At 67.1% G+C, this 108,131-nt stretch carries 121 protein-coding genes, 2 tRNA genes and 4 pseudogenes (1 of these 127 cut by a window edge); 64 read left to right on the top strand and 63 right to left on the bottom strand.

The window, feature by feature from the left end:
• The 3 genes from V0Z78_RS09515 to V0Z78_RS09505 all read right to left on the bottom strand — a co-directional run.
• Window positions 1-322 carry the 5' portion of an Rpp14/Pop5 family protein gene (locus V0Z78_RS09515; protein WP_336344389.1) on the bottom strand. The gene continues 164 nt to the left of window position 1, outside the view, so the window shows 322 of its 486 coding nt (coding positions 1-322); its start codon is at window positions 320-322; its stop codon lies off the left edge, out of view.
• A gap of 72 nt (window positions 323-394) precedes the next feature.
• On the bottom strand, window positions 395-1,057 hold the full coding sequence (locus V0Z78_RS09510) for a class I SAM-dependent methyltransferase (RefSeq protein WP_336344388.1): 663 nt from the start codon (window positions 1,055-1,057) through the stop codon (window positions 395-397).
• A complete protein-coding gene (locus V0Z78_RS09505; protein WP_336344387.1) occupies window positions 1,041-1,745 on the bottom strand; it encodes an RNase P subunit p30 family protein in 705 nt (234 codons plus the stop codon). Before V0Z78_RS09505 ends, V0Z78_RS09510 begins: the two co-directional genes overlap by 17 nt.
• 83 nt (window positions 1,746-1,828) lie before the next feature.
• Here V0Z78_RS09505 and V0Z78_RS09500 point away from each other — a divergent pair, with 83 nt between their 5' ends.
• The 4 genes from V0Z78_RS09500 (at window position 1,829) to V0Z78_RS09485 (ending at window position 4,363) form a co-directional block, all read left to right on the top strand.
• Entirely contained in the window at window positions 1,829-2,266 is a 438-nt protein-coding gene (locus tag V0Z78_RS09500) for an Hsp20/alpha crystallin family protein (protein WP_336344386.1), read from the top strand.
• Between the two features lie 61 nt (window positions 2,267-2,327).
• On the top strand, window positions 2,328-2,465 hold the full coding sequence (locus tag V0Z78_RS09495; RefSeq protein WP_336344385.1) for a hypothetical protein: 138 nt from the start codon (window positions 2,328-2,330) through the stop codon (window positions 2,463-2,465).
• 78 nt (window positions 2,466-2,543) lie between these two features.
• Entirely contained in the window at window positions 2,544-3,938 is a 1,395-nt protein-coding gene (locus V0Z78_RS09490; protein WP_336344384.1) for an NAD-dependent succinate-semialdehyde dehydrogenase, read from the top strand.
• Window positions 3,938-4,363, top strand: coding sequence for a PEGA domain-containing protein (locus tag V0Z78_RS09485; RefSeq protein WP_336344383.1), 426 nt, complete (start codon window positions 3,938-3,940; stop codon window positions 4,361-4,363). Before V0Z78_RS09490 ends, V0Z78_RS09485 begins: the two co-directional genes overlap by 1 nt.
• 4 nt (window positions 4,364-4,367) lie before the next feature.
• On the opposite strand, the gene V0Z78_RS09480 is transcribed toward V0Z78_RS09485, so the two are convergent.
• A complete protein-coding gene (locus V0Z78_RS09480; protein ID WP_336344382.1) occupies window positions 4,368-4,802 on the bottom strand; it encodes a universal stress protein in 435 nt (144 codons plus the stop codon).
• Window positions 4,803-4,902: 100 nt separating this feature from the next.
• Here V0Z78_RS09480 and V0Z78_RS09475 point away from each other — a divergent pair, with 100 nt between their 5' ends.
• Window positions 4,903-6,513, top strand: a complete 1,611-nt coding sequence (locus V0Z78_RS09475) for an acetolactate synthase large subunit (protein ID WP_336344381.1) — start codon at window positions 4,903-4,905, stop codon at window positions 6,511-6,513.
• A gap of 105 nt (window positions 6,514-6,618) precedes the next feature.
• Here the strand turns inward: V0Z78_RS09475 and V0Z78_RS19040 are convergent.
• The 4 genes and pseudogenes from V0Z78_RS19040 to V0Z78_RS09455 form a co-directional block, all read right to left on the bottom strand.
• Window positions 6,619-6,983, bottom strand: a pseudogene (locus tag V0Z78_RS19040) (arsenic resistance protein); the annotation flags it as partial.
• A gap of 202 nt (window positions 6,984-7,185) precedes the next feature.
• Complete coding sequence (locus V0Z78_RS09465) at window positions 7,186-8,562, bottom strand: APC family permease (protein WP_336344379.1); 1,377 nt, start codon at window positions 8,560-8,562, stop codon at window positions 7,186-7,188.
• Window positions 8,563-8,628: 66 nt separating this feature from the next.
• On the bottom strand, window positions 8,629-9,045 hold the full coding sequence (locus V0Z78_RS09460; RefSeq protein ID WP_336344378.1) for an RNA-binding protein: 417 nt from the start codon (window positions 9,043-9,045) through the stop codon (window positions 8,629-8,631).
• A 5-nt stretch (window positions 9,046-9,050) separates the two neighbouring features.
• Window positions 9,051-9,242 (bottom strand): DUF1918 domain-containing protein, encoded by a 192-nt coding sequence (locus V0Z78_RS09455; RefSeq protein ID WP_336344377.1) that lies wholly within the window; start codon window positions 9,240-9,242, stop codon window positions 9,051-9,053.
• A 131-nt stretch (window positions 9,243-9,373) separates the two neighbouring features.
• Between V0Z78_RS09455 and V0Z78_RS09450 the strand changes: the two genes are divergently transcribed.
• On the top strand, window positions 9,374-9,931 hold the full coding sequence (locus tag V0Z78_RS09450) for an NUDIX hydrolase (RefSeq protein WP_336344376.1): 558 nt from the start codon (window positions 9,374-9,376) through the stop codon (window positions 9,929-9,931).
• On the opposite strand, the gene V0Z78_RS09445 is transcribed toward V0Z78_RS09450, so the two are convergent.
• Window positions 9,932-10,762, bottom strand: coding sequence for a hypothetical protein (locus V0Z78_RS09445; RefSeq protein ID WP_336344375.1), 831 nt, complete (start codon window positions 10,760-10,762; stop codon window positions 9,932-9,934). It lies immediately after the preceding gene.
• Between the two features lie 152 nt (window positions 10,763-10,914).
• On the opposite strand from V0Z78_RS09445, the gene V0Z78_RS09440 reads away from it, so the two are divergent.
• A complete protein-coding gene (locus V0Z78_RS09440; RefSeq protein ID WP_336344374.1) occupies window positions 10,915-11,139 on the top strand; it encodes a DUF7860 family protein in 225 nt (74 codons plus the stop codon).
• Between the two features lie 10 nt (window positions 11,140-11,149).
• Here V0Z78_RS09440 and V0Z78_RS09435 read toward each other — a convergent pair whose 3' ends face one another.
• The 4 genes from V0Z78_RS09435 to pyrB all read right to left on the bottom strand — a co-directional run bounded on the left by V0Z78_RS09435 (window position 11,150) and on the right by pyrB (window position 14,082).
• The gene (locus tag V0Z78_RS09435) at window positions 11,150-11,851 is read right to left on the bottom strand and encodes a TenA family protein (protein WP_336344373.1); all 702 of its coding nucleotides are present in this window, start codon (window positions 11,849-11,851) and stop codon (window positions 11,150-11,152) included.
• On the bottom strand, window positions 11,848-12,513 hold the full coding sequence (gene tenA / locus V0Z78_RS09430; protein ID WP_336344372.1) for a thiaminase II: 666 nt from the start codon (window positions 12,511-12,513) through the stop codon (window positions 11,848-11,850). The genes V0Z78_RS09435 and tenA overlap by 4 nt, the downstream gene beginning before the upstream one ends.
• Window positions 12,514-12,667: 154 nt before the next feature.
• Complete coding sequence (gene pyrI, locus V0Z78_RS09425) at window positions 12,668-13,135, bottom strand: aspartate carbamoyltransferase regulatory subunit (protein WP_336344371.1); 468 nt, start codon at window positions 13,133-13,135, stop codon at window positions 12,668-12,670.
• A complete protein-coding gene (gene pyrB, locus V0Z78_RS09420; protein WP_336344370.1) occupies window positions 13,132-14,082 on the bottom strand; it encodes an aspartate carbamoyltransferase in 951 nt (316 codons plus the stop codon). The genes pyrI and pyrB overlap by 4 nt, the downstream gene beginning before the upstream one ends.
• Window positions 14,083-14,168: 86 nt before the next feature.
• On the opposite strand from pyrB, the gene V0Z78_RS09415 reads away from it, so the two are divergent.
• A complete protein-coding gene (locus V0Z78_RS09415) occupies window positions 14,169-14,795 on the top strand; it encodes an RAD55 family ATPase (RefSeq protein ID WP_336344369.1) in 627 nt (208 codons plus the stop codon).
• A gap of 139 nt (window positions 14,796-14,934) precedes the next feature.
• Here V0Z78_RS09415 and V0Z78_RS09410 read toward each other — a convergent pair whose 3' ends face one another.
• Both V0Z78_RS09410 and V0Z78_RS09405 read right to left on the bottom strand, forming a co-directional pair.
• On the bottom strand, window positions 14,935-15,930 hold the full coding sequence (locus V0Z78_RS09410) for an FKBP-type peptidyl-prolyl cis-trans isomerase (RefSeq protein WP_336344368.1): 996 nt from the start codon (window positions 15,928-15,930) through the stop codon (window positions 14,935-14,937).
• 77 nt (window positions 15,931-16,007) lie between these two features.
• Complete coding sequence (locus V0Z78_RS09405) at window positions 16,008-16,568, bottom strand: TlpA family protein disulfide reductase (RefSeq protein WP_336344367.1); 561 nt, start codon at window positions 16,566-16,568, stop codon at window positions 16,008-16,010.
• A 275-nt stretch (window positions 16,569-16,843) separates the two neighbouring features.
• Between V0Z78_RS09405 and cyaB the strand changes: the two genes are divergently transcribed.
• From cyaB to V0Z78_RS09385, 4 genes are all read left to right on the top strand, one after another.
• Window positions 16,844-17,413 (top strand): class IV adenylate cyclase, encoded by a 570-nt coding sequence (cyaB, locus tag V0Z78_RS09400; protein ID WP_336344366.1) that lies wholly within the window; start codon window positions 16,844-16,846, stop codon window positions 17,411-17,413.
• Between the two features lie 61 nt (window positions 17,414-17,474).
• A complete protein-coding gene (locus V0Z78_RS09395) occupies window positions 17,475-18,680 on the top strand; it encodes a methionine adenosyltransferase (protein ID WP_336344365.1) in 1,206 nt (401 codons plus the stop codon).
• A gap of 104 nt (window positions 18,681-18,784) precedes the next feature.
• Window positions 18,785-19,957, top strand: coding sequence for a tRNA sulfurtransferase (locus V0Z78_RS09390; RefSeq protein ID WP_336344364.1), 1,173 nt, complete (start codon window positions 18,785-18,787; stop codon window positions 19,955-19,957).
• A 50-nt stretch (window positions 19,958-20,007) separates the two neighbouring features.
• On the top strand, window positions 20,008-20,460 hold the full coding sequence (locus V0Z78_RS09385; protein ID WP_336344363.1) for a DUF5804 family protein: 453 nt from the start codon (window positions 20,008-20,010) through the stop codon (window positions 20,458-20,460).
• A 306-nt stretch (window positions 20,461-20,766) separates the two neighbouring features.
• On the opposite strand, the gene V0Z78_RS09380 is transcribed toward V0Z78_RS09385, so the two are convergent.
• Window positions 20,767-21,747: a PLP-dependent cysteine synthase family protein gene (locus tag V0Z78_RS09380; protein ID WP_336344362.1), complete on the bottom strand. Its 981-nt coding sequence runs from the start codon at window positions 21,745-21,747 to the stop codon at window positions 20,767-20,769.
• Window positions 21,748-21,902: 155 nt separating this feature from the next.
• Here V0Z78_RS09380 and V0Z78_RS09375 point away from each other — a divergent pair, with 155 nt between their 5' ends.
• Together V0Z78_RS09375 and V0Z78_RS09370 are read left to right on the top strand one after the other, a co-directional pair.
• Window positions 21,903-23,114 carry an MFS transporter gene (locus tag V0Z78_RS09375; protein ID WP_336344361.1) on the top strand — a complete coding sequence of 404 codons (1,212 nt, stop codon included), beginning with the start codon at window positions 21,903-21,905 and terminating at the stop codon, window positions 23,112-23,114.
• A 46-nt stretch (window positions 23,115-23,160) separates the two neighbouring features.
• The gene (locus V0Z78_RS09370) at window positions 23,161-23,568 is read left to right on the top strand and encodes a thioredoxin family protein (RefSeq protein ID WP_336344360.1); all 408 of its coding nucleotides are present in this window, start codon (window positions 23,161-23,163) and stop codon (window positions 23,566-23,568) included.
• Here V0Z78_RS09370 and V0Z78_RS09365 read toward each other — a convergent pair.
• Window positions 23,565-25,706, bottom strand: coding sequence for a thioredoxin domain-containing protein (locus V0Z78_RS09365; RefSeq protein ID WP_336344359.1), 2,142 nt, complete (start codon window positions 25,704-25,706; stop codon window positions 23,565-23,567). The genes V0Z78_RS09370 and V0Z78_RS09365 overlap by 4 nt on opposite strands.
• 113 nt (window positions 25,707-25,819) lie before the next feature.
• On the opposite strand from V0Z78_RS09365, the gene yciH reads away from it, so the two are divergent.
• From yciH to V0Z78_RS09330, 7 genes are all read left to right on the top strand, one after another.
• The gene (yciH, locus tag V0Z78_RS09360) at window positions 25,820-26,122 is read left to right on the top strand and encodes a stress response translation initiation inhibitor YciH (RefSeq protein WP_409338689.1); all 303 of its coding nucleotides are present in this window, start codon (window positions 25,820-25,822) and stop codon (window positions 26,120-26,122) included.
• Between the two features lie 62 nt (window positions 26,123-26,184).
• Entirely contained in the window at window positions 26,185-26,979 is a 795-nt protein-coding gene (locus tag V0Z78_RS09355; RefSeq protein WP_336344358.1) for an NRDE family protein, read from the top strand.
• Between the two features lie 646 nt (window positions 26,980-27,625).
• On the top strand, window positions 27,626-28,453 hold the full coding sequence (locus tag V0Z78_RS09350) for a helix-turn-helix transcriptional regulator (RefSeq protein ID WP_336344357.1): 828 nt from the start codon (window positions 27,626-27,628) through the stop codon (window positions 28,451-28,453).
• A 221-nt stretch (window positions 28,454-28,674) separates the two neighbouring features.
• A complete protein-coding gene (locus tag V0Z78_RS09345; protein ID WP_336344356.1) occupies window positions 28,675-29,214 on the top strand; it encodes a hypothetical protein in 540 nt (179 codons plus the stop codon).
• A gap of 425 nt (window positions 29,215-29,639) precedes the next feature.
• On the top strand, window positions 29,640-30,413 hold the full coding sequence (locus V0Z78_RS09340; protein WP_336344355.1) for a methyltransferase domain-containing protein: 774 nt from the start codon (window positions 29,640-29,642) through the stop codon (window positions 30,411-30,413).
• A gap of 21 nt (window positions 30,414-30,434) precedes the next feature.
• Window positions 30,435-30,725 (top strand): GYD domain-containing protein, encoded by a 291-nt coding sequence (locus V0Z78_RS09335; protein WP_336344354.1) that lies wholly within the window; start codon window positions 30,435-30,437, stop codon window positions 30,723-30,725.
• Window positions 30,726-31,442: 717 nt separating this feature from the next.
• Window positions 31,443-32,831, top strand: a complete 1,389-nt coding sequence (locus V0Z78_RS09330; protein ID WP_336344353.1) for a GntP family permease — start codon at window positions 31,443-31,445, stop codon at window positions 32,829-32,831.
• Between the two features lie 52 nt (window positions 32,832-32,883).
• Here V0Z78_RS09330 and V0Z78_RS09325 read toward each other — a convergent pair whose 3' ends face one another.
• On the bottom strand, window positions 32,884-34,059 hold the full coding sequence (locus V0Z78_RS09325) for a mandelate racemase/muconate lactonizing enzyme family protein (protein WP_336344352.1): 1,176 nt from the start codon (window positions 34,057-34,059) through the stop codon (window positions 32,884-32,886).
• A 91-nt stretch (window positions 34,060-34,150) separates the two neighbouring features.
• Between V0Z78_RS09325 and V0Z78_RS09320 the strand changes: the two genes are divergently transcribed.
• The 8 genes from V0Z78_RS09320 to V0Z78_RS09285 all read left to right on the top strand — a co-directional run bounded on the left by V0Z78_RS09320 (window position 34,151) and on the right by V0Z78_RS09285 (window position 41,426).
• The gene (locus tag V0Z78_RS09320) at window positions 34,151-35,152 is read left to right on the top strand and encodes an LLM class flavin-dependent oxidoreductase (protein WP_336344351.1); all 1,002 of its coding nucleotides are present in this window, start codon (window positions 34,151-34,153) and stop codon (window positions 35,150-35,152) included.
• A 42-nt stretch (window positions 35,153-35,194) separates the two neighbouring features.
• Window positions 35,195-36,517: a phosphoribosylamine--glycine ligase gene (gene purD / locus V0Z78_RS09315; RefSeq protein WP_336344350.1), complete on the top strand. Its 1,323-nt coding sequence runs from the start codon at window positions 35,195-35,197 to the stop codon at window positions 36,515-36,517.
• A gap of 286 nt (window positions 36,518-36,803) precedes the next feature.
• Complete coding sequence (locus V0Z78_RS09310) at window positions 36,804-37,226, top strand: hypothetical protein (RefSeq protein WP_336344349.1); 423 nt, start codon at window positions 36,804-36,806, stop codon at window positions 37,224-37,226.
• A 214-nt stretch (window positions 37,227-37,440) separates the two neighbouring features.
• Window positions 37,441-38,964, top strand: a complete 1,524-nt coding sequence (locus V0Z78_RS09305) for an FAD-dependent oxidoreductase (protein ID WP_336344348.1) — start codon at window positions 37,441-37,443, stop codon at window positions 38,962-38,964.
• Between the two features lie 50 nt (window positions 38,965-39,014).
• A complete protein-coding gene (locus V0Z78_RS09300; RefSeq protein ID WP_336344347.1) occupies window positions 39,015-39,233 on the top strand; it encodes a hypothetical protein in 219 nt (72 codons plus the stop codon).
• A gap of 44 nt (window positions 39,234-39,277) precedes the next feature.
• Window positions 39,278-39,793, top strand: a complete 516-nt coding sequence (locus V0Z78_RS09295; RefSeq protein WP_336344346.1) for an acyltransferase — start codon at window positions 39,278-39,280, stop codon at window positions 39,791-39,793.
• Window positions 39,794-39,833: 40 nt separating this feature from the next.
• Window positions 39,834-40,232, top strand: a complete 399-nt coding sequence (locus tag V0Z78_RS09290) for a DUF2267 domain-containing protein (RefSeq protein ID WP_336344345.1) — start codon at window positions 39,834-39,836, stop codon at window positions 40,230-40,232.
• Window positions 40,233-40,286: 54 nt separating this feature from the next.
• The gene (locus V0Z78_RS09285) at window positions 40,287-41,426 is read left to right on the top strand and encodes a CBS domain-containing protein (RefSeq protein ID WP_336344344.1); all 1,140 of its coding nucleotides are present in this window, start codon (window positions 40,287-40,289) and stop codon (window positions 41,424-41,426) included.
• A gap of 55 nt (window positions 41,427-41,481) precedes the next feature.
• Here V0Z78_RS09285 and V0Z78_RS09280 read toward each other — a convergent pair whose 3' ends face one another.
• From V0Z78_RS09280 to V0Z78_RS09265, 4 genes are all read right to left on the bottom strand, one after another.
• The gene (locus V0Z78_RS09280) at window positions 41,482-42,246 is read right to left on the bottom strand and encodes a mechanosensitive ion channel family protein (RefSeq protein ID WP_336344343.1); all 765 of its coding nucleotides are present in this window, start codon (window positions 42,244-42,246) and stop codon (window positions 41,482-41,484) included.
• Between the two features lies 1 nt (window position 42,247).
• A complete protein-coding gene (dacZ, locus tag V0Z78_RS09275; protein ID WP_336344342.1) occupies window positions 42,248-43,060 on the bottom strand; it encodes a diadenylate cyclase DacZ in 813 nt (270 codons plus the stop codon).
• A 175-nt stretch (window positions 43,061-43,235) separates the two neighbouring features.
• Window positions 43,236-43,757, bottom strand: coding sequence for a hypothetical protein (locus V0Z78_RS09270; RefSeq protein WP_336344341.1), 522 nt, complete (start codon window positions 43,755-43,757; stop codon window positions 43,236-43,238).
• A 589-nt stretch (window positions 43,758-44,346) separates the two neighbouring features.
• Window positions 44,347-44,431 (bottom strand) — tRNA-Leu (locus tag V0Z78_RS09265).
• An 88-nt stretch (window positions 44,432-44,519) separates the two neighbouring features.
• Here V0Z78_RS09265 and V0Z78_RS09260 point away from each other — a divergent pair.
• Window positions 44,520-44,828, top strand: coding sequence for a transcription initiation factor IIB family protein (locus V0Z78_RS09260; protein WP_336344340.1), 309 nt, complete (start codon window positions 44,520-44,522; stop codon window positions 44,826-44,828).
• Between the two features lie 8 nt (window positions 44,829-44,836).
• Here the strand turns inward: V0Z78_RS09260 and V0Z78_RS09255 are convergent, their stop codons facing one another.
• Genes V0Z78_RS09255 through V0Z78_RS09235 form a run of 5 tightly spaced genes read right to left on the bottom strand, consistent with a single transcriptional unit; the run spans window position 44,837 to window position 48,707 of the window.
• Entirely contained in the window at window positions 44,837-45,337 is a 501-nt protein-coding gene (locus tag V0Z78_RS09255; RefSeq protein ID WP_336344339.1) for a phosphopantetheine adenylyltransferase, read from the bottom strand.
• A 45-nt stretch (window positions 45,338-45,382) separates the two neighbouring features.
• Entirely contained in the window at window positions 45,383-45,955 is a 573-nt protein-coding gene (locus V0Z78_RS09250) for a winged helix-turn-helix domain-containing protein (RefSeq protein ID WP_336344338.1), read from the bottom strand.
• Window positions 45,956-46,010: 55 nt separating this feature from the next.
• Window positions 46,011-47,189, bottom strand: coding sequence for a glutamate--cysteine ligase (locus V0Z78_RS09245; protein ID WP_336344337.1), 1,179 nt, complete (start codon window positions 47,187-47,189; stop codon window positions 46,011-46,013).
• Window positions 47,190-47,229: 40 nt separating this feature from the next.
• Window positions 47,230-47,859 carry a fibrillarin-like rRNA/tRNA 2'-O-methyltransferase gene (locus tag V0Z78_RS09240; RefSeq protein WP_336344336.1) on the bottom strand — a complete coding sequence of 210 codons (630 nt, stop codon included), beginning with the start codon at window positions 47,857-47,859 and terminating at the stop codon, window positions 47,230-47,232.
• The gene (locus tag V0Z78_RS09235) at window positions 47,856-48,707 is read right to left on the bottom strand and encodes an NOP5/NOP56 family protein (protein ID WP_336344335.1); all 852 of its coding nucleotides are present in this window, start codon (window positions 48,705-48,707) and stop codon (window positions 47,856-47,858) included. Before V0Z78_RS09235 ends, V0Z78_RS09240 begins: the two co-directional genes overlap by 4 nt.
• Window positions 48,708-48,824: 117 nt before the next feature.
• On the opposite strand from V0Z78_RS09235, the gene V0Z78_RS09230 reads away from it, so the two are divergent.
• From V0Z78_RS09230 to V0Z78_RS09220, 3 genes are all read left to right on the top strand, one after another.
• The gene (locus tag V0Z78_RS09230; protein ID WP_336344334.1) at window positions 48,825-50,021 is read left to right on the top strand and encodes an iron-containing alcohol dehydrogenase family protein; all 1,197 of its coding nucleotides are present in this window, start codon (window positions 48,825-48,827) and stop codon (window positions 50,019-50,021) included.
• A 122-nt stretch (window positions 50,022-50,143) separates the two neighbouring features.
• Entirely contained in the window at window positions 50,144-51,694 is a 1,551-nt protein-coding gene (locus tag V0Z78_RS09225) for an ATP-binding protein (protein WP_336344333.1), read from the top strand.
• Window positions 51,695-51,763: 69 nt separating this feature from the next.
• Window positions 51,764-52,105, top strand: coding sequence for an enoyl-CoA hydratase/isomerase family protein (locus V0Z78_RS09220; RefSeq protein ID WP_336344332.1), 342 nt, complete (start codon window positions 51,764-51,766; stop codon window positions 52,103-52,105).
• Here V0Z78_RS09220 and V0Z78_RS09215 read toward each other — a convergent pair.
• Window positions 52,096-52,902: an alpha/beta fold hydrolase gene (locus tag V0Z78_RS09215; protein WP_336344331.1), complete on the bottom strand. Its 807-nt coding sequence runs from the start codon at window positions 52,900-52,902 to the stop codon at window positions 52,096-52,098. The two genes, V0Z78_RS09220 and V0Z78_RS09215, sit on opposite strands and share 10 nt — an antisense overlap.
• Before the next feature lie 132 nt (window positions 52,903-53,034).
• Here V0Z78_RS09215 and V0Z78_RS09210 point away from each other — a divergent pair, with 132 nt between their 5' ends.
• Window positions 53,035-53,466 (top strand): DUF488 domain-containing protein, encoded by a 432-nt coding sequence (locus V0Z78_RS09210; RefSeq protein WP_336344330.1) that lies wholly within the window; start codon window positions 53,035-53,037, stop codon window positions 53,464-53,466.
• 6 nt (window positions 53,467-53,472) lie between these two features.
• Here the strand turns inward: V0Z78_RS09210 and V0Z78_RS09205 are convergent, their stop codons facing one another.
• From V0Z78_RS09205 to V0Z78_RS09185, 5 genes are all read right to left on the bottom strand, one after another.
• Window positions 53,473-54,993, bottom strand: coding sequence for a sodium:solute symporter family transporter (locus tag V0Z78_RS09205; protein WP_409338688.1), 1,521 nt, complete (start codon window positions 54,991-54,993; stop codon window positions 53,473-53,475).
• 525 nt (window positions 54,994-55,518) lie between these two features.
• Complete coding sequence (locus V0Z78_RS09200) at window positions 55,519-55,815, bottom strand: HTH domain-containing protein (RefSeq protein WP_336344328.1); 297 nt, start codon at window positions 55,813-55,815, stop codon at window positions 55,519-55,521.
• Window positions 55,816-55,855: 40 nt separating this feature from the next.
• The gene (crcB, locus tag V0Z78_RS09195; protein WP_336344327.1) at window positions 55,856-56,218 is read right to left on the bottom strand and encodes a fluoride efflux transporter CrcB; all 363 of its coding nucleotides are present in this window, start codon (window positions 56,216-56,218) and stop codon (window positions 55,856-55,858) included.
• Window positions 56,209-56,592 (bottom strand): fluoride efflux transporter FluC, encoded by a 384-nt coding sequence (locus V0Z78_RS09190; RefSeq protein ID WP_336344326.1) that lies wholly within the window; start codon window positions 56,590-56,592, stop codon window positions 56,209-56,211. Before V0Z78_RS09190 ends, crcB begins: the two co-directional genes overlap by 10 nt.
• A gap of 45 nt (window positions 56,593-56,637) precedes the next feature.
• Window positions 56,638-56,991 (bottom strand): hypothetical protein, encoded by a 354-nt coding sequence (locus V0Z78_RS09185; protein ID WP_336344325.1) that lies wholly within the window; start codon window positions 56,989-56,991, stop codon window positions 56,638-56,640.
• A 144-nt stretch (window positions 56,992-57,135) separates the two neighbouring features.
• Here V0Z78_RS09185 and V0Z78_RS09180 point away from each other — a divergent pair, with 144 nt between their 5' ends.
• Window positions 57,136-58,098: an AIR synthase family protein gene (locus V0Z78_RS09180; RefSeq protein WP_336344324.1), complete on the top strand. Its 963-nt coding sequence runs from the start codon at window positions 57,136-57,138 to the stop codon at window positions 58,096-58,098.
• Between the two features lie 30 nt (window positions 58,099-58,128).
• Here V0Z78_RS09180 and V0Z78_RS09175 read toward each other — a convergent pair whose 3' ends face one another.
• The gene (locus tag V0Z78_RS09175; RefSeq protein WP_336344323.1) at window positions 58,129-58,380 is read right to left on the bottom strand and encodes a glutaredoxin family protein; all 252 of its coding nucleotides are present in this window, start codon (window positions 58,378-58,380) and stop codon (window positions 58,129-58,131) included.
• 78 nt (window positions 58,381-58,458) lie between these two features.
• Between V0Z78_RS09175 and V0Z78_RS09170 the strand changes: the two genes are divergently transcribed.
• The 4 genes from V0Z78_RS09170 (at window position 58,459) to V0Z78_RS09155 (ending at window position 61,201) form a co-directional block, all read left to right on the top strand.
• Window positions 58,459-59,526: a Gfo/Idh/MocA family protein gene (locus V0Z78_RS09170; RefSeq protein WP_336344322.1), complete on the top strand. Its 1,068-nt coding sequence runs from the start codon at window positions 58,459-58,461 to the stop codon at window positions 59,524-59,526.
• 83 nt (window positions 59,527-59,609) lie between these two features.
• Window positions 59,610-59,750: a DUF7563 family protein gene (locus V0Z78_RS09165; RefSeq protein ID WP_336344321.1), complete on the top strand. Its 141-nt coding sequence runs from the start codon at window positions 59,610-59,612 to the stop codon at window positions 59,748-59,750.
• 99 nt (window positions 59,751-59,849) lie between these two features.
• On the top strand, window positions 59,850-60,866 hold the full coding sequence (locus V0Z78_RS09160; protein WP_336344320.1) for a putative sodium/potassium/calcium exchanger: 1,017 nt from the start codon (window positions 59,850-59,852) through the stop codon (window positions 60,864-60,866).
• Window positions 60,867-61,039: 173 nt separating this feature from the next.
• A complete protein-coding gene (locus V0Z78_RS09155) occupies window positions 61,040-61,201 on the top strand; it encodes a hypothetical protein (protein ID WP_336344319.1) in 162 nt (53 codons plus the stop codon).
• Between the two features lie 99 nt (window positions 61,202-61,300).
• Here the strand turns inward: V0Z78_RS09155 and V0Z78_RS09150 are convergent, their stop codons facing one another.
• Window positions 61,301-61,936 (bottom strand): helix-turn-helix domain-containing protein, encoded by a 636-nt coding sequence (locus V0Z78_RS09150; protein WP_336344318.1) that lies wholly within the window; start codon window positions 61,934-61,936, stop codon window positions 61,301-61,303.
• A 137-nt stretch (window positions 61,937-62,073) separates the two neighbouring features.
• Here V0Z78_RS09150 and V0Z78_RS09145 point away from each other — a divergent pair, with 137 nt between their 5' ends.
• Complete coding sequence (locus tag V0Z78_RS09145; RefSeq protein ID WP_336344317.1) at window positions 62,074-62,877, top strand: N-acyl homoserine lactonase family protein; 804 nt, start codon at window positions 62,074-62,076, stop codon at window positions 62,875-62,877.
• Window positions 62,874-64,190 carry a hydroxyacid-oxoacid transhydrogenase gene (locus V0Z78_RS09140; RefSeq protein ID WP_336344316.1) on the top strand — a complete coding sequence of 439 codons (1,317 nt, stop codon included), beginning with the start codon at window positions 62,874-62,876 and terminating at the stop codon, window positions 64,188-64,190. Before V0Z78_RS09145 ends, V0Z78_RS09140 begins: the two co-directional genes overlap by 4 nt.
• A 3-nt stretch (window positions 64,191-64,193) precedes the next feature.
• Here V0Z78_RS09140 and V0Z78_RS09135 read toward each other — a convergent pair whose 3' ends face one another.
• On the bottom strand, window positions 64,194-65,186 hold the full coding sequence (locus tag V0Z78_RS09135) for an AI-2E family transporter (RefSeq protein ID WP_336344315.1): 993 nt from the start codon (window positions 65,184-65,186) through the stop codon (window positions 64,194-64,196).
• A 242-nt stretch (window positions 65,187-65,428) separates the two neighbouring features.
• Here V0Z78_RS09135 and V0Z78_RS09130 point away from each other — a divergent pair, with 242 nt between their 5' ends.
• Entirely contained in the window at window positions 65,429-65,719 is a 291-nt protein-coding gene (locus V0Z78_RS09130) for a PadR family transcriptional regulator (protein WP_336344314.1), read from the top strand.
• Between the two features lie 50 nt (window positions 65,720-65,769).
• Here the strand turns inward: V0Z78_RS09130 and V0Z78_RS09125 are convergent, their stop codons facing one another.
• A complete protein-coding gene (locus tag V0Z78_RS09125; protein ID WP_336344313.1) occupies window positions 65,770-66,681 on the bottom strand; it encodes an NAD(P)-dependent oxidoreductase in 912 nt (303 codons plus the stop codon).
• A 167-nt stretch (window positions 66,682-66,848) separates the two neighbouring features.
• On the opposite strand from V0Z78_RS09125, the gene V0Z78_RS09120 reads away from it, so the two are divergent.
• Together V0Z78_RS09120 and V0Z78_RS09115 are read left to right on the top strand one after the other, a co-directional pair.
• Window positions 66,849-67,214, top strand: coding sequence for a hypothetical protein (locus V0Z78_RS09120; protein WP_336344312.1), 366 nt, complete (start codon window positions 66,849-66,851; stop codon window positions 67,212-67,214).
• 196 nt (window positions 67,215-67,410) lie between these two features.
• On the top strand, window positions 67,411-67,641 hold the full coding sequence (locus tag V0Z78_RS09115; RefSeq protein ID WP_336344311.1) for a hypothetical protein: 231 nt from the start codon (window positions 67,411-67,413) through the stop codon (window positions 67,639-67,641).
• A 681-nt stretch (window positions 67,642-68,322) separates the two neighbouring features.
• On the opposite strand, the gene V0Z78_RS09110 is transcribed toward V0Z78_RS09115, so the two are convergent.
• Window positions 68,323-68,397, bottom strand: a tRNA-Glu gene (locus V0Z78_RS09110).
• A gap of 69 nt (window positions 68,398-68,466) precedes the next feature.
• Window positions 68,467-68,907, bottom strand: a complete 441-nt coding sequence (locus V0Z78_RS19035) for a helix-turn-helix transcriptional regulator (RefSeq protein WP_409338686.1) — start codon at window positions 68,905-68,907, stop codon at window positions 68,467-68,469.
• 92 nt (window positions 68,908-68,999) lie between these two features.
• Between V0Z78_RS19035 and V0Z78_RS09100 the strand changes: the two genes are divergently transcribed.
• Window positions 69,000-69,740 (top strand): SDR family oxidoreductase, encoded by a 741-nt coding sequence (locus V0Z78_RS09100; RefSeq protein ID WP_336344310.1) that lies wholly within the window; start codon window positions 69,000-69,002, stop codon window positions 69,738-69,740.
• A 19-nt stretch (window positions 69,741-69,759) separates the two neighbouring features.
• On the opposite strand, the gene V0Z78_RS09095 is transcribed toward V0Z78_RS09100, so the two are convergent.
• Window positions 69,760-70,980 carry a CaiB/BaiF CoA transferase family protein gene (locus V0Z78_RS09095; protein WP_336344309.1) on the bottom strand — a complete coding sequence of 407 codons (1,221 nt, stop codon included), beginning with the start codon at window positions 70,978-70,980 and terminating at the stop codon, window positions 69,760-69,762.
• Between the two features lie 203 nt (window positions 70,981-71,183).
• On the opposite strand from V0Z78_RS09095, the gene V0Z78_RS09090 reads away from it, so the two are divergent.
• Window positions 71,184-72,029, top strand: coding sequence for an alpha/beta fold hydrolase (locus V0Z78_RS09090; RefSeq protein WP_336344308.1), 846 nt, complete (start codon window positions 71,184-71,186; stop codon window positions 72,027-72,029).
• A gap of 68 nt (window positions 72,030-72,097) precedes the next feature.
• Here the strand turns inward: V0Z78_RS09090 and thyX are convergent, their stop codons facing one another.
• Window positions 72,098-72,841, bottom strand: a complete 744-nt coding sequence (thyX, locus tag V0Z78_RS09085) for an FAD-dependent thymidylate synthase (RefSeq protein ID WP_336344307.1) — start codon at window positions 72,839-72,841, stop codon at window positions 72,098-72,100.
• An 84-nt stretch (window positions 72,842-72,925) separates the two neighbouring features.
• Between thyX and V0Z78_RS09080 the strand changes: the two genes are divergently transcribed.
• Together V0Z78_RS09080 and V0Z78_RS09075 are read left to right on the top strand one after the other, a co-directional pair.
• Window positions 72,926-74,851, top strand: coding sequence for an ATP-binding protein (locus V0Z78_RS09080; protein ID WP_336344306.1), 1,926 nt, complete (start codon window positions 72,926-72,928; stop codon window positions 74,849-74,851).
• Window positions 74,852-74,864: 13 nt separating this feature from the next.
• Complete coding sequence (locus tag V0Z78_RS09075) at window positions 74,865-75,440, top strand: MBL fold metallo-hydrolase (protein WP_336344305.1); 576 nt, start codon at window positions 74,865-74,867, stop codon at window positions 75,438-75,440.
• On the opposite strand, the gene V0Z78_RS09070 is transcribed toward V0Z78_RS09075, so the two are convergent.
• The 7 genes and pseudogenes from V0Z78_RS09070 to pstB all read right to left on the bottom strand — a co-directional run bounded on the left by V0Z78_RS09070 (window position 75,437) and on the right by pstB (window position 80,036).
• Window positions 75,437-75,715 (bottom strand): DUF5827 family protein, encoded by a 279-nt coding sequence (locus V0Z78_RS09070; RefSeq protein ID WP_336344304.1) that lies wholly within the window; start codon window positions 75,713-75,715, stop codon window positions 75,437-75,439. The two genes, V0Z78_RS09075 and V0Z78_RS09070, sit on opposite strands and share 4 nt — an antisense overlap.
• Window positions 75,716-75,807: 92 nt before the next feature.
• Window positions 75,808-76,422: a superoxide dismutase gene (sod, locus tag V0Z78_RS09065; RefSeq protein WP_336344303.1), complete on the bottom strand. Its 615-nt coding sequence runs from the start codon at window positions 76,420-76,422 to the stop codon at window positions 75,808-75,810.
• A 70-nt stretch (window positions 76,423-76,492) separates the two neighbouring features.
• Window positions 76,493-76,744: pseudogene (locus V0Z78_RS09060) on the bottom strand (FAD-binding domain-containing protein); the annotation flags it as partial.
• Window positions 76,728-77,984, bottom strand: coding sequence for a M20 family metallopeptidase (locus V0Z78_RS09055; RefSeq protein WP_336344302.1), 1,257 nt, complete (start codon window positions 77,982-77,984; stop codon window positions 76,728-76,730). The gene V0Z78_RS09055 and the pseudogene V0Z78_RS09060, both read right to left, overlap by 17 nt.
• 122 nt (window positions 77,985-78,106) lie before the next feature.
• Window positions 78,107-78,514, bottom strand: coding sequence for an arsenate-mycothiol transferase ArsC (locus V0Z78_RS09050; protein WP_336344301.1), 408 nt, complete (start codon window positions 78,512-78,514; stop codon window positions 78,107-78,109).
• Between the two features lie 19 nt (window positions 78,515-78,533).
• Window positions 78,534-79,202: a phosphate signaling complex protein PhoU gene (gene phoU / locus V0Z78_RS09045; RefSeq protein WP_336344300.1), complete on the bottom strand. Its 669-nt coding sequence runs from the start codon at window positions 79,200-79,202 to the stop codon at window positions 78,534-78,536.
• On the bottom strand, window positions 79,203-80,036 hold the full coding sequence (gene pstB / locus V0Z78_RS09040; protein WP_336344299.1) for a phosphate ABC transporter ATP-binding protein PstB: 834 nt from the start codon (window positions 80,034-80,036) through the stop codon (window positions 79,203-79,205). It abuts the gene before it with no gap.
• Between the two features lie 368 nt (window positions 80,037-80,404).
• On the opposite strand from pstB, the gene V0Z78_RS09035 reads away from it, so the two are divergent.
• Window positions 80,405-81,406 carry a phosphate uptake regulator PhoU gene (locus V0Z78_RS09035; protein WP_336344298.1) on the top strand — a complete coding sequence of 334 codons (1,002 nt, stop codon included), beginning with the start codon at window positions 80,405-80,407 and terminating at the stop codon, window positions 81,404-81,406.
• Window positions 81,407-81,505: 99 nt separating this feature from the next.
• Here V0Z78_RS09035 and V0Z78_RS09030 read toward each other — a convergent pair.
• From V0Z78_RS09030 to V0Z78_RS09020, 3 genes and pseudogenes are all read right to left on the bottom strand, one after another.
• Window positions 81,506-81,993 (bottom strand): annotated as a pseudogene (locus V0Z78_RS09030) (HTH domain-containing protein).
• Entirely contained in the window at window positions 81,990-82,265 is a 276-nt protein-coding gene (locus V0Z78_RS09025) for a hypothetical protein (protein ID WP_336344297.1), read from the bottom strand. Before V0Z78_RS09025 ends, V0Z78_RS09030 begins: the two are co-directional and overlap by 4 nt.
• A 131-nt stretch (window positions 82,266-82,396) precedes the next feature.
• The gene (locus V0Z78_RS09020) at window positions 82,397-82,636 is read right to left on the bottom strand and encodes a glutaredoxin family protein (protein ID WP_336344296.1); all 240 of its coding nucleotides are present in this window, start codon (window positions 82,634-82,636) and stop codon (window positions 82,397-82,399) included.
• 77 nt (window positions 82,637-82,713) lie between these two features.
• Between V0Z78_RS09020 and V0Z78_RS09015 the strand changes: the two genes are divergently transcribed.
• Together V0Z78_RS09015 and V0Z78_RS09010 are read left to right on the top strand one after the other, a co-directional pair.
• Window positions 82,714-83,595 (top strand): ribonucleotide-diphosphate reductase subunit beta, encoded by an 882-nt coding sequence (locus tag V0Z78_RS09015; protein ID WP_336344295.1) that lies wholly within the window; start codon window positions 82,714-82,716, stop codon window positions 83,593-83,595.
• Between the two features lie 66 nt (window positions 83,596-83,661).
• Entirely contained in the window at window positions 83,662-84,660 is a 999-nt protein-coding gene (locus tag V0Z78_RS09010; RefSeq protein WP_336344294.1) for a TIGR04024 family LLM class F420-dependent oxidoreductase, read from the top strand.
• Here the strand turns inward: V0Z78_RS09010 and V0Z78_RS09005 are convergent.
• A complete protein-coding gene (locus V0Z78_RS09005) occupies window positions 84,657-86,066 on the bottom strand; it encodes a carotenoid oxygenase family protein (RefSeq protein ID WP_336344293.1) in 1,410 nt (469 codons plus the stop codon). The genes V0Z78_RS09010 and V0Z78_RS09005 overlap by 4 nt on opposite strands.
• 92 nt (window positions 86,067-86,158) lie before the next feature.
• Between V0Z78_RS09005 and V0Z78_RS09000 the strand changes: the two genes are divergently transcribed.
• Window positions 86,159-87,130, top strand: a complete 972-nt coding sequence (locus V0Z78_RS09000) for a quinone oxidoreductase family protein (RefSeq protein WP_336344292.1) — start codon at window positions 86,159-86,161, stop codon at window positions 87,128-87,130.
• Window positions 87,131-87,274: 144 nt separating this feature from the next.
• On the opposite strand, the pseudogene V0Z78_RS08995 reads toward V0Z78_RS09000, so the two are convergent.
• Window positions 87,275-87,511: pseudogene (locus V0Z78_RS08995) on the bottom strand (alcohol dehydrogenase catalytic domain-containing protein); the annotation flags it as partial.
• A 163-nt stretch (window positions 87,512-87,674) separates the two neighbouring features.
• Here V0Z78_RS08995 and V0Z78_RS08990 point away from each other — a divergent pair.
• On the top strand, window positions 87,675-87,863 hold the full coding sequence (locus V0Z78_RS08990; RefSeq protein ID WP_336344291.1) for a hypothetical protein: 189 nt from the start codon (window positions 87,675-87,677) through the stop codon (window positions 87,861-87,863).
• Window positions 87,864-87,900: 37 nt separating this feature from the next.
• On the opposite strand, the gene V0Z78_RS08985 is transcribed toward V0Z78_RS08990, so the two are convergent.
• The gene (locus V0Z78_RS08985; RefSeq protein ID WP_336344290.1) at window positions 87,901-88,599 is read right to left on the bottom strand and encodes a 6-hydroxymethylpterin diphosphokinase MptE-like protein; all 699 of its coding nucleotides are present in this window, start codon (window positions 88,597-88,599) and stop codon (window positions 87,901-87,903) included.
• A 132-nt stretch (window positions 88,600-88,731) separates the two neighbouring features.
• Window positions 88,732-89,904 (bottom strand): dihydropteroate synthase, encoded by a 1,173-nt coding sequence (gene folP / locus V0Z78_RS08980; RefSeq protein ID WP_336344289.1) that lies wholly within the window; start codon window positions 89,902-89,904, stop codon window positions 88,732-88,734.
• An 88-nt stretch (window positions 89,905-89,992) separates the two neighbouring features.
• Between folP and V0Z78_RS08975 the strand changes: the two genes are divergently transcribed.
• The 3 genes from V0Z78_RS08975 (at window position 89,993) to V0Z78_RS08965 (ending at window position 91,825) form a co-directional block, all read left to right on the top strand.
• Window positions 89,993-90,517 carry a hypothetical protein gene (locus V0Z78_RS08975; protein ID WP_336344288.1) on the top strand — a complete coding sequence of 175 codons (525 nt, stop codon included), beginning with the start codon at window positions 89,993-89,995 and terminating at the stop codon, window positions 90,515-90,517.
• Window positions 90,514-91,227 (top strand): RNA methyltransferase, encoded by a 714-nt coding sequence (locus V0Z78_RS08970; protein WP_336344287.1) that lies wholly within the window; start codon window positions 90,514-90,516, stop codon window positions 91,225-91,227. Before V0Z78_RS08975 ends, V0Z78_RS08970 begins: the two co-directional genes overlap by 4 nt.
• Before the next feature lie 229 nt (window positions 91,228-91,456).
• Window positions 91,457-91,825 (top strand): DUF5518 domain-containing protein, encoded by a 369-nt coding sequence (locus V0Z78_RS08965; protein WP_336344286.1) that lies wholly within the window; start codon window positions 91,457-91,459, stop codon window positions 91,823-91,825.
• Window positions 91,826-92,106: 281 nt separating this feature from the next.
• Here the strand turns inward: V0Z78_RS08965 and gatE are convergent, their stop codons facing one another.
• From gatE to V0Z78_RS08945, 4 genes are all read right to left on the bottom strand, one after another.
• Window positions 92,107-93,978: a Glu-tRNA(Gln) amidotransferase subunit GatE gene (gatE, locus tag V0Z78_RS08960; RefSeq protein WP_336344285.1), complete on the bottom strand. Its 1,872-nt coding sequence runs from the start codon at window positions 93,976-93,978 to the stop codon at window positions 92,107-92,109.
• A 63-nt stretch (window positions 93,979-94,041) separates the two neighbouring features.
• Complete coding sequence (locus tag V0Z78_RS08955; RefSeq protein WP_336344284.1) at window positions 94,042-94,284, bottom strand: hypothetical protein; 243 nt, start codon at window positions 94,282-94,284, stop codon at window positions 94,042-94,044.
• 201 nt (window positions 94,285-94,485) lie between these two features.
• Window positions 94,486-94,722: a transcriptional regulator gene (locus V0Z78_RS08950; protein WP_336344283.1), complete on the bottom strand. Its 237-nt coding sequence runs from the start codon at window positions 94,720-94,722 to the stop codon at window positions 94,486-94,488.
• A 64-nt stretch (window positions 94,723-94,786) separates the two neighbouring features.
• On the bottom strand, window positions 94,787-96,193 hold the full coding sequence (locus tag V0Z78_RS08945; protein ID WP_336344282.1) for a class II fumarate hydratase: 1,407 nt from the start codon (window positions 96,191-96,193) through the stop codon (window positions 94,787-94,789).
• Window positions 96,194-96,399: 206 nt separating this feature from the next.
• Here V0Z78_RS08945 and V0Z78_RS08940 point away from each other — a divergent pair, with 206 nt between their 5' ends.
• The 5 genes from V0Z78_RS08940 to V0Z78_RS08920 all read left to right on the top strand — a co-directional run bounded on the left by V0Z78_RS08940 (window position 96,400) and on the right by V0Z78_RS08920 (window position 101,249).
• Window positions 96,400-97,710 carry an ABC transporter substrate-binding protein gene (locus tag V0Z78_RS08940; RefSeq protein ID WP_336345176.1) on the top strand — a complete coding sequence of 437 codons (1,311 nt, stop codon included), beginning with the start codon at window positions 96,400-96,402 and terminating at the stop codon, window positions 97,708-97,710.
• A gap of 12 nt (window positions 97,711-97,722) precedes the next feature.
• Window positions 97,723-98,694: a carbohydrate ABC transporter permease gene (locus V0Z78_RS08935; RefSeq protein ID WP_336344281.1), complete on the top strand. Its 972-nt coding sequence runs from the start codon at window positions 97,723-97,725 to the stop codon at window positions 98,692-98,694.
• Window positions 98,691-99,602, top strand: a complete 912-nt coding sequence (locus tag V0Z78_RS08930) for a carbohydrate ABC transporter permease (RefSeq protein ID WP_336344280.1) — start codon at window positions 98,691-98,693, stop codon at window positions 99,600-99,602. Before V0Z78_RS08935 ends, V0Z78_RS08930 begins: the two co-directional genes overlap by 4 nt.
• A 49-nt stretch (window positions 99,603-99,651) precedes the next feature.
• Window positions 99,652-100,809, top strand: a complete 1,158-nt coding sequence (locus V0Z78_RS08925; protein ID WP_336344279.1) for an ABC transporter ATP-binding protein — start codon at window positions 99,652-99,654, stop codon at window positions 100,807-100,809.
• Between the two features lie 236 nt (window positions 100,810-101,045).
• A complete protein-coding gene (locus V0Z78_RS08920; protein WP_336344278.1) occupies window positions 101,046-101,249 on the top strand; it encodes a hypothetical protein in 204 nt (67 codons plus the stop codon).
• Window positions 101,250-101,378: 129 nt separating this feature from the next.
• Here the strand turns inward: V0Z78_RS08920 and V0Z78_RS08915 are convergent, their stop codons facing one another.
• The 4 genes from V0Z78_RS08915 to fen all read right to left on the bottom strand — a co-directional run bounded on the left by V0Z78_RS08915 (window position 101,379) and on the right by fen (window position 104,704).
• Window positions 101,379-102,719 (bottom strand): metallophosphoesterase, encoded by a 1,341-nt coding sequence (locus V0Z78_RS08915; protein ID WP_336344277.1) that lies wholly within the window; start codon window positions 102,717-102,719, stop codon window positions 101,379-101,381.
• Window positions 102,720-102,866: 147 nt separating this feature from the next.
• Window positions 102,867-103,115: a BolA family protein gene (locus V0Z78_RS08910; RefSeq protein WP_336344276.1), complete on the bottom strand. Its 249-nt coding sequence runs from the start codon at window positions 103,113-103,115 to the stop codon at window positions 102,867-102,869.
• 92 nt (window positions 103,116-103,207) lie between these two features.
• Window positions 103,208-103,363, bottom strand: a complete 156-nt coding sequence (locus tag V0Z78_RS08905) for a hypothetical protein (protein ID WP_336344275.1) — start codon at window positions 103,361-103,363, stop codon at window positions 103,208-103,210.
• A gap of 360 nt (window positions 103,364-103,723) precedes the next feature.
• Window positions 103,724-104,704 (bottom strand): flap endonuclease-1, encoded by a 981-nt coding sequence (gene fen / locus V0Z78_RS08900; protein WP_336344274.1) that lies wholly within the window; start codon window positions 104,702-104,704, stop codon window positions 103,724-103,726.
• Window positions 104,705-104,800: 96 nt separating this feature from the next.
• Between fen and gatC the strand changes: the two genes are divergently transcribed.
• From gatC to V0Z78_RS08885, 3 genes are all read left to right on the top strand, one after another.
• On the top strand, window positions 104,801-105,079 hold the full coding sequence (gatC, locus tag V0Z78_RS08895; RefSeq protein WP_336344273.1) for an Asp-tRNA(Asn)/Glu-tRNA(Gln) amidotransferase subunit GatC: 279 nt from the start codon (window positions 104,801-104,803) through the stop codon (window positions 105,077-105,079).
• Window positions 105,076-106,347, top strand: a complete 1,272-nt coding sequence (gene gatA, locus V0Z78_RS08890) for an Asp-tRNA(Asn)/Glu-tRNA(Gln) amidotransferase subunit GatA (protein ID WP_336344272.1) — start codon at window positions 105,076-105,078, stop codon at window positions 106,345-106,347. The genes gatC and gatA overlap by 4 nt, the downstream gene beginning before the upstream one ends.
• 117 nt (window positions 106,348-106,464) lie before the next feature.
• Window positions 106,465-108,042, top strand: a complete 1,578-nt coding sequence (locus V0Z78_RS08885; protein ID WP_336344271.1) for a GAF domain-containing sensor histidine kinase — start codon at window positions 106,465-106,467, stop codon at window positions 108,040-108,042.
• Window positions 108,043-108,131: the final 89 nt, after the last annotated feature.

The raw sequence follows: 108,131 nt of genomic DNA, 5'->3' as shown, positions 1-108,131 counted from the left end.
CGCGTACCGTCCCGGCTACGCCGCGAACGAACACGCCGGCGGGCTGGCCGTCGACCTCGTCGATGCAGGCGAGCACCGCCCGCGTCTCCTCGACGGTGTCGCGGCGGGTGCGGACCACCGCCTCGCCGACGCCGTCTTCGTGGTCGAAGGAGAACAGCCGCAGGTCGGCGTCCGCGCTTCCGGGATCGCCGAGCAGGTTCTGGCCCGCGTACCAGAGCTCGCGCTGGAAGTCGCGACGCGAGAGGTGAGCGTCGGGCCAGCTCTCGATCCCGACCGCGAGGTAGCGCCACTTCGGACGCAGGTGTTTCGGGAGATGCCTCACGCCTAAGCAACGGGCCCCGGGACGGATAGGTTCGCCGTTGTCGGCGAGCTATGGGGGTTCCACAAGCCCGCCTCACTCGAGGCGTTCGCCGACCAGCACGCCGACCTGGTCGTGGACGCGCCGCGCGCCGGTGACGGCCAAGCCCGCCTCGGTGAACGCCTCGACTAGCGTGCCGACGGTGGCGGGATCGTCGACCTCGGGGCTGTAGAACGGTTCGTCGGGGTCCGGCTTACCGAAGAACATGACGTCCCCGAGGACGAACTTCCGAGGATCGAGGGCGGCAATGGTCTCGATCGCCTCGCGCTTCTCCTCGTCCGAGAGGTGGTGCATCGCGAAGTTCGAGACGACGATATCTACCTCGCCGTCGTAGTTCGGCTCGCGAAACCGTCCCTCGCCGAACTCGACGGTCCCGGACCCGCCAGTCCGGGAGCCAGCCGAATCGGCGGTCGATTCGGCGCCGTTCTCGATCCCCGCGGTGGCGGCCTTCTCGCGCGCCTTTTCGAGCATCCCCTCGCTGATGTCGCGGCCGACGACTCGCTTGGCGTCGTCCGCGAGCGCCAGCGCGATGGCACCGGTTCCCGTACCGATGTCGAGCACGACGTCGTCGGGGCCCGGATCCGCGAGCTCGATCACGAGGTTCGCACACGCCCTGTAGGCCTCGCTGTCCTGGCTGTCGTCGTACTCCGCGGCTTGTGCGTCGAACCGGCTCGCGTGTTCCTCAACGGTCCGTTTCATACCGTCCCCTACGGACGCCCGGCTCAATGAAGGACTCGGAGAGGCGTTCGCGGTTCCGTTCGGCGAGCCGGTCCCACTCGCGGAGCCCGCTCCGGATCTGCACCTCCGAGAACCCGATCCGCTCCCCGACTGCGACCAGCTCGCGTGGCGCTCGAAGCTGGAGGTGGCTCGTCGGCTCCGCGCTCACGACGTACGGTACGTCGTACTTCCCGACGAGCTCGCGAAGCTTCCGCAGGTCCGAGAGCGCCTGCACTCGGCGTCCACCCTCCGCACGGAGGACGGGATCGAGGTCGAACTCCACGCGGACGCCGTTTCGCGTGGCGGCCTTCGCGAGCACGTGGTTGAAGTCACCCTCGCCGCGGGTGGGGTGGGCGAGCACGTCGACGCGCTCCTGTTCGACCGCGAAGCGGTTCAGCGCGTTCGTCCCGCCGTGGACCGCCAGCACGGGGAGCTCCTCGCGGTAGCTCCCGAGGTAACCGCTGGCCCGCTCGGGGTCCTCCGCACGGATCTCGATGCCCGGAACGACGTCGATCCCGTAGCGCTCCGTGATCCGCTCGGGATCGTACTCGGCGCGGGCGTCGCCGTGGTTGCGGACGACGATCCCCTCGAAGCCGTACTCGCGGGCGGCGTGGGCGAAGCGGGCGACGGTCGATCGGCCATCAGGGTGGGCGTGGACCGCCTCGTACATACCCTCCGTACCGCCGGGCCCGCCATACCCGTGGCGGTTTCCGGGCCAAGGTTAAGGGGTCGGGCGCTCGTACCCCGACACGTATGTCTGGACGTAGAAACCCGTTCGACGACATCGAGGAGCTGTTCAACCGGTTCAGCCAGCAGTTCGAGAACCAGTCCGGCCTCAACCAGGACGTCTTCGGCATGGCGGGCGGGAGCCGCATGAGCATCGACCTGGCCGACCGGGACGACGAGTACGTCGTCACGGCCGACACCCCCGGCTTCGAACGGGAGGAGATCAGCGTCCGCGTCACGGACGACACCCTCAGCATCGAGGCCGACCGCGAGGAGTCGACCGAGCAGGAGGACGAGACCTACATCCGAAGCGAGCGCCGCAGCGAGTCGATGCGTCGATCGATCCGGCTGCCCGAACCGGTCGAGGAGGAGTCGGTCTCCGCGACGTACAGAAACGGCGTGCTGACGATCACGCTCCCCAAGCGCGACGCCGCCTCCGGCGGGCGTACCATCGACATCGAGTAGGTCGACGGATCGTGGCAGGGCCCCAGTAACGACTACGACGACGGCCGTCGAACGTCGACGCGTGACTACCTGCCAGCGCTGTGACGGCGAGTTCGAACCGGAGGAGCTGATCCGCCACGAGCGACCGCGGCTCGTCCTCGTCCACTGTCCGGACTGCGGGACGTTTCTCGGCGAGTACCACGACCACGGACGCGGATGAGCGGGTGCAAGCACCAACCACTATGGACGTGTCCCGCGTAGCCCGAGCACCGAGCGCCGTACGACGACCGGAGCAACCATGGAAAGCATCAATCCTGCGACCGGCGAGACGATCGAAACGTACGACGACCACGGCGACGAGGCGGTCGACGCCGCGCTCGACCGCGCCGACCAGCGCTTCGAGTCCTGGAGCGAGCGGCCGATGAGCGAGCGCCAGGAGCTGCTCGCGAACGCCGCGGAGGTGCTGTACGAGAACGAGGACGAGTACGCCGAGCTGATGACCCGCGAGATGGGCAAACCCATCAGCCAGTCCCACGCGGAGATCCAGAAGTGTGCGTGGGTCTGTGAGTACTACGCCGAGCGCGCGGGCGAGTTCCTCGCCGACGAACACCTCGGGAGCGAGCCGGAGGCCGAGACGTTCGTCTCCTACGAGCCGATGGGGACGGTGCTCGCGGTGATGCCGTGGAACTTCCCGTTCTGGCAGGTGTTCCGCTTCGCCGCCCCCCACCTGACGGCGGGCAACGTGGGCGTCCTCAAACACGCCTCGAACGTCCCGGGCTGTGCGAAGGCCATCGAGGAGGTGTTCGAGGAGGCGGGCTACCCCGAGGACGTGTTCACCTCGCTTCTGGTGGGCTCGGACGCCATCGAGGAGATCATCGCGGACGACCGCGTCGCCGCGGTCACGCTGACCGGGAGCGAGGGTGCCGGACGGGCCGTCGGCGAGGCCGCCGGGAGCAACGTGAAGAAGAGCGTGCTCGAACTCGGCGGGAGCGACCCGTTCGTCGTCCTCGACGACGCCGACCTCGACGCCGCGGCCGAAACCGGCGTGCAGGCCCGGACGATCAACTCCGGGCAGTCCTGCATCGCCGCGAAGCGGTTCATCGTCCACGAGGGCGTCTACGACGAGTTCCTCGAGAAGTTCACGGAGGAGATGGACGCCCTCCAGATGGGCGACCCCGCGGACGAGGAGACGAACGTCGGCCCGCAGGCCCGCGAGGACCTCGTCGAGGATCTCCACGAACAGGTCGAGGAGAGCGTCGAGATGGGTGCACAGTTGGAGCTCGGCGGCGAGCCGGCCGACCGCGAGGGATCCTTCTACCAGCCGACCGTGCTCGCCGAGCCGCCGCTCGACTCGCCGGCGGCCGCAGAGGAGGTGTTCGGTCCCGTCGCAGCCGTCTTCAGCGTCGAGGACGAGGACGAGGCGATCGAGCTCGCGAACGACGCCCGCTACGGGCTCGGCGCGTCGCTCTGGACCGACGACCTCGACCGTGGCGACCGGCTCGCCCGTCGGGTCGAGGCGGGCTGTGTCTTCGTCAACGAGATGGTCAAGTCCGACCCGCGTCTGCCCTTCGGCGGCGTGAAGAACTCGGGCTACGGCCGCGAGCTCTCCCGACACGGCATCCGGGAGTTCGTCAATCAGAAGACGGTGTGGGTGCAGGCGGCCGGCGAGCGCGACTCGGTCGCGACGGAGTAATGAGGGACGCCCCCCGAGAGACCACCGTGCAAGGACGCGAATCCGGAGGGTCCAGACGGCGGCTGCTCCGTGCGACCGGGACGCTCGCGGCGCTCTCGCTCGCGGGCTGTTCGGGCGTGGTCCCGAGCGGGCCCGCCCAGGTCGACGAGGGGGAACCCGAGACCTACACGCTGACCGTCCATCTCGAGCAGACCAACGGCGAACCGGCCCACGAGGCGTCGGTGTCGGTCGTGACCGAGGAGGGGCTCATCCAGCGGGCGGAGGCGACGGTGCCCGACCGCGAGGGGGTCGTCAGCTTCGACCTCGAGAACGGCGACTACCTCGTCGAAGTCGAGAGCCAGGAGTACACGAACGTCGAGGAGCCGGTCACGGTCGATGGCGAGGACGTCGAGATAACGGTCACCCTTGAGCGCGGCTACGAGTGACCGGTCAGTTCTCGTCCCTGACGACGAGCACCGGGACGGGGGCGTTGTCGACGACGCGTTCGGAGACGCTCCCCATCGTGAGCAGCTTCTCGCGCGGGCTCTTGCCGTGGGTGCCGATCGCGATCAGGTCGATCCCGGACTCCTCGGCGTAGTCGAGGATCTCCTTGTGTGGCGTCCCGTATCGGATCTCGGAGACCACCTCGAGGTCGGCCTCCAGCGCACGGGATTCGACCGCGTCGACGGCTTCGCGACCCTCGGACTCGAGCGTTTGCTCGAGTTCCTCGCGGGCGTCGCCGTCGGCGGAGCGAACGACGCGACCGTCGATGACGTACAGCGCGTGTACGGTGGCGTCGTTGTCGCGTGCGATCCGCAACCCGTGTTCGAGCGTCGTCTCGACCGTCTCGCTTCCGTCCGTCGGAACCAGCACTCGATCGTACATACGCCGTCGGTTCGCGGGGCCCGCACTTCTATCTATTCGATGGACGCCCGACGTTCCTCGCCGGCAGTGCAGTGATGGTGCTCGCGGCCGTCGACCCTCCATGACCAAAGCGTCCGACCTGCTGGTCGAGTGTCTCGAGGCCGAAGGGGTAGAGTACGTCTTCGGCGTACCGGGCGAGGAGCTCGAGGACCTGCTCTTCTCGATCCGTGACTCGAACGTCGAGTTCGTCCCGACCCGCCACGAACAGGGCGCGGCGTTCATGGCCGACGTCCACGGCCGCCTGACCGGCGAGGCGGGCGTCTGTCTCAGTACGCTGGGTCCGGGCGCGACGAACCTCCTCACCGGAGTCGCCGACGCACACCTCGATAAGAGCCCGCTGGTGGCGATCACCGGTCAGGGGGGGCGCGAACGGCTCCACAAGGAGAGCCACCAGGCGCTGGACATCGTCCACATGTTCGAACCCGTGGTGAAGTGGAACACCCAGCTCGGAGAGCCCGAGATCGTCGCCGAGTCGGTCAGAAAGGCGTTCAAGCTCGCCGAACACGAGAAGCCGGGCGCGACCCACCTTGAGTTCCCCGAGGACGTCGCGAGCGAGGAGACGAGCGACACCCCGCTGCCCACGCGCGATCGGGTTCGTCGGCCGGATCCGGACCCGGACACCGTAGAGCGCGCGGCGACCCTGCTCGAACGCGCCGAGCGCCCGATCGTGCTGGCGGGAAACGGCGCGGTCCGGACGCGCGCCCAGGACGGGCCGGGTCGGGACTCCGAGAGCGCGAACCGGCTCCGCGAACTCGTCCACCGAATGGGCCTCCCGGTCGTCGCAACCTACATGGGGAAGGGAGCGATCTCCGACCGGGAGCCCTACTCGCTTCTGACGCTCGATTCGGGCCTCGACGGCGAGGGGGGCGAGGCCATCGAGAGCGCCGACTGCGTGCTCGCCGTGGGCTACGACATCGCCGAACACGACCCCGCGGGCTGGAACCCCGACCTCGATACGACGATCATCCACGTCGACCACGAGCCCGCGGAGGTCTATCGCCACTACAACCCAGAGGAGGAGATCGTCGCGGACATTCCCGCGAGCCTGCAGGCGATCGAGGAGGCCGTAAGTCCGGGTGCGGGGAAGACCTGGTGTACCGAGATCCACGACCGGGTGATCGACCACGTCACCGCACGGCCCGAGCCCGACGAGCCGTTCTCGGTTCGCCGGACGCTGCCGATCCTGCGCGAGGTGATGGCCGACGAGGACGTCCTGCTCTCGGACGTCGGCAGCCACAAGATGGCGATCGCCCAGGCGTTCCCGACCTACGAGCCCAACACCTGCATCATCTCGAACGGGCTCGCGAGCATGGGGATCTCGGTTCCGGGTGGCCTGGCCGCGGATCTGGCCTGCGAGTCGAACGTCGTCGCGGCGACCGGCGACGGCGGCTTCCTGATGAACGGCGCCGAGATCGAGACGGCCACGCGCCTCGGGCTGGGCTATACGATCCTGCTGTTCAACGACAACGACTACGGGCTGATAAGCGAGAAACAGGAGCAACACCTCAGCGAGCACTTCGGGACCACGCTCCAGAACCCCGACTTCGTCACCCTCGCCGAGAGCTTCGGGATCGAGGGCTACCGGCCCGAGTCGTGGGAGGAGCTACGATCGACGCTCGAGGAGGCGGTCCCCTCCGACGAGATGGCGCTGGTGGAGGTCCTCCTGGAGTGACCGTTTCGCTCTCCCGGCGCTCGTGAGGCCACCTTCTTCAAACGTCCCCGGCGAATGCGAGCTTCGTCGCTAGCGTATAGCGGGCGTAACGACGAGGATGGAGCCTCAATCGTCCGTTACCACGTCGGGAATCGGGATCGGTTTCGGGGCTCTGGAAGGAGCCACGCCGGTACCAGCCGCGTGAGAACGACCATCCCCGTCAGTTCGACGAGCGTCTGTGTCACGACGACGGCCGGTGCCAGCCGATAGCCTGCCGGCAGCGCGAGCGCCAGCGGCAGGACGACCAGCGAGTTCCGGGTGACCGACGTGAACACGAGTGCACGGCTCTCCTCGACGTTCATCCGGAGGAGTCCAGCCGCGAGTCACCCGAGCAGCGGCATCACGACGAGGAACGCGACGTACACCGGGACGACGGCTGCGATCTGATCGATCGAATCCCGTACGCGGGGGAGCTGTGAGGCGATGACGACAGGGGAACGACCACTCCGGGGGTGAGCGCTCGCTCGATACGGCTCGAGCATCGCGCGTCGGTTAGTTCGAGCTAACTTCGGGTGTAACGAGCGGTACTCCGACGTCGCTATCGAGCGTTGCGCCGAGGACCGTCTCGTAGATCAGGTGGAGGACGAGCGTCGCCACTACCAGCGACCGCTCGATCGAACGTTCGCATTCACGTCAGCCGACGAGCGCGCGTCCGCGTCGCGAGACGGCGAAGAGGCCGATCCCCAGAAGCGACCACAGCAGCACCATGAGCCACTCGTAGGGCCAGAGGAGCGCGGAGGGACCGCCGGGGAGATAGAGCAGGACGAAGAGGGCCGAGAGCACGAGCGCGATCGCGCCGGTCGCGTAGCCGGCGGGGACCCGGAAGGGACGTTCCATTTCGGGCTCGCGGTAGCGCAGGACGAGAAACGAGACGCAGACGAGCAGCCACGCGACGACGATTCCCAGTCCTCCGGCGTTGACGATCCAGCCGAGCATCCCCTCGCCGAACAACGGCGCGAGCGCCGATGAGACGCCGATCAGGGCGATGGCGTTGTGAGGCGTGTTGTACTCGGGGTGGGTCCTCGCGAGGAAGGCGGGCAACATTCCCGAGTCCGCCATCGCGAAGATCGCTCGGCTGCCGCCGATGACGAAGGCGTTCCAGCTGGTGAGGATGCCGGCGATCCCGGCGATCGCCATCAGTCGGCCGATCGCCACGCTGTCGTAGAGCGCCTCCATCGCCGCCGCCGCGGGCAACGGGCTCTCGACCAGCTGAGCGCCCGGAAGCGCACGGCTCGATCCCCAGATGACGGTGATGTAGAAGAGCGTCGCGAGCACGACGGAGACGACGATGATCGTTCCCAGCGCGCGCGTGGGAACGTCGGCCTCCTCGGCGGCCTGGGGGATCACGTCGAAGCCGACGAACATGAACGGCGTCGCGAGGACGACCCCGAAGATCCCCGCCGTCCCGGCGACCACCGGCGGGTCGGACGAGGGCTGGCCGCCGGTGATCGCGCCGATCACGAGCACCACGCCCGCCAGCGCGATGACGACGGTGACGATCGCCTGTAGCTGGGCGGCCGGCCGGATGCCGATGTAGTTGACATACGTCATCACGGCGGCGCCGAGCACGCCGACGGCGACCCACGTCGCGTAGACCGGGTCGCCGGCGATCGACCAGAGTTCGACTGCGTTGAACCCCGGGATCACGTACGCGAGCGCGGAGGGCAGCGCCACGGCCTCGAAGGCGGCGACGCTGACGTAGCCGAAGGCGATCGCCCACGTACAGACGAACGACCCCGCCACGCCGAGCGCCCGGTGACTGTAGACGTGTTCGCCGCCGACGAACGGCATCGCCGAGGCGAGTTCGCCGTAGAGGACGGCGACGAAGACCACGAGCACGCCGCCGACGACGAACGCCGCGATCGCGCCGAGCGGTCCGCCGTCGTCGATCCACTGGCCCGAGAGGACGATCCACCCCCAACCGATCATCGCGCCGAACGCGAGCACGAGCAGATCGCGTTGCGAGAGCGCCTTCACCAGCCCGCGTTCGGTCGTATCAGAGTTCGACATACGCGACTCCTCACGCGGGGGTCTGATATACGTATACGTTCGTCGGACGGTGATCGGTCCGGGGAACTACAGCGCCTCGCGGACGTTCTCGAGCGCCGCCGCCTTCTTCGCGGGGTAGGCCTCGACCTTCGCTCGGAGGGTGATCCCCTCGCCCAGCGAGACATCGCCGTGGAACGCCGCCTGCTTATCGAGCGTGAGAAACAGCTCGCAGTTCTCGGTCACCCGGTCGTCGAGTTCGGCCTCGACCCGTTCGAGGTCCGCCGACTCGCGGAGCCGCGAGAGCACGTGGCGGACGTCGTCGGCGTTCTCGACCCGCGCCGAGAGGACGAGGATGCGGTCGCCGTGGTACCCCTCGGTCTCGGCTCGCTCGATCGGGAACTCCTCCGGGAGGTAGGTTCGCAGCGCGTCCTCGACCCGTTTCTCGTCCTCCGTCGCGTAGCAGAAGGCGCGCAAGTCGACGTAGTGAAACGGGACGCTCGCCATCGGCGCTACTCTTCTTCGTCGTCCGCAGGCTGGAGGTCGTCCTCCGGGATGCCGGTCTCCTGGCCGTCCTCGAAGCTGACGGTGTAGGTGGCGTCGCCGAACATCGTCTCCATCACCTGCGTAACTCGTCCCTCCTGGCCGTCGTAGTCGCTGTGTGCGTCCGACAGCACGACGCGGTCGTCCTCCTCGTAGCTCATGGCGGGACGTAACCCGCGATCGGTTAAAAGCCCCGTGGTTCGGCGGATGCTGGCGAAGCGTTATTGACGCCGTGAACGCTGGTTCCGATATGCACGACTCCGCCCTCGCGACGATCCCGGTGAGTGGTTGAATGACCACGTTCGACGACCTCTGGTACCAGGCGACCGAGGCGAGCCAGCGCGCCGAACAGGCGTATCACCGGCTCGACCAACGGTACGAGACGCCGCTCGAGTTCGAACGCCGCCGCGGCGTCTCCCGGCCCCGGTTTCGAACCCTCTCGGATCGAATCCGTCGGTTCGGCGCGCCGTACGGTGCGCACACGATCGTCTACCGACCGAACGGCGAGCTCCTGTTGGCGCGCCACGAGGGCGTCGACATGTGGGTGCTCCCCGGCGGGGGGCTTCAGTCGGGAGAGGGGTTCCGCGAGGCCGCCGAGCGCGAACTCCACGAGGAGGCGGGCGTCGAGGCGAGCTACGAGGGGCTCGCCGTTCTCACGCGGGTCACGATCGTCTGCGACGAACACGAGACCTGGGGCGTGCTGCCGGTCTTCGCCGCGCGCGCGGAGACGACCGATCCCGTCGTCAACGACCCCGACGGGGAGATCTCGGCGGCGCGCTGGTTCGCGGAGCTACCGCCGGACACCCGCGACCGCGACCAGCTACTCGCGTGGCGGGATCGAACGCTCTGATCACGAGTCGGGACCGTAGCTCCTCCCCTCGCGGGTGTCGGCGCGCATCCGTCTGAGCATCGCCTGTGCCTGGGCCGCGTCGTAACCGAACAGCACGTCCTTCGCGTAAGCGTCTGCGACCTCCGTCGCGTGGATCAGCTTGTCCACGTCGACGTCGACCGTGTAGAGCTCGATACTGAAGGGTCGAGAGAGCGCGCTCTCGAAGCCGCTCGCGATGGTCTCGAGCCAGTAGGTCGTGGAGTAGGCCATGTCGTACAGCGGGATCACGAACTCGTCGACGTGCTCCTCGAGTTCGTCGATCGAGAGACCGGCGCGCTCGTAGAGGTGACCCGGGTACGGGTCGGGATACAGCGTGAGATACGTCCGACCGGGGATCCGATCGGCGGCCTCGGCGACGAACTCGGTGATCACCGAGGCGCGCCACTCGAGGCGATCCTCGAACTCGCTCTCGTCGAACAGCCGGTTGCAGCGCTCACAGAAACAGTAGCCCTGGCGGGGGAAGCCGACGTCGTCGAGACGGACGTCCTCGTTGGCCTCGGCGGCCTCGCTCACCATCTCCAGCAGCCCCTCGCGGTAGCCCTCGTGGGTCGGACAGACGTACGCCCAGTCGAAGTAGGGACGCTCGCGGGTGGCACGCTCGCCCGCCTCGTTGACGGGGACGAGCTCGGGCGAGGACTCCGCGGCGGCGTTGTCGCCGAAACACGAGATCATGTTGATCGCGTCGGGGATCGGCTCGGTCGCCCGACCGCTGACCTGCTTGTACTCGTAGAACGCCAGATCGAACTCGGGCCAGGAGCACTCCTCGGCGTTGCGCGTGACGACCCCGAACATGGGTGGAGTAGCTGCGGCGCGCGTAAGTGCGTTGCTACGTCACGCGGCGAGCGCGTCCCAGGAACCGCGGTGTCGTTCCGCCGATCGAAGGCCCGGAGTAACGTCGACGTCAGGCCACAGGACTTTTTATCACGACTGGACCACCGTTCGACATGGAACGGTCCCGGATCGACAACACCCGGTACGCCCGCGGCGGCTTCGTTGCCGGAGTGGCGATCTTCGTACTCGGCATCCTCGGCCACGTGGTCGGCCCTTCGGTGATCGGTCCCCTCCCCGCCTGGGAGCAGACGCTGTTCGCCCTCATGGAGGGCGGCGGCATCCTCCTCGCGTTGTGTTCGCCGATCGTCTTCGCGGTCGTGCTCCCCCTGATCGAGTAGCTCGATCGGATCAGTAGACCGCGTCGAAGAACGCGACCTCGAGCGCCACCGCGCGTCGAAACAGCCGTTCGATTCCCCTCTGACGATCCTCGGAAAGCGCGGGACCACGCTCGTCGAGTTCGGAGCGCAGCCAGCCGACGGTCGATTCGAACGCCGGCGTCGCGTGAAGTTCGATCCACTCGGCGAGGTAGAACGCCTCGGGATGGTCGTCGGTCGCCGTCGCCCACTCGAGGTAGATCCACTCGACGGGGACGAGCACCGCGAGCGTCTCGGTGTAGCCGCCCTCGTGAGCCGCACGCAAGAGCAGGTCGCGAAACGCGGCGGTCGTCTCGTTCATCTCGGGGTCGACCCAGACGGACTCCGGAACCGAGAGCGCCTCGAACGATCGACGGAAGTAGTCGTCCTCGTCGGTGGTGATCGCGCCGAGGAACGCCGCGAGTTCGGCCTTCGCCTCCATCGTCGGTGCCTGACCGACGCCGTAGCCGACGAGCGAGACCAGCGTCTCGACGAACGCGTAGTCCTGGACGAGATATCGAGCGAACGCCTCGTCGGCGAGCGTGCCAGCGCCGAGCTCCTCGACGAACGCGTGGGTCGTCGCGTCCGTCCAGTCGGGCTCCGCGCGCTCGCAAAGCCAGTCGGTGAAACGCGGCTCCTCGCGCCCGGCCGCGTACGCGTCGAACGACGCGGGGGCGTCGTTATCGTTGCCGCTCATACCGGCCACCCCTCCTCGTTCCAGGCGGCGTCCCAGAAGAGGTACTCGTAGCGCGCGGAGGTCACGAACGTCTCGCGGTAGCGCTCCCTTCGAGCCTCGCTCGCGTCGGCGGCGACCTCGTCCATCAGCCCCTTACACCAGTCCGCGAGTTCGGTGAACTCCGCGCTCGAGTACATCTCGATCCACTCGGCGTAGCCCTCGTGGTCGGGCAGGCCCTCGCTCGCGAGCCGCTTTCCGGTCTCGTTGAACCCCCACATGCACGGCAGCAGCGCGGCGACCAGTTCGCCGAACTCCTCGGTCGCCGCCGTCCGGACGAGGAAGTCGGTGTAGGCCCGCGTCGTCGGCGACGGCTCGGTTTCCTCGAGTTCCGTCTCGCTGATTCCGAACTCCGCGGCGTACGAGCGGTGGAGATCCATCTCGGTCGAGACCGTCTCCGAGAGCAGTTCGGCGAAGGTTCCGATCCGATCCAGCGACGACGCTCTGGCCGCACCGTAGGCGAAGACGCGGTTGTACTCGATCAGGTAGACGTAGTCCTGCTTTACCCAGTGGCGAAACGGCGCCTCGTCGAGCGATCCGTCGCCGATCCCCTGCACCATCGGGTGCTCGTGGATGGCCTCCCAGATCGGCTCGGCCTCGGGCTCGAGCGCCTCGGTGAATCCCATGTCGGAGGGACCGCCGCGCCGCCACAAGTATATGATGGTCGTATCATCGGCTAATATCTCGAGCTAGTCCGCTCGGCGGGTCGGCCGTGGCGTGGGACGGCTTCGATGGTCGTCCACCGTACAGCTCCTGCGGTCGGCGTCGATTTCCCGTGAGTCACTCGACGTCGATGTGGTCGGCGAACCCCTCGCGGATCAGCGTCTCGCAGTACGCACAGCGTACGCCGTCGCCGAGGACGGCAAAGCGCGAGGCCACGGGCTCGTCGCCCGTCGTGATGCAGTTGGCGTTCGGACACGAGAGCACGCCGACGACCTCTGTGGGACGCTCGACGCGGTGTTTCCCGATCACGTCATACGCGCGGACGATGTTGATCGTCGCGTCGGGCGCGATCAACGAGAGCACGTCCACCTCGTCCTGGCTGAGCTCGCGGCCCTCGACCTTCACGATGTCCTTCCGACCCATCCGATCGGATGGGACGTTCATTCCGACGCTGACGGCCTCGTCGCCGGAACCGTCGATGCCGAGGATGGCGAGCACGTTCAGCGCCTGTCCGCCCCGGACGTGGTCGATCACGGTGCCGTTCTTGATCTTGCTGACACGCAGTTGGTGGCTGTCGTCGCTCATAGCAGGAGATCCAGGAGGGCCATCCGCACGGGGATGCCGCTGTGGGCCTGGTCGAAGTACGCCGCGTGGTCGGTGTCGTCGATCGCGGGATCGATCTCGTCGACCCGCGGAAGTGGGTGCATGATCGAGAGCTCGTCCTTGGCGCGTTCGAGCGTTTCGAGGTCGATCCCGTAGGCGTCGGCGATCGCTCGGTACTCGTTCTCGTCGGGAAATCGCTCGCGCTGGATGCGGGTGACGTAGAGCACGTCGAGGTCGGGGAGCACCGACTCGAGGTCGGTGTGTGAGTGGACCGACGTACCGGCCTCGTCGAGGTCGTAGCGAACGTCGGGTGGTAACGCGAGGCTCTCGGGGCTGACGAAGTGCTGGGTGGCGTCGAAGCGGGTGAGCGCCTGCGCGAGCGAGTGGACCGTCCGACCGTACTTCAGATCACCCATGATTCCGATCGTGAGGTCATCGAGGCCGGCGTGTTCGCGGATCGTGTAGAGGTCGAGCAACGTCTGAGTCGGGTGGTGGCCCGCCCCGTCGCCGGCGTTGATCACCGGCACGTCGACGTACTCGCTGGCCATCTTCGCCGCGCCCTGACTGGGGTGGCGGAGCACGAGCGCGTCCGCGTACCCCTCGATCACCCGCACCGTATCGGCGAGGGTCTCGCCCTTCTTCACCGATGAGGACTCGACCGATCCCATGTCGACGACGTCGCCGCCCAGTCGCTTGATCGCCGTCTCGAAGCTCATCCGCGTGCGCGTGCTCGGTTCGAAGAAGAGCAGTCCGAGCAGCGTCTCGGCGTGTCGGTCGCTCACCCCCGCTTCGGCGTCGGAGCCATCGTGCTCCGATCCGTCAGGCGGCACCCCCTCTCGGCGGGCGTCGAACGCGGCCGCACGATCGAGTACCGTCTCGATGTCGGCGCGCGAGAACTGCTTTGCGGTGAGCACGTGGTCGTGCTGCATCGTCTACATCGGACGCGCGGGACCTCTTGAAGATTGCCAACCCCGCCCAAAGCGCTTATGTCGTATAAAAAGAATTATACGTACCAATGCCTCGCCGGCTCCGGACGGGGATCGACGTACTCGATCGGAAGCTGAGCGGCGGCATCCCCCCGGGTAGCGTCGTCGCCCTGGTCGCGCCGCCGGCGAGCCAGGCGGAGCTACTGTTGTACGAACTCACCGTTCCTCGTCGGACGCTCTATCTCACCACCGAACGGTCGGCAGAGGCAGTCCGCGATGCCTTCGATCGGACGAACGCCCCCACCGGATCGCCGGAAGTCCGGCGTCTGGACGGCGAAGCTCCGGTGGACGCGGCGCACCGCCTCGTCGAGGCGCTCCCCGAGGACTCAACGCTGATCGTCGATCCCGTCGATACGCTCGAATCTCAGGACCTCCCGCGGTATCGGCGGTTCCTGAACGCGCTCCAGACGGCGATGGTCAATACGGGCGGTCTCGCGGTACTGCACTGCCTCGACGGGCTCACCCCGCCCCCCGGACGCGACAACACGGTCTACATGGCCGACGTCGTCTTCTCGCTCGATACACGGATCAGCGGCGAGAGCGTCGAGAACCGCCTGGCCGTCCCGAAGTTCCGCGGCGGACGTGCTCTCGACGAAACGATCAAGCTCGAACTCGCAGAACGGGTGCAGATCGATACGAGCCGCGACATCGCGTAACCGACGTGGTTGCGAGCGCGTGAGAACGGTCGTTCGACCGGAATACGGCGGGAGCGGGCCGACGCGGGTCGATGACCGAGGAGAGGTCCGAACCGACCCGAAACGGTCCGTCGTCGGTATTCTACCCCCGTGATCGGCGTTACTCGACGTCGAGGTCGCCCTCGAGCTCCTCGACGATCTCGTCGGCGTCGACGTCGGTGTCCTCGAGCGCCTCCTCGACGTCACCGCCGCCGGCGCCCATGCCGCCCATCATGCCGCCGAGTCCGCCCATCATGCCGCCGCCCTCGATGGTCTCCTGGATGATCACGCGATCGAGGTCCAGGCGGTCCATCAGGTCCTGCGCGATCTGCTGTTTCTGGAACATCCACTGCTGGTTCATCGTCAGCTGGGGCGTCGCCTCGATGTAGAGCGTCTCCTTCTCGACCGTCTCGGTCTCGGGCTCCGCGTCCTCGTCTTCGTCGCTCTCGACGACGGTCTCCTCCTCGACCTCGTCGGTCTCGATCCACATCTCGAGATCGGCGTCGATGAACATCGAGAGCATGCCCTGGGCACGCTCGGTACGGTCCTCGATCTCCTCGACGATCTCGTAGTCGTATTCGATGTCCTCGCCCGCCAGCGGGTGGTTGAAGTCGACGCGCGCGCGCCCGCCGACGACGGTTTCGACGTGACCGTGCTGGCCGTCGAGGTCGACGTGGGCGCCGGGGTAGCGGTCGTCCTCGGGGATCTTCTCGGCGCTCACCGTCCGCAGTTCGTCGGAGTCGTACTCGCCGAACGCCTCCGCGGCGGGGACGACCACGCTGCCGGTCTCGCCGGGCTCCTTGCCCTTGATGTCCTCCTCGACGGCCTCGAACAGGTGGCCCGCGCCGAGCGCGATCACGCGCGGCTCGAAGTCGTGCTCCTCGGTATCGACGCCCTCGGCCTCCGCGACCGTGGCGTCGGTGGTGTCGACGAGCTGTTCGTCCCCGACCGTCTTCGCGGTGTACGCGAGCCGGACGAAGTCGCCGTCCTGGAGCCCCTCGGGCTCCGATTCGTCCTCGGTGCTCTCGGCGTCGTCCGTCTCCGGGGACTCCTCGGCCTCGGGTTCGTCTTCGGTCTCGGTTTCATCGGCCATCTCAGCCTCTTCGTCGTTACTCATACAACACCCGACAGTCGTTCGGGCCTTAAGAACAACGTTTCCTGTCCGAAAACGGGCTGCGTCGAGAACCGCGGACTTCAGCTCTCGGCGTACGCGTCGAGGAACATCTGGATCCCCGAGGCGGTCACCTCGGCCTCGAGTCTGGCGGCGAGGTCACCGTGCTCGTCGACCACCGCCATCATCACCGCGGCGTCGACGTCGTAGCTCTCGAGCACGTCCGCGTTGCCCATCGCACACTCCCAGTCGCCGCCGTACGCCTCGTGGAACGCGCGGACGTCGTCCTTCGAGGCGTCGAGGTCGGAGTTGACGGTGATCACACGCGCGTGGTCCGCATGTTCCTCGTGGAAGTCGACGAGCTTCTTCGAGTGGCTCTTTCCGGCCTCGTGCTCGACGTCGACGAACAGGACGACGGTGGGTTTCTCGATCGGTTTCAGTTTCACCGTCTCGCCGTCCGGCGTCTCCAGTTCGAAGTCCGGCGCGTCGTCGCCGGTCTTCGCACGTTTCTTCGCGCCATCGTCCTTCTTCGAGGAGTCGTCGTCCTTCTTCGGATCACCGGAGCCCTTCTCGTCTTCCTCGTCGCCACGGCCGATGCAGCCGGCCATGCCTGCGAGTGCGATGCCACCGGACAGCTGTAACATACGTCGACGGGTTGTGTCGCGCATCACCTAAGAAATAAATCACTTGGTACTTACTTATCCATGACAAAACCCGGCTCTAGCAGGTCGGTAACTCGACCGGCCACGGACGGAACGATCGACGGCGTGACACCGCCGACGTCCGGTCCTGCAACCGTCACACGTCGCCATCGGCGTCCTTCCAAGGAGGCGTGGAGTCGGCCCCTCCACGTCGAATCGGTCGAGCGGTCGGGACGCGAAGCGGACGGTTTTTTCGCCCCGATCGCCACCGAACGGTCGTGTACGAAGTCGAGATCAAGGTCCGGGCGGACCACGACGACGTCAGGGGTGCCCTCGAGGAACGCGAGGCGGGCGCCCTGAACACGGGGACCCAGGCCGACACCTACTACGACGCACCGATGCGCGAGTTCGCCGAGACGGACGAGGCGCTCCGGGTGCGCCACGAGCGCGCCGACAGCGGCGACGGGCGTTCGTCGAACCGGGACGCCGAGACGACGAAGCTCACCTACAAGGGACCGCTCGTCGACGAGCGCTCGAAGACCCGCGAGGAGCACGAGACCGTCGTCGAGGACGGCGCGGCGCTCGAGGCGACGCTCTCCGCGCTGGGGTTCGAGCCGGTCGCCACCGTCGAGAAGCGCCGCGAGCGCTTCGCCCTCGACGGCTACACGGTCACCCTCGACACCGTCACCGACCTCGGCGAGTTCGTCGAGGTGGAGACCGAGGCCGAGGAGGAGGAAATCGACGAGGCGAGGGAGGGAGCCGTCGCCGTCCTGGAGTCGCTGGGACTCGATCCCGCGACGGGGATCCGGACGTCGTATCTGGAACTGCTGCTCGATGATGCGTCGTAGTTATCGAACGCGGCGCAGAACTTATCGCAAGGTATAGCACATCCGACCGTGTACGGCCGGCATGACCGAACGGAACATCCGTGTCGAGCCGATCGATCGTCGCGCGGTGGAGGACCAGGAAGTCGAGATCGTCGAGCGAAAGGGGCTCGGCCACCCCGACTCCATCTGTGACGGCATCTCCGAGAGCGTCTCGCGGGCGCTCTCCCAGGAGTACATCGAGCGCGTCGGGAAGGTGCTCCACTACAACACCGACGAGACCCAACTCGTCGCCGGCAACGCCGCCCCCGCGTTCGGCGGCGGCGAGATGGTCGATCCGATCTACCTGCTGATCGTGGGTCGCGCGACCAAGGAGTACGAGGGGACGCGGATCCCGACGGGGAAGATCGCGCTCGAGGCCGCCCGCGACCACCTCGCCGCGACGGTGCCCGAACTCGAGTTCGGGACCGACGTCATCATCGACGTGAAGCTCGGCGAGGGGTCGGGCGACCTCCAGGAGGTCTTCGGCGAGGAGGGCGCGACGGTACCGATGGCCAACGACACGAGCTTCGGCGTCGGCCACGCCCCGCTCACCGAGACCGAGCAGATCGTCCTCGAGACCGAGCGAAGCCTCAACGGCGGCTACAGCGAGGCCAACCCCGTGATCGGTCCCGACGTCAAGATCATGGGCAAGCGCGAGGACGACCGGATCGACATCACCGTCGCCGTCGCGATGGTCGACGCTTACGTCGCCGACCTCGACGAGTACGACGACGCCGTGACGGACGTCCGCGAACACGTCGCCGAGCTCTCCGAGCAGTACACCGACCGCGACGTCTCCGTCCACGTCAACACCGCCGACGACTACGAGGAGGGATCGATCTACCTCACGACGACCGGCACGAGCGCCGAGCAGGGCGACGACGGCTCGGTGGGGCGGGGCAATCGCGCGAACGGGCTGATCACGCCCAACCGCTCGATGTCGATGGAGGCCACCTCGGGGAAGAACCCCGTCAACCACATCGGGAAGATCTACAACCTCCTCTCGACCGAGATCGCCGAATCGGTCGTGAGCGAGGTCGACGGGATCCGCGACCTGCGGATCCGGTTGCTCAGCCAGATCGGCCGGCCGATCGACCAGCCCCACGTCGCCGACGCCAACGTCGTTACCGAGGAGGGCGTCGAACTCGCCGATATCGAGGACGAGATCAGCGAGATCATCGACGAGGATCTCTCGAACGTCACCGACATCACCCAGCGCGTGATCGACGGGAAGCTCACGACGTTCTGAACGCGGCTTCGCCACCGATGGGCCCGGACCGTTCTCTCGGCGGTCGCTCGGCCGTCGACCGTCACCCCGAAGACGGTTTATAACGACGACCGGCTACCGATCGTATGCATCCTCCCGGAGCCGACACCGTTCTCGTTCGCTACGGGGACGTCGGCGTCAAGAGCTCGAAGGTCCAACGAGACATGGAACGCGCTCTACGGGAGAACCTCGGAGCGATGCTCGCGAGACGGGGGATCGACGCCGACGTGACCGGCGAACGCACGCGTCCCCGGGTTCGCGTCGATCCGGAGGAACTGGGGCGTGCGACCGACGCCGCCGCTGACGTCTTCGGAATCGTCTCCGCGAGTCCCTGTAGCGTCGTCGAGCCGACGATAAACGCGATCAGCGAGGCGCTCGCGGCGAGCGCGCGCGTCGACTACGAAGAGGGGAGCTTCGCGGTGCGTGCCCGCCGCGCCGGCGAGCGCGACGACCACCCCTTCACGAGCGAGGACCTCGAACGCGAGGGTGGACAGGCGGTGTGGGACGCGGTTCCGAACCCCGAGGTCGACCTCGAGAACCCCGATCATACCTACTACGTCGAGTGTCGGTCCGAGGAGGCGTTCGTCTTCACGGAGAAGCGCCCCGGTCCCGGCGGCCTGCCCCTCGGGACCCAGCGCCCGCTGGTCGCGCTCCTGAGCGGCGGGATCGACTCGCCGGTGGCGGCCTGGGAGGTGATGAGACGCGGCGCGCCGATCGTCCCGCTCTACTTCGACTTCGAGGCCTACGGTGGCGTCGATCACGTCGCCCGCACGGTCGAGTCGGCGCGTACCCTCGCCGAGTACGCGCCGAACCACGGGTTCGACCTACGGGTGGCGCCGGCGGGTGCGGCCGCGGATCGACTCGTCGAGACGACCCGCGAGACCCGGATGCTCTCGCTGCGACGGTTCATGCTCCGCGTCGCGGAGGGACTCGCCCGCGAGGTCGGCGCCGTCGGGATCGTCACCGGCGAGGCGATCGGCCAGAAGTCGAGCCAGACGAGCGTGAACCTCGCGACGACCGACCCCGCGACGGGGCTGCCCGTTCATCGGCCGCTGGTGACCCGCGACAAACAGGAGATCATCCGACAGGCCCGCGAGATCGGGACCTACGAGGCCGCCACCATCGAGGCGGGCTGTAACCGGATCGCTCCCGACTACCCCGAGACGAACGCTACGCTCGAGACGGTCGAAGCGGCCGAACCCGATCTCACGCCGCTGGTGGAGGAGACGCTCTCCGCGCTCGAGACCGTCGCGCTCTAGCGCTCTGTAGAGCCGAAACCGATTTTCCCCGGCCCCCCGTTCGCCCGAGCGTGACGACCGTCTGTATCGTCGGTGACGACGACGTCGACGTCCGTTTCGAGCTTCTGAGCCGCGAGACCGCCCGGGAGGCGCTCGCGACCTACGACCTCGCGAGTCCGTGGGAGAACACGCTCGCCGCCGACACCGTGAGTCTTGGCGCCGCGGTGTCGCTGTGTAACGACCTCAACTGGTATCTCGTCCGGTTCGCACGGCGAGTGTTCGTTCGCGAACCCTCGATCGACGAGGACGAGTGGCTCTCGCGAAGGCTGGCGGCGGCGGTACGGGACGACGAGGTCGAACCCGGCGAGACCGGTCGACGTCTCGCGGTCTACGGCGTCGCCGACGGGCGGTTGGTCGAACCGATGTACGTCACCCGCCGCGACGACGAGGTACCGGAGTACGACCTCCGGGAGGTCGAGGAGACGGTCGTCGTGCGCGTGACCGAGGGGGAGTTCGGCGGATGACGGCGACGCGCACGACGACCGGATCGCGCTCGGCGTCGCTCTCGAGTCGTGGGAAACGAGAAGGAGGGTGTCGGGGACACCCTCCGAAGCGAGCGCCTCGCCCGTCGTCTCGTGACCGCCAACGCGGGCAGTGAACTCATCCACTCGGGCTCCGTGGCGCTCGTCCGTATCGAGCAGTCCGAACGACGAGAACGCTGTGCCTACGTGATTAGGGTCGTCCCGGCGGAGGAGTTGCCGTTCGTTCCAGCGGGTGAGGCGACTCCGACGGTTCGAGCAGGTGTCGCTGCTCGCCGAGGACGACGGCGATCAGCCGAACAGGCCGGTCGAGAGGTAGCGCTCGCCGCTGTCGGGGAAGACCGTCACCACGAGCGGGCAGTCGTCGTAGCCGTCCTCGAGGCCGCCGTCGGCGCTGAGCGAGCTCACGTCGGATAGGTCGGGCATCTCGGGACAGTTGAGCTCGGGCTGTGCGAGTCGTTCGGCGACACGGTGGGCCGCGACCGAGGCCGCGCCGCTCGACTGACCGACGAGGATCCCCTCCTCGCGGGCGAGTCGGCGACACTCCCCTTCCGCATCGGCGAGCTCGACGGTCTCGACGTCGTCGAGCAGGTCGACGTCGAGCAGGTCGCTGACGAACCCCGGGCCCATCCCCTGGTACTCGTCCTTTCCCGGCGTGCCCGTCGAGAGCACCGCGTTCTCCGCCGGCTCGACCGCGATCACCTCCACCTCGGGGAACTCCTCGCGCAGGCGGGTCGCCGTGCCAGTGATCGTCCCGCCGGTGCCCACCGAGACGACGAGCGCGTCGACCGTTCGACCCTCGACCTCCTCCAGGATCTCGGGGGCCGTCGTTCGGTAGTGCGCCTCGGCGTTGGCGGGGTTCTCGAACTGGCCCAGCTGGACGGCGCCGGTCTCCTCCGCGATCCGGTCGGCGCGCGCGCGGGCGTCCTCCATCTCGCCCTCGACCAGTTCGATCTCCGCGCCGTAGGCCCTGAGGAGGCGGCGGCGCTCCTCGGACTTCGAGGCGGGCATGACGATGGTGAGGTCGTAGTCCCGGGCGGCACAGACGATCGCCAGCCCGATCCCCGTGTTGCCGCTCGTGGGCTCGACCACCGCGTCGCCGGGCGAGAGCAGCCCGTCGCGTTCCGCGGCCTCGATCATCGTCATCGCGGCTCGATCCTTCGCCGACCCGCCCGGGTTGAACGCCTCGAGCTTCGCCGCGATCGTGGCGCCCTCGGGCGAGGAGACCCGGACCAGCGGCGACCCGACGGTCTCGAGGATGCTCCCCTTCATGGCGTGCGAGTACGGGACAGAGGTATAAACCCCTAATGGATGCGGGTAATACCCCGACGAACGGATATTACGGGTCCGACGCACGACCGGGTCGAATCCCGTCGATGCTGCCGGAATCGACAGGGGGAAGCGATCCGTCGCCGTCGAGTCGATACGTGCGTCTTCCCGGAACCGATGGCCTCCGTGCGATCGCTCACGACCTCTGGCGGGACGGACGCGGGTGGATCCTCGTCGGGGTGGCGGGCGGTTGGTTCCTCTCGCTCGGCGTCCGCCTCGTCTTTCCCGCGCTGTTGCCGTACGTCCGCGAGGCGTTCACGCTCGATCTGACCATCGCGGGGCTGCTGTTGACCGTCCTCTGGTTCGCGTACGCCCTCGGACAGTTCCCGGGCGGGATCATCGGCGACCGGCTGGGCGAGGGCAACGCGCTCGTCCTCAGCACCGTCGTCTCAGGGGGGGCGATCGCCGCGCTCGCGCTCTCGGGCTCCGCGCTCGCGCTGTTCGCCGCGACTGCGGTGTTCGGCTTCTCGACCGCGCTGTTCGGCCCCGCACGCTTCACCATCCTCTCGAGCGTCTACGACCGACGCGACGGCACCGCGGTCGGCCTGACGCTCGCGGCCGGCGAGGCGGGCAACACGCTGCTGCCGGTCGTCGCGGGCGTGCTCGCGGCCGCCGTCTCCTGGCGGCTGGGCTTCGGCGTCACGGTGCCGCTGTTCTTCTGCATGGCGCTGGTGATCTGGCGGGTCGTTCCCGGACGGCCGACCGGCACGACGAGCGCGGTCGACACGCTCTCGGTGGAGACGCTTCGCTACGTCGTCCACGGGATCGCCGAGCGAACGATCCTGATCGTCACGGGCGTCCACGTCTTCCTCTTCTTCGTCTATCAGGGCTTCACGGGGTTCTACCCCACCTACCTCGTCGAGGTGAAGGGGCTCGCGCCGAGCGTCGCGGCGGGGCTGTTCGGCGCCTTCTTCGCCGTCGGCGTGCTCGTCCAGCCGGTCGCGGGGGCGGGCGGCGACCGCTTCGGCACCCGCCCCACGCTGCTGGTCGTGATCGCCGTCTCGACGCTCGCGCTGGCGGCGCTGCCGTTCATCGACGGCTTTGCGGGGATCGCCATCGTCACGGCGGTCGCGAGCGCGCTGGTGGGCGTGACGCCGCTCACCCAGACGTTCCTCGTCAACGCGTTGCCCGACGACATGAAGGGAAGCGGCCTCGGCCTGCTGCGGACCGGCCAGATCGCCCTCGGCGCAACCGGCCCGCTGGTCGTCGGGGCGGTCGCGGATCTCGGCTACTTCGACGGCGCCTTCCTGGGCCTCGCCGCGATCTCGGTCGCCGGAATCGTGCTCTGTCTGTTCGTTCCCGACGACTAGCGGCGTCGGCGCGGCCGTTAAGGGTCCGGACGACCAACCCCCGCTCATGACGCTCGAAACGATGGAGCCGAACCCGACCTGGGACCCCGTTGCCCACGAGGCGACACTCGAGCCGTTCGAGGAACGCGCCGACGAACTCACGATCCACGTCTGGGGGGCCGACTGGTGTGGCGACTGCCGATCCGTCCTGCCCGACTTCGCCGCGGCGCTCGATGCCGCGGGCGTTCCCGAGGAATCGATCCACCAGTACGAAGTCGAGAAGCTCGAGGACGGCTCGAAGGAGGGCCCGAAGGTCGAGGAGTACGGCGTCGAGTACATCCCGACGATCGTCGTCGAACGGAACGGCGAGAAGGTCGCCCGGTTCGTCGAGAAGGAGCCGATCCCCGTCGCCGAGTTCCTCGCCGAACAGCTCAACGAGATCGAGGCGGGACCGGAGACCGGGGCCTCGGTCTAGCTCGAGGGATCGAGATCGTCGACCCAGGAGAGCGCCTCCTCGATATCGTTCACTGGCGGTGAACAGGTGAACGACCGACAGACGTAGATCGTCGCCTCCCCGTCGCGGGCCGTCCGTTCGGCCCAGATCGGTGGCACCTCCTCCAGATCGAGAACGTCGAGCCATTCGTTTAGCCCCTCCTCGGTCGGCGGGCGCCGCGCGAGCACGCTTCCGGGGAGGTACGCCTCCGCGAGGCGGTCTCGCCAGGCCTCGGGCAGGCGGTCGGCCGCGACGGTCAGTTCGACCGCGCCGGTCTCGAAGCGATCCGCCACGAGCGCGAGCGTCGTGTGCTCGAGCGGGCTTCCCTCGATCCGATCGCCCTGGCGCTCTAGAACGGTCTCGACTATCTCCTCGAAACGCGCGTCCTCGCCGGCGAAATGTGAGAGCGAGAGCAGCACGTCCGCCGCGACTCCGAGGCTCGAGGGCGTCGACTGATCGTGAAGCTCCTGGGGCCGGGTGACGAGCTCCTCGCCCGTCGAGGGCGTGAAGTAGAGGGTTCCCCGATCGGCGTCCCAGAACTCCCGCTCGATGGCACGCGCGAGATCCAGCGCGAAGCCGAGGTGTCGCACGTCGCCGGTCGCCTGGTAGCAGTCGAACGCACCGCGCGCGAGAAAGGCGTAGTCCTCGAGATAGCCCTCGACCTTCACCTGTCCGTCCTTGAATCGCCGCGAGAGCAGCCCCTCCTCCTCGTCCCACAGCCGCTCGCGGACGAAGTCGAGCGCGGAGACGGCCCGATCGGCGTACGCCTCGTCGAGGACCAGGCCGCCCTCCGCGAACGCGGAGATCATCAGCCCGTTCCAGCCCGCGAGCACCTTCTCGTCGCGTCGGGGCCGCGGCCGGGACTCGCGCGCCTCGAACAGCTCCCCGCGCGCGTCCTCGAGCCGTTCGCGGGTCTCCTCCTCCGAGAGCCCGTACTCCTCTGCCAGCGACTCGACGCTCCGCGAGAGCGTCAGTACCGTCCTACCCTCGAAGTTGCCCGACTCGGTGACGCCGTAGCGATCGCAGAACAGGTCGGCTCGCTCCTCGTCGAGGACGTCGCGGACCTCCTCGGGCGTCCAGACGAAAAAGGCACCCTCCTCGTGCTCGCCGGGCTCGTCGTCCTCGCGGCGCGAGGCGGGGACCTCGCTCTGTGCGTCGAGCGTGCTGTAGAAGCCCCCTTCGGGGTGGCTCATCTCCCGGTCGACGAACCCGAACGTCTCGCGGACGACCCGGGCGTAGCGCTCCTCGCCCGTGAGCTGGTAGCCCGCGAGGTACGCCCTCGGGAGTTCGGCGTTGTCGTAGAGCATCTTCTCGAAGTGGGGGACGATCCACTCGCGGTCGGTGGCGTACCGGTGAAAACCGCCGCCGAGGTGGTCGTACATCCCGCGGTCGGCCATCGCGTCGAGCGTCTCACGGACGACCTCGAGGTACGCCTTCCGACCCGTGCGATCGAACGCGCGTCCCAGCAGGTCGAGCCGCGTGGTCTGGGGGAACTTCGGGCCGCCCTGACCGAACCCGCCGTGCTCGCGGTCGGCGGCGCGGAGCGCCGCCTGGGCGGCGTTCGTGAGCACGCCCTCGGGGCGCTCGCCTCCCTCGGGGACGTCCTCGAGCTCGTCGTCGAGCGCGGCGGTCCACTGGTCCGCCCGGCGCTCGATCTCCTCGCGGTCGGTCTCCCAGGAGTCGCGGATGCTCCCGAGGAGGTCGCCGAAGCCGGGCATCCCCTGGCGCGACTCCTTCGGGAAGTAGGTACCCACGTAGAACGGCCGGCCGTCGGGCGTGAGCCAGACCGACAGCGGCCAACCGCCCCTGCGAGTGACCAGCTGACAGATCGTCTGATAGATGCTGTCGAGGTCGGGCCGTTCCTCTCGATCGACCTTGATCGGAACGAACCCCTCGTTCAGCTTCTCGGCGATCCCCTCGTCCTCGAAGCTCTCGTCCTCCATCACGTGACACCAGTGACACGCGGAGTAGCCGACCGAGAGGAAGATCGGGACGTCACGCTCGCGGGCTTCCTCGAGCGCGGCGTCGTCCCAGGGCTGCCAGTTGACCGGGTTGTCCGCGTGCTGGCGGAGGTACGGGCTCTCCTCCTCGTCGAGGCGGTTGCGATCGGTGACGCTCATGGTCCCGGGCTACGGGACGACGACGGGTAAAGTCGGGGTCGGCCCCCCAAGGCTACCGTCGAGACGGGCCCGACCGGCGCGAAGCTATGGTCTCGGAACGCGTACGGTATCCCGTGGCACGAAAGAAGGGGCTCGGCGACATCGCCGGGCTCCCGCCGGAGCTCGGGATCGACGATGACCTCGCGCGGGCACAACAGCGCGCGAGCATCCGCATGGAGAAACGCCGCTACGGGAAGCCGGTCACGATCGTCGAGGGACTCGATCCCCGCGACGTCGATCTGGCCGAATTGGCTTCACGGCTGAAACGCCGGCTGGGAACCGGCGGCACCGTCGAGGACGGCCGGATCGAGCTCCAGGGCGACCACCGAAAACGCCTGCCCGATCGGCTCCGCGAGGAGGGGTTCCTCCTCGAGTGAGCTGAACGCCGGTCGTCCCGTGGGATCGTGCGTTTATGGCGCTCGCGCATCTACCCACTGCCGTGTGTACGTTCATCGTCGCCTGGCAGGTCTTCCCCGACGCGCCGGTCGTCGTCGCGGCGAACCGTGACGAAGCGCTGGATCGGCCCGCCCATCCGCCGGGAGTGTACGCGGAGAACCCACGGATCGTCGCCCCGTGGGACGAGGAGGCCGGCGGCACCTGGATCGGCTACAACGACCACGGCGTGGTCGCCGCGGTTACCAACCGCTGGATCGACGCCGACCTCGCCGCCGAACGCTCGCGCGGGCTGCTCGTAGCCGACGTCCTCGAACGCGAGTCCGCCGAGGAGGCCGCGAGGTTCATCGAACGGTCGACCGATCGATACGAGTACGACGGGTTCAACCTCGTTGTGCTCGACGAGAACGCCGCACTCCTCCTCGAGTGGGACGGCCGACTCCGGGTCGAGAACCTCGATCCCGGCGTCCACGTCGTCGTGAACGTCGGCGCGGACGACCGTTACGAGATCCCCGCGGCTCGTCCGGAGGTCGGCGAACGACAGGCCGAGAACGCCCGGCGGGCGATCGAGAAGCTCCAGCCCGAACCCGGCGAGCGCGCGGAGGCCTGGCACGAGCGGGCGGCGACGGCGCTTCGCGACCACGACTACGGCTTCTGCGTCCACGGAGACGTCACCGAGGAATCCTCGGCGGACCAGCCGGAAGCGAACGCTTCCGGCAGGGGGTTCGGCACGCGCTCGTCGTCGCTCATTCGGACGGAATCCGACGGGAAGTTCACCTACCGGTTCGCGGACGGACCGCCGTGTCGGAGCGAGTACGAACCCGTGGACGTTCAGGTCTAGATCGTTCTCGTTTCGGCCCTGTTGAAATGCTTCGAATTCGACGAGAACGGCGTGCTGCACACAGAGGATGCGTTCAGCGCGAAATCCGCGCTCATTTCAGCTACTGTGAGATGAACAGTGCGTAGACTCGAGTCTTTGAGTGGGTAGGGCCAATACAGTGTGTCCAAGACGACCAATAGGAGTGGGGTCATGCGAGGGCGTAGACACCGTCGACGAGATAGTGGTCGACCGTCCGTTCAGGAACGAACGGGGAGAGATAGCGGCAGAACCGAGCCGCCGCCGAACACGATGACGATGAGCGCCCACCCCGCCCTGGTCACGGAGATAGATCGGACAGGCCGCCGCAGTATCGCCACGCCGAGAAGTATCGTGACGGCCACGGGAACCACCGTCTCCAGTCCGAGGAGGATAGAACGTGGAAACTTCGTGAGGTCATGAACGAGGTGGCCGCCAATCGATGTGCCGGCGCATGATACGTATGATTCTTCCCAATTCGCACACCGATTGCACCGGTTCGGCGAGACTGGTTTTCCACGGGTTATCTCTATAGAACCTCTGAACGCGTAGGACGGCAGATCAGAGACCGAGGAGGTACGCGACGCTAGATGACCGAATCAGCTATAGTACTGGTACGCGTACACATGCCATGAAATCACACACACAAGGCTCACCGCTCGACGACATCGTGTTTCTCGCGCGGTCAGAACCCCGTGTTATCGCGCTGGCCGCCCTAGCCAGGCGACCGCAGAGCCGGGCCGATCTACTGGCGATGACGGGCGTATCACAGTCCACGATCGGACGCATGCTACGCGCGTTCGAAGAACGCAACTGGATCCGCAGGGACGGACAGCATTACGAGGCAACACAACTTGGCGTGTTCATCGCAGCGGGGATGCGGAAGTTAATCGACCGGCTCGAAACCGAGCGGACGCTCCGCGATGTTTGGCAATGGCTCCCGTCCGATGTGAGCGGCTTCGCGATCGAGATGGTGGCTGATGCAGCCATAACGGTTGCCGAGGAGGACGACCCTTACCGCCCGGTGTACCGGTTCAAGTCCCTGCTCCAGGAAACGGATCGATTTCGGTTCGTTGGGTTCGACCTAGCCTTGTTCGAACTGTGCAAGGACGAGTTCTGTCAGCAGATCATCGACGGGATGCGAGCAGAGATCATCGATCCGCCGAGCGTTGTCGTCCACATCCGCTCGACCTACCCGGAACGGTTTGCTGAGGCGTTAGAGAGCGGCAACCTCACGGTCTGGTTACGTGATGATTTGCCGCCCTACGGCGTCGGGATTTTCGACGATCGAACCGCTATCACCGGCTACGACCCCACCAGCGGGACGGTCAAGGTGTTGATCGATACCGACGCACCAGAAGCCCGTGAGTGGGCAGAGTCGCTCTACGAAACCTACCAACGCGAGCTGCCAACGCTCGCTCTCAAACGGGCTGAGCGAGCAACGGCACATACGCCATGAGCATCGGCGGGACATACCGACGGATACCTCGATAAGAGCGTTATCGCCGGGGTACTCGGTGTTGGGAGTGTGCTCCGGTAAAGAGATGATCGGTATAGTGGCCGGTTCACTGGTTTGCAGCCGGTGTTCTCCTTGCAGCCGATGAAAGCGGGTTAGCGGTTGCCTGGAATCCACTAGCTAGCTACACTATCCCCCGAGTCATATCGTCTCTCGGTGGTACAATGAGTACGGATCAAGCAACCATCGACCAACACGAGACAGACTATGAACTCGAGCGTGGGCTCCGGCATGGTTCTCTCCTCATGGCGCTTGCGGGCGTCGCCTTTATCGGCTATGGGTTGGTCTTCCTCGCCCGGACGTTCTTCGGTACCGGCTTCGAGCTCGGCGTCGCAACCCTCAACGGAGTCACACCGGCGGACCTCGACGCCGTCGACCCCGCGATCATGCACTACATCAATCATCTCCACGTCGCCACTGCGGCGTTCATCATCGCTACAGGGATCGCCGTGGCAGCGCTGGCGTGGTATGGGGTGCGAAGTGGGCAGCTATGGGCGTGGACGACCGCAATCGTCGCCGCTGTGGTCGGGCTGGGAATCGCGCTTCCGATGCACTACGCAGACCTCTTCACCCACAACTGGGTGACGCACCTCGGGCCCATTTACCTCGCGACGATCGTGTTCGTGGTGGGGGCCGGGCTTGCATACAGGGGCGTCCGATCTGAACCTCAGCTAACAAACCCTGACGGGGACGCTGGATCCTAGTGGACCGTTCTAAATTTTAGTAGATCGATAGTCGAATGGGGTTGGCTGACGAGATGTATCGTCCGCTCGCCCTCGAACCCGCTGGTAGCGTGACGACAACGTGGCGTACAAGCGCATTAAGCCCTCCTCACTACTAGTTTCGATGGGTAGTCGCCACCGGAGATGCCTGCTGGTGGAGACTCACCGGCTGGAGCGGTGATCCCACTGGCGGACAGTTCACTGCTTACCTCTGGTAGTCGGTTTTCACCAGTTGCAAGGCGGGCAGTGGCTGCGGGAATGTCACGAGATAGCTATCTAACCCTCACGCTCGTATCAGCTTTCGCTGAAAGGTAAAACGAACCTATGTCCAACGACCAGCGAGTCACTCATGGTGATACCGCTGCCGCGGCGGCCGGGACGGCCGCTGACTGAGAAGGTGATCATGGATGGCTGAAACACTCGACATCGACAAACTTGAACGAGAGGTCAAAGCAGTCTACCGGGACGTCGCCCGAACGCCGAACGAGGAGTTCCACTTCGAGATGGGGCGCCCGTTGGCGGAACAACTCGGCTATTCGCCGGCCGATCTCGATCGGATACCTGACGAGGCGATCGACTCCTTCGCAGGGGTGGGCTATCACTTCGATCTCGCCAACTGCCAGGACGGCGACGACGTGCTTGACCTGGGCAGTGGATCGGGAATGGACGTCTTCGTCGCGGCGCTCCACGTCGGCAACACTGGAAGCGTGACCGGTCTCGACATGACTAACGAGCAACTCGAGAAGGCCCGGGGATTGCGCGACGAGGCGGGACTTGAGAACGTCTCCTTCGAGCGGGGGCACATCGAGGACCTCCCGTTCGAGGACGAGACGTTCGACATCGTAGTCTCGAACGGCGTGATAAACCTCTCACCGAAGAAGGAGCGCGTCTTTGAGGAGGCGAGCCGCGTGCTCAAACCGGGAGGCCGGGTGGCGCTCTCGGACATCATCAGCGAGACCGAGATGCCCGACAGCATCAAGACCAATGCGGATCTCTGGGCGGCGTGTATCGGCGGTGCCGAACAAATCAATGAGTACACGTCGATGATTGAAACGGCCGGCTTCGATGTGGTCGAGGTGAGGGAGAATCCGCAATACGAGTTCACGTCGAACCAGGCGCAGAACGCCTGTCAGAAGTACGGCGTGAAGAGTATCTCGCTTGGGGCGCACAGCAGCCAATAACAACCGTCTATGCCGACGTACGTGTTCCTGACCAACTTCACCCCTCGGGGAATCGAAAACGTCCACGACAGTCCTGACCGGACCGAGAAGGCGAAAGCCTTGGTCGAGTCGATGGGCGGGACGTGGCGGGCGTTTTTTTACACGTTGGGACGATATGACGGTCTCGTTATCGCCGACTTCCCGAACGATGATATCGCGGTGCAAACGGTACTCACGCTCGCCAGCAGTGGTAACGTCACGACCGAGACGCTGCGGGCGTTTACATTCGATGAGTTCCGCGATATCATCGATGCTATGAGTGATGTTGTGTGACAGGTCCGAGTTATCGGGCCCCATCAGCTACCTGGGTATTGAGGCGTGTAGCGATTCACCGTCTCATTGGAGTTATCCCGACTCGGGGAAGTTCGGCTTGTTCGCGGGGTCAGTTCCCTTCGGGTCACCTAACCAGCGTACGCTCACCAGATGCCTGGTCGAAGACGCAGAGATGGCTTACTGGAACGGAGAGGACTGACCGTCACTTGACGAGTCGATATCCAGCACTACATACCTGTTTCGTCTTCAGCACGACTTCTGTGACCTATCGCTAATCGAGGGATTCCACGAGGGCTCTCGTTTTCGCTCACTCGATCGGGATGCCCCCTACAATCCTTCGAAGGTATCCGGTGCATCCAGTTCGTTCCGTGACGAGGGTGGTCCCCGATCGTTGGATCCACTTGAGGTCAGGAGTTGGGCGTATGTAACACAGTCGCTGCGGTCGACACACGACTGTACTCCCGTTTTCGAGCCACGGAACGTCCGCCCGCGTGTCGAAGTCGTGAGTACCCTTCCGTCTCCTTCGTGAGGAGCGAGAGCGCCGCCGTGCCGTCGCTCGCCGGGATGATGTCCGTCACTCCTCGTTGCGGACTACCGCCACTCAACCATCCCGTAGCGGGCGGTAAGCCCGCTGATGGATCCATGAACCATCGTCGATCGACTTGGTTTCGCAGTGGAAAACTATTAAATACCCATTATTCATGGAGGGTACACGTGATGTTCGACACTACCATACTCCAGTTAGGGGGACAGGGCCCGGTCGTCGCGCTCCTGGCGGGGATCGTGGCGATCGTCCTTCTCCTGGTCGTCCTCGACCTGCCACCGTTCATCGCGCTCGTCGTGGCGGGGCTCGTCGTCGGTATCGTCACGCCGGAGGTCGCATTTGCAGAGATCCCCGGCGAGTTCGCCGCCGCGTTCGGTGATGGCATGGCCGGGATCGGTATCCCGATCCTCATGGCGGCGGTCATCGGCAAGTCGATGGTCGAAAGCGGCGCCGCGGATCGCATCGTACGCGGGTTCAGCTCGGTCGTCGGCCAGGACCGGACCGAGCTATCGCTGTTCGGAAGCAGTTTCGTGATCGCGATACCGGTCTTCTTCGACAACGTCTTCTATCTGCTCGCGCCGCTGGCGCGAGCGGCTCGCTCCCGGACGGGAGGGAACTACGCGCTGTTCATCGTCGCCATGGGGGGAGCCGGCGTGGTCACGCACGGGTTCGTTCCGCCGACGCCCGGCCCGCTCCTCGCGGCTGGCGAACTCGGCGCCAACATCGGAACCACGATCATCACCGGCGTCCTCGTCGGGCTCCCGACCGCGCTCGTCGCCGGTCTCGGATACGGGTACGTGATCAATCGCCGCATGGACATCCCGCTGCGAGACGCGATGGGGACCTCGGTCGACGAGCTCGAGGAGAAGGTCAACAGGCCGACCAGCGCCCTTCCAGGGCTGTTCGAGTCGCTGCTCCCGATCCTGCTGGCGGTCCTCCTCGTAGCCGCGAACACGGGCGTCGAGACGTTCGTCGGCGAGGAGAGCACACCGGCGGCCGTCACGGGCTTCTTCGGCGACCCGAACTTCTCGCTGACGATCGCCGCGCTGGTCGCGGCGTTCACGTTCTACCGCATGAGCGACCTCTCCTCGGAGACGTTCTCGGACGAACTCACGGAGGCGCTCAAGAGCGGCGGTAACATCGCCGCGATCACTGCCGCCGGTGGTGCCTTCGGCGCGATGCTCGCGGCGGCGGGTGCGGGCGAGTACATCGCCGGTGCGCTGGAAAACGTCGGGTTCGGGCTCCTCGTGACGGCGTGGGTGATCGCCGCCGGGGTGCGCGTCGTTCAGGGATCGGCGACGGTCGCGATCGTCACCACGGCCGGCATCATGGCGCCGTTCACGGGCCAGCTGACGGTCAATCCCGCCTACATGGTCATGGTGATCGGCGCGGGTGCCTCGTTCTGTTCGTGGTACAACGACAGCGGCTTCTGGATCGTCAAGGAGATCGGCGGGCTCACACAGGCCGAGACGCTCAAAACCTGGACCGTGTCGACGATACTGATCGGGATCGTCGGTCTGATCAGCTCGCTCGTCTTCGCGACGATCCTCCCGCTCGCCTGAGGCGGTCGGAAGTCCGTATCTTTAAAAACTGGGAACGGTTTCGCAGTCGGGGTTATCGCAGCTCGACTTCGCGTTTCTCCCAGTCCTTCTCGAAGAGGTTGATCGTGTGGACGCCCTCGCCGGTGTAGGTGTGTTCCTCGACGACGTCGTGGTCGAGTTCGATGCCGAATCCGGGCCCCTCGGGCACCTGCACGTAGCCGTCCTCGACCTCCAGTGGCTCCGTGAGGAGGTCGTCGACCCAGTCGACGTCGTAGGTCTGGAACATCTCCTGGATCAGGAAGTTCGGCGTCGAGGTGCAGAAGTGCGAGTAGATCGCGCCCGCGACCGGGCCCTGCGGGTTGTGTGGGGCGATGCTGACATGGTCGGCCTCCGCGAGCCCCGCGATCTTCTTTCCCTCGGTGATCCCGCCCGTGTTCATCAGGTCGGGCTGGAAGACGTCGACGTCCGTCCGTGTGACCAGCTCGAAGAAGTCGTGTTTGGTCATGTGGCGTTCGCCGGTCGCGACCGGGATCGGCGACTTATCGGCCACCTCGGCGAGGCTGTTGATCGAGTCCGGCGGGCAGGGCTCCTCGTACCAGGTGGGGTCGAACTCGTCGAGTTTGCGCGCGATGTCGACCGCCTGGGCGGCCGAGAATCGCCCGTGGCACTCGATCAGGAGGTCGACGTCCGGGCCGACGGCCTCTCGGACCGCCCGAACGATGTCGACCGAGCGGTTGACGTCCTTCTTCGACATGTGCTGCCAGGCGGTACCGAACGGGTCGAACTTCATCGCGTCGTAGCCGTCGTTGACGACGCGCTCTGCGGCCTCGGCGAACCCCTCGGGCTCGCCTCCGGTGTCGGTGTACCAGCCGTTGGCGTACGCACGCAGCTCGTCACCGTGAACCTGCCCGCCCAGCAGGTCGTAGACGGGCGTATCGAGCAGTTTGCCCTTGATGTCCCAGCAGGCCATGTCGACTGCCGAACAGACGGTGGTGTTGATGACGTTCTTCGAGAACCACTCGTCGCGGTACATCTCCAGCCAGATGGCCTCGGTGTCGAAGGGGTCCTTTCCGATGAAGAAGTTCGACATCTCCTCGATGGCGGCCGCGACGGTGCGGGGCTTGTCGTGGGTGGTGGCCTCGGCGAGACCGGTCACGTCCGCGTCGGTCTCGAGTTCGACGAACACCCACGGTTTCCAGGGGTTCGCGACGATGTACGTCTCGACGTCGGTGATCGCTACGTCCTGCATCAGGTGGGCAATCGAACCGAGGCAAGTAATACTACCGGCAGAGGCGTGGTCCGGGCGGGCGCTTATCCCATCGTGTATCGAACTGGCGGGCATGGAACTGGGTCTCGGACTTCTGAGCGCACAGCGACTGCCGGGTGACGACCGTTCCGCGAGCGAGCGCTACGGCGAGGTGCTCGAACTCGGACGGGCAGCCGAGGACGCCGGCCTCGACAGCGTCTGGACCTCCGAGCACCACTTCACCGACGACGAGTACCTCTCGGGGACGATGCCGACGCTGGGGGCGCTCGCCGGCGCGACCGAGGAGATCGAACTGGCCTCGGGGGTCGCGCTGACGCCGTTCTACGATCCGGTTCGCCTCGCCGAGGACGCCGCAACCGTTCAGGCGATCTCGGACGATCGGCTCACGCTCGGCCTCTCGATCGGGTATCTCGACTTCGAGTTCGAGAACTTCGGCGTCCCCAAGGACGAACGCACCGACCGCACCGAGGACGCGATCGAGCTGCTGCGGAACGCCTGGGAGCCCGGTTCTCTCGGATACGACTCCGACTTCCACCCGATCTCGCCCGACGCCGAGGTGACGCCGACGCCCGACGAACCCCCCGAAATCGTGCTCGGCGCACTCGCCAAGCCCGCGGTGCGCCGAGCGGCGCGGATGGGCGACGGCTGGTGTGCGAACGAGATGCTCTCGGTCGACGACATCGAGCTCAGACAGGACGACATCGAGCAGGTTCGCGAGGAAGAGGACATCGGGGGCGAGTTCACCACCTACGTCGTCCAGTACGGCTTCGTCGGCGACACGTACGAAGAAGCCTGGGAGACGCTCCGGGACGGCTACTTCTACCAGCAGCGAAAGTACCAGGAGTGGGCGGAGGGCGAGGAGGTCGACGAGTTGTCCGACGAACAGAGGGAGGAACTTGAGGAGCGGGCGATCGTCGGCACGCCCGAGGACGTGGCCGAGGAGCTCGGGGAGTACCGCGACGCGCTCGGCGAGGACGTTCACTTCGTCTTCCGGCCGTACGCGCCCGGGATCGAGAACGAGGAGCTTCTCGAGTGTATCCGACGACTCGGCGAGGAGGTCGCGCCTCGCCTATAGGGAAGGACAATCTTTACCGTAGGGCCCGCGCGTCTCTCACCCATGACCGAAACCGTGCTGCTGGTCGGCGGCGGCGGACGCGGACACGCGATCGCGCGTGCGCTCGAGGGGACCGACTGTGAACTCTACGCGTGTGCCGAGAACCGGAACCCGGGGATCGCCCGGATCGCCACGGGATTCGAGACGCTCGAGACGACGAACTCGAGCGCCGTGACGTCGTACGCGGAGGAGGTCAGTGCGACACTCGCCGTCGTCGGCCCCGAGAAGCCCTTAGAAGCGGGCGTCGCGGACGCCCTGACCGAGGCGGGCGTCTTCGCGTTCGGCCCGAACGCCGACGCGGCACGAATCGAGACGGACAAGGCCTATCAGCGCCGGTTCATGCGCGAACACTCGATCCCGGGCTGTCCGGCGTTCGAGACGTTCGAGGACACCGAACGGGCGTGCGAGTACATCGACTCATCGGAGACGGATCTCGCGGTGAAGCCCGCCGGGCTCACCGGCGGCAAGGGGGTGAAGGTGATCGGCGATCAAGTGAACAGGGACGAAGCGAAGCAGTACCTCAGGGAGAACGACTACGACCGCGTCGTCCTCGAGGAGCGCTTCGTCGGCGAGGAGTTCACCGTCCAGGCGTTCGTCGCCAACGACACGTTTCGGGCGACCCCTGCCGTACAGGACCACAAACGCGCCTACGAGGGCGACGAGGGGCCCAACACGGGCGGGATGGGAAGCTACAGCGACGCCGGCCTCGAGCTGCCGTTCATGACCGAGGAGGAGTACCGCGAGGCCGTCAGGATTCTCGACGCGACCGTCGAGGCGCTCGACGACTATACGGGAGTTCTCTACGGCCAGTTCATGCTCACCGCCGACGGCGTGAAGGTGATCGAGTACAACGCCCGCTTCGGCGACCCCGAGGCGATGAACACGCTCCCCGTGATGAACACGGAGTTCCTCGACGTGCTCGTCGCCGCCCGCGAGGGCGAGGAGCTCCCGAAGCTCTCCTTCGCCCCGCGAGCGACCGTCTGCAAGTACGCCGTGCCCGAGGGCTACCCCGAGGACCCGTCGGGAGGAACGCGGATCGCCGTCGACGAGGAGAGCGTGAGACGCGCGGCGGGCGACGGATCGGGAGACGCGAACGACGCGCAGCTGTTCTACGCGAGCGTCGACGAGCGCGAGGACGGCATCTACACCACCACCTCGCGGGCGTTCGCCGTCGTTGGGATCGCCGAGACCATCCCGGAGGCCGAGGCGATCGCCGATGACGCCCTCGCAGGGGCCGACGAGGGCGTCAGGATCCGCCACGACGTCGGCACCGAGGCGCTGGTACAGAAACGGATCGATCACGCGAACGAACTTCGCGGGGATTGATAGGGACGGAGTCGCCGTTCTGCGGTGTTCGATTCCTCGATGCGGCGAACCGGGAACGAGTTACGAGGGTCCGGCTGTGTCGAACATTCAGCGAACGCGGTATTCTATCGGTTACTAACGGTTTCAGCGAGAGTCGAATAACGGAATCACGCATAGGGGGTCGGAACGTGCCGACGCTGGTAGTGCATGCCGCAGTCTTATGCGTTCGTTCCCTCAAAGTGGAGACTGGTACCATGATCGAAACGACGACACAGACATCGGAGACGACGCGAAAGGAGGAAGACCGATGGTAGCCGACCTCGGTGCCGTGATCGGCGAGGTCCTCCTGCAGGCGAGCGGTAATCAGGAGGGGATCATCAGTGCCGTCTTCGTTCTTCTCGTCAGCCTGCTCATCGGCACGGCGGCGATCCACCTCGGCGCCCAGGTGATGATCGACCGCGACACCGGGTTCATCCGGGCCGCCATCACGGCGCTGATCGGAGCGGTCGCGTACACGCTGGTGGGATTCTTCGTCGGCTGGATCCCGCTGCTGGGTCCGCTCCTCATGCTCATCGTGTGGATCGGCGTCATCAACTGGCAGTACCCCGGGGGCTGGGGGACGGCGATCGGCATCGGGCTCATCGCCTGGATCATCGCCATCCTCATCCTCTTCGCGCTCACCTCCCTCGGCATCGTCACGCCCGAGGCGCTGGGCATCCCGGGCGTATAGGGCACCGCCCTTCCGCCCGGTTCTACGGACCTAGATCCCTTCGCCACGGAGACGGCATCGGTCCACACGTAGCGACGTAGCCACCTGAAGAGACTCTCGCTGGACGATCTGCCGTTTCTCTCGATCGGTACGGGTTTCGAGAGAGGGGACTCTCCGTATAGACACCGGCAACTGCAGGGGCAACGACGAGGGGGGTTCCGTTGATGGTACGGCCATGAGCGAACACGGCCGGACCAGAGACGAATCGGCATGGCTCGCGACCACCGACGGCCCCCGGTTCTCGCCGCTCGAGGACGGATACGACGCCGACGTGGCGGTGATCGGGGCCGGAATGGCGGGGATCGCGACGGCGACCCACCTGAAGGAACGCGGACGAAGGGTCGCGGTGATCGAGCGTGATCGGGTAGCGGCGGCGGTGACGGGCCACACCACCGCGAAGGTCACCTCCCAGCACGGCCTGAAGTACGATCAGCTGATCGAGACGGTCGGCGAGGAACGCGCACAACAGTACGCCGACGCGAACGAGGCGGCCCTCGAGGAGATCGCCGAACGGAGCGAGGGGCTGGACGCCGAGTTCGAGCGGTTGCCGGCGTACGTCTACGCCGACGACGCGAGCGATCGCGAGCAGGTCCGCGACGAAGTACGGGCGGCGAAACGCCTCGGCCTGCCCGCGGAGTTCGCCGAGGACGGCGACCTCGACCTTCCCTTCGAGACCGGGGGTGCGATCCGATTCACCGACCAGGGCCAGTTCCACCCCCGGAAGTACGTCCTCGGGCTCGCCGAGTCGATCCCCGGCGACGGGAGCGCGATCTTCGAGGAGACGCGCGCGACGGATCTCGACCCCGGCGACCCCTGCCGGATCGAGACCGATCGTGGGACCGTCACCGCCGACAGCGTGGTCGTCGCGACCCACTTCCCGGTCTTCGACCGTGGGGGCTACTTCGCGCGGATGAAGACGAAGCGTTCGCACGTCGTCGCCGTCCGGATCGCGGGCGATCCCCCCGAGGGGATGTACTACAACACCGGCCAGCCCTATCGCTCCATCCGATATCACCGTTTCGAGGGCGAGCCACTGGTGCTGGTCGGTGGGGAGAACCACGAGACCGGCCAGGGCGGTTCGACGAAGGAACGCTACGACCGCCTCGAGTCGTTCGCCCGCGAGCAGTTCGACGTCGAGGAGGTCGAGTACCGCTGGTCGACGCAGGACTACAGCCCGTTCGACAGCGTGCCGTACGTCGGCCATCTCGGTCCCGCCCGCGAGAACCTCTACGTCGCCACCGGCTTCGGCGGCTGGGGGATGACCGGCGGGACCGCGGCGGGCCGGATCGTCTCCGGGCTGATCTGTGACGGCGAGCATCCGAACGCCGAGGTGTTCTCGCCCGCGCGGGTGAACGCGAAGTCGGCGAAGTCGCTCGTAACGCACAACGCGGAGGTCGGCGCACACTTCACCGCCGACTGGGCGAAGTCGCTGCTCTCGGAACGGGAGGCGACGCTCTCGCCGGGCGAGGCGACGACGGTCAAGACCGACGACGGGCCCGTGGGCGTCCACCGCGACGAGGAAGGGGAGATCAACGCCGTCTCGGTGATCTGTCCGCACATGAAGTGCGTCCTCCGGTGGAACGACGGCGAGGAGAGCTGGGACTGTCCCTGCCACGGATCGCGGTTCACTCCCGGGGGGAAGGTGCTCGACGGGCCGGCGATCGAGGACCTGCCGCGTCGTGACGCACGTGAAAAGTGACGGCACTTGCCGGCACGAACCTTTCGCCCGTGGCCGTTCTCCTCCGCTCCATGGGAGAAGACGACGAGCCAGCCTACGGCAGCAACGACGTGAACGACGAGGACGGACAGTACGGTGGAACCGGGGACGGCGGGGACGACAAGAGGAGTGCGGGCGCCGAGGGGGACGTGGAGGGCGAGAGGACCGACGATAACGGTGACGACGAGTCCGACGACGACGAGTCCGACGACGACGAGTCGCTCGGCCAGGACGAGACCGACCCCGAGTAGCCCGACCGTACGGATTCAAGGGTACGCCCGGCCAATGGCGGGGCGTGAGCGACGACACCCCGCCGCGCCACGACCGCGTCGCACGCCACCCCACTCCCGGCCCGGCGAACTCGTTGTGGTCCTGGCCGGAGGCCCGCCACCCGCTGCGGGTAGCGATCAACTACGCGGCCATCGTGGCGGCGCGTCACTCGCCGAGCCTCCGGACCAAGAACTGGCTGTTGCGGCGGATCGGCGTGACGATCGGCGAGGGGGTGTCGTGGGGGCTCGAATCCACGCCGGACGTGTTCTGGCCCGACCTCATCACCGTCGAGGACGGCGCGATCATCGGCTACGACGCCACGCTGCTCTGTCACGAGTTCCTCCAGGACGAGTACCGGACCGGCCCCGTCGTCGTCGGCGAGCGGGCGATGATCGGCGCGGGTGCGGTCGTCCTCCCCGGCGTCGAGATCGGCGCGGGCGCGAGCGTCGCCGCGAACTCGCTGGTCGTCGAGGACGTTCCTCCCGGGGTGACGGTCGCGGGCGTGCCCGCGGAGGTGCGCGACCGGGATCCCGGCGACTGACGGCACCGGGTTGAAGGAGCTCTCGGCCGAACCTCGGACCATGGAGCCCTCCGAATTCTACACGATCGTACGCCAGCAGGCCGACCTGAAGTCGGTCGAGGAGGCGGAAGACGCCAGCAGGCCCGTTCTCCGAACCCTGGGCGAACGGTTGTCGGCCGGCGCGGTCGACGACCTGACGAGTTTCCTGCCCGAGGAGATCGCCGCGGCGCTCGAGACCGACTCGGAGCCCGAGTCGTTCGGCCCCGAAGAGTTCGTCGCTCGCGTCGCCGAGCGGGCGAGCGTAGACGAGGAGCTCGCGAGACGCGTGACGCGGGCGACGACCGACGCGATCGCGGAGGCGGTGCCCGGAGACGAGTACAGGAACGTCCGCCAGCAGCTCCCCGACGAGTACGGCACGCTGTTTCAGGGGGTAGAGAACGCCGGGGGCCGAGCGACGTAGACGCCTGAAGCTGCAAGGCTAACGTTAAACAGCGGGAGGAAAGCACCATCGAACATGGACGTCAGCGACATCGCGACTGACGAGTACGTTCGGGCTCGTCCCGACGAGACGGTCGGCGAACTCAGATCGACGTTCGAGGACGCGAACCCCGGCGGGATCCTGGTCGTCGAGGACGGCGAGTGCGTCGGAGTCATCACTCCCCAGGAGCTGCTTCGATCCCAGACCGACGACGAGACCGCCGCCCGCCAGGTGATGAAGGCGGTCCCGGTGGTCGACCGCACCGAGGGCGTCCGCGAGGTCGCCCGCCTGCTCGTCGAGAACGAGACGCGGGTCGCACCGGTCTCCGTCGAGGGTGAGCTCTGGGGTGGGGTGACCCAGGACGCGATCCTCGAGGCCGTCCTCGAGAACCTCGACGTGCTGACGGTGAAGGAGATCGCCACGCAGAACGTCGTCACCGTCACCGAGGACGATACCCTGAGCGAGGCGATCAACCTGCTTCGCGAGCACGGCATCTCGCGGCTCCCGGTCGTCGAGAACGGCCACCGTCCGATCGGAATCGTCACCGCGGACGACCTCGTCGAGTTCGTCGTCCGCGATACCCGGAAACAGTCCGTCGGCGACCGGGGTGGGGACTCGCCGACCCTCCGCGAGCTCCCCGTCGAGAACGTCATGGACCGGCCCCCGAAGACGACCACGCTCGAATCCACCGTCTCGGAGGCGGTCTCGACGATGCTCGAGCAGAACGTCGACGGGCTCGTGGTCGTGCCCGAGTACGACGAACGCGTCACAGGCGTGCTCACGAAGACCGACGTGATGCGGGCGCTCTCCTATACGCGGGAGGAGGTCATGGACGTCCAGATCACCAACATCGATCTGCTGCACTCGACGAGCCGCGAGGAGATCGCAGAGCGCCTCGAGGAGATCACCGGCAAGCACCGCAAACTCGACGTCCATCACGTTCACGTCCGCTTCCAGGAACACGAGGAGGAGCTACGCGGCCGCTCGCTCGTGCGCTGTCAGGTCCGCATGTGGACCGATCAGGAGGAGCTCGCGGGTACCGGCGAGGGCTACGGCGGCGACGAGGCGCTCTCGATCGCGCTGGACAAGCTCGAGCGCAACGTGCTCGAGCTGAAGGGCGAGCGAAGCGACGAGGAGTACCGCGGCCAACTGCTTCGGACGCTCGACGAGCTCTGAGGGCCGCGCTCGCTTCACCGGATGGTTCGGTTCGTCGGCGGACCCCTCGTCGACGTCAAGGACGGCGTTTGCTCGCGCCCTCCTCGAACACCGTTCGGTTGGGGACGATGTACTCGATGCCGTCGTCCTCGATTCGGGTGATGAACAGTTCGACCTCCTGGACGACGCCGTCCCGGTCGCCGATTCGTACCCGGTCGCCGATGCCGTAGGGCTGGTTGAGGAAGAGATAGAGCCCCGCGGCCCCCGAGGCGAGGAGGTCGCGGCCCGCGATGCCGCCGAGGAAGACCAGCCCGAAGGCGTAGACCGAGAGCAGGATCAACAGCGCGGAGGTGGCGACGCCGAGCTGGCCGAGCGCGATCAGAACGGCGACGTAGATGATGCTGTACTTGACGATCGTGCCGATGAGCGCCACCTCGGGGACCTTGACGCTGCGCAGCCGTTCGTTGACCAGTACCTCGGCCTTATCGCCCGCGATGATGCCGACGATCACGGCGAAGGCGGCGATGAACACCCGCGGCAGCAGCCGGGCGACCTGCTGCCAGAACAGTCCCGGTTCCAGCACGCGTGCGACGTACAGCGCGACCAGCACGCCGACGCCGTAGATGAACCAGGAGCTCAGCCGCGAGACGACCGACACCGTCGAACTTCCGAGTCCCTGGGCCGTACGCTCGAAGGCGGTCCCCTCGACCGCCTCGGAAACCCCGGCGGCGATCAGCAGCTGCTTTGCGAGCTGGCCGAAGACGTAGCCGATGACGAGGATCCCGAAGAAGACGAGCACCGCCCATATGATCGGGTCCCACACGAACGGGAAGCTCACCATCTCAGTACTCCTCCGGATCGATCTCCAGGACGAGTTCGCCCCCCTTGAACGCCCGGACGAGGCCGTCGGACTCCGAGAGGACGATCGCGGTGGCGTTGGTGTCGCGCGTGATCGCGCCGCCGGCCATGTGCCGGGCCCCGAGTCCCTTCGGGATGTCGACGCCCTCCGCGGCGGGCTCGAGGTAGCGGTAGGCGGAGACGATCTTCCCCGAGTCGCTGATGACGAACGCGCCGTCGAGCCGCGAGAACTCCTTGAGCATCACGCTCACGATCGGATCGCCGACGTGGACGTGGGACTTCTCGAAGGGGTTGTAGCTGAGCGGGCGGGACTTGTTCATCACGTTGCCGGCGTCGCCGACGACGAACAGCGCACCCACCGGCTTTCCCTTCTGGCCCTTCTTCCCCAGGTCGATCGCGACTTCGAGGACGGCGCGGATCACCTCCGGTTCGGCGCGGGAGTGGGCGAAGAGGTCGTAGAGCGTCGAGTACATCGTGTCGGTGGCCCGGACCCGCGAGACGGTGTCGATCTCCTCGTCGAAGATGCTGGTGGCACAGGCGACGACGTCGCCCTCGTCGATCAGCTCCTTGCCGATCGCCGCGCCGAGTCCGAACTTGACGCGGTCCTTGACGTCGGTGAACTCGAGGGGAATTTCGACGAACCGATCGGCGTCGACCCCGTTCTCGGTGCCGACGACGAGCACGTCGACGTCCTCGAGCGCGGCGAAGCGTTCGTAAAGGGAGGTGCCCGGAGAGAACAGCGCGACGGCGTCCACGTTCTCGACGATCCCATCCAGAAGTTCGGAGACAGCACTCATTATGGGTATCACTCCGGGCGCGCGAAAAAGCGTTGTGGGACTGCGTTACACGTACGACGGACGGCGGACGACTGTCGGGAGCGAGGCGAGCAGGAGTGCGGTCGACTCGAGCGGTGTCATCGGGACGCGGGGAGCATGCCGTTCGATCCGACGTTCGGCAGTTCGTCTCGCAGTTCTACCGGGACGCTTCCTCGACTCCGAGAGTTGCTCGCCGGTTCCAGAGGGAGTAGCCGATGACGACCCACGCGAGACCGAAGAGCAGTTCGGGGCCGACCCACGCGTGATCGACCACGCCCATCGTGACGAGGGTGTATCCGATCGTCGCGGGAAGTCCGACCGGTAACGCGACGATCAGGAGCCACGCCGCCGCACGCGGGGCAGCGTCGCTCCGAAGCATCGCGATACCGAGTACGATCGCTCCGAGGAGCGCGACCAGTAGCCCGAGCAGATAGGCGATGAAGAACGACTCCCCGGAGGACGGAACCCAGCCTATTGCGGCAGAGCCGACGACCATCGGAACTAGGCCGATCGCCACGAGCGCCATACCGAGGTGCGCGAGGCGGCCGAACCAGCCCCGTTCGCTGGCGTAGAACGCCACGAGCCCGACCGCGATGAGCGCGGCCATGATCGCCGCGAGCTGATCGCCGATGGAACCGCTCTCCGGTTGAAGCCCTGCGAACAAGATAAGGGCGTTCACCACTGCGACTACTCCGCCGAGTACTGCCGCCAAGCCGCCGAAGCGGATCCAGCGTCCCTCGGGTATCGATTCCACCTTCCGTTGCCGTTCGTACTGAGCCATCGTGACCGCTCGACTCTCCCAGACCGCAGAAAACTGCCAGCTCGGTAAGAATCGTGTAGATAGATGGCGTCCGGATGGCTTAATCGTTGCGTAGAATCGGGACTTCGAATTACGGGGAAGGAGTTGGATTTCGCTCATTCAGTGGTTACGATTTCGGAGTTCACGCCGATCAACTTCGGACTCCTGAGGTCGAATTCGCTCTGCGATTTCGTCGGTAATAACGATCGAATCTTTCGAAGCAACAGTAATCGCTCTCCTCCCGCGAGCGAAGCGAGCGGTCGCGGCGAGCGGCCAACGGGAGCGAGCCGCGTTTTGGTGCAGCTTTTGCCAGCGGAGCGAGCGCTAGCGAGCGGAGTGCAGCAAAAGGTGCGCGGGACCGGATTTGAACCGGAGCGAGACGGTCCGACTCACTCGCTTCGCTCGTTCGTCGGCTGCGACTCGCAGGGTTCAAACCGGCCCTGCTCCCTCGCTCACTTCGTTCGCTCAGTGCGCGGGACCGGATTTGAACCGGCGGACCCCTACGGGACAGCGTCCTAAGCGCTGCGCCTTTGGCCTAGCTCGGCAACCCGCGCGCACCGATTACTACCCGCCGAGCGCGATAAAAACCCGTCGCTGTCGTCCGGTCCGGGGGTTTATTTCCGGCGACGACCAATTCGCGGCGTGTACCGCGCAAGCGATCGCCTGGAGAACGAACGGTGGCTGACCGACCTCCAGCGGGCCGCCGACAGCCTCGATCTGGGGAGCGAGGCGCGCTCGAACGCGGAGGACCTCTTCCTCTCGACTGTCCCGGAGAACGACCGCTCGAAGCCCGCGGCGGTCGCGGCGAGCCTCTACGCAGGCAGTCTGATCGCGGGCGACCAGCGCTCACAGGGCGCCGTCGCCGACGCGGTCGGCGTCACCCGGCTGACGATCCAGCAGCGGTGGAAGCCGCTGCTCGAACGCGCCGGACTCGAACCGCCGACCTGGTGACTCGGAACTCAGCTCTCCTGTCGTGCGCCACGACCCTCCCGCTCGGGCGTGAGGTTGCCGTGCTCATCGATCTCGCCGCGGATGATCCGCGTACTCGAGACCACGCCGCCGTCCTCGGCGAGCAGGTGCTCGACGACGACGATCTCGAGGGGGTCGTGTCCCCGCTCGCGACGTCGCTCGTTGATGCGTTCGCCGCCCTCGTGCGTCTCGGGCGAGACGACCAGCGCGTCGAACTGCGGTTCGATCGCGATGCCGGTCGGCTCGTCGAGCTCGCGGATCTCGTACTCCCGGTCGTGGTCACAGTCGTCCTCGATCGCCGCGAGTTCGTCCTCGAGCCGCGACCGCCGCTCCTCGAAGGGCCGGATGGGGCGGTCCTCGTGACGGGTCTCCGGGGCGAGGTCGTCGCTGGTTAGTCCTACCGTCACGTCACCCAGCTCGAAGGCGCGTTCGAAAAGAGCCCGGTGGCCGTCGTGTATCGGATCGAACGTCCCACCCAGCGCAACCTGCATGTCGAAGGCGATGTGAGCCTGTGGCTTAGTGGCTTCGGCTGTGGGTTACTCCTCGTTCTCGTCGGTGCTGGCGTCCCCGGCGTCGACGTCCTCGGCGGGGCCGTCCGCGTCCGGTTCGATGCCGACGTCGTCGACCGTGATGCTGATCGGTTCGGCGGGCTCGCCGTCGTCGCTCTCGTCGAGATACCGATCGAGGTTGATCACTGTGTTGAGCTCGTCCTGGACCTGGTGGACGATCCCGCCGACCAGTTCGCTCGGCGCGATCGCGGTGTACTCGTAGGGGTTGTTGCCCGCGCCCTCGTTCTCGCGTTTTCCGCGGTCGACCTTCCCCTCATCGTGGAGCTCCGCGAGCGCCTCGCGGACGGTACTGGGGTAGAGACCCGTCCCGGCGGCGACCTCCTCGCTCGTCGAGCCGGGGTACTGGCGGAGGTAGACGTAGATCCGAGCGCGCGTCTCGGTGTCGAGCACCCACGCGAGCAGGTCGACGATCCCCCGGTCGAACTCCTCGACGGCCCGGTCCGCCCCCTCCTCGATTCGCGTTCGGGCGTCGCGCTCGGCCTCGGTTTCGTGGACGTCGACGGGGATCTCGTCGTCGACGTTCGAGTCGTCTCCAGACATGTCCTCTCTGGAGGGACGGAAGGCGACGCGGCATAAAAACTTGTTTACGGTCCGCCTACAGGACGAGCGACTCACACAGCGCGTCGAGGCCTCGCTCGTCGCGGATCCGGCGCTGGCGATCGGCGCCGCTCTCGCCCTCGTAGAGCTCGCGGATCCCCTCGACTCCGAGACGGTCGCACTCTCGATCGACGACGGTGCCCAGATCGACCACGCCCGAGCGATCACGATCGATGAACGAGGCGTCGTGGCCGTAGCGCATCGCGCGCCACTTGTTCTCGTCGAGCAGCTCCCGACGGTGGTCGTATCCCTCCTCGCCGTCCCGCGAACCGTGCTCGCCCTCTCGCGGGCCGTGCCCGCTCGAACGGCCGGCGGAACGGAGTTCCGCGCTACTCGACCCATAGGCGGCCCACGGATCCGCGCTCTCCTCGTAGCGGGCCGCGAGGTCCTCGACCAGCGCGTGTGTGTACTCGACGAACGCCATCACACGCTGGGGGTCGGTCTGTCCGTCGGGAGTCCGTATCTCGACGGTGCCGTGGCCGGAGTGGGGCCGTACGTCGTACCAGAGCTCGCCACGGTCGTTGATCGACCCCTGCTCGACCATCAGGCGCTCGAAGTCGGCGAACTCCGCGAAGCTCGAGAACGCCGTCGGCATCCCCGTGTTCGGCAGCGCCTCGAACACCTTCGCGCGGGCCGACTGGAGGCCGGTGTCGAAGCCGTTCCAGTACGGCGAGTTGGCCGACAGCGCGAGCATAACGGGCAAAAACCAGCGCAGTTCGTTCGCGATCCAGGTCGCCTTGTCCGCGTCGTCGACGCCGACGTGGACGTGCAGTCCGGCGGTCGTGTTCCGGTGCTGGGGATACTGGATCCGATCGAGCTGTGCGCGATAGCGCGGCTTCTCGGCGTGTTCGAGTTCGCGCCACTTCGCGGCCGGATGTAGCCCGGCGGCGGCGATTCGATACCCGTGTTCTCCGGCGTATTCGACGAGCGCCTCGCGGACCTCGCGGAGAACGTCGCCGGCCTCGGAGAGCGAGTCGATGACGGGCGTCTGGGTCTCGATTACGCATTTGAACAGCTCGTGGTCCAGCCGGTCTTCGAGGACGCCGGGCGGATCGTTCGCGTAGACGAGGTCGTCGGTGCCCGAGACCGGACGTCCCGACTCGTCGACGACGAAGAACTCCTCCTCGATTCCAAGGGTGCCCACCCGCGCGAAGTTCTCGGCCGAACCCGTCTCCATCGCCACGGGCTTCGGCCGCATCCGATAAATAGCCGCCGTCTCAGCGCGGCCGGGCGACGACCGCGAGGTGGTCTGTGTGATACGGCTCGAGTCGGCGGGTCTCGAGGACCTCGTACGACGTTTCGAGCCGATCCAGCACGTCCGAGAACACCGCGTCGGGCTCGCGGGTGACGTCCTCGCTTCGGGCCTTGATCGCCGCGAGCAGGCGGCCGTCCTCGGCCAGAAAGCGCTCGTTGCGGATCGCCACGTCCGCCTGTCCCCGGGTGGCGACGTCCTGAACGATCGCGTCGACGTCCCTTTCGACGACGTGGGCGTACGTCTCGGGCTTGCGGGCGTCCTTCAGCAGCGGGAAGAGGTTCTCGCGGGGTTCGGCCGCCGAGAGCAGGTCGCGGGCCGGCCGCGGTGCGAACTCGATCGCGTACGTGGGACCGGCGAAGTCGGCGACGTGACTCACAGTGGTACCGCTGGCCGCCCCGAGGTAGAGCACCGTCTCGTCGTCCGAGAGTCCCGTCTCGATCCCCGAATCGAGCATTGCGCCGAGTTTCGATCGGTCGGGGTCCCAGACGCGCCACTCCCCCTCGGTCGGCTCGCCGTAGACCGGCTTGCCGCGGGTGGCGAGGCGTTCCTCGCCGGCGATCGTCCGCCGTTCGACGCCGTCGGGCAGGCTCATTCCTCGGCCTCCCGCGCTCGGATGGTAGCGATGCGCTCGTCGAGTTCGGCGTCGAGTTCGGGACGACGATCGCCGGAGTAGTGATCGACCCGCGCTGCGATGGTGAGCTTGCCCGCGAGCGCGCGGGCAGCCGACCCGCGGTCCTCGGCGCGGGTCCCTCTGACGTACTCGTGGGTGTAGATGATCCCGTGTTTCGGCGAGGGTGCGCGACCCCGCAGGTGGGCGAACAGGGCGTCCTCCGCGCCGAGCACCTGAAGGGTGCCGCTGGGCTTCCTCGCGAGCGCCTCGAGACCGCCCGCGAGCGCGATCAATCGTGCGGCCAGGACGGGGCCTGCCATCGCCGCGAGGTTGGGCGCGACCGCGGGCGTCGTCCGTTCGACGAACGCTCTCAGGGAATCGGCCTCCTCGGCGAGTTCCACCGTACGCTGTGCGAGCGAGACGGCACGTTCCTCGGCAGGACCATCGGGCTCGCGTCCGGCCACCTCGCGGGCGTACCCGACGCCCGCGCCGTCGACGTCGAACAGGCTCCCCGCCCACTCGGCGACCCGCTCGGCAAGCTCGTTGGCGGTGCGTTCCGCGTCGTCCATCGCCCGAACGGCGTGGACGAGCTGGGCGTCGTCCGCCCGCTCGCGTTCCGTCACCGCCTCGCGGGTGGCCCGCATCGTCGTCTCGTGTAGCGCGCGGTAGTAGTCGTCCTCGCTCTCGGCGAACCCCGTCTCGACCGCCCGTTCGGGCCAGTTCGACGGCGACTCGGCTGACCCGCTCTCGATGGCTTCGCTGCCCCCGTCGAGGTCGCCGCGATCCAGTCCCTCGAACCAGCCCGCATTCGCCGTGGACCCCTCGTTCATGTACACTCCTCGACGGGGTCAACGGATCAATTCACGGGTTCGGCCCGGTCGCGGACGCCGAGCGCGGACGACGCGGCCCCCCTAGCTACATCGTGGAGCCGCCACAACCGAGGAGGGATGCTACCCGTCTCGGAGTCCTTCGAGTACGAGTACCGCGGCTGCGACCTGATCTACGGTCGCGGCTGCGTGGGCCGTCTCGGCGACTACCTCGCCGAACACGACCTCGATCGCGCCCTGATCGTCTGTGGGTCGAACGTCGGGGCGAGCGACGAGCTGATGGAGCCGATCCAGGAGGGACTCGGCGATCGTCTCGCCGGCGTCTTCGACGGGACGACGCCGGAGAAATCGGCCGAGGCAGCCTTCGGCGCCATCGACGAGATGCACGAAACGGACGCCGACGTCCTCGTGGGGATCGGCGGCGGCAGCAGCCTCGACGTCGCCCGACAGACGAGCGTCTTCGCGCAGGACGGCCGATCCTTGTCGGAGCTCCGCGAGGAGGCACGTAACGGTGGGGTCAGCCCGCCCGATTCGAACGACGAGCGACCGCCGGTGATCGTCGTTCCGACGACGTTCGCGGGGGCCGACGTCTCCGACACCGGGTCGATCGAGCTGCTCTCGGCCGCCGAATCGCCGACGGGCCAGCCGGCGAGCGTCGGCGGATCGGCGATGCCGATCGCGGACTTCGCCGATCCGGCCCTGTTCGAGACGACGCCCGCGGGCGCGCTGGCCGGCTCGGCGATGAACGGTCTCGATAAGGGGATCGAGACGCCGTATGCCCGGGACGCGAACCCCGTAAGCGACGCGGCGGCCGTCCACGGGCTCCGCCTGCTGAGTGATGCGCTCCCACGGATCGCCGACGGGTCCGACGACGGCGAGGCGATGGATCGAGCGGTGGTCGGCTCGTTGCTCGTCCAGCTCGACCGCAAGATCTCGATCATTCACGCCTTCGGCCACGGGTTCGCCCGCCGGTACTCCCTCCAGCAGGGGTCGGTACACGCGGTCGTCGCCCCGCACGTGCTCCGGTACCTCTTCGAGGAGGTCGACGCCGGTCGCGCCCTGCTGGCGGAGGGGTTCGGGATCGACCCCGCCGGACGCTCCGACGTCGAACTCGGGGAGGAGATCGTCGAGGCCGTCGCCGACGTGCGCGACGCGCTCGATGCGCCGACACGCCTCCGGGATCTTCCGGAGACCCGCGAGGAGGACCTGCCGGCGATCGCCGAGTTCGTCGTCGACGACTCGCCGATGACCCGTGTGCCGACGAGCCTGGAGCCGACCGCCGAAGGGATCGAGCGAGTGCTCCGCGAGGCCTGGTGACCACGGCGTGGCTCGGACTACCACGCTCGACGGTCGAAGCACCGAGCCGGTGGCGTTTCGTCGCCCGGCGGATTTAAGTAATCTAACCGATACGTTCCGGCAATGAACGAGCGGGGACGACCATGAGCGAGAAACAGCGCATCGCCGTCGGCGAGAGCGTCGGCTCGGGAGACCGCGAGACCATCGAGCTACCGGTCGTCGAGGTGCTGACGGGCCGGGGGTTCGTCACCGGAAAATCGGGATCCGGCAAGTCGAACACCGCGAGCGTCGTCGTCGAGGAGCTGCTCGAGGCGGGCTATCCCGTCCTGATCGTCGACACCGACGGCGAGTACTACGGACTCAAGGAGGAGTACGAACTGCTCCACGCGGGCGCCGATGAAGAGTGTGACATCCAGGTCGGTCCCGAACACGCCGAGAAGGTCGCCGCGCTCGCGCTCGAGCAGAACGTCCCCACAATCCTCGACGTCTCGGGCTACCTCGACGAGGAGGCCGCCGACGAACTGCTTCGGGAGACGGCACGCCACCTCTTCGCGAAGGAGAAGAAGCTGAAGAAGCCCTTCCTCCTGGTGGTCGAGGAGGTCCACGAGTACATCCCCGAGGGCGGGGGGATGGACGAGACCGGCCGAATGCTGATCAAGGTCGGAAAGCGGGGGCGCAAACACGGCCTCGGCATCGTGGGGATCAGCCAGCGACCCGCCGACGTGAAGAAGGACTTCATCACCCAGGCCAACTGGCTGGTCTGGCACCGGCTGACCTGGGACAACGACACCAAGGTGGTCGGCCGGATCGTCGGTACCGAGTACGGCGACCGCGTCGCGGAACTCGACGCCGGCGAGGCCTTTCTCCAGACCGACTGGACCGACGCCGACGTCCGCCGGGTCCGGTTCAAGCGGAAACGTACCTTCGACGCCGGCGCGACCCCCGGACTCGACGACTTCGAACGCCCCGAGCTCAAGTCGGTGAGCGACACCCTCGTCGACGACCTCCAGACGATCACCGAGTCCCAGCAGCGCGAGGCCGACCGGATCGCCGAACTCGAACGCGAACTGGAGCGCAGGGACGAGCGGATCGCCGAGCTCGAACGCGAACTGGAGTCCGCTCGGGACGTGAGCGCGGCCGCCCGGCAGATGGCCGCGGCGCTCTCCGAGGAGCGCGGGACCGAGACCCCGCCGCCACAGGCGACGCTCCCGGAGGTGACGATGGACGACGAGTTCGAGCGGCTCCGTTCCGAGAACACCGCCCTCGAGGCCGAGATCGAGGAACTGCGCCGGCGGCTCGACGAGCGCGACGGGGACGCAGGCGAGGCGGAGTCCGATTCGGGTTCGGAGTCCGGGGAGGACGAGGCGCTCGTCGACGTGCCGATCGACGGGCGGGAGCGTGAGGAGGGCTCGGCCGACGCGGTGGCGATCGCCGCCGAGATCGAGGCCGCGAGCCGGCGGTCGCTCTGTAACGAGCGCCAGACGTGGGCGGTCATCGAGGTGCTCGCGGAGACCGGCGGCGCGACCGCCCGCGAGGTCGAGGATCGGGTACACGCGCCGTTCCAGTGGGTCTGGACGCTGCTGTTGGAGCTTCGCGAGTGTGCCTGCGTCGAGCGCACGTCCGACGGCGTCTACTCGCTGTCGCCGGTCGCCCGCGATCTGGTTCTCGAGAGCGCGGATCCGCTGGCGCCGTAGCCGGGGCGGGCGAGCGCTCAACTGACGGGAACGGGACTCCCGGAAATAGGGATCACCGACCGGGACGGCGTGCGAACCGTCACGTTCGATCGGCCCGACGCGTCGAACGCCCTCACCACCGAGAGCGCCGCCGAACTCGCCGACGTGCTCTCGCAAGCGGATCCCGACGAACTGGACGCGATCGTCCTCACCGGCGAGGGGAGGGCGTTCAGCGCGGAGGATCTCGAGTCGATCGCCGCGCTCGAGGGGACGCCGGCGGCGGCCTACGAGCGCATCGACGAGACGTTCGGACGGTTGGAGGAGGCGCTCGACTACGAGAGCCCCGTCCAGTCGCAGCCGCTCGGGACCGACGAGCACCGGGAGGGCGTCTCGGCGTTCCTCGAGGATCGGGACTCGGCGTTTCAGTCGTAGAGGAACCCGTGGATCGCACCGTCGAACTCCCGCCGGCGATCGAGGACGGCGTCGTGACCCGCGTCGATCTCGACGTAGCGGGCATCGGGTATCGAGGCCGCGGTCCGACGATACTCCTCGCGGGCGAAGAAGGGGTCCTCGGTTCCGCCGACGACGAGCGTCGGGACGGCGACGTCGTCCACCCAGGGAGTCGCGTCGTGGTCCAGGCAGGCGTCGGCCGAGGCGACGAAATCGCGGCGGTCGACGGACGATCGCGAGCCGAACCGACCGTAGAGGGTCGCGGCCCCCCGGACGACGGGAGCTCGGAAACCGCTCGCGACCATGTGCGCGGCCTCCCCGCAGATCGGACGCCATTGCTCGCGTTCGGCGAGCGCGCGCCAGCGCTCGACCACCTCGCGGCCGTGGGTGCTCAGCCGGACCGCGGCCAGCCCGAGGACCGCGCGCTCGACGTTCTCGGGGCGATCCGCCGCGAGACGCTGGACGACGAACCCGCCCAACGAGAGCCCCATCACGTCCGCGGGGCCGACCTCCTCCAGCACGCGGGCGTAACCGTCCGCGAGTTCCCGCGTCGAGACGTCGGCGGGGAGTCCCTCGGGCCGGCTGACCATCGCCACCGTATGCCGGCCGGCGTAGCGGTTGCAGTAGGCCGCGACGAGCAGGCTGAACCACCACGCGTCGGTGACCCGGCACAGCGGGTCGTTGAGACCCGGGATCACGAGGAGCGTCCGCGGACCGTCGCCGACCGCGACGTACGGGTGGTCGGCCCATCTCCCCCGGCGAATCGGTGCGCCGATCACGGCCTCGGGCGGGCGCGTCGTTCGGGCTCGATCGTGCGGCGGCCGTCGGTCGGAGGTACCATGACGGAGGTCCGGCGAGCGGCGGTAAAAACCCACCCGAACGGTTAGGATCGACGAGCGGCTACTTCTCCCATGAGCGAACCGGGATCGATCCGGGAGACCTACCACGCGGCGCTCGCCCACGGCCTCGTCGACCTCCCCCAGGGGACGAGCCGTATCGGCGTCGTCCGCCGGCCGACGTCGTGGTTCCACGGAGAGATCGACGAGAACGTTCCCGAACTCGCGCCGCCCGAGGAGCTGCTCGACGCCTTTCAACAGCGGCGTGAGGACTTCAAGATGCAGGGGATGTGCGAGGAGGGCGCACACAACGCCGCCTGGGAGGAGCTGGGGTTCGAGGAGCGCTATCGCGAGCACCTCGATACGCCTGACGCGCGGGCGGCACTCTCGGCGCTTGCGGATCGCGTCGCAAACGGCGAGGACGTCGCGCTCGTCTGCTACGAGGGCGACTCGAAGCGGTGTCACCGCCACGCGCTCGAGGAGGAGTTGGCGACGCGAACCCCGTGACGGCGATCAGTCGTCGCGTTCGGAGAGGTGCGTCTCGGTCGGCCCGGCACCGAGGAGACCGATCTCACGGGAGAGCCTGTTCGGGTCGAAGCCCGCGTCGGTGAGCCGCGCCGAGAGCACGGCGAGGCCGGCCGAGACCGCTGCAGCACCGAGGAACGCCCACAGGAACGACGGCGCGGGCACCAGCCCTCCGAGGACGGGCAGCGCCGACAGCGGGCCGTGCACCGTCGGCAGGAACGCCATCCCGACGACCAGCCCGGAGACGCTCGCGGCGAGCATCCCCCTCTCGGTCGCCCGCATCGAGTAGAGCCCGTAGACCAGCGGGACGGCCGCCGCGACGGCGAACAGGTCGGCCGTGAGGAACAGCGCGAGGACGCTGTAGGCACGCGCCCCGATAACGGTCGCCCCGAGCGCGACCGCAACGGTCGTGACGCGCGCGGCGAAGGTGAGCGAGCGCTCCGAGGGATCGTCGAGCAGCCGCGGCAGGTCCGCGGTGACGACGCTCGCGATCGCGTTGAACAGCGTGTCCGCTGTACTCATGACGAGCAGGACGGCGAGCAGGACGACCACGAGACCGACCCACTCGGGCAGCGTCTCGAGGACCAGTCGGAAGAGCGCGACGCTGGCGTCGCCCGGCCCCTCGACGAGTCCGTAGCCGGCCGCGGCGACGCCGAACAGCCCCGCGACGGCGACGATCGGGACGACCGCCAGCCCGGAAACGGCGAACGAGCGCCGAACCGTCCGCTCGTCCTGGGCGGCGTAGACGCGCTGCCACCACGCCTGGTTGAGCAGTTCGGCGCCGGCGATGGCGACCACGATGTAGACGCCGAACAGCAGGCCGGGGACGAACCCGGGGTCGAGCAGCGAGGGGTCGGACGCGGCGACGGTCGATCCGATCGTGCGGGGACCGCCGAGCGAGAGGAGGGTGACGGCGAAGACGAGCCCCAACAGGGGGAGGACCACCACGAGCTGTACCGTGTCGGTGAAGATGCTCGCCTTCAGCCCGCCGTAGGCGGTGTAGACCAGGACGAACGTGCCGACCAGCCCCGCGGTCTGCCAGGCGGGGACGCCGGCGACCAGCGAGAGCACGCCGACGATGCCGGTCATGTTCGCGGCCAGCGAGATGAACATGAAACAGAGGCTGATGAGGAGGATGTAGGCGTACATCGCGGGCCCGTACCGGACGTAGGCGTACTCGGTGAGGGTGTGACCCCGCGGGATCAGTCGCCGGATCCGCGGGCCGACGAGGACGTAGACGAGGCTCGCGCCGGCGCTACCGAGCGCGTAACCCGCGATGGCGGTGATGCCGCCGAACGCCGCGCCGGCCTCCGCGGGACTGAACAGGATCCATCCGCCCAGGTTCGACGCGAGCAGCGTCGCGACCATCGTCCGCGTTCCGATCGAGTCGCGCGCCGTGATGAACTCCTCGACGGAGCCGACCTCTCCACGCGAGTAGCGGAGCCCGATCACCGTCACGGCCACCACCGTGACCGCGACCAGCGAGAGCGCAACGCTCGAGCTCACCACGCGGACCGCCACCGGGAACCGTTCGTGTACATACGGAACACCGCGCGGCCGCCGCGTATAAAATGGACGAATATCATCGCGTCATACGGCTGCCGTCGGCGACGACCGCCGGACGCGACTCTTGTAACCGGCTGTCATTCAGGCATCTATATAACCCTGGACCGTCCAGTTCCTCGTGCTGGTGGCCGCCAGCGAAAACCACGGGTGGATGAGCCGGGGTCACCTACTACGACCCCGTTCCTGTGTTTTCGATCCAGACCTGCGAGCCACCGTCTCTACCTCACCTATCCCGTTAACTTCACGTTTCGAAAGACAGAAAGCATATATGATCGGCGCTCGTCGGGACGATTGCCGTCGAAACGACGGCGTTGTGCCTGTCAGAGGCCACCCCTCCCCATCGCACTCTCGATGGCGGTGTTCCGCCATCCTTTCGTACCCGGTGATCCGTCGATGGATCACCCAGAACGCCCGCGGGCCGCTCTCGTTGGGCGGTTCCACGCCTCGTGAAACCGACTCGTCGCGGAGTTACGACTCGTCGCGGGCCCTGATCGCCGCCGCGAGCTCCGGGTGAAGCACCGGACGGTCGTCCTCGTCGCGCCGGAGCAGGGGGTCGCCCCCGAGTTCCTCCTCCAGTGTCCCGACCCGCTTCTTGATCGTCCGCTCGGTGTAGCCCGTCTCCTCTGCGAGCTCCTCGATCGACAGTCCCTCGCCGTCCTCGGTCGCCGCGAGCGCGCGAGCGATGTCGTACTCGGAGTCGCGGTACTCGGTCGCTATCTTCTCGGCGAGCGCTGCGAGTTGCTCCGGAACCTCGTCCGTGGCCATATCCTCCATCAGCGGAGCCCGTACGTAAAAACCCGACTACTTACGCCGGACCGACGAGGAGGCCCGCCGTCGCGACCGCGCCGGTCGCGAGCATCAGGGTCGAGAGCGCGTATACCGCGGCCAGTCCGGGCCGGTCGCTCTCCCAGAGCCGAAGGGTGTCGACCGAGAACGACGAGAAGGTGGTGAACGCCCCACAGGCGCCGACCCCGACGAGCAGGAAGAGGTCGGAGGGGACACCGAGGAACGCGACCAACGCGAGGACGAAGCTTCCGAGGACGTTCACGACGAGCGTACCGACGGGGAAGCGTCGCTCCGCGGGCTGGACGAACGTGCCGACGAGATACCGCGCGGTCGCGCCGACGGCACCGCCGACGCCGACCAGGACCGCCTCGATCATCGCCATCGCCGCCCTCCGAGCGCGATTCGCCTGCCGAACAGGGCGGCCCCGAAGCCACAGGCGTAGCTCCCGATGACGTTCGCCAGCCCCACGACCGGATGGACGCCGAGCGTCTCGAGGGCGAACGTGCTGTAGGTGGTATACGAGGAGAGAAATCCGGTCGCGGCCAACAGGCGCACACGACGAGGGATGCGCTCGGTGGTGGTCGCGGTGTAGAGAACGTACCCGAGGGCCGCGCTCCCGGTGGCGTTGACGACGAAGGTCCCGGCCAGTCCCGGTACGAGCAGTGCCACGCCGTAACGGGCGATCGACCCCAGAAAGCCGCCGGCGGCCACTAAAGCGAGCGTCTCGAGGCGGCGCGAGGGCCGTTGCTGATCCATCACGTCGAGTAGCGCGGACCGGGAAAAAGAGCGCGTCGAATCCGGTCAGAGCCCGCCCTGGCGGCGCGGGGAGCGGTCCCGTGACCGCGACCGCAGCGTCGTCACCAGCGGCCGGATCACCGCCCGGAGCGCGGCGGGGCGTCCCGGCGAACGCGCCGTGGCGTAGCCGGCGACGAGGATGCTAGTGACGAACGTGGCGACGAAGGCGCTGCTGATCGCGACGGGTATGAGTGCGGTGATGAGTGTGATCGTGATCCCGTTGACGAACAACAACGCTCCCGAGAGGAGCAGGATTCTGTTTGCGAGTCGTAACGTCCCGCCGGTGTCCCCCGTCGAGCGCCGCCTGGAAGAGCGGCCCCCCGAGGAACGCCGTCGGGCTTGGTCTCCGAGCGAGTCCATACCCTCCCTCTCGATTCCACCGTCTTGAATCTGAGTCAGCTATCCGTCATACATGCATACGTTTTCCGATACGTTCCGCGGCGACGTCGGCGGGCGATGCGCCGACCGCATGACATACAAGCGACCGACCCCTGGGTGGGGGTGATGATCGGGAAAGTCGATCCGGAGCGCCTCGAGACCGTCCTGTCCCGGACCGGCGCTCCCGACGAGGACGTCGTGGTGGGCCCGTCGTACGGCGAGGACGCGGCGGCGATCCGGATCGGCGAGCGACTGCTCGTCGTCAACACCGATCCCGTCTCGCTCGCGGCCGACCGGATCGGACAGATCGGCGTCAACGTCGCCTGCAACGACGTCGCCGCCTCGGGGGCGGACCCGCGCTGGTTGACCGTCGCGCTCCTCCTTCCCGACGACGATTCCGCGGTGTTGGAGGCGGTCGTCGAGCAGCTCGACGGCGCGGCCCGCGAGGCAGACGTCGCCATCGTCGGCGGCCACACCGAGTACGCCCCCGAGCGCGACCGACCGCTGCTCGCGCTGACCTGTCTCGGACTGGCCGACGAGTACCTCCCGACGGGCGGCGCCTCGCCCGGCGAGAAGCTGCTGCTGACGAAGGGCGCGGGGATCGAGGGGACGGCGATCCTGGCGACCGACTTCCGCGCGGAGCTCGAGGAGGACCTACCCGGTGACCTCCTCGATAGGGGGGCGGCGCTGTTCGAGGAGCTGAGCGTCCGCCCCGACGCGCGGGTCCTCCGCGAGCACGCGAGCGCGCTTCACGACCCGACCGAGGGCGGCGTGATCGACGGGACGCTCGAGCTCGCCGTCGCGTCCGGAGCGCTCGCGCGAGTCGAGCGCGAGCGCGTGCCGATCCGCGAGCCCACGGCTCACATCTGCGAGGCGATGGGCGTCGATCCGCTCCGGATCTTCGGCTCCGGCGCGCTGCTCGCGTCGGTTCCCGCCGAGCGGGTCGATCGGGCACTCGCCGACCTCGAGACGGCGGGGATCGACGCCGCCGTCGTCGGCGAGGTCGTCGCAGGCGAGCCGGCGCTGGAGCTCGACGGCGAACGGATCACGGAGCCGGTTCGCGACGACCTCTACGAGCTGTGGACGTAGTCCTCGACCGGAAACGAGACCGAGCGCGTCCTACCGGCGTAGTCGGCGTTCGAGCTCGTCGGCGTCGACCCTGAACTTGAACGCGGGTCGGTCATCGACGAGCACGTAGGGGACGCGCTCGCCGTACGTCGTCGCCAGTTCCGGGTCGTCGTCGACGTCGACCTCGCTGATCTCGACGCGGCGATCGACCCCGCTCGCGACGCGCTCGATCGTCTCGATCGCCTCCTCGCAGAGGTGACAGTCCTCTCGGGAGTAGACGGTGACGGTGGCCGGATCGCCCATGGTCGCGGTCGGATCGGGTCGGACAGGTGTCTTTCGATATGGTCAGATACTTATCGGCAGTGGGGCGACGGTTCGTACATGGATTTCTCCTCCGTTCGCATCGGCGTCGTCGGTCTCGGGTTCATGGGCCAGGTTCACGCCGAGAACGTCAGCGAGTTCGGTCACGACGTGGTCGCCGGCGCGGACCTCGACGACGAGGTGCGCGAGACGTTCGGTACGCGTTTCGGCGCGGCGACCTACGAGGACTTCGAGGCGATGTACGAGGAGGAGGAGCTCGACGCGGTCGCGGTCTCCGTGCCCAACAAGATCCACGAGCCGGCGGTCGTCGCCGCTCTCGAACGCGGGCTGGACGTGTTATGTGAGAAGCCGCTGGCTCACACCCTCGAGAGCGCCGAACGGATCACCGAGGTCGCCCGCGAGTCCGAGGGGTTCTGCGCGGTGAACTTCCACAATCGGATCACCGCGGCCGCCGAGATGTTCAAGGGCTACCAGGAGGAGGGTCGCTTCGGCGAGGTGACCCACGTCCAGGGCAACTACGTCCGCTGGCGGGGCGTCCCCGGGCTGGGATCGTGGTTCACCGACCGCGAGCTGGCCGGCGGCGGCGCGCTCGTCGACATCGGCGTCCACGCCATCGACTTCGCGCTCTACGTGCTCGACTTCCCGGAGGTCGAGGAGGTCATGGGGATCACCCGATCGAACTTCGCCACCCGCGACGACTACGCCGACCCCGAGGACTGGGGAGTCGACGGCGGCGGGGAGTTCAACGTCGAGGACTCGGTGACCGCGCTGGTCCGGTGTGCGGGCGGGAAAACGATCTCGCTCGAGGTCGCGTGGGCGGCCTCCCAGGAGCCGACCAACGAGTTCACCATCCGGGGGACCGACGCGGGGGCGAAGCTGAAACTCGGCGAGGACGACCTCCGGCTGTTCGATACCGGCCGGCAGGGGACCGATCACTTCGTCCGCTCGGAGCTCGAGGGGAGCCTCCCCGAGACGGGGTGGGCGGCGACCGACAAGCTGTTCGTGGAGAGCGTCGCCAGCGGCGAGACGCCCGAGCTGAACACGGTCGAGCAGGCACTGACCGTCCAGCGAGTGATCGACGCGATCTACCGTTCCAGCGAGGAGGGATCGTCGGTTCGGGTCGAGTGACCGCCTCCGAGAACGGAGACCGTTTCTGTCGCGATCCCGAGGGGAGAAGTTGATAACCGAGTCCGTAGTAGGTGGGCAGTGGAATGCCAACTTGTGCCACATGCGGCGAGCACGTGACCGCTCGATTCCAGCGGGTCTTCGCGGGGAACGACGGTGAGGTGTACGGCTGTCCGACCTGCATGGAGATGACGGCGATCGTGAACGGGGCGCCGGCCCGCCGGTGAGGCGGCGACGGAGGTAGTCACCTACAAATAGCCGTCGCCGAAAGGGGTACTAACGACAGTGGAGTGCCACACGACGGACCCCACGTTCGGAGGCGATCGATGAGCAGCGCCGAGGCCGACCAGCTCACCGGCCGGGACTTCCTCGTCTTCGCCGGCATGATGTTCGTCGTCACGGCGACGATCGTCTCGGTCGGCGGGATCCTCCACACGTTCCCGTCGTTCTCGGGTCCGGTCGACGGTGACGACGCCGACGGCAGCGCGGCGAACGTGTCGGACGGAGCGCAGGGAAGCCAGGAGCGGAACGGCGAACCCGACGAGGACGACTCCGACGCGGTTGAGGACGCCGGGACGAACGGCGACGAGGGCAACGAGGGAGCCGACACACCGCCGCCCGACTCGGACGAGACCGACGAGGGTGATGCGGACGAGGACGCCGCCCCGGTCCAGGACGACGGGACGTCCGAGGCGTCCTCGGACGGCACCGAGGGCGACGACGCCGGCGAGGAGAGTTCCGGTGCCGGCGACGGCGCTGCCGACGACACCACGAGCGACGACGCAGGCGGGGAGGACGCGGCCACTGACGGCTCTGACGGGAACGGCGAGGACGACGCAGGCAGTGCAGATGCGGACGGCGATGGAGACGACACCGCGACCGACGCGAACGACGCAGGCACCGACGGAGACGACGCGAACACCGGTGAAAACGGTGGGACCACGAGTGAGGACGACGACGGTGACGCTTCGGATGCGCCCGACGAGGGCGATGGCGACGGTGACGCGAACGCGACCGCGACCGGCGACGGCCAGAACGACACCGATACGGAGGAACCGGAGACGTCCGACTCGAGCGACGGTAGTACGGACGACGCCACGGAGGGATCCGACAACGAAACCGAGGAGCCGACGGCAGCGAGCGCGGAGCCGGAAAACGAAACCGACGAGAACGGGACTGAGGAGTCGACGGGATCCGAGGGAACGGACGTCAGCGACGGTAACGGCGAGCAGGAGGGCGACGGCGTCGCGCAGGAGTCCGGGAACGAGACCGAGGGCGGAGAATCCAACGACTCGACCAGCAGTGCGGCGAAACCGGTGACGGGACCGACGACACGGACGTGAACGACGGCGAGAAGGGTGGGCAGGAGACGGACGACGACCCCACCGAATCCGACGGCGGCTGATCGGGACGTCCCGGGATCGGAGAGCCGCCGATCTCCCCGTCCTCGCACCGTGAGAAGGCGTCCTTGGTCTACCACCGTTGATTTCAGGGACGTTCGGACGCTATCCATCACGTGGAGTACTACAGGAACTACTGCATCGAGTGCGGGTGGGAGGCGACCACCGAGGAACACCGTTCCCGCCAGGAGGTGAGCGAGCTAGCCGTCGAACACCACTACGAGTGCGGCCACGACATCGAGTCGCTGACTATCGAGTATCCCGTAGCGAACGCGTGAGACGATCGACGAACGGGACAGTCGTCTCGATACGTCGCCCGTCCGAATGAGATCGCGAAGCCGGTCGACACCGGAGCGTTCCGTGGCCGAGACGGGGCGTCAAAGCTCCTCTTTGGCCAGTGTGATCGTCGCCCGCCGTAGCCGTTCGACGACGGCCTGATCGGAGATTCCGAGCTCGTCGGCTAACTCGGCGGTCGTCGCCTTTCGCGGAATGGAGTAGTAACCGCGAGCGACCGCGAGATCTAACGCCTCGCGCTGTGGCTCCGAGAGCCCCTCCTCCGGATTCCTCGTCGGTCGGCCGGTCTGGGAGACTCGGACCACCTCGAGGCCGAACCCGTCCTGATCGGTCTCCTTCCGGAACGCCGTGAGCGCCTCCTGGGACGGGAAGCGTATCTCGAACTCCCAGTGTGCGTTCGGTCTGACCGCGTTCAGTATTTGGGCGTCCTGATCGCGAATCGACTTGAAGAACGTATCCGGATCCTCGTGCCACTCGATCGCGTAGACGCCGCGGTCGTCGTACTCCTCGACGACGTGGACCGCTGCTACTACCGCGTGTTCGCGAAGCTGCTCCACGAGCGCGCGATGGTCCTCGTCGTGGACCTCGATCAGCGGTAGCGCCTGTTCGCCGATCGGGATTATCGTCTCCAGTTCGATCCGATCGGCTTCGACGGATTCGATCACGCGGCCGAACTCGAACTCGTCCGCGTCGACTTGGGCTTCGATGGTGACGCTCATTAGATCATCTTCGTCGGATGGACGAACCTACCGCGTCCATGCAGGAAAGCCTAGACGTGGCAGGTGCCTGCAGCGGGTCGTCTCGTTCGTGAGTGCCTGCCGTACTATTATGACGGACGGTGGTGTAGCACGGCGCCATGGTCGACGCTACCGTCCACGTCATCGATCGGGGAAACCTCGAGTGTGACCTCAACTACATGATGGAGGGGCACACGCTCGGCACGCACGACGAACCGAACCCGGAGACGGACTACGGCGAGATTCCGGTCTGGAACCTCGTGATCGATCACCCCGAGGGGACGATCCTCTGGGACACCGGCTCGCATCACGACGCGCTCGACGGCCACTGGCCGGAACCGCTGTGGCAGGCGTTCTACCCGTACGACGCCGACGAACACCGGCTCGACGACGACCTCGAGGCGGCGGGCTTCGGCATCGACGACATCGACTACGTCTTTCAGACCCACCTCCACCTCGATCACGCCGGCGGGTTGGAGTTCTTCGACGGCACCGACGTGCCGGTCTTCGTCCACGAGCGGGAGCTCGAGTTCGCCTACCGCAGCGCGAAGACCGACGAGGGGAGCGCGGCCTACGTCCTCGGGGACTTCGATCACGACCTGAACTGGGAGTTGCTTCACGAGGACCGCGAACGGCGCTTCGAGGACGTCGAGTTCGTCCGCTTCCCCGGTCACACGCCGGGGCTCACCGGAACCGTCATCCACCTCGAGGAGGGAACGCTCGTCTTCACCGGCGACCAGGTGTATCAGGCGCCGAACTTCGAGGAGGAGATCCCGCTCGGCGCGGGGCTGCTCTGGGGGAAGCGGCCCTGGTTCGAGAGCCTCCGGCGGATCGAGGAGCTCCAGCGGAGACACGACGCGGAGGTCGTCTACGGCCACGATCCCGAGCAGTTCGAGGCGATCCGCGAGGGGTGGGGCGCGTGAGCTACGATCGCTCGGTCTCGGCCGACCCCCACGAACTGCGACCCGAGACGGTCTGGCACCTCCAGATGCCACAGCTCCGCTTCGGACCCGATTCGATCCGCGAACTCGGGTTCCAGCTCTCCGACCTCGGCGTCGGGGAGGACGCCCACGGTCTGGTGGTCACCGATGAGGTGCTCTCGGAGATCGGTCACGTCGATCGGGTCACCGACCACCTCGAGGATGCCGGTTTCACGACGACGATCTGGGACGGCACGGAGCGCGAGCCGTCGATCGAGAACGTCGAGCGCTGCATCTCGTTCGTACGCGAGCAGACGAGCGATGGCGGCTTCGACTTCTATCTCGGCGTCGGCGGGGGGAGCTGCATGGACGTCGCGAAGACGACGCGATCCGTGATCGCGAACGGCGGCGAGATCCTCGATTACGTCGCCCAGCCGACGGGCGAAGGGCAGGCGCTCACGGAGTCGGGCCCACCGCTCGTGTTGCTGCCGACGACGGCCGGCACCGGCGCGGAGATCTCGCCGGTGGCGATCCTCTCGGTCGAGGAGAAGGACATCAAGGAAGGGATCTCGAGCAACCACGTCCGCGCGGACGCGGCCGTCCTCGATCCGACGCTGACGACGACGCTCCCCGCCGAGACCACGGCGAAGACGGCGATGGACGCGCTCGGTCACGCGATCGAGGGCTATACGACCCATCCTCACGACTCGCTGCTCCGGCCGTCGAATCCGGAGACCAGACCCGTCTACGCCGGGCGGACCGAGCTCACCGAGATGTTCAGCGAGAAGGCGATCTCGCTGCTCTCGGGGAACGTCCGGCGGGCGGTCCACAACGGCGACGACCTCGAGGCGCGCTCTGCCATGCTGAAGGGGGCGCTGTTCGGCGCGATCGCCGGTCTCACCGCCGGTGCCAGTCTCTGTCACGCGATGGCGTATCCGGTCGGAAACGAGTACCACACGTACCACGGCGAGACGATCGCGGTGCTCACGCCGGCGAGCACGCTCGGCTACAACGCCGCGAGCGATCCAGAGCGCTTCGCCCGCATCGCGGGGATGCTCGGCGCGGACACCGACGGGCTGGGAACCCGCGAGGCAGCGGACCGAGCGCGCGAGGAGTACGTCCGGCTCCAGCGCGATCTGAACGTCGTTCCCAGCGGACTCGCGGAGCTCACCGGGGCCACCGTCGAGGACGTCGACGATCTCGCGCGACGAACCGTCGAGTCACAGGATCGACTCCTCCGGGTCAACCCACGACCGGTCACCCAGGAGGACGTCGCGGCGATCTACAGGGACGCGCTCCACAACTGGGAGACGTAGACGTCAGAGCCGGTCGTACTCCCGTTTGAACGTCTGGAGCGTCGCCGCGAACACGCCGAGGACGATCGGACCGACGAAGAGGCCGGTGAACCCGATCGTGTAGACGCCGCCGAAGACGCCGACCAGGATCACGCCCGGGTTGAGCTGGGCGCGCTGGTCGATGACGATCGGCCGGGCGTAGTTGTCCACCATGCTCACCACTGCGATTCCGTAGACGGCGAGGAGCACACCCGTGGTGACGTCGCCGATCAGCGCGAGGTACACCGCCGCCGGGCCCCAGACGAGGAAGGCGCCGATCAGCGGCAACAGCGCGAGCACCGCCATCACGAACGTCCAGAAGACGACGTTCGGGATCCCGGCGACGTAGAGGCCGACGCCGGCGATCAGCGACTGGATCAGCGCGACGGAGATGTGGCCGATGACGACGCCCCAGATGGTTCGGTCGATCCGCTCGAACAACCGATCGGTGACCTCGGGCGGGAGCGGGATCACGGTCCGCGACCACGCGACGAACCGCGTGCCGTCCTTCAGGAGGTAATAGACGAGAAACAGCACGAGGACGAGCCCGAGCGAGAGCTTCATCCCCGCAGTAGCGATGTCTGCTGCGCTCCCGAACAGCACCTCGAACAGGTTTCCGACGAACAGCCGGAACTGTTCGGCGACGTCGACCTCCTCGCCGGTGTACTCGAGGACCGTCGCCTCGATCCGCTCGATCTGGAGGTCGGTCTCGCCGCGGGCGAGTTGCTGGAGATCGGCGATGAACGCCCGCACGATGTAGAGCAGCGGAAGGATCACGACGACGAGCGAGCCAAGGATGAGGACGATCGGCGAGAGCAGCCGTCCCAGGTGTGGAATGACGCGTCGATACACCGGATGGAGGACGTACGCTGCGATGATCGCTCCCAGCACGTACTGTAGAAACGGTCGGATCACCAGCAGCGACACCGCGGCCGAGAGCCCGATGCAGAGGAGGAGAAACGCCTGGGATCGGTTCACGAGGAGAGATAGGCGGAGGACACATAAATCACCTGATGGTGGGTCTCGACCCACCCGTTCGATCCCGGCCGGTCGTCGAACGGTGCGGACTCCGCCGGCCACGCGGGGAGAACACGCCGTTCTCCGTCCCTCGACGAGGAGGACGTTATTATCGCGGAGAGGACGGACAATTTTCAGCCATGAACGGGTAGACGATACGAAAGTACAATAGATTGACAAGGAGGAGGCCCAAACCGACCGGCGTGAACGATCTAACTGGGTTTCAGCGGGACTTACTGTATACGATCGCGGGCCTAAACGATCCACACGGACTGGCGCTCAAGGAGGAGCTCGAGAGTTACTACGAGAAGGAGGTCCACCACGGACGGCTCTATCCGAACCTCGACACGCTCGTCGACAAGGGGCTGGTCGAGAAGGGTCAGCGCGATCGGCGGACGAACGTCTACAAGCTGACGTCCCGCGGTCGCCGGGAGATCAAGGCCCGACGCGAGTGGGAGGACCAGCTCGTCGGGGACGAGCTGAAGACGCAGTAGGAGCGACGTCCGGCGGGATCCTCGCCATCGGGTCCGGAGCGCGTCGGACGCTACTCGTCGACGCGCGCCTCCTCGCCGGCCATCATCTCGAGGACCTGCATCACGCCGGAGTTGTCGTCCCGTTCCATCCCGTTCTGGACCATCGTCTTGTAAAGCTCGTTGGCGAGCGCGGTCTGGGGCATGGGCGAACCGAAGGCCTCGCCGGCGTCGGTGGCGATCCGGAGGTCCTTGTACTGGTACTCCGCGAAGAAGCCCGGGTCGAACTCGCCCTGGATCATGTCCGGGGCGCGGTTGTCGAGCGTCCAGCAGCCCGCCGCACCGCCGCTGATCGCCTCCACTACGGCCTCGAGGTCGGCGTCCGCGTTGTGCGCGAACACCAGCGCCTCGCTCACGCCGACCATCTGGGCGGCGACGACGATCTGGTTGCACGCCTTCGTCGTCTGGCCGGCGCCGCTCGGCCCGCAGTGCGTGATCGTTTCGCCGAGCACCTCGAGGACGTCCATCTGTTCGTCCAACGTGTCCTCGTCCCCGCCGACCATGATCGAGAGCGTCCCTTCGATGGCGCCCTCCTCGCCGCCCGAGATCGGTGCGTCGAGCAGGCTCGCGCCGGCGTCCGCGAGTCGCTCGGCGACCGTCTCGGCGACCGTCGGCGAGATGGTCGAGTGGTCGACGACGGTCATCCCCTCGCTCACGCCGTCGATGACGGGATCCGATTCCTCGCCCTCGCCGAGGACCACGTTCTCGACGTCAGGCGAATCGGGGAGACACAGCAGGACGACGTCGGTTCGTTCCGCGACGTCCGCCGGTGACTCACCGCGGTCGCCGCCGTGCTCGGCGAGCTCCTCTGCCGGCTCGTCCGAGCGGTTGTAGCCGACGACGGAGTACCCGGCGTCGACGAGGTTCTTCGCCATCGGGAGGCCCATGATTCCGAGTCCGATGAATCCGATCGTCTTCGATGACATGACGTCCCCTACTGCGATCAACGCTCGTAAATAACCTCGGTAGGGGGTCGCCGGAGATCGCACGACGAGCGCCATGGAGCCCGTAGCGCGATCGCTCGTCGCAGGCCCGGAGCGGACACCGGCCCGCCACCCCGTATTCATAAGGGGATGCGACCCGATTTCCTCCCATGGCCGACGTCTCCGCAGAGACCGAGAAGACCCGCGCTGAAGTCGCCGAGTACCTCCACGAGTTCGCCGACGAACTCAGTCCCCAGCAGGAACGATCGACGGACACGGATCGAGGGGAGGGGTCGCTCATGGGCGACGACCGATCGACCACCGAGGAGTCACGAACGGGCAACGACGGGAAGGTAACGGTCATCGTCGGCAACGAGAGCGCGACGATCAACCCTCCGAAGACGCTGTCGTTCGGAGTGGAGGTCGACGCGGACGACTCGTTGCTCGGCGGACCGACAGGCGAACGCGGCGTCGTGTTCTCGCTGAACTGGTCGTCGGAGGACGTCGAGACGGACGACGAACTCGGCATCGAGTAGCCGGTCGACGACGACCGGTCGAGACCGATACCCGACGGCGGTTGGACACGGCGATCACCGTCGTGGAGCGGCGAGCATGCTCGTCGGCTTCGGGGCTGACGTTCCGTGGCCAAGGAAGCCGACGGGATCGACGGAGCATATCGACCTGGCGTACCAAAGGCGAACCTAGATCCCTCTCTCGCCCCATATATGCTCCATGGAGGCGGCGGGAATCCGACGACGGCCGGGGTTGGGAGAGCGGAGCGTGTTCGAGTGGGAGGACGCGTGGCTCGGCCGATACAAGGTCGTCTCGATCGACGACACGTCGGTCTCGTTCGAACGGCACGACGCCCCCGACCGATCGGGTGCGGTTCCGACCTACCGGTTCGACTATCCCGAGATGGAGCGACTCGTGGCGAACGGTCGGGTCAGGCTGATCGATTCGTAACGACCACCGCGTTGTGGCCGCTACATGCATCGACTCGACGAGTGCGATAGTGAAACGAGTAATCACCTCCTTCGAATAGTCCGAAAACGGTAGGAGGGTCGGAGCGGTTTTGCGATTTCACTGTCGAACAGCACCATCGATCGCGTGAACCGGGCCACCGGCCTCCTTCTGGGCAGGGAGGCCCCTCGACGTGAGCGACGTGTTCAACCCCCATGCTCCGCGAGCCCTGCGCTCTGTGTAGCCATGAGATCGCTCCGATCGTGAGAGTAGGCCCCAATGTATCACGCAATGTATTTATTCGTTCCCGAGTTAGTAATCAGTGATGACACCGACGTTCCTCGGCCTCAACGATCTAGAGCACCGCCAGCGAATCAACACCACCGACGACGACGAGCCGACCCGCTTCTTCTGAAGCGCTAGCGGGCGCTTCGTTCGTATCTCGTAGCGCGCCCGACCAGTAGACGCCCCTACCGAGGCGTTGAAGCCGTGTCCGCTCCGTCGCGCTTCGGATGATCCGCCGTGGAGACGAGCGCCTGGAGAACGTCGCGCCCCGATGTATCACTCGCCGGTCCGGACGGCCGCCCGGGCCGATGACCGTCTCCAACACGCTAAGGACCCGTGACGAGGCGTCAGGGTGGGTTCACGTCTGGTTAGCTATGGCAGAAAACCGTAGGAAGGGTATGCTCCGGCTGGGATTCGAACCCAGGTCATTGCCGTGAGAGGGCAATATGATTGGCCGGACTACACCACCAGAGCGCGCAGTTTCGAGTAGTCGGGAGGACCGTTTAACGGTTACGTTTCACGCCGAGGGCGAGCGGGTTCGCGCTACCGTTCGTGCTCGTCCGCGGGCCGGGTAGCGACCGGTTCTGAGCCGGGGAGACTGATGACGTTCTCGCGGCCGACTCGGAGCTTGTGTATCGTCCCGTCGTCCTCCATCTCCGAGAGCAGCATGCTCACCTTCGACTTCGACCAGTCGGTTCGCTCGACGATCCGCCGCTGGCGCATCCGCCCCCCGTTGGACTCGAGGAGGCCGACGACCCGCTCCTCGTCGGTCAAGACCGACGACGTCGGGGCTGACGGTTGGGAGGGTGGCGTGGGCGGTTCGGACGGCGAGCGCGTTCGCCGCCGAACGACGATGCTCACTCCCAGCAGCACGGAGCACGTCCCGAGAACGACGAACCAGAGCGGAACGCCGCTCTCGGCCGTCTGGAGGACGATTGTTGCCTCGGCGATCACCCCCCTCACGGACGTCGGCGATTGGTACATCCATCCGAATATATCACCTCAATTATAAAAGATCTTATGACCGACGTGCGTCAGAAGCGAACAGTCAACAACCCCGAGGACGATCGGCGAACATGGAGACGCTATCGCTGGACGGACGGACCGCTCTGGTCACCGGCGCGAGTTCCGGGATCGGGACCGCCTCGGCGCGCGCACTCGCCCGCGAAGGGGTGAACGTCGCGCTCTCGGCGCGGCGCGAGGACCGACTCGAGGAGATCGCGGACGAACTCGAAACGGAGTACGGTACCGAGACGCTCACGGTGCCGGCAGACGTCCGCGAGGAGGAGGCCGTCGACGCGATGGTCGAGGCCTGCGTCGAGCGCTTCGACGGGCTCGACGTCCTGCTCAACAACGCGGGCCTCGGGCGGGGCGGAGACGTCGAGTCGCTCTCGACCGAGGACTACCGGCTGATGCAGGAGACCAACGTCGACGGCATGTTCTTCGCCACGCGGGCCGCGCTGCCCCACCTCAAGGAGTCGCGGGGCAACCTGATCTTCGTCGGGAGCTTCGCGGGCCGGTTCCCTCGCCCGTCGAACCCCGTTTACGCCGCGACCAAGTGGTGGACCCGCGGGTTCGCCCACAGCGTCCAGGCCAGCGTCGGCGACGAGGGCGTCGGCGTCAGCGTCATCAATCCCTCCGAGGTCCGCACGGAGTTCGGCGCCGACATGGGCGAGTCGTTCGAGGAACGGTTCGAGGAGGGTGAGGTCACCGAACCCGAGGAGATCGCCGAGGCGGTCGTCTTCGCTGCCGGCCAGCGGAACTCGACGGTGAGCGAACTCGACCTCTACCGGCGCGACAAGTTCAGCGGTTTCTGACCTCGCCGCGACGAACGGGTCAGATCGCGTCGGCGTCGCGGTACCCCGCGATTTCGTGCTCGGTGTAGCCCGCCTCCGCGAGCACCTCCTCGGTGTGCTCGCCCAGTTCGGGCGGGTGACGACGGATCGCCGTCGGCGTCTCCGAGAGGAACATGGGACTTCCGGGCATCTCGAGGCTCCCTCGGGGATGGTCGACCTCGCGGACCATCCCACGGGCGGCGATCTGGGGGTGGCCGAAGACCTCGGCCATGTCGTGGACCGCCCGTGCGGGCACGTCGTGCTCGCCCAGCAGGGCAACGGCCTCCTCGGTGGTGTACTCCCCGAGGTCGGCCTCGAGGATCGACACCAGCGCCTCGCGGTTCTCGACCCGGTCGGCGTTCGTCTCGAATCGGTCGTCCTCGAGGAGCTCTTCGCGGCCGACGGCGGTACAGAACGCCCGCCAGATCTTCTCGGAGGCGGCGGCGACCACGACGTGGCCATCGCGGGTCGCGAACGCCTGGTAGGGGACGATCGTCGGATGGGCGCTTCCCATCTTCCCCGGGACCTCGCCGCTCGCGAAGTAGTTCGTCGCCATGTACGACATCCAGGCGGCCTGCGCGTCGAGCAGGCTCACGTCGACCTTCTGGCCGCCGGCGTCGCGTAGCTCGCGAGCCAGGAGCGCTGCGAGGATCGACTGGGTCGCGTACATCCCGGCGCCGATGTCGGCGATCGCGACCCCCACGCGGACCGGATCGCCGTCCCGCTCGCCGGTGATGCTCATCATCCCGCCCTCGGCCTGGATCATCAGGTCGTAGGCCGGCTTCTCGCTATATGGCCCCCACTCGCCGTAGCCCGACAGCGAGCAGTAGATCAGCTCGGGGTTGATCTCCTTCAGGTCCGCGTATCCGATTCCCCACTCCTCCATCGTCCCCGTCCGGAAGTTCTCGACGAGCACGTCGGCCTCGGCCGCGAGCGTCCGGAGGACCTGCCGGCCCTCCTCGCTCGCGAGGTTCAGCGTCACCGAGCGCTTGTTCCGGTTGACGCTCGCGTAGTAGGCGCTCGGCCCGTCCGCGCCGAAGCGCGGGGGATGCCAGCCGCGGGTCTGATCGCCGACGCCGGGACGTTCGACCTTGATCACGTCCGCCCCGAGGTCGCCGAGCTGCATCGTACAGAACGGGCCGACGAGCACCTGCGAGCAGTCGAGCACCGTGAGTCCCGTGAGCGGCCCCTCGCCCTCGGCGTCGCGCGCCTCGCCGGTCATGGTACGGGAGGGTGCTCGGAACGTCTCGGTACTGCGATTCGGGCGGCGGGTGTCTGTCTAGCCATCGTCGCGTAGCGGTTCGGAACGATCCCTCCAAAACCCTTCCGACGCAGCGAAATCGTGCTCGACGGGCGGGACGACTCTTTCAGGGTTCGCCCCGCCGGTCCGGAGAACGTTATCCCCGCCAGCGACCTAGAGAGGCCATGCCGACCGTGCAGACGAACGACGTCGAGACGTACTACGAGCGCCGCGGCGACGGACCCCCGATCGTCTTCCTTCATGGAGCCGCCCTCGATCACGCCCAGTGGGCGTTCCAGATGGACGCGCTGAGCGACGACTACACGACGATCGCCTACGACGTTCGAGGCCACGGTCGGACCGGCGGTTCGGCTGTAGAGGCGTACTCGATCGACCTGTTCGCCGATGACCTGGACGCGTTCGTTACGGCACTGGACCTCGAGCGGCCCGTCCTCTGTGGGCTCTCGATGGGGGGGTGCATCGCACAGACGTACGCGGCTCGTCACCCGGATCGGCTGGCCGGCCTCGTGCTCGCGGACACCTTCACACCCGCGTTTCTCACGTGGGGCGAACGGTTGCAGCGATCGGTGCTGTTGCGGGCTACGATCCCGCCGGTCCGCCTCCTCGGATACGAACGAGTGGAGCGGGCGATGGTGTGGCTCCACGAGCGACTCCGGAGGGGATCGAGCGGTGACTACGGGGAGATCAAGCGGCTCCGGGCCGAGGGGCCGAGAATGGAAACGGACGAGTTCGCCAAGGTGATCCGTGCGGTCGCGCGGTTCGACGAGACGAGAGTCGATCTCCCGTCGATCACGGTTCCGGCGCTGGTCCTCTACGGCGAGAACGAACCGGCGTTCGTCCGGGGCCACGCATCGAGGCTGAACGCCACGCTCCCGGACGTCACCGTTCGTGAGGTGCCGGGCGCGGGACATGCCTCGAACCTCGACGACCCCGAGTTCTTCACCCGAGCGGTGCGGGAGTTCCTCGCCGACGTCGGTCGCGCTCCGCGAACCGACGCGTCCGACGGGTGATCGCACCGAGGCGGGTCGGACGTGACGTCGGAGACACGGAGACGAGAATCGAAAGCGGGGTCGGTCCGTTACGGCGCGAGTCGGTTCTTCCGTCCCTTCATGTTCTCCTCGTAATAGTCGAACGTGATCGGACACCAGTCGGCGGCGAGTTCGAGGACGCGTTCGGTGAGTTCGCGGATCTCCCACTGGGCGTCCGCCGCGGCGCGCATGTCGGCGACGTGCATTAGCATGCGGGCGTTCATCGACATCACCACGTTGACCTTCGTCCCGATGGGGAGGACGAACCGGGCGTCCTCGGGGGCCATTCCCAGATCGAGCAGCCGCTGGTAGTCCTCGACCGATCGGGAGACCGACTCGCGAAACACTTCCTCTCGCTTCTCGATCGTCGCCTCGTCGACCGAGCCCGATCGCTGGTTGCGACCCACCCAGTCGGGATCCGTCGCCGAGGGCGGGACGACCACCATCTCGCCCGCGCGGACCGCCTCGGGGTCGACCTCGTCGAAGGCGACGTAGCGCATCGACTGGACGTCGAAGCTCACGTGTCGGTGGCGGGTGATCTGGGCCATACAGGATCGGCTCATCCCCTCGATCGCGAACGTCGCCTGGGGATGTTCGAACGGGCCGAAGTGACCATGGGAAAGGAGGTGGCCGATCAGCGTCCGCTGTTTCTCCTCGAGGGAGTCGCCGTCGACCGACGCCATCGTCTCCTCGAACGACTGGTCGCCGACGAACTCGCCCATGTAGTCGTTCCGCGCGGCCGTACAGATGACCCGCTCGGGGTCGTCGGTCGCTTCGAGCAGGGTGACGTCCATACCCGGGGATCGATCCCGGCCATGAAAACACCTGCTGATCCGACGCCGCCAGGGTTATGTATCACAACGGATATATTACTCCCGATGAACGGGCGGCTCACCGTGCTCTACGTCGGCGATCCCTCGACCGACGGGGCCGTCGAGGAGACTCTGACCGGCGAAGTGACCGTCGTGCGGGTCGATCCGGGAGACTTGCCGACCCGTACGACCGATGAGCCCGTCGCGTGTGCGGTCGTCGGCCCGGTCGAGGATCCTGCAGGGGTAGTGCGGACCGTCCGCAACCGGTTCGACTCGCCACCGATCGTGGCGCTGGTCGACGACGAGCGGTCAGCCAGGGAAGCGCTCGCCGCCGACGTGGCGGCAGTCGCCTCGTCCGACGAGCCGCCCGAGCTTCTCAGAGCGCGGATCGAACACGCCGTCGATCACACCCCCCACGACGAGCGCGATCGCGATCCGCGCTCGCACAGCGGGGTCGACCGGCCGGAGGCGAACGCGACCGGCCAGGCCGACGGGTCGACTCGAGACGTCTCCTCGGCGAACGGCCGCAGGGATCGACGCCTCGTCGTCGAGATGCTCGACGCGCTCGACGACCTCGTCTACGCGTTCGACGGGGAGGGGTTCGTCCAGTGGAACGACCGCTTGGAGGAGGTGACCGGCCGCGCCGGCGGGGAGCTGTCCCGGCTGCGGCCGCCGGAGCTCTTCGAGGGCGAGGAAGCGGATCGGATCGCCGAGGCGATCGAGGGCTGTACCACCGACGAACTCCCGCTGACGCTCGAGGCAACCCTCGGGACCGACGGGGGGGCCGTCCCCTACGAGTTCACCAACTCGCTGCTCCGTGACGACGGTGAGGTCGTCGGCGTCGTCGGCGTCGGCCGGAACGTGGCCGACCGGAGACGGACCGAGCGGACGCTCGAGCGGCTGCTCGAGGCGACCCGTGAGCTGATGGCCGCCGAGGACGAGCCCGCGGTCGCAGAGTCGGCCGTGGCGGCGGCGAGCCGTGTCCTCGACCTCGATCAGACCGGTATTCACCTCGTCGACGAGACGGGTGAGCGCCTCGAGCCGATCGCGGTCACCGACGCGACGGAGGCGTCGCTCGGCACCGTCCCCGACCTTCGCAAGGGCGAGAGCCTCGCCTGGGAGTCCTTCGAGACCGGCTCGGATCGGGTGTACGACGACGTCAGCCGCGAGTCGGGGATCCAGAACCCCGAGACGGATCTCCGAAGCGAGATGATCTTCTCGCTCGGCGAGCACGGAGTGATGATCGTCTCCTCCGACGACGCCGACGAGTTCGACGAGACCGACGTCTACTTCGCGAAGCTGCTCGCGGCCACCATCACGAGCGCGCTTGGGCGGGCGAACCGCGAGGCCGCCCTCGAGTACAAGAACGCTCAGCTCGAGGAGTTCGTCGGCGTCGTCTCCCACGACCTTCGCAACCCGCTCGGGGTCGCGAAGGGATACGTCGATCTGGCGAGGGAGACCGGCGAGGATTCGCATCTCGAGCGCGTCCAGCAGAGCCACGAACGCATGGAACAGATCATCGACGAACTGCTCGTCCTCGCACGTGAGGGAAGTAGCGTCGGCGCGACCCGGTCGATCGACCTGGAGACGGTCGCCCGCCGGGCGTGGGAGAACGTGGCGACGCCGGAGGCGACCCTCGAGATCGACGGCGACGGGACGGTCACGGCGAACGAGAACCGGCTCGTACAGCTGCTCGAGAACGCGTTCGGAAACGCGGTCGAACACGCCGGACCCGACGTGACCGTCAGGGTCGAGGACTGTGAGGAGGGGTTCGCCATCGCGGACGACGGCCCCGGGATCGCCCCGGCGAAGCGCGAGTCGGTGTTCGAGCCGGGCTACACCGACGCGGACGGTGGTACCGGCTTCGGGATGTCGATCATCGAGAGCGTCGCAGAGGGCCACGGCTGGCGGTGCAGCCTCGAGGAGAGCGAGACGGGTGGACTGCGGCTCGTCGTTCTCACGGGTGAAGAACAAGGGCCAAATGGCCGGTGACCCTCGTTCGAACATGATCTCGAACCTCGCGGCGGGCGTCCAGGCCTTCACGAGCAACGCGTTTCTGGTCGACGGCGAGCGTACCGTCCTCGTCGACGCGGGGGCGAACTTCGACGCGGTCGGGGCGATCCGCGAGCGGACCGACGGCCTCGACGCGATCGTCCTCACCCACACCCATCCCGATCATATCGAGAACGTGTCCGCCGTTCGCGAGGCATTCGGCGTCGACGTCTGGGGGTTCGACCCCGACCACGAGCTCGTCGATCACGCGATCGGGGACGAGGGACGCGTCAGGCTTGGCGATCACGAGTACTCGGCGCTTCACACCCCCGGCCACAAGGACGACCACCTCTGTTTCTACGCCGCCGAGCCGAGGATCCTCTTCGCTGGCGATCTGATCTTCCAGAACGGCAGCTTCGGTCGAACCGACCTCGCGGAGGGTGATCGCGAGACGCTGATCCGAAGCATCGACCGCGTCCGGGAGACGGTCTCGGAGGAGCTCGCCGCGCTCCATCCGGGTCATGGGCCGAGCATCGAGGGCGACGCCTACCAGCACGTCGAACTCGCCGGGCAGGCCGCGCGATTCTAGAGGTCTTCCGAGCGCTTCAGCCCGTAGTGGCCGGGCTGGTCCTCCGCGGTCGGATCCCCGACGAGCAGGTCGTCCGCGTTGACCACGACCCACGGGATCGCCCAGTCCATCAACACGACCTCCGTCTCGGGCTCGAGGTCGGCGTCGGGTTCGAGCCCCTGGAGCAGGCGGGCGATCTCGTAGACGGTGTACATCTGCTCGGGCTCGAGCAGCTCCTCCGCGGTGTAGAAGTCACAGGGGTGAAGCCGGTCGAACTCCGCCTTCGGTTTCGGCATACCCCGGGTTCGCCCGAGACGGCGGTAAAGCTCACGGTCGGTGGACGGTCGCGCAAAAAACGTGTGGATCTGCCGGTCGTCGCGTTACGACTCTACGACTCGAACTGGTCGAGGCACTTCTGGTACTGCTGTTCGGCCTCGTCCCAGTTGACGACCTCGAAGAACGCGTCGATGAAGCTGCCGCGGTCCGGGCCGTAGTCGTAGTAGTACGAGTGTTCCCAGACGTCGATCGCCAGGACCGGGTGGGCACCCCACAGCGCGTGGAGGTCGTGGCGGTCGACCTTGATGTTGCGCAGCTGCTTCGCGACGGGGTCGTACACCAGAAGCGCCCAGCCGCCCGCGGCGCTCGCGGCGGCCTCGAACTCGTCCTTCCAGCCCTCGTAGGAGCCGAAGTCCTCCTCGATCTGGTCCGCGAGGTCGCCGGAGGGTTCGCCACCGCCGTCGGGGCTCATGTTCTCCCAGAACAGCGTGTGGAGGTAGTGCCCACAGCCGTTGTGGGTCACGTTCTCCAGCGCGCCGGGCGTGGTACCGTGATCGCCCGCCTCACGGTTCTCGGCTAGCGTCTCCTCGGCCGAGTTGAGGCCGTTTACGTATCCCTGGTGGTGGGTGTCGTGATGCCACGTGACGACCTGCTCGGAGAGGTGCGGTTCGAGCGCGTCGTAGTCGTACGGAAGCGGCGGCAGTTCGGCGTTGGATTTCTCTGGCATAGTGATCTGCTCCACTCCTACCATCTCCGGCCGCGCTGTTAAAGCTTTAGAAGCCCCATGTTATCGTATATCAACCTCCGCGCGCTCGCTCAAACGTCGAGATCGCTACCTCTCTGCGTTCGGCGCGATCGACGACCGGGACCGGGTAGCCGACGTCCGAACGACTCGCCTCGTCGAGTTCGTACCACGAGTGAATCGTCTCCGGATCGACTCCGCGGAGCTCCGGAACGTACTCGGCGTCGGGATCGTAACGCTCGCCCTGGGTCATCGGGTTGAACATCCTGAAGTAGGGCTGAGTCGAACGGTCAACAGAGCAGCGGTAGCAGGGAGTAGACGGCCGCGTTCCCGACGATCGTCCCCACCGTGGTGTGCTCGTTCGTCGCGTGTGCGGTGCCGATGCCGAGGCCGAACTCGACGCTCGGGACGCCGGCGTTCCGCAGCAGGCGTGCGTCGCTGCCGCCGCTCGCACAGCGTCGGTGGATCCGGTCGCCGGTCACGCGTCGAGCCGCCTCGGTGATCGGGTCGACGATGGGGCTGTCGGCCGCCTCGTACGTCCCGGTGGTCGAGTCGATGTCCCGGATCGAGACGCGATCGTATTCGTCGAGCACGTCACGTAGCGCCGCCAGTACCTCGGTCGGATCGACGCCGGGGGTGAGCCGGACGTCGAGTTCGGCCACCGCCCGCTCCGGCACGCTGTTGATCGACTCCCCGCCGTTGAAGGTCCCGAGGTTCGTCGTCGGTCGTTCGAACATCGCTCGCGCCGTCTCGCGACCCACCGCCGGCGCGTAGTAGTCGACGGACTCCTCGATCACTGGATTCAGGACGGGATCGATCGACAGCCGGCGGCCATCGATCGAGTCCCGACACGCCTCGATCGCGTCGTCAAGCCGGTCGATCGCGTTGACGCCGAGCATCGGACGCGAGCCGTGGGCCGCCCGTCCCCTCGCCTCGAGCGTGAGCCACAGCTTCCCCCGCTCCGCGACGGTCACGGACCGTCGGTCGGCCGCGGAGGTCGTCTCCGTGACGACGCACGCCTCCGGATCGACGGCCCCCCGATCGAGGAGCGTCGCGGTCCCGGCCTCCCCGCCGGTCTCCTCGTCGGCGACGAACGCGAACCGCACGTTGACGGGTGGAGTCGTCCCCGTCTCGGCGTACGCCCGCGCCGCGAGCAGCAGCGAGGCGATCGGCCCCTTCATGTCCTCGGCGCCGCGGCCGTAGATCCGGTCGCCCTCGCGCTCGCCAAGCGGGTCGTAGCTCCATCGCCCTGGCCGATAGGGAACGGTGTCGAGGTGGCCGTTGAACAGCAGGGTCCGATCGCTCTCGCCGGGGATCGTCGCGACGAGGTTCGGCTTGGCGGAGTCGGCGACGACCCGCTCGGTCTCGATGCCCCACGTTCGGAGCCGCTCCTCGATCCAGTCGACGATCTCCGCCGTGTGGCCCGGCGGGTTCTGCGTGTCGAACCCGACGAGCGAGAGCGCGAGCGCCGCGGCCGTTCGTTCGCGTTTGCGGACCCACGTAACGGGGGTGGGCATCTCCTCGTCCGCCATTTCGTGCAGTCGCATTCGATGACCTCGGATGTTCGAGTGATAGCGCGTCCGTCGACTAAGCCCTCACGATCGAGTCGCGGGGAGCCGTGCCCCGACCGCTCCGTCGTCGCGACCCTCGAAATCCGGTCCGTCGACGGTTACGACCGGGTCTCTAGCTCGTCGAACAGCGATTCGACGCGTTCGCGGACCTCCTCGCGGATCTCGCGGGCCTCCTCGGGCTCCGTTCCGTGGGGATCGTCGAGGTCCCAGTCGCGCACGTCGATCGAGTCGTCGAGCGAGAGCGTCGAACAGCCCATGGTCGCGACGTACTCACACTTCTCGAGTTCCTCTCCGGTGATCTCTCGAGGGACGCGCTCGGAGAGGTCGATCCCCTCCTCGTCCATCACCTCGACCACCACGTCGTGGACCGCCTCGGCCGGGTGAGTCCCTCCGGAGAGGATCTCGAGGTCGTCGAGGCCGCGTTCCTCCCGTTCGCGCTCAGCGAACGCCGTCGCCATCTGGCTCCTGCCCGCGTTCTGTACGCAGACGAATGCGATGTGTGTCATATGTGTCGTCTTCCTCGTTTCAGTAGATGAGTTCGGCGTCGTTCTCGATCATGTAGAGCGTCCGCGCCGCGACGTTCACCGCATGGTCACCGACGCGTTCGAGGTCGCGGATCGTGAGCAGGAAACGCGAGACCTCCGCGAAGAGGGGGTCGGCCGAGGCGGTGCTCAGGTCGGTCTCGATCAGGTCGCGGATGACGAGTTCGCTCGCGCGCTCACAGAGGTCGTCGATCTCGTCGTCCCGATCGGCGATCAGGTGACACGCCTCGGCGTCCTCCTCGGCGTAGGCGGTCATCGCGTCGGCCACCGACTCCCGGATGCGTTCACCGATGTAGATAACGTCGACGTCGGGACCGATCTCGTCCTCCGCTCGACCCGCGTACTCGCCGAGGTTGGTCGCGAGGTCGGCGATGCGTTCGAGATCGGTGATGATCTTGAACGACGCGACGATGAAGCGCAGGTCGCCCGCAACGGGCTGTTGGAGCGCGATCAGGTCGGTACACTCGCTCTCGAGGTCGAGATATCGCTCGTTCACCTCGTAGTCGCGCTCTGCGAGCTCCCGTCCGAGCGTTCCGTCGCGTGCCTCGAGGGCGTCCAGCGCCGTATCGAGGCGTTCGAGGACGAGATCGCCCATCTCGACGACGTCCCCTCTGAGGTCCGAGAGGCGCCGTCGGTACTCGTTTCGGGCCATCTATCCGAACTTCCCCGTGATGTAGTCCTCGACCTCCTGGTGGTCGGGGTCCTCGAAGACGCCGGTAGTGTCGCCGAACTCGACGAGTTTTCCGCCGGTAAGGAACACGGCGGTCTTGTGGCTGATCCGGGCGGCCTGCTGCATGTTGTGAGTGATGATCACCACGGTGTACTCCTCCGCGAGGTCGGTGATCAGGTCCTCGATCCGGGAGGTAGCGATCGGATCGAGCGCGCTGGCGGGTTCGTCCATCAGCAGGACGTCGGGATCGGGCGCGATCGCTCGCGCGATGCACAGTCGTTGTTGCTGGCCGCCCGAGAGGTCGAGTCCCGAGGAAGCGAGCTTGTCCTTCACCTCGTCCCACAGTGCCGCGCGTTCGAGCGCTCGTCGGATTTTCCCATCGGTCATCTCCTCGTCCTGAACCTTCAGGCCGTAGGCGACGTTCTCGCGGATCGACTTGGGGAACGGGTTGGGTTTCTGGAACACCATCCCGATCTTTCGGCGTAGCGCCACCGGGTCGACGTCCTCATCGTAGACGTTCTTCCCCCGGAACAGGAGTTCGCCGTCGATCCGGGCGACGACGATCTGGTCGTTCATGCGGTTGATACACCGGAGGAACGTGGACTTCCCACAGCCCGAGGGACCGATGATCGCCGTCACCTGCTTCTCCGGGATCTCGACGTCAACCGAATCGATCGCGCGGTCGTCGCCGTAGTAGACGTCGAGACCTCTCGCCTCGAGGACGGTCTCGTCGGATCTCGGACGCGTCGTTCCGGTTTCGATGTCCGTCTGGATGATCGGATCGTCGGTGTCGGGTCGTGATTCCTGTGATGCCATTCGTTGAGTCTCCTCGTGTTGGTCCCCAGTCCTTCCGCGACTCCGTTCGTCGAGCGCGACACGACGACGGGACGACGCGTCCGACGACCGTGAGAGAGCGAAGCTCCCTCCCTGGTTGACGGCCGGCCGCTGGTTCCGCTCCCCTCGTTCGAAGGCCAGAGCGCGAACGAGTAAGTACCCTTCTAAGATAACTATATAGATATCTATACTACAATATATCGACCTACAGCACGACGTATCGGTACGAAACCCTCCTAGATCCCGTCGAACCGCCGCTTTACAAGAGTCGATCGTACCGATACGATCGGCTGTGATCCTGACTATATATTTTTGAAAGGGTTTATGTGAAGGGGCTCGAAGGGAGACGTATGGAGGTCCGAAAGGTCCAAATCACGGGCGGTTCGACGCTCACGGTCTCACTGCCGAAGGAATGGGCGACCGACTCGGGGATCGAGGCGGGGAGCGAACTCGCGTTCTTCCCGGAGGGCGAGACCCTGATCGCGACCCCCTCGAGGATCGACGACGAGGGGAGCGCCCGGATCGACGCGGCGGGTCTCGATCCGCGGGAGCTCACGAGCCGACTGGTCACGCTCTACGTCAACGGGTTCTCCGAGGTGGTCGTCGAGGCCGACTCCATCGGCGCCGAGCAGCGACGGGCCGCCCGACGTGCGGCCGACCGGCTCGTCGGCTTCGAGGTGAGCGCCGAGACCGAGAGCGAGGTCGTCCTTCGGGACTTCCTGGACCCGGCGGAGCTCTCGGTCCACGACACCGTGATGCAGATGCGCCTGCTCGCGCTGTCGATGCTCGAGGACGCCATGGCCGCCCTGCTCGAGGGCGACGACGACCGTGCGGCCGACGTGATCGAGCGCGACGACGACGTCGACCGGCTCTGGTACGTCGTCTCGCGGCTGTTCCGGAACGTCCTTCGCGATCCGCGATCCGCGGCGACGGTCGGACTCGGGCGCGAGGCCTGCTTCGACTACCGATCGTCTGCCAGACAGATCGAGCGCGTCGCGGACCACGCGGTGAAGATCGCGGCCCACGCCCGCGAGCTCGAACGCCTCCCCGAGCCCGTCCGCGAACCCCTCGCAGCGCTCGAGGCCGAGTCCCGGGGGATCGTCGAGGACGCTCTAGACGCCTTCCTTGTCGACGACGGCAAGCGGGCGACGGAGCTCGCTACCGGCGTGCTCGCGCGAACCGAACGGATCGACGAACGCGCCGGGACGATCGACGACCGCCTCCGCGGGGTCGAACCGTCGGACGCCCAACTGCTCGGGCTGATCGTCGACTCGCTGTCACGGATCGGCGACTACGGCGGCAACGTCGCCGAGACCGCGCTCCAGCGGGCCGCCCCCTCGCCTCGGGAGTAGTCCCGCTCGGCGAAACCGATTCGGGCCGCTCTGTTCCGTGGGAACGGCAGTAGTAGCTCCGATCTCGACGTCACACCGACGCATCGTCATCGCCGATCCTCAGAGGTGGGGAGGTGTCGTCTCCCCGTCCGCCCGGCCCGACAGGCCTTCGTCGCCCGGCGTCATTGATTCGAGCGCGTCGACGCCGTCGTGGATCGTGTGAACGTCCTCACCGTTGACGTGGGGATAGACCGCTCGTATGGTCTCCGCCTCGTAGACGGCGAGACAGAGCAGTGGAAGCACGATACGTGTCTCCTCGGGAACGCGAGCACTGCGCCGTTCGAAGGCTGGCCGGAGCGTACAGTCCCGGTCGTCCGCCAGCGCTCGAACTCGGTGACCGCTTCGTGTACGTCCGAGGGATTCCGGTCGACCGAGCGATCGATCCCCATCGACGCCCCCCAGACGTCGACGTCGAGGCCGGCGATCCGACCGTCCGCCTCGAGCCGCCGGAGCCGATCGATGACCCCGGTCTGGGTCTCGTTGATCCCGTGGGGCGCCAGCGTCCGGAGCCATAGAACCGCACGAACCGGACGCGGGTTCGGTCTCATTCCGCCCCCTCCGCGTGCTCCCGGGCGAGGTAGGTGGTTCCGACCCTGCGGACGAGGCCCGTCGACGAGAGCGTCCGCAGCGACGGATAGAGCGCGATCTTCTTCACGCGGAGCGCACGTTGAATCTCGTCGATCGTCGCCTCTCCCTCGATCTGCAGGTAGAGGGAGACGAGTTTCGACGTGGTCGAGTCGAGACTGGACGGTAACGGATCGACGGTCGCATCGGAACCGTCGGTCGCGGGTTCGGACGTGTCGATGGTGCGTTCCCCCATCGGGTGAACGGTCGATCGGGCGTCGCTTATTCGTTTATAATATCTGTCATTACCGGCGTGTGCCGCTCGGTTCGTCTCCGGAGGGATGGGGAGCCCTCGTCATCGGGACGGGGGTCGAGCGGACCGGAATCTCATGCGTAGCTCTTCTCCGCGAACTCGAGGATCCGCTCGGACTCGGGCATCGTCACGCCGCGCTCCTCGTCGACGAGCACCGGCACGCCCCGTTGGCCGGAGACGCGTTTCACCTCGTCTCGTCCCGAGTGGAGCGCCTCGGTCCAGACGGTCTCGTACTCGACGTCGAGTTCGTCGAGGCGGTCCGCGACCTTCTCACAGTACGGACAGCCGTCGAGCTGGTACAGGGTGATCGACATGGTCGACGTTCGGACCGGAGCACGAAAAGGCTCCGCCCGGCGGCAACACTTTTCTTGACGTCATGCGATAGATAATCATGAGTCAGTCGAGGAGTGGAGGAAACGCGTTGAACGTCGAGTCCCGATCGTACCGGTACTTCCGGAACGCCGTCGAACGCCACTGGGATCCCGGGACGATCGACCTCTCGACGGATCGCGAGCGGATCGAGGAGCTGGATGGGGCGACGTTCGACGACCTGCGGCGGACGCTCGCGCTGTTCGGCGCTGGTGAGGAGGCGGTCACCGAGGACCTCGCGCCGCTGGCGGTCGTCCTCGAGGACGTCGAGGACCAGCTCTACGTGACGACCCAGCTCTACGAGGAGGCCAAACACGCGGACTTCTTCGATCGCTACTGGCGGGAGGTGATCGGGCCTGCGGAGGAGGCACGCGGACTCGACCGGAGTTCGCCGACCGACGAGCGGTGGTTCTTCCCCGCCTACCACGAGCTGTTCGAACGCAACGAGGCCGCGATGGCCCGCCTGCTCGAGACCGACAGTCCAGAGAACCGGGCGCGAGCGTACTGTCACTACCACCTCACGGTCGAGGGGATCCTCGCCCAGACGGGCTACTACGCCGTCCAGACGGACTACGACGGCGGAACGCCGGGGCTCCCGCGCCTGGCGGGACTGGTCGAGGCGTTCGCACGGATCCGCGCCGACGAGGGACGCCACGTCGGGTTCGGGATGGCGAAGCTGACGGCGCTGATCGAGAGCGGCGCCGTCGACGCGGACCTGGTGTACGGGACCGTCGGCGACCTGCTGGAGCTGACCCAGGAGGTCGCGAAGACCGCAGCCGCGAGCGAAGGGGGTACCGGCCTCGGGGAGGACGACCTGGTCGCCTACGCCGCGGAGAAACACCTCCACAGGATGGACCAGATCGAGACTGCGAGCATCGATCCGCCGAGGATCGCGATGGAGTGACCCGCGTCTTTTAGTCGCCGGCCTCCGCTCTGGTGGTATGCACGAACGGCGCGGGGGAGGATCCCGATGACCACGCTCGACGTCCACATGCCGGTCGCCGCCCAGACGGGAATCGACCCGATCGTCTCCTACGGCCGACGGGCCGAGGCGGACGGCTACGACCGACTCTGGCTGCCCGAGACCTGGGGTCGCGACACGGTGAGCGTCCTCACGGTGCTCGCCGAACGCACCGACTCGATCGGACTGGGGTCGAGCATCCTGCCGGTCTACTCGCGCTCGCCCGCGCTGCTCGGCCAGACGGCCGCGACGCTCCAGGAGGTCTCCGGGGGACGGTTCCGGCTGGGAGTCGGTCCGAGCGGTCCCGCGGTGATCGAGGGCTGGCACGGCGTCGAGTTCGAGCGGCCACTGCGCCGGACCCGCGAGTACGTCGAGATCGTAAAGCAGGTGCTCTCGGGCGAGCGCGTCGAGTATCAGGGGGAGCTGTTCCAGCTGTCGGGCTTTCGCCTCCGGGGCGAGGCGCCCACCCCTGCCCCGCCGATCGACGTCGCAGCGATGGGGCCGAAGGCGGTCGAACTCGCCGGACGGTTCGCCGACGGCTGGCACGCGATCCTCTTCACGCCCGAGGGGATCCGTGAGCGCCTCGAGGACCTCCACCGGGGAGCCGAACTCGGCGATCGCGATCGGAACGAGGCACGGGTTACGCTGTCGCTGAACTGTTGCGCGCTGGAGGACCGCGAGCGTGCCCGACGGCTCGCCCGCCAGCACCTCGCCTTCTACGTCGGCGGCATGGGCACCTACTACCGCGACTCGCTCGCCGGGCAGGGTTACGAGGAGGAGGTCGCCGAGATCGCCGCTGCGTGGGGGAGCGGCGAGCGGGAACGCGCGCTCGAGGCGATCGACGACGCGATGCTCGACGACCTCTGTGCGGCGGGCACCCCCGAGGAGGCGAGGGAGGCACTCGAGCGGTTCGAACGCGTCGATGAACTCGACGCGGTCGCGGTAGGCTTTCCCAGGGGAGCCGAGCGAGCGGAGATCGAGGCGACGATCGACGCGCTCGCCCCTTAGCTCATCGACGGGATCGGTCGCTCGCCGTCGGGGTAGAACGCACCGTGGAAGTCGAAGGGGAGCGCGTCGGGGAGGTACGCCCGAGCGACCTCCTCGAACCCCGCGGCGTCGAGGACGAGCACGCAGGAGCGTTCCTCCTCGACGTCGAGCGCGACCGAGAGCAACACGCCGTCGTCCTCCTCCTCGCCGCCGGGATCGGGGACGAACAGCGCCTCGCCCGGGTGGAGTCCCTCCTCGTCCCAGGTCTCCGTGGTGGCGTGCTCGACGTCAACCTTGTGGAGCCGGTCGTTGAACGATCCCGGCTCCTTGCCGACGCCGTAACAGTATCGGTAGGGGTGAGTGTTCGCCTCGGCGTAGTGGATCGTGGGGAACTCGATCGGTCCCGAGAAGAGCGTCTCGTCGCTCGCCGTCTCGGCGTCGAGATCGATACGGTAGCGTCGAAGCTCCCCGCCGGGGATCGCGGGCGAGCGCGAGCGCAGGTTCGCTAGCGCGAGCGACTCGACGAACGAGTGGTCCTCGAACGCGACCAGATCGAGCACGAGTTGGCTTGCGCGCTCGTAGGCGTCGACGTGGTGGAACGTGAAGAACGGGGGGACGGACGGCGCGGCGACCGTCTCGCCGGTCCGTCGGTCGACCACCAGGAACCGCGTCTCGCGCTCGGGGTACCAGCGGAAGTTCTCGATGAACGGCCGGTCGCCGAGCAGTCGGGTCGGCGGAACGGTGAAGGGGTGTTCGGTGAGGACGACGTAGTGATCGGTGAGCGCGAAGCTGTGCATGTACGCCGGCTCGTCGGCCCCTATTCTCGCGATCTCCTCGGTTGGTCCGTCGTCCGGATCGCGGTAGACGAGGTAGCCCGAGCGGGACCCGAAGTCGATTCCGAGGCCGACGCGCTCCTCCTGGAGCGGGTCGTAGTGGTCGTGAGCGAGCGTTCCCGTCGCGTCGATAGCGTCACGGCGCTCGCCGAGCGTGGTCAGCTCCTCGGGGTCGAACGCGAGCTCCCTACTGGTCTCGGTGACCGCCCGAAACTCGCCGTCGCGGTGGCGGACGGTGACCGAGGCGTTGTCGGTCATCGTCTCGCCCGTGATCTCGCGGACGCGATCGAGCAGCGATCGTGAGGGGTTCGTCCCGAACTCCCGGAACGCGAGTTCGCCCCGAGCGGCGGCCAGGTACGCCTCGCTTCGGAGGAAGCGACTCGAGTACTCGATGCCGTCGTCGAAGCGGAAGCGACGGAGTAGGGCGAGGCCGTCGAACCAGTGGGTCACCGCCTCGCCGCCGACGTCGAACAGTCCTGGACCGTTGCGAAGGAGCGTGCCCGTCAACCAGTCGGGAAGCTCGCCCTCGACGTCGAGCGTGGTCGGCGACGGCTCCTCCTCGAACGACTCGAACCCGAGACGGTGATCGGCCATGCGTCGATCCACGACGGCGGGGGCCATAGCTCTGGTCACGCTCGGTCCCGATCGGTCCCGTCTTTATGAATCGGGGGTCCGTAGCCGACGACATGGAGCTCATCCGAGCCGAGGAGTTCGGCGACAGCGACGTGCTCGAACCCGCCGAGGCCGACCGGCCGGAGCCGGGTCCCGGCGAGGTCCGGATCGAGGTCGAGGCCGCGGGGATCAACTTCGCCGACGTGATGCAGCGCCGCGGCGAGTACCCCGGCGGGCCGGAACCGGCGTTCACACCCGGGATGGAGGCGGCAGGCACCGTCGACGCCGTCGGCGAGAACGTCTCGGTTCAGACAGGGGATCGCGTCGTCGCGATGCTCGATCGCGGGGGGTACGCGGAGTACGCGATCGCCGAACCCGAGTCGATCTTCCCCGTCCCCGAGGGGATGAGCTTCGAGGAGGCTGCGGGTTTTCCCGTCCAGTTTCTCACCGCTCACGGCTGTCTGTTCGAGTGGGGCGGCCTCGAGGAGGGCGAGCGGGTGTTGATCCACGCCGCGGCCGGCGGCGTGGGGACCGCCGCCGTCCAGCTCGCCTCGCGCGCCGGTGCGGAGGTGTTCGGCACCGCGAGCAGCGACGAGAAGCTCGAGCACGCCGCCCGTATGGGCTGTGACCACCCGATCGACTACACGGAAGGGGACTTCGTCGAGGAGATCCGCGAACGCACCAGCGGCGAGGGGGTCGACCTCGTCCTCGACGGCGTCGGCGGCGAGACGTTCGAGCGGAGCCTGAAGACGCTGGTGCCGTTCGGCCGGGTCGTGACCTACGGCGTCGCGAGCGGGGAGCCCGGCCGGATCGAGACTCCGGAGGTGTTCTTCCGGAACGCCTCCGTGATCGGCTACCACCTCGGGCGAGCGCTCCGACACGAGCCGAACCGCGTGCTGAAGTCGGTCTCGGATCTCACGGAGGGGTTCGCCGAGGGGGACCTCGAGGTGAGCGTCGGCGAGACGTTCCCGCTCTCGGCGGCGGACGAGGCCCACCGGTTCATCGAGAACCGCGAGAGCAGCGGGAAGGTCGTTCTCGTCCCGTAATCCGCCCGCACGGGAGGATGCGGTCGAATCGCGGACTCGCCCGGGGTCGGCCGCCCCATCGGAGCGCGAGCGCGCGGCCGTCGCTCAGAACGAGTCGATCACGGGGATGCCGACGGTGTCGTACTCGCTCGTCGCCTCGAGCGTCTCGGAGACGTCCTCGGCGTCCTCGCCGGCGGCGACGGTACCGGCGGGTTCGTGGCCGAGGATCCGACCCGGCTGTGGCTGGATGCCGAGCCAGTCCCAGTCGCCCTGCCAGCCGTGCCAGTCGCTGCGGCAGATGCCGCAGGCCTCGACGTCGACGACGACGCTCTCGGGGTCGGGCGCATCGACCGACTCGATCGACAGCGGTTCGCCGTACTCCTGTAGGACAGCCGCGCGCATCGGTTCGGGGTGCGTGGGTGTGTCACATAAGACGCGACGTTGCACGGCGGCGTGATCGCCGCCCGGCGGCCGTCGAGCGCCGAGCGTGCCTCGACCGGCGCGACGGCGTACCCGACCAGTAGGGTACGACGGTCATGACTCGCGGGCGCGTATCGGCGAGCCGATGAGCGGACACGAAGAGGTCGAGAAGGGAGTGGCGAGATGTGCGAACTGTGGGAGCATCTCCCCGATAGAGATCACGCCGACCGACGAGGTCAGACCGCTCGGAATGCAGGGCCGGTCGTGCTGTAGCCATACATCCTATCAGCTGTTGACGCTCGAGGGACCCGACGACGCGTTCGCCGACGACTGACCGACAGGTCGTGGACGGTCGAGCCGAACGAGGCTCCTCACGACGGACCTCCCGCCGAGTCCGGCGGATCGATCGCCTCGCGGCGGCCGTCGAGGACGGCAAAGCGCTCACCTCGGCGGATCTCGAGCCAGCGGAGCAGTCGTTCGGCCCACTCGAGCTTGCGGCGTTTCGTCGGCGTCACCGAGGGGTCGTCGAAGTCCCAGCCGGGAAACGCCAGTCGGGCGGCGCCGAGGTGGTCGGCGAGGAAGGCACCCCGGTCGCCGTCGGTGAAGCCGCCGAAGTTCCGTACGGGACCGACGGGTGCGGCCTGCGTCGTCGCGAGCACGTTCTCGGGATCGAACCGCGGGACCCACTCGCGGATCGCGGGGCGGTTGTCGCCGTGGGCGTGGGCCGCGACCGGAACGCCACGGTGGGAGAGCGTCCGGGCCGTCCCGGGATTCTTGTCCAGATCCGTGGTCATCACGTCGACCGCGACGCCGGCCTCGAGGAGCCGGTCAGCCGCCGTGGAGGCCGCGATCACGACGTCGGCGTCCGCGGCGACCTCGAGCTCCGCGTCGAGCGAGGGGCCGGCGCCCGCGACCGCGACCGTCGCCCCCTCGATGGGGACGAGACGGCGCTCGTCGAACGATTCGGCGAGTTCGGCGAGTTCGTCGCGTGCGCGTTCGTCACTCCGCCGGTCGAACCCCAGATCCGAGAGGATCGCCTCGTAGATCGGTTCCCAGCTCTCGAAGTTCATCGCGGTCGCTCATCGGCTTGACGTCGTAGGATCGGTTCCGTGGGCCGGGACGGCCCGAGTACCCCTACCCGGGGGCCGTTCCGGCTTCCACTCCCGTCTTCCATCAGCGTGGTTATAAGCTTTCTCTTAGACCTAGACATGACGTATCACGGATAGTATCGCCGAGAGCGATTCCGACTCCGGGGAGATCGTCGCTTTCAGCTCCTCGAGTCGGTTCGGCGTACCGAGGAGAAGTGCCGGTTCGTCGCCGGCGAGGTGGACGCCCGGCACGGCCGCCGCCGCGTTCGCGAGCGTTTTGCGGTCCTCGCCGAGGTCGGAGAGCCGGTAGACACGTACTACCCCCTCGTCGGCGGGCGCGTCGTCGATCCCGACGGCCCCCAGGTGGCGCGCGGCCTCCCGGGTCGTCGTCACGTCGAGTTCCTCGATCGAGGGCGTCCGAACGCGATCGCGGGAGAACGCTTCGCCGACCAGCGCCGCGTCGCGCGTCTGGGCGACGTCGTGGGTCCGGATCACGTGCGCGCCGCGCTCGACGGCCATCGACGTGGCCGCGAGACTGACCGGAAGCGCCTCCTCGGTCGAACGATCCGCGAGTTCGCGCAGGAAGTTCTTGCGGTTGATCGAGACCAGCATCGGCCGGTCCAGCGCGCGGAACTCCCGGAGGCGTCGGAGCGTCTCGCGGTCGTCCTCGAGGGTCTTCGCCTCGCTCCAGCCGCCGAACGCGGGATCGACGATCGTCTTCTCGGTGAGGCCGTTGTGCGTGAGCGCCTCGTAGAGCATGTCGACGTAGCTCGCCTCGCGCGCCCACTCGGGCGAGCGCTGGGCCGCCCAGTCGATCTCCTCGACCGCACCCGGCCGCTCGAGGTCGGGCGGCGAGGCCATCTTGACGACCGCGGCGTCGTGGGCCGCACAGACCTCGGGCATGGCGGGATCCGCGAAGCCACAGACGTCGTTCACCATCTCGAACCCACGCGAGAGCGCCTCGTCTGCGACCTCGGCGTATCGAGTCTCGATCGAGAACACGGCGTCGCCGCCCACGGACTCGATCGTCTCGCACGCGACGTCGAGCCGGTCGAGTTCCTCCTCGGCCGAGAGCACGTCGAGGCGCTTGTTCGCCGACTCCAGCCCGACGTCGACGATGTCCGCGCCCTCCGCGAGCAGTTGACGGTCGACGTACCTGGCAGCCTCGCCCGGGTCGTCGAACACGCTGGGGTCGTAGGGTGACTCGCGGCTGACGTTCAACACGCCCATGATCCGCGGCGGGTGATCGTCGCCGATCCCCAGCCCGGCCGCGTCGACGCTCTGCATGGGCGGGAGTAGGGAGGGCGACCGGATAGGCCGTCCGGTTCCCCGGGCGATCCACGCGGTTTTTACCGACCGCGCGGGTAGAACGGCCATGGGCAAGGTGAACATCGGGCTTCGAGGCTGGCGGTTCGACGAGCAGGAGGTGTTCGACGCCGACGGCGAGTTCAAGCCGTTGGCGGAGATTCCGGAGGAGACGCGCCTGCGTCTCGAGCGCCTCGAACTGCTCGTCACCTCGCCGTGTCAGGCCTGCTGGCTGATCCACGGCGACGAGGAGATCGCGGAGTGTAACGTCGCGGAGGCGGTCTACGGCGAGCCCCGCTCGGAAGTGCTGCTCTGCGACGAGCACGAGCCCGACTTCCTCTACTGGTTTCGGGAGGAGGGTGGACGGGAGTACGTGGGCGAGGACGAACTCAAGGACGCCTTCCACGAGTGGTTCGCCGGCGGCGGACGCGCGCCGGGCAACTACGACGGGATCGAACACGTCGACACCGACCCCGAGGACGTCCCCGACCCGAGCGACGTCGACTTCGAGGAACTGGAGGTCGAGGCTCCCGAGGACGGAAAACGCATCGATCTCCGCGACGTCGACCTCGGCCGGGAGTATCCCTCCTCGTGATCAGCGTCGTCGTCGTCGACGCCGAGACGCCGGGCAACGTCGGCACCATCGCCCGCGCGATGAAGAACTTCGGCTTCGCGGACCTGAAGCTCGTCGACCCGCCCGAACTCGACCGGGACGGCGAGGCCTACGGTTTCGCGGGACAGGCACGGGAGGACGTCCTTCCGGACGCGGAGGTCGTCACCTTCGAGGAGATCGTCGAGAGGTTCTACACCGTCGGCTTCACGGCGACGACCAACGAGGACGCTCGAAAACACGTCAGGTTCCCGTTCGCCACCCCGGAGGAGCTCGCCGAGGAGCTCGCCGGCGTCGAGACGGACGTCGCCCTGCTGTTCGGCCGCGAACGGATCGGGCTGACCAACGACGAGCTCGCGCGCATCGACCGAGTGTGTGCGATCCCCGCGAGCGCAGACTACCCCGTACTGAACCTCGGACAGGCCGCGACGATCGCGCTCTACGAGCTTCGCGGGTTGGCGATGGCCGACTCACAGCTACCCGACGTCGAGCGCGAGCGGGCGAACGAGTCCGAGATCGAACGATTCTACGAGCGCTTCGACGCGACGCTCGGAAGCCTCGAGTACCCCGAGGGGAAACGCTCGAAGACGATGCGGCTGGTCCGTCGGCTGGTGGGTCGTGCTCACCCCACCACCAGGGAGATCACGACGCTCCACGGCGTCCTGCGGGCGATCGAGCGCGCGACGCGGAAGTAACGGTCGTCTCCTTCGGTGTGCCCGGATCTCACTGCCCCTGTACGTGACGACGGCGATAGGAGGGAGCGGCCGATTTCGGGATCCACACACAGTCACCGATCCGATCCCTTCGTTACTCCCGTTTTCCGATACGCTCCGTCGATATCGACGTTCCCGCGGTCGCTCGTGGGAACCACCTCTGGCAGTTGCCTGCGTTCAGCTTTTGCTTTTCAGGCGCCTATCCTGACATATGGTACGATGGTCGGCGGTCATCACCGGGTTCGTCGTGGGATTGCTCGTTAGCGTGCTCGGTCTTGCGCTTCCGGTGATCGGGCAGATCGGTGGCGGATTGATCGGTGGGTTCGTCGCCGGATGGCTCGCCGCCGGTGGGCTCGGGAGCGGCGCGTGGCACGGCCTGCTCGCGGGAGCTCTCGGCGGAGTACTCCTCGCTGGGTTCGTCGTGATCGGCACGACCGTTCTCGGCGTGACCGGCGTGATCGATCCGGTCACCGGCCTCCTCGGCGGTGGTGGGATAGCCGCCGCCGTCGTGTTTCTCGCGGCACTCCTCGCGATCGATAGCGCGATCGGCGGGGCGATCGCCGGCGCGTTGAGATCGTAGAGTGGACGCCCTCATCACCCGTCCAGAACGGTATGAGGGCCGACGGTGACGGCGACGACGATCGAGGAGCGCGTCGGCTGATCCCGAATCTCGCCTCACCCCTACGGATCGGATACTCGTGGTCGTCGGCGTTCGTTTCCGGCCACTGATAGGCGAAACGGGTGGTGTACTGGCAGCACGCGAAGTAAGGCAAGGGTGCGAGCGCCGGACGCCGACTTGCGGACGTCGGTTTTGGTGACGCTACCGCATGGATACCGCGCCGACTCGATCGTAGACGCGAATCAGGTCCGCTTCTGGATCTCCTCGCGCAGGGCGGTGCTGACGACCTCGCCGTCGGCCTTCCCGCCGAGCGTGCCCATCGCCTCGCCCATCAGTCCGGAGAACGCGCCCATCCCCTCGGCCTCGACCTGCGCTTCGTTTCGCTCGACGACCTCGCGGACGGCCTCCCGGACGTCGCCCTCGGAGGCGCCGCCGAGCTCCTCGCGCTCCGCTGCCTCCTCGGCCGTCAACGACGGCTCCTCGGCGAGCACCCGCAGCAGGTCGCCGACGCTCCCCTTGGGGAGGTCGCCGTCGCGTACGAGCGCGAGCGTCCCCGCGAGGTGGTCGTCGGTCAGGTTTCCGACGGGTACGTCGTCACGCCGAAGCTCCGTCAGGGTGGACTCGAGCGTGCCGGCGGCGAGCGTCGGATCGACCCCCTCGCTCACGACGTGCTCGAACAGCGGCATGCGTCGGCCGTAGGCGACCTGTTCGGCGAGCCCGGCGTCCAGATCGTGTTCGGACTGATACCGCTCGACCTTCTCGGTCAGCAGTTCGGGCGCCTCGACCTCCGAGGGGTCGGGCTCGACCGGCGGGACGTCCGTCTCGGGATACATCCGCGCCGCGCCGGGTAACGGGCGCAGGTACCGCGAGGTGCCATCCTCGTTCGCACCACGGGTCTCCTCGGGGACGCCCTCCATCGCCGTTCGGGCGCGTTCCGCGACCGCCTCGATCGCGTTCTCGGCCGTGTCGGTGTCGTCGGCGACGATGGCGACCGCGTCCCCCTCGCTCGCACCGACCGCCTCACGCAGCGCCTCGACCTCGTTCCCGGTGACTCCGTAGGCGGGAAGCTCGTCGGTGTGGAAGATCCCGCCCGCTCCGTGGCGCTTCGCGTGATCCGAGAGCTCGGTCCCGAGTCGGCGGTCGGGCTGGAGCTCGCGGCCCACGAGGCCGTCGAACCCGTAGAGGGGAACGGCCATCACGGAGCCGCCCGAACCGAGCGCGCCGCCGATGACGCCGCTCTCGGTGTCCTCGAAGACCTCGCTCGCGTCGATCGGATCGCCCACCGAGGCGTCGCGCTCGGCGAGCTCCTCGCTGATCTCGAGCAGCGCGACCTGGCGGCCGACCTCCTCGCGGACGAGGTCGTCGATCTCGTCGAGGCTCTGGACGCCCTTCATCTCGACGCGCGCGCCCTCCGCGATCGAGACGTTGACGTCCTGGCGGATGGTGCCGAGGCCCCGTTTCACGGTACCCGTCGAGCGAAGCAGCATCCCGATGCGTTCGGCGGCCTCGCGCGCCTGCTCGGGCGAGCGGATGTCGGGACTCGTGCCGATCTCGACCAACGGAATGCCGAGCCTGTCGAGCCCGAAGCGCACTCCCTCGTCGGTCTCCTCGATCCGTGCGGCGCTCTCCTCCTCCAGCAGGAGGTCCTCGATCCCGACCGGGCCCGCGCTGGTCTCGATCTCGCCGTCGGTGGCGATCAGCGAGGAGCGCTGGAAGCCCGACGTGTTCGAGCCGTCGACGACGATCTTCCGCATCACGTGGGCCTGGTCGACGGCGGCCATCTCGAGCAGTTGGGCGATCTCGAGGGCGACGCCGAGCGCCTCGCGGTCGAGCCGATGGGGCGGCTCCTCGTCCTCCTCGACGAGGCAGGTCGAGTCGTAGGCGAGGTACTCGAACTCGCGGTCGATCTGGCTCTCCTCAAGGGCGGCGTCGTCGACCTCGCCGAGCTCGCTCCTCGTCGGGTGGAGATAGCGCGTGAAGCGCCGAGCGGCCCCGTCGGGGTCACGCCGCTCGGTGGGACACGAACAGAAGAGCTTGGTCTCGGTGTCGAGCTGCTGGTGGATCTCGAGACCGGCGACGAGCCCGAGGGATTCGTAGTCGTACTCCGCGGTCATCGTTCCGCCGTGCGCGGTCGAGCGATAAAAAACCGTCCAGTCGCGTCCGGGAGCGCCCGGCGGTTAGAGGTCCTCGTCGGACTCGTTCATGTCGCTCTCGTTCATCCCCGACTCGTTCGTGTCGCTCTCGTTGTCGTCGGACTCGTTCAGTCCGGATTCGTTCGTGTCGCTCTCGTTGTCCTCGGACTCGTCCGTGCCGTTCTCGTCGTGCCCTCCGTCCTCGCTACCCTCCTCGTCGTTCGTACAGCCGGCCAGGAGCGGAAGCGTTGCGGCACCGGTGAGCGCGATGAACTCTCGTCGTTGCATTACGCTCCTGAATCCGGTCCGAATAAGTATAAGTTTATATATCGAGTTTCGTGAACCGATCAGGTCGGGTGCCGGGCGGCCAGACGACGGGCTCGGAAGCGAGCGGAGCGGCGTGTGGCCGCCGCGGTCGATCTCGAATGCGGTCTCGGGGAGGCGAGTCGCGTCCGTCGGGGCCAGCGCACGCGGGATCGACGGTCCGTGCTATCGACGTACCGCGACCCGCATGTCGTCGATCCGGAGCAGGTCCTCGGTGAGTCCCTCGCCGTCGCACTCCTCGTTCGGGCAGGCGTAGTGCCACCCGTCGCGCGTGGCACGGCGCTCGGCGAACCGGTCCCCGCAGACCTGACAGAACAGCTGTCCCTCGGAACAGGAGTCGCGGTGAAGCGACAGCGCGAGCTCGGTGGCGAACGTGCGCTTGCAGGTGCGACACGTGTACATGTCGAGACTCACTCAGGACGAGAGCATAACTGTACTGATTTCTTCGTCGAATCCGACCGCGTCGTCAGTCCTGGCCGAGGATGCCGCGTTCGGTCATCTTCGCGGGATCGAGCACCTCGTCGACCTCGCCCTCCTCGAGATACCCCTTCTCGACGACGACCTCTCGAACGGTCTTGTCCTCCTTGAGAGCCGTTTTCGCGGCGTCGCTCGCCCTGTCGTAGCCGATGTGGGGATTGAGCGCGGTCGCCAGCGCCATGCTGCGTTCGACCTGCTCCTCGCAGTACTCGGCGTTGGCCTCGAGCTTCGCGACGAAGCGCTCGCCGAACTGTTCTGCGGCGTTGGTGATGAGCTTCGCGGACTCGAGGAAGCTCTGGGCGAGCACCGGCTTGTAGAGGTTGAGATCGAGCTCGCCGCGGGCCGCCCCCGTCGAGACGGTCGCGTCGTTGCCGACGACCCGCTTGTGGACCTGGTTGACCGACTCCGCGACGACGGGGTTGATCTTCCCGGGCATGATCGAGCTCCCGGGCTGGTTCTCGGGCTGTTCGATCTCGCCGAGTCCGTTTCGCGGGCCCGACGCCAACAGCCGGAGGTCGTTCGCGATCTTGTTCATCGAGCCCGCGACCGTCCGCAGGGCGCCGTGGGCCTCGCTCATCGCGTCGTGGGCCGCCTGGGCCTCGAAGTGGTCGTCGGCCTCGACGAAGTCGATGCCCGTCTCCTCACTGATGTACTCCACGGCGCGCTCGGGGAACTCCTCGTGGGTGTTCAGGCCGGTGCCGACGGCGGTGCCGCCGAGCGCGAGCTCCGCGAGGTGGGCGCGCGTCGCCTTCACGCGGACGCGGCCCTTCTCGATCTGGGTCCGGTAGCCACCGAACTCCTGGCCGAGCGTCACCGGCGTCGCGTCCTGAAGGTGGGTGCGGCCCGTCTTCACCACGTTCGCGAACTCCTCCTCCTTCGCCGCGAGCGCCTCCTCGAGCGTCTCGAGCGCCGGCAGCACGTCCTTCTCGACCGCCTCCAGGCTGGCGACGTGCATCGCCGTCGGGATCACGTCGTTCGACGACTGGCCGTAGTTGACGTGGTCGTTGGGGTGGATGGTACGAGAACCGATCTCCCCGCCGACGATCTCGGTCGCGCGGTTCGCGATCACCTCGTTGGCGTTCATGTTGGAGGAGGTACCCGATCCCGTCTGGAAGACGTCGACCGGGAACTGGTCGTCGTGTTCTCCAGCGATCACCTCGTCGGCGGCCTCGATGATCGCCTCCGCCTTCTCCTCCGCGACGAGTTCGAGGTCGAGGTTCGCCCGTGCGGCGGCCTTCTTCACGACCCCCAGCGCCCGGACGAACCGCCGGCCGAAGGTGGTCCCCGAGACGGGGAAGTTCTCGACGGCGCGCTGGGTCTGGGCCCCCCAGTAGGCGTCCGCGGGCACCTCGACCTCGCCCAGGCTGTCCTCCTCGGTTCGGAAGTCCTCCGTCATGCGCGACACCTCGGGAGGAGTCGGGTAAAAGCCACCGGAACGCCGCTCTCCTCGAACGTGTCGCCGATCCCTCCGATTGCAGTTCGGTCTTCCCGATCGGGCCGCCTGCGGGTGTTCTCCGAAAGGGTCGCGGTGTGAGGAACTCGGTGATGAAGTAAGACAGAAATGTTAAGTGACCCTGCTCCTTCGGTCCCTTCGTGCCGATCATGTTCAATAATGACTCACTTTCGCGACGAACGGTTCTAGGGGGCGTCGCCGGGACCGCAGGTGTACTGGCGTTGTCGGGCTGTCTGACCGGCGGTGAGGGGAACGGCGGCGACGGCGGCGGTGGCGGTGGGGGAAGCGGCGAGTGGAGCAACACGCTCGAGGTGCTCCACGGCTGGACCGGCGGGGACGGCGCGGAGGCCGCCGACGCCCTCTTCAGCGCGCTCGCGGAGGAGTACCCCGACATGGAGATCGACGAGAACCCGATCGGAGGTGGGGGGAACGAGAACCTCGACCAGACGGTCGCGAACCGTCTCCAGAGCAACGATCCGCCGAGTTCGTTCGCCGGCTGGCCGGGCGCCAACCTCCAGCAGTACGAGGGCGCCCTCGGCGACATCGAGGCCGACGTCTGGGACGAGGCCGGTCTGAAGGACACTCATGCCCAGGAGGCCGTCGAGGCCTGCCAGTTCGACGACGGCTTCTCGGCGGTTCCGATCGGTTCCCACCGCATGAACGACCTCTTCTACAACGTCGAGGTCGTCGAGCAGGCCGGCGTCGACCCGAGTTCGCTGGGCGACGTCGATGCGCTGATCGACGCGCTGGACACGGTCAACACGGAAACGGATGCCACGCCCTTCGCGATGTCGCTCGCGCCATGGGGGATCCTTCAGACATGGGCCGTCACCATGCTCGGCACCCAGGGGTTCGACGCCTACACGAGCTTCATCGAGGGCGAGGGCGACGAGGCGGCCGTCCGATCGACGTTCGAGACGCTCGAGCAGATACTGAGCAACTACATCAACAACGACGCCGCGTCCGTCGACTTCACCGAGGTCAACCAGGACATCATGAGCGGCGACGCGGCGTTCATCCACCAGGGCAACTGGGTCGCGGGCGCGTACATCAACGAGGGTCTGGAGTACGGCGCGGAGTGGGACGCCGTCCGTTTTCCCGGAACCGACGGAATGTACGGCCTGCACCTCGACTCGTTCATCTATCCGGGGGAGAACCCCAGCCCCGAGGAGTCCGCCGCATTCCTCCGGTTCGTCGGCGGTGAGACGGCCCAGGTCCAGTTCAATCAGTACAAGGGTTCGATCCCCACCCTCCAAGAGGTGTCCACCGACGAGTTCAACGAGTACCTCACGAGCACGATCGAGGACTTCCAGAACGCCTCGGAGAAGCCGCCGACGCTCGCCCACGGTCTCGCGGTGGATCCGAGCACCCAGTCGGACCTTGAGGGCGTGCTCAACGACACCTTCGCCGACCCCTTCGACGTGGACGGCGCGACCAGCGGCTTCATGAACGCCGTCTAACCCATCGATCGTATGAATCGTGTCATAGCGTTCGTGCGTCGCCTTCGACGCGAGCGGCGTGTCCGGACCGACGGCGGGACGGCCGACGGCCGCTCGACGGCCCGGCGGTGGCTCGATAGTGACGTCGTCCAGTCTGCGCCGTTCTGGGGGCCGCCGTTCCTGCTGATGGGATTTTTCGTCTACGCCGCCATCGGGTGGAACTTCTTCCTCTCGCTCACGACGTTCTCGGGGTTTGGCGAACCCGACTACGGCGAGTTGGGCCTGCAGAACTACTGGGCGATGGTTCAGGATCCGGGGATGTGGGCGGCGACGCGAAACACGCTTGTCCTCCTCGTGGTCTTCACCTTCGCCTGCCTGCTCATCGGACTCGGGCTGGCGATCCTGCTCGACCACGAGGTGCGCTTCAGGCGATCGTTTCGGACGATCTACCTCCTGCCGTTCGCGCTGTCATTCATCGTCACCGCCCAGTTCTGGCGCTGGATGTACAACGTCAACGCCGGGATCGTCAACCAGTTCATCGGCGTGTTCGGCCTCGGTCCGTACAACTGGCTGGGGAACCCGCAACTGGTGTTAGGTGCGGTGATCTTCGCGCTCGTATGGCAGTTCAGCGGCTATACGATGGTGATCTACCTCGCCGCGCTGCGGTCGATCCCGTCCGACCAGTACGAGGCCGCGAAGGTCGACGGGGCGAGCGCCCTTCGGATGTATCGACGCGTGATCATCCCGCAGTTGCGGCCCGCGATGGTCAGCGCCTCGGTTGTGCTGGTGCTGTTCGCGCTGAAGGCCTTCGACTTCCTGTACGCGATCTTCGGCGGGTATCGTCCCCGCCAGGGCGCGGACATCCTCGCGACCAAGATGGTCCGCGAGGCGTTCGGCAGGTCGGAATGGGCCTACGGTTCGGCGATCGCGATCGCGCTGTTCGTGCTGTCGCTTGCGGTGATTACGCCGTATCTCTACACGCAGTACCAGCGGGGTAACCTATGAGCGGGGAGTCAGTCTCGACCGAGCGGCACACCGACGACCGAACGACGCTCGCAGGGGTCGGCCTCCGACGCGTCGGGCTGTACGCGACGCTGGTCGGTCTGGTGACCTTCTATCTGATCCCGATCGAGTCGGGACTGGTGACGTCGATCAAGACGTCCGAAGCGTTGATCAACACGCAGCCGTTCGCCCCGCCGGGTCCCGGCGGCGTCACGCTCGAGAAGTGGGCGTTCGCGTTCGACGCCCTCGGACGGGGGATGGTCAACAGCCTGCTCTTTACGATCCCGTCGACGATCCTCTGTGCGATCCTCGGGAGTATGGCCGCCTACGGGCTGACGCTGGTCGACTGGCGCGGCCAGGTCGCGGTGTTCGCGCTGTTCATCGCGGGCATCTTCATCCCGTACCAGGCGGTCATCGTCCCGCTGACGCAGTTCTGGTCGCAGTACGCGATGCTCGAGTACCGACTCGGGCTGATACTCACGGCCCGCTACGCGACGATCCTCGAACTCATCATCACGCACACCGCCTACGGGATTCCCATCTGTACGCTGCTGTTTCGCTCGCAGTACAAGACGATGTCCTGGGAGATGATCGAGGCCGCCCGGCTCGACGGCGCGTCGGTCTGGCGGATCTACAAGCGAATCGTCCTGCCGCTGTCGATCCCGATGTTCGCGGTCGTGTTTATCTTCCAGTTCACGCAGATCTGGAACGAGTTCCTCTTCTCGCTGACGATCATCGGGAGCGTCACCGATCCCGCCGCCTCGGCGACGCTGATCCTCTCGGGGCTCGGCGAGGCGCTTGAGGGTGTCGACTACCCGCTGCGCATGGCGGGGGCGCTGCTGACGGCACTGCCGACGCTGTTCGTCTACCTGCTGTTCGCCGATAAGTTCGCGGAGGGCGTCCAGATATGATGACCCACCGACCGAATCCACGAGTACGACGACCACGGAGGACCTGATCATGGCCAGAACGAAACTCGACGACGTAACGAAAGTGTTCACGGAGACCGACGGCAATGAGATCGTCGCCGTCGACGAGGTGTCGATCGACATCGAGGACGGCGAGTTTCTCGTTCTCGTCGGCCCCTCAGGGTGTGGGAAGTCGACCACGCTACGGATGATCGCCGGCCTCGAGACGATCACCTCGGGCGAGATCCGTCTCGACGAACGGGTGATAAACGACGTCCCGGCGAAGAACCGGGACATCGCGATGGTGTTCCAGTCGTACGCGCTCTACCCCCACATGACCGTTCGGGAGAACATGTCGTTCGGGCTCGAGGAGTCGACCGACATGCCCGACGACGAGATCGCGGCACGCGTCGAGGAGGCCACGGAGATGATGGGGATCGAGCGGCTGTTGGATCGAAAGCCCGGAGAGCTCTCGGGGGGCCAACAGCAGCGCGTCGCGCTCGGCCGGGCGATCGTCCGGGATCCGGCCGTGTTCCTGATGGACGAGCCCCTCTCGAACCTCGACGCGAAGCTCCGCGCGGAGATGCGGACCGAGCTCCAGCGCCTCCAGGAGGAACTGGGAACGACGACGGTCTACGTCACACACGACCAGACCGAGGCGATGACGATGGGCGATCGCATCGCCATCCTGAACGACGGCGTGCTCCAGCAGGTGGCGACGCCGCTCGAGTGCTATCACCAGCCCAACAACCTGTTCGTCGCCGGCTTCATGGGCGAGCCCGCGATGAACTTCGCCGACGTCACTCTCGAGGGCGACCGGCTCGTCGCGGACGACGGCTCGTTCGAGTATCCGCTCTCATCGTCGACGCTCGAGGAGGTCGAGGGCGTGACCGATCTCGTCTTCGGGATCCGTCCGGAGGACGTCGAGGTCATCCTCTCGGACGACTCGCGGGATCCCGAACACGAGTTCAACGCGTCGGTCGACGTCGTCGAGCCGAAGGGCAACGAGAACAACGTCTACCTTCGACTTGGGGAGCGGGAGGTCATCGCGACCGTTCCCGGCCTCCAACCGATCGAGCCGGGTACGACCGCGACGATCCGGTTTCCCGAGTCGGCGATCCACCTCTTCGAGGCGGACGGCGGACGGGCGCTCCACAGCCGTTCGCTCGAGTCGGCCGACGGCAACGTGACCGCCCAGCCGTCGGACTGAGGCCAGGAAGGGAGCGTCTCGCTCGTCCTCGTGACCACCCGCGCTTCTCGAACGAATCGCTCGAACGCCGCTGAAACGACGCTCATCGCGAAGTGGTCGTCGATCCGGACGGAACGACTGACGCTTCTGCGTCCTTGATGCTAACCGACACTCGGAGATGCGAGGCACTCCCCGGCGGGTATAAGAGGATGCTCCGCGCACGACCGTTCTCCGGTACGCGCGATCAGACGAAGGCGATGACGATAGGCGATCGCATCGCCGTTCTCAACGACGGTTCGAGCTTCGTCGCCAGCGTCGGCGGCATGCAGCGCGTCCGCGAGAACGAGACCGTGACGGTCCACCCGCCGGAGAAGGCGATCCACGTCTTCGACGCCGAGACCGGCGAGGCGCTGCACAACCGCCGACTCGAGGACGATCTGGCGGTCGAGTCGCCGGTGTGACCGCACGGCCGTCAACTATCCCGTCCCGCCTGTCCGTCGTCGAACGTCGCTTCGCTCCACGTCAGAGGAGTGGGTGGAGGTCACGGTTTCGCCGATCGCTGAGCGACGATCGACGGCAACGGAGCCCGTTCAGTCGTTCGCCGCGGGAGCGGGTACGGCCACCTCGTCGGCGACGACCGTGCGGTCGGGGAGCTCCGGGTCCGGCTCCCGACCGAGCGTGAGAAGGCGTTCGGTGAGCGTGAGCTCCTCGGCGCTCGGGCTCGGTTTCTCGATCGTCTCGTACTCGACCGCCACGCCCCCGGCCTCCGGGGCGGGTTCGATGCGGACGGCACAGAGCTGGTACGACGGGTAGAAGACCGGCGGGAGTCGACCCGCGATGACGTCGCGTCGGTGGAGGCGTTTCAGCCAGGTCCCGGTGTTGACGAGCAGCCCGCCGTCGACCTCCCGCGTCTTCGGCCGGTGGGTGTGTCCGTAACAGAAGACCGCCGCCTCCGGGCGTTTCTCGAACACCTCTCGAGCCGCCTCGGCGTACGGCTTCTCGGGGTCAACCGTGAGGTCCGTCTCGAAGACGCCGAAGCGATCGACCGTCTTCCTGACGTCCCGGACGAGCACGGCCAGGGGGATCACGACGAACAACAGCAGTAGGGAGATCGCGACGCTGACGGTCAGTAGCAGCTGGGCGGCCGCCCCGGCCGCGCCGAACTGGGCGAGGAAGTCCTCGGTCCGCACTACGGGCATCGACCAGAGGCCGACCAGGTCGAGGCCCGCAAGCAGCGCAACGATGATGCTGATGTTGAACAGCAGCAGGAACGGGATCGCGGCATATCGGAGGAGGGGGTTCATCTCCCGGTAGAAGTACTTCGAGACGAGCCAGTTGGGCATCCGTTCGGTGGGCGTCACTGCTTGAACGTCCTTCAGCCAGTTGTACCGGCCGCGATCCGAGAGGTGGCCGGCCCGGCTGACCACGTGGGTGTTGTAGAAATAGCCCAGCGGCGTCATGTGGGGGTTGCCCCAGTCCTCGATCCGATTGTTCGGGTCGCGCTGGTGGCCGTGTTCGAAGTGGATCGTCCGCTCGCCGACCGGCCGGGTGATCGACTGCTCCTGGACGATCTCGACGTTGTACTCGGCGAACAGATCGACGTACTCGTCGTAGGCGGCGAGTTCGTGGTCGTGGTTGCCCGGCAACAGCGTGATCCGAACGTTCTCGCCGGTCGCGCGAAGCTGCTCGAACAGTTCGGGGTACGACGTCTCGAGGACGTCGAACTTCGCCGGACCCTCGATCTCGGTGAACTCCCAGAGACCGAACGCGTCGCCGTTGATGATCAGCTCCGCGTTCTCGTCGATCGTCTCGAGTCGCTCGAGAAACGAGAGCAGTTCGTCGAGGAACGCGACCTCCTCGAGTTGTTCGTCGCCGCCGATGTGGAGGTCGCTGATGACGAAGTAGACCGGCTCGCCGGTGTCTGCAGCCATCGTATCGGAGGTCAGAGGCGACGCTAATAGGCGTTGTCCCGGCCGCGTATCGCACGTCCGCGTCTCCGAGACGGACGACGGCGTCCGTCCGCCATACCCCTCGCGGACGTCGGGCGGTCTCGGCGCGGCTCTGGGGAGTCGGTCGCGCTATCGGGCCTCGTACTCCTCGGGCGTGTACGTCTTCAGCTCGAGCGCGTGGATGTCGCGGGTCATGTGCTCGCCGATCGCGTCGTAGACCATCTGGTGTTGTTTCACGAGCGGTTCGCCCTCGAAGGCCGGCGAGACGACGACCGCCGCGAGGTGGTCGTCGTCGTGGGTCCCTCGGGGCTGGGTGACCGTCGCCTCCGCGTCCTCGACGCCCGACTCGATGAGGCGTGCGACTTCCTCCGTGTCCATACCCCTGAATGCGCCTCGAAGGGTGAAAACGGGTTCGGGTCGGCGCGTCACCGTGCGTCGCCACAGAGCGCGGGCGGACGACCGAGACCGGTTCAGTCGGGAGAATCGTCCGGCTCGTTCAGGAGGACGGCGGCGGGAACGATGGTTCGATACCCGCAGTCGTAACAGAAGCGCGGCTTGGTCGCGTAGGCAACCCCGCAGTTCTGACAGGCGTATCGACGCTTTCTCGCGTCCTGGTTCGTCCCCATAAAACCTCCTACCGCTACCGTCGGTTGTAGTCTTTTCCCGCGGATGAGACCGGATTCGAGAGACGCCGGAGCGGACCGGCCGGCGCCGGGACGACGTCCACGGTCCGTGCTCCGGCGTCGAGGACGTCCCGGCACGTGTCGATCCGTCCGAGTGTGGGTTCGGCCTCGTTCACGGTTCTCATGCCGACCCCGATTCAGAGCCCTCCTCGAGGACGGCGTTCGGGACGCTGCCGGACGTGGCCGTCGAACACCGAGGACGGCGCTCGTCCGGTCACTACTCGATACGGGAACGGTGTCGGGTTCGGTCCCGCCGGCGCGATCGGATCGCGTCCTCGGCGTCCGGTGCGAGCGCTTCGACCGTCACGTCCACTGATCCAGCCCGGTCTGGGCCACCGACTCCTCGATGCGCTCGAAGCCGCGAGCGACCTCCTCGGCGGGGATCTCCCACTCGTCGATCACGTACGCACGCGCGGCGTCGATGTCGGGATCGAGGTCGGTGTCGACCTCGTACTCGTCGGTGACGTCGGGATCGAGAAACAGTTCGCGGACGGCCTCGGCGTCGGGAACGGTCGCGTTCTCGGCCTCCAGCACGCCGAAGAGGTCGCCGTGTTCGCGGATCGCCTTCACCGCCGTCTTCGGACCCATCCCGCGGACGCCCTCGTTGAAGTCGGTCCCACACAGGATGCCCACGTCGACGAGTCCCTCCCGACTCAGCCCGTGTCGATCGAGAGTGGCCTCGAGGTCCATGCACTCGGGGTCGCCCTTGCTCGTAAGCCCCCGGAGGGTGAGCGGCGAGCCGAACAACAGCGCGTCGTAGTCCTCGGTGCCGGCGTAGTTGACGTCGCCCGCTTTGGCCATGTGGGCGGCCTGAGCCTCGCCCTCCGCGGGGGCGTCGAGGTAGGGGACGTCGAGCAGGTCGAGCAGCTCGCGGGTCGTTCGCTGTATCTCGTCGGTCAGGCTCTGGGTTCGCGCCTCGAGCCGGGCGGCCTCGATCCGGTCGCCCCGCTCGCGAGCCGATCGCGCCTCCGCCTTCGCCCGCTCCTTCGCGGCGCGCCGGTCGTCGATCTCCTCGCTCTTGAGGTCGGTCACGACCCCGTCGAAGACGAACGCGGGGACGATGTCCGCCTCGAAGAACTTCGGTAGCCCCTGGACGAGCCCCAGGAGGTTCGCGACCTCGATTCCCTCGTTAGTGGTGTAGACGCCGCTCGCGGTCCACTTGACCGTGGTCGTCAGGTACCGGTAGAGCCAGTTGTGGGCGTCGATCGCCACGACCGCCCCCGAGAGGTCGTCGAAGGGGACCTCCCTGATGGCGGCCAGCTCCCGGAGTGCTGCGTTTCCCATCGGCGGGAGTTGGCGTGCGTCGGGTTTGAAGCTACGGGTAGGCGCCCGGCGTGGCCATCCGAAACCCTTACTCTCGGGCCGACGCTCTCCCCGGACATGAGCGACCAGCCCGTCTCCCCGGAGGAGGTCCGCCACGTCGCCGACCTCGCCCGGATCGATCTCGCCGACGAGGAGGTCGAGGAGTTCACCGAGCAGTTCGTCGAGATCCTCGAGGCGTTCGAGACCCTCGATGAGGTGCCCGAGACCGAAAGCGAGGCCGACCTCGAGAACGTGCTCCGCGCCGACGAGGTCCGCGAGAGCCTCGATCAGGAGGAGGCGCTTCGCAACGCACCCCACACCGAGGACGGCTACTTCAAGGGGCCGCGGGTCTCATGAGCGGCGGTATCTTCATCACCGAGGAGCGAACGGAGGGCGATTCGGAGGGGCCGCTCGCCGGCCGGACGGTCGCCGTCAAGGACAACATCAGCACCGAGGGCGTCCGCACCACGTGCGGATCGGCGATGCTCGCCGACTACGTCCCGCCCTACGACGCGACCGTCGTCGAGCGACTGAAGGCGGCGGGCGCGACGATCGTCGGCAAGACCAACATGGACGAGTTCGGGATGGGCTCGACCACCGAGACCTCGGCGTTCGGACCCACGGAGAACCCGGCGGCCGAGGGGCGCGTTCCCGGGGGGTCGTCGGGCGGATCGGCGGCCGCGGTTGCCGCCGGCGAGGCGGACCTGGCGCTCGGCACCGATACCGGCGGCTCCGTCCGTAATCCCGCGGCGTTCTGCGGCGTCGTCGGGATCAAGCCCACCTACGGGCTGGTCTCGCGCTACGGGCTCGTCGCCTACGCCAACTCCCTGGAACAGATCGGGCCGTTCGGCTCCACCGTCGAGGAGGCAGCGGAGCTGCTCGACGTCGTCTCGGGGCCGGACGAGCGCGACGCGACAACCAGGGACGAAGGTGCGGAGACGGACTACGCCGGGGCGGCCGACGGCGACGTCGACGGCCTCGAGATCGGGATCCCGACCGAACTCCTCGAGGGCGCCGACGAGGGCGTCGTCGAGACGTTCTGGGAGGCGATCGACGAGCTCGAATCGCAGGGCGCGAGCTACCACGAGGTGAGCCTCCCATCGATCGAACACGCGGTCGCCGCCTACTACGTGATCGCGATGTCGGAGGCCTCGTCGAACCTCGCGCGCTTCGACGGGGTGCGTTACGGCCCCGACCACGACCTCGAGGGCGACTGGAACGAGACGTTCGCGGCGGTCCGCGAGGAGGGCTTCGGCGACGAGGTCAAACGCCGGATCCTGCTGGGCACCTACGCGCTCTCGGCGGGCTACCACGAGAAGTACTACGCGAAGGCCCAGGACGCCCGCGCGTGGATCGAACGGGACTTCGAGGACGCCCTCTCGGAGGCGGACGTCCTCGCGAGTCCGACGATGCCGACCCCGCCGTTCGAGCGAGGCGAGAGCCTCGACGATCCGCTGCAGATGTATCTCGCGGACGCGAACACGGTGCCGATAAACCTCGCGAACCTGCCCGCGATCTCGGTCCCGGCGGGCGACACCGACGGTCTGCCCGTGGGGCTCCAGTTCGTCGGACCGGCGTTCGGCGAGCGTGAGATCGTTCGCGCGGCGAGCGCAGTAGAGGACTGAGCGAGATCTGCCCGTTGACGTCCCGTCTCGCCGGCTCGCGCCGCCGAGACGGAATCGCACGTGCGGTCGGCTTTCCTAAGCAGCAGGATTATTACTCTTCGTTTCCATTTAGAGTTAATGACGAAGGACGATTATCAATCACCGCCAACCCCCGGCTCCTCCGAGGAGCTCCTGCGTGCCGCCCTCGATACGGTCGAGGATCCGTTCTTCGTCGTCGACGGAGGCTGGCGGTTCGTCTACGCCAACGATCGGGCTCGTGGCTTCCTGTCGCGGACGACGGGTCGTGACCTCACCCCCGGCGAACTCGAGGGCACGTGTCTCTGGGACGAGGTCCCGGAGGCCATCGGAACCCCGTTTTACGAGCGGTATCACGGGGCGATGGAGAGCGGCGAACCGGCCACGGGAGAGGAGTACTACGAACCCCTCGGGACCTGGTCCGAGGCGCGGGCCGTCCCCTGTGGGACGGGGCTGACGGTGTACCTTCGCGACGCAACGGAACGGCATCGCCAGGGCGAGCCGATCCAGGAACGCGAACGCGTCCTTCGGGAGATGTACGACGTGACCGCGGACGCGGAGCGATCGTTCACCGAACAGGTGGATGCGCTTCTCGGGATCGGTTGTGAGGTCCTCGGAACCGGATTCGCGACGCTCTCGCGGATCCGAGGCGAGGATTACGAGTTCGAACGGGTTCGAACGCCGGACGGAAGCATTCAGCCGGGCGAAAGGGCGCCCCTGTCGGCGACTAACTGTGAGCGGACGGCGGCCACGCGGAGGACCTTAGCGCTCGCCAACGTCGTCCGGGACGCGCCGGAGCTTACGGACCGAGCGGGCTACACCGACTGGGGGATCGCCTGCTATCTCGGTGCGCCAGTCATCGTCGACGGGGAGGTGTACGGTACGTTCTGCTTCTACGATAGGGAGCCACGGGTCGACGGGTTCTCGGAGTGGGAGGTCACGCTCGTCGACCTGATAAGCCAGTGGCTGAGCTACGAGCTCACTCGCCAGCGTACCCAGGAGCAGCTGAAGCGCAAGAACGCACAGCTCGAGGAGTTCGCGTCGCTGGTCTCGCACGACCTTCGAAACCCGTTGAACATCCTGGGCGGGTGGCTGGAGCTCGCCGAGCAGAATGGAGAGGTCGATCACTTCGACAGGTGTTATCGTGCGCTCGATCGAATGGAGGTCCTCATCGACGAGCTGCTGGCGCTCGCTCGGGCCGGCGAGCGGATCACGGACCCGAAGGCGATCACGCTGGCCGATCTCGTCGAGGAGAGCTGGCGGACCGTCGTTACCGCGGACGCGACGCTCACCGTCGATACTGGACGAACGATTCGGGCGGACGAGAACGGCCTGCGCCAGCTGTTCGAGAACCTGTTCCGGAACGGGGTGGAACACGGGTCGAGGGCCCATCGACCCGAGTCCGACGCCTCCAGAGACGACGGGGTGAGCCTCACGGTCGGTGACCTCAACGACGGGTTCTACGTCGCGGATAACGGACCCGGAATTCCCGTCGAGGAGCGCGAACAGGTGTTCGAGACCGGCTACTCCACCGTACAGGGAGGGACCGGATTCGGGTTGAACATCGTCCAGCAGGTCGCCGAGGCACACGGCTGGGACGTATCACTGGGTGAGAGCCGGCACGGCGGAGCACGGTTCGAGTTCACCGGGATCGAACGCATACAGCCGGCGGCCAGCTGAGATCGCGTTCCATCGCTCGGCCGGCGGCGGGATCGATAGGTGGGCCGTCGGTCTCCGGTTCGTCGGGCCGGGTTCGGTGAGAGGAAATC

The organism is Halalkalicoccus sp. CG83 (assembly GCF_037081715.1).
In the GTDB taxonomy this organism is placed as follows: Archaea; Halobacteriota; Halobacteria; order Halobacteriales; family Halalkalicoccaceae; genus Halalkalicoccus; species Halalkalicoccus ordinarius.
Note: the sequence above shows the minus strand (reverse complement) of the source record. Positions and strands in the feature narration are given on the sequence as shown.

Coding starts and splice junctions, on each gene's coding strand:
- V0Z78_RS09510 (WP_336344388.1), bottom strand. CDS start 1,057: ATGAAACGGACCGTTGAGGAACACGCGAGCCGGTTCGACGCACAAGCC.
- V0Z78_RS09505 (WP_336344387.1), bottom strand. CDS start 1,745: ATGTACGAGGCGGTCCACGCCCACCCTGATGGCCGATCGACCGTCGCC.
- V0Z78_RS09500 (WP_336344386.1), top strand. CDS start 1,829: ATGTCTGGACGTAGAAACCCGTTCGACGACATCGAGGAGCTGTTCAAC.
- V0Z78_RS09490 (WP_336344384.1), top strand. CDS start 2,544: ATGGAAAGCATCAATCCTGCGACCGGCGAGACGATCGAAACGTACGAC.
- V0Z78_RS09485 (WP_336344383.1), top strand. CDS start 3,938: ATGAGGGACGCCCCCCGAGAGACCACCGTGCAAGGACGCGAATCCGGA.
- V0Z78_RS09480 (WP_336344382.1), bottom strand. CDS start 4,802: ATGTACGATCGAGTGCTGGTTCCGACGGACGGAAGCGAGACGGTCGAG.
- V0Z78_RS09475 (WP_336344381.1), top strand. CDS start 4,903: ATGACCAAAGCGTCCGACCTGCTGGTCGAGTGTCTCGAGGCCGAAGGG.
- V0Z78_RS09465 (WP_336344379.1), bottom strand. CDS start 8,562: ATGTCGAACTCTGATACGACCGAACGCGGGCTGGTGAAGGCGCTCTCG.
- V0Z78_RS09460 (WP_336344378.1), bottom strand. CDS start 9,045: ATGGCGAGCGTCCCGTTTCACTACGTCGACTTGCGCGCCTTCTGCTAC.
- V0Z78_RS09455 (WP_336344377.1), bottom strand. CDS start 9,242: ATGAGCTACGAGGAGGACGACCGCGTCGTGCTGTCGGACGCACACAGC.
- V0Z78_RS09450 (WP_336344376.1), top strand. CDS start 9,374: ATGACCACGTTCGACGACCTCTGGTACCAGGCGACCGAGGCGAGCCAG.
- V0Z78_RS09445 (WP_336344375.1), bottom strand. CDS start 10,762: ATGTTCGGGGTCGTCACGCGCAACGCCGAGGAGTGCTCCTGGCCCGAG.
- V0Z78_RS09440 (WP_336344374.1), top strand. CDS start 10,915: ATGGAACGGTCCCGGATCGACAACACCCGGTACGCCCGCGGCGGCTTC.
- V0Z78_RS09435 (WP_336344373.1), bottom strand. CDS start 11,851: ATGAGCGGCAACGATAACGACGCCCCCGCGTCGTTCGACGCGTACGCG.
- tenA (WP_336344372.1), bottom strand. CDS start 12,513: ATGGGATTCACCGAGGCGCTCGAGCCCGAGGCCGAGCCGATCTGGGAG.
- pyrI (WP_336344371.1), bottom strand. CDS start 13,135: ATGAGCGACGACAGCCACCAACTGCGTGTCAGCAAGATCAAGAACGGC.
- pyrB (WP_336344370.1), bottom strand. CDS start 14,082: ATGCAGCACGACCACGTGCTCACCGCAAAGCAGTTCTCGCGCGCCGAC.
- V0Z78_RS09415 (WP_336344369.1), top strand. CDS start 14,169: ATGCCTCGCCGGCTCCGGACGGGGATCGACGTACTCGATCGGAAGCTG.
- V0Z78_RS09410 (WP_336344368.1), bottom strand. CDS start 15,930: ATGAGTAACGACGAAGAGGCTGAGATGGCCGATGAAACCGAGACCGAA.
- V0Z78_RS09405 (WP_336344367.1), bottom strand. CDS start 16,568: ATGTTACAGCTGTCCGGTGGCATCGCACTCGCAGGCATGGCCGGCTGC.
- V0Z78_RS09395 (WP_336344365.1), top strand. CDS start 17,475: ATGACCGAACGGAACATCCGTGTCGAGCCGATCGATCGTCGCGCGGTG.
- V0Z78_RS09390 (WP_336344364.1), top strand. CDS start 18,785: ATGCATCCTCCCGGAGCCGACACCGTTCTCGTTCGCTACGGGGACGTC.
- V0Z78_RS09380 (WP_336344362.1), bottom strand. CDS start 21,747: ATGAAGGGGAGCATCCTCGAGACCGTCGGGTCGCCGCTGGTCCGGGTC.
- V0Z78_RS09370 (WP_336344360.1), top strand. CDS start 23,161: ATGACGCTCGAAACGATGGAGCCGAACCCGACCTGGGACCCCGTTGCC.
- V0Z78_RS09365 (WP_336344359.1), bottom strand. CDS start 25,706: ATGAGCGTCACCGATCGCAACCGCCTCGACGAGGAGGAGAGCCCGTAC.
- V0Z78_RS09350 (WP_336344357.1), top strand. CDS start 27,626: ATGAAATCACACACACAAGGCTCACCGCTCGACGACATCGTGTTTCTC.
- V0Z78_RS09345 (WP_336344356.1), top strand. CDS start 28,675: ATGAGTACGGATCAAGCAACCATCGACCAACACGAGACAGACTATGAA.
- V0Z78_RS09340 (WP_336344355.1), top strand. CDS start 29,640: ATGGCTGAAACACTCGACATCGACAAACTTGAACGAGAGGTCAAAGCA.
- V0Z78_RS09330 (WP_336344353.1), top strand. CDS start 31,443: ATGTTCGACACTACCATACTCCAGTTAGGGGGACAGGGCCCGGTCGTC.
- V0Z78_RS09325 (WP_336344352.1), bottom strand. CDS start 34,059: ATGCAGGACGTAGCGATCACCGACGTCGAGACGTACATCGTCGCGAAC.
- V0Z78_RS09320 (WP_336344351.1), top strand. CDS start 34,151: ATGGAACTGGGTCTCGGACTTCTGAGCGCACAGCGACTGCCGGGTGAC.
- purD (WP_336344350.1), top strand. CDS start 35,195: ATGACCGAAACCGTGCTGCTGGTCGGCGGCGGCGGACGCGGACACGCG.
- V0Z78_RS09310 (WP_336344349.1), top strand. CDS start 36,804: ATGGTAGCCGACCTCGGTGCCGTGATCGGCGAGGTCCTCCTGCAGGCG.
- V0Z78_RS09305 (WP_336344348.1), top strand. CDS start 37,441: ATGAGCGAACACGGCCGGACCAGAGACGAATCGGCATGGCTCGCGACC.
- V0Z78_RS09300 (WP_336344347.1), top strand. CDS start 39,015: ATGGGAGAAGACGACGAGCCAGCCTACGGCAGCAACGACGTGAACGAC.
- V0Z78_RS09290 (WP_336344345.1), top strand. CDS start 39,834: ATGGAGCCCTCCGAATTCTACACGATCGTACGCCAGCAGGCCGACCTG.
- V0Z78_RS09285 (WP_336344344.1), top strand. CDS start 40,287: ATGGACGTCAGCGACATCGCGACTGACGAGTACGTTCGGGCTCGTCCC.
- V0Z78_RS09280 (WP_336344343.1), bottom strand. CDS start 42,246: ATGGTGAGCTTCCCGTTCGTGTGGGACCCGATCATATGGGCGGTGCTC.
- dacZ (WP_336344342.1), bottom strand. CDS start 43,060: ATGAGTGCTGTCTCCGAACTTCTGGATGGGATCGTCGAGAACGTGGAC.
- V0Z78_RS09255 (WP_336344339.1), bottom strand. CDS start 45,337: ATGCAGGTTGCGCTGGGTGGGACGTTCGATCCGATACACGACGGCCAC.
- V0Z78_RS09250 (WP_336344338.1), bottom strand. CDS start 45,955: ATGTCTGGAGACGACTCGAACGTCGACGACGAGATCCCCGTCGACGTC.
- V0Z78_RS09245 (WP_336344337.1), bottom strand. CDS start 47,189: ATGGAGACGGGTTCGGCCGAGAACTTCGCGCGGGTGGGCACCCTTGGA.
- V0Z78_RS09240 (WP_336344336.1), bottom strand. CDS start 47,859: ATGAGCCTGCCCGACGGCGTCGAACGGCGGACGATCGCCGGCGAGGAA.
- V0Z78_RS09235 (WP_336344335.1), bottom strand. CDS start 48,707: ATGAACGAGGGGTCCACGGCGAATGCGGGCTGGTTCGAGGGACTGGAT.
- V0Z78_RS09230 (WP_336344334.1), top strand. CDS start 48,825: ATGCTACCCGTCTCGGAGTCCTTCGAGTACGAGTACCGCGGCTGCGAC.
- V0Z78_RS09225 (WP_336344333.1), top strand. CDS start 50,144: ATGAGCGAGAAACAGCGCATCGCCGTCGGCGAGAGCGTCGGCTCGGGA.
- V0Z78_RS09210 (WP_336344330.1), top strand. CDS start 53,035: ATGAGCGAACCGGGATCGATCCGGGAGACCTACCACGCGGCGCTCGCC.
- V0Z78_RS09200 (WP_336344328.1), bottom strand. CDS start 55,815: ATGGCCACGGACGAGGTTCCGGAGCAACTCGCAGCGCTCGCCGAGAAG.
- crcB (WP_336344327.1), bottom strand. CDS start 56,218: ATGGCGATGATCGAGGCGGTCCTGGTCGGCGTCGGCGGTGCCGTCGGC.
- V0Z78_RS09190 (WP_336344326.1), bottom strand. CDS start 56,592: ATGGATCAGCAACGGCCCTCGCGCCGCCTCGAGACGCTCGCTTTAGTG.
- V0Z78_RS09185 (WP_336344325.1), bottom strand. CDS start 56,991: ATGGACTCGCTCGGAGACCAAGCCCGACGGCGTTCCTCGGGGGGCCGC.
- V0Z78_RS09180 (WP_336344324.1), top strand. CDS start 57,136: ATGATCGGGAAAGTCGATCCGGAGCGCCTCGAGACCGTCCTGTCCCGG.
- V0Z78_RS09175 (WP_336344323.1), bottom strand. CDS start 58,380: ATGGGCGATCCGGCCACCGTCACCGTCTACTCCCGAGAGGACTGTCAC.
- V0Z78_RS09170 (WP_336344322.1), top strand. CDS start 58,459: ATGGATTTCTCCTCCGTTCGCATCGGCGTCGTCGGTCTCGGGTTCATG.
- V0Z78_RS09165 (WP_336344321.1), top strand. CDS start 59,610: ATGCCAACTTGTGCCACATGCGGCGAGCACGTGACCGCTCGATTCCAG.
- V0Z78_RS09160 (WP_336344320.1), top strand. CDS start 59,850: ATGAGCAGCGCCGAGGCCGACCAGCTCACCGGCCGGGACTTCCTCGTC.
- V0Z78_RS09150 (WP_336344318.1), bottom strand. CDS start 61,936: ATGAGCGTCACCATCGAAGCCCAAGTCGACGCGGACGAGTTCGAGTTC.
- V0Z78_RS09145 (WP_336344317.1), top strand. CDS start 62,074: ATGGTCGACGCTACCGTCCACGTCATCGATCGGGGAAACCTCGAGTGT.
- V0Z78_RS09125 (WP_336344313.1), bottom strand. CDS start 66,681: ATGTCATCGAAGACGATCGGATTCATCGGACTCGGAATCATGGGCCTC.
- V0Z78_RS09120 (WP_336344312.1), top strand. CDS start 66,849: ATGGCCGACGTCTCCGCAGAGACCGAGAAGACCCGCGCTGAAGTCGCC.
- V0Z78_RS09115 (WP_336344311.1), top strand. CDS start 67,411: ATGGAGGCGGCGGGAATCCGACGACGGCCGGGGTTGGGAGAGCGGAGC.
- V0Z78_RS19035 (WP_409338686.1), bottom strand. CDS start 68,907: ATGTACCAATCGCCGACGTCCGTGAGGGGGGTGATCGCCGAGGCAACA.
- V0Z78_RS09100 (WP_336344310.1), top strand. CDS start 69,000: ATGGAGACGCTATCGCTGGACGGACGGACCGCTCTGGTCACCGGCGCG.
- V0Z78_RS09095 (WP_336344309.1), bottom strand. CDS start 70,980: ATGACCGGCGAGGCGCGCGACGCCGAGGGCGAGGGGCCGCTCACGGGA.
- V0Z78_RS09090 (WP_336344308.1), top strand. CDS start 71,184: ATGCCGACCGTGCAGACGAACGACGTCGAGACGTACTACGAGCGCCGC.
- thyX (WP_336344307.1), bottom strand. CDS start 72,841: ATGGACGTCACCCTGCTCGAAGCGACCGACGACCCCGAGCGGGTCATC.
- V0Z78_RS09080 (WP_336344306.1), top strand. CDS start 72,926: ATGAACGGGCGGCTCACCGTGCTCTACGTCGGCGATCCCTCGACCGAC.
- V0Z78_RS09075 (WP_336344305.1), top strand. CDS start 74,865: ATGATCTCGAACCTCGCGGCGGGCGTCCAGGCCTTCACGAGCAACGCG.
- V0Z78_RS09070 (WP_336344304.1), bottom strand. CDS start 75,715: ATGCCGAAACCGAAGGCGGAGTTCGACCGGCTTCACCCCTGTGACTTC.
- sod (WP_336344303.1), bottom strand. CDS start 76,422: ATGCCAGAGAAATCCAACGCCGAACTGCCGCCGCTTCCGTACGACTAC.
- V0Z78_RS09055 (WP_336344302.1), bottom strand. CDS start 77,984: ATGCGACTGCACGAAATGGCGGACGAGGAGATGCCCACCCCCGTTACG.
- V0Z78_RS09050 (WP_336344301.1), bottom strand. CDS start 78,514: ATGACACACATCGCATTCGTCTGCGTACAGAACGCGGGCAGGAGCCAG.
- phoU (WP_336344300.1), bottom strand. CDS start 79,202: ATGGCCCGAAACGAGTACCGACGGCGCCTCTCGGACCTCAGAGGGGAC.
- pstB (WP_336344299.1), bottom strand. CDS start 80,036: ATGGCATCACAGGAATCACGACCCGACACCGACGATCCGATCATCCAG.
- V0Z78_RS09035 (WP_336344298.1), top strand. CDS start 80,405: ATGGAGGTCCGAAAGGTCCAAATCACGGGCGGTTCGACGCTCACGGTC.
- V0Z78_RS09025 (WP_336344297.1), bottom strand. CDS start 82,265: ATGGGGGAACGCACCATCGACACGTCCGAACCCGCGACCGACGGTTCC.
- V0Z78_RS09020 (WP_336344296.1), bottom strand. CDS start 82,636: ATGTCGATCACCCTGTACCAGCTCGACGGCTGTCCGTACTGTGAGAAG.
- V0Z78_RS09015 (WP_336344295.1), top strand. CDS start 82,714: ATGAGTCAGTCGAGGAGTGGAGGAAACGCGTTGAACGTCGAGTCCCGA.
- V0Z78_RS09010 (WP_336344294.1), top strand. CDS start 83,662: ATGACCACGCTCGACGTCCACATGCCGGTCGCCGCCCAGACGGGAATC.
- V0Z78_RS09005 (WP_336344293.1), bottom strand. CDS start 86,066: ATGGCCGATCACCGTCTCGGGTTCGAGTCGTTCGAGGAGGAGCCGTCG.
- V0Z78_RS09000 (WP_336344292.1), top strand. CDS start 86,159: ATGGAGCTCATCCGAGCCGAGGAGTTCGGCGACAGCGACGTGCTCGAA.
- V0Z78_RS08990 (WP_336344291.1), top strand. CDS start 87,675: ATGAGCGGACACGAAGAGGTCGAGAAGGGAGTGGCGAGATGTGCGAAC.
- V0Z78_RS08985 (WP_336344290.1), bottom strand. CDS start 88,599: ATGAACTTCGAGAGCTGGGAACCGATCTACGAGGCGATCCTCTCGGAT.
- folP (WP_336344289.1), bottom strand. CDS start 89,904: ATGCAGAGCGTCGACGCGGCCGGGCTGGGGATCGGCGACGATCACCCG.
- V0Z78_RS08975 (WP_336344288.1), top strand. CDS start 89,993: ATGGGCAAGGTGAACATCGGGCTTCGAGGCTGGCGGTTCGACGAGCAG.
- V0Z78_RS08965 (WP_336344286.1), top strand. CDS start 91,457: ATGGTACGATGGTCGGCGGTCATCACCGGGTTCGTCGTGGGATTGCTC.
- gatE (WP_336344285.1), bottom strand. CDS start 93,978: ATGACCGCGGAGTACGACTACGAATCCCTCGGGCTCGTCGCCGGTCTC.
- V0Z78_RS08955 (WP_336344284.1), bottom strand. CDS start 94,284: ATGCAACGACGAGAGTTCATCGCGCTCACCGGTGCCGCAACGCTTCCG.
- V0Z78_RS08950 (WP_336344283.1), bottom strand. CDS start 94,722: ATGTACACGTGTCGCACCTGCAAGCGCACGTTCGCCACCGAGCTCGCG.
- V0Z78_RS08945 (WP_336344282.1), bottom strand. CDS start 96,193: ATGACGGAGGACTTCCGAACCGAGGAGGACAGCCTGGGCGAGGTCGAG.
- V0Z78_RS08940 (WP_336345176.1), top strand. CDS start 96,400: ATGTTCAATAATGACTCACTTTCGCGACGAACGGTTCTAGGGGGCGTC.
- V0Z78_RS08935 (WP_336344281.1), top strand. CDS start 97,723: ATGAATCGTGTCATAGCGTTCGTGCGTCGCCTTCGACGCGAGCGGCGT.
- V0Z78_RS08930 (WP_336344280.1), top strand. CDS start 98,691: ATGAGCGGGGAGTCAGTCTCGACCGAGCGGCACACCGACGACCGAACG.
- V0Z78_RS08925 (WP_336344279.1), top strand. CDS start 99,652: ATGGCCAGAACGAAACTCGACGACGTAACGAAAGTGTTCACGGAGACC.
- V0Z78_RS08920 (WP_336344278.1), top strand. CDS start 101,046: ATGACGATAGGCGATCGCATCGCCGTTCTCAACGACGGTTCGAGCTTC.
- V0Z78_RS08915 (WP_336344277.1), bottom strand. CDS start 102,719: ATGGCTGCAGACACCGGCGAGCCGGTCTACTTCGTCATCAGCGACCTC.
- V0Z78_RS08910 (WP_336344276.1), bottom strand. CDS start 103,115: ATGGACACGGAGGAAGTCGCACGCCTCATCGAGTCGGGCGTCGAGGAC.
- V0Z78_RS08905 (WP_336344275.1), bottom strand. CDS start 103,363: ATGGGGACGAACCAGGACGCGAGAAAGCGTCGATACGCCTGTCAGAAC.
- fen (WP_336344274.1), bottom strand. CDS start 104,704: ATGGGAAACGCAGCACTCCGGGAGCTGGCCGCCATCAGGGAGGTCCCC.
- gatC (WP_336344273.1), top strand. CDS start 104,801: ATGAGCGACCAGCCCGTCTCCCCGGAGGAGGTCCGCCACGTCGCCGAC.
- gatA (WP_336344272.1), top strand. CDS start 105,076: ATGAGCGGCGGTATCTTCATCACCGAGGAGCGAACGGAGGGCGATTCG.
- V0Z78_RS08885 (WP_336344271.1), top strand. CDS start 106,465: ATGACGAAGGACGATTATCAATCACCGCCAACCCCCGGCTCCTCCGAG.